103 protein-coding genes and 1 tRNA gene (1 of these 104 running past the window's edge) are annotated in these 111,575 nt (G+C 74.0%); 57 read left to right on the top strand and 47 right to left on the bottom strand.

Going from position 1 to position 111,575, the window contains the following annotated elements; genetic code table 11:
• Positions 1-291 carry the end of an LLM class F420-dependent oxidoreductase gene (locus tag ET526_RS08610; protein WP_135467280.1) on the top strand. It extends 549 nt beyond the left edge of the window, so the window shows 291 of its 840 coding nt (coding positions 550-840); the start codon falls outside the window, past its left edge; it ends in the stop codon at positions 289-291.
• Between the two features lie 49 nt (positions 292-340).
• On the opposite strand, the gene der is transcribed toward ET526_RS08610, so the two are convergent.
• The 3 genes from der to ET526_RS08595 form a co-directional block, all read right to left on the bottom strand.
• Positions 341-1,690, bottom strand: coding sequence for a ribosome biogenesis GTPase Der (gene der, locus ET526_RS08605; RefSeq protein WP_135467279.1), 1,350 nt, complete (start codon positions 1,688-1,690; stop codon positions 341-343).
• 70 nt (positions 1,691-1,760) lie between these two features.
• Complete coding sequence (locus ET526_RS08600; protein ID WP_135467278.1) at positions 1,761-3,116, bottom strand: outer membrane protein assembly factor BamB family protein; 1,356 nt, start codon at positions 3,114-3,116, stop codon at positions 1,761-1,763.
• Positions 3,116-3,766 (bottom strand): tetratricopeptide repeat protein, encoded by a 651-nt coding sequence (locus ET526_RS08595; RefSeq protein ID WP_135467277.1) that lies wholly within the window; start codon positions 3,764-3,766, stop codon positions 3,116-3,118. Before ET526_RS08595 ends, ET526_RS08600 begins: the two co-directional genes overlap by 1 nt.
• Before the next feature lie 76 nt (positions 3,767-3,842).
• On the opposite strand from ET526_RS08595, the gene ET526_RS08590 reads away from it, so the two are divergent.
• Positions 3,843-4,214: a hypothetical protein gene (locus tag ET526_RS08590; RefSeq protein ID WP_240048319.1), complete on the top strand. Its 372-nt coding sequence runs from the start codon at positions 3,843-3,845 to the stop codon at positions 4,212-4,214.
• Positions 4,215-4,226: 12 nt separating this feature from the next.
• On the opposite strand, the gene ET526_RS08585 is transcribed toward ET526_RS08590, so the two are convergent.
• From ET526_RS08585 to ET526_RS08530, 13 genes are all read right to left on the bottom strand, one after another.
• The gene (locus ET526_RS08585; protein WP_135467276.1) at positions 4,227-5,558 is read right to left on the bottom strand and encodes a dihydroorotase; all 1,332 of its coding nucleotides are present in this window, start codon (positions 5,556-5,558) and stop codon (positions 4,227-4,229) included.
• Between the two features lie 72 nt (positions 5,559-5,630).
• Positions 5,631-7,391, bottom strand: a complete 1,761-nt coding sequence (asnB, locus tag ET526_RS08580) for an asparagine synthase (glutamine-hydrolyzing) (protein WP_135467275.1) — start codon at positions 7,389-7,391, stop codon at positions 5,631-5,633.
• A complete protein-coding gene (locus ET526_RS08575; RefSeq protein WP_240048318.1) occupies positions 7,391-8,461 on the bottom strand; it encodes a glycosyltransferase in 1,071 nt (356 codons plus the stop codon). The genes asnB and ET526_RS08575 overlap by 1 nt, the downstream gene beginning before the upstream one ends.
• Complete coding sequence (locus ET526_RS08570) at positions 8,458-9,279, bottom strand: glycosyltransferase family 2 protein (RefSeq protein WP_135467274.1); 822 nt, start codon at positions 9,277-9,279, stop codon at positions 8,458-8,460. Before ET526_RS08570 ends, ET526_RS08575 begins: the two co-directional genes overlap by 4 nt.
• Positions 9,276-10,199, bottom strand: coding sequence for a glycosyltransferase family 9 protein (locus ET526_RS08565; RefSeq protein ID WP_135467273.1), 924 nt, complete (start codon positions 10,197-10,199; stop codon positions 9,276-9,278). The genes ET526_RS08570 and ET526_RS08565 overlap by 4 nt, the downstream gene beginning before the upstream one ends.
• 56 nt (positions 10,200-10,255) lie before the next feature.
• Complete coding sequence (locus ET526_RS08560; RefSeq protein WP_135467272.1) at positions 10,256-10,960, bottom strand: DUF502 domain-containing protein; 705 nt, start codon at positions 10,958-10,960, stop codon at positions 10,256-10,258.
• A 91-nt stretch (positions 10,961-11,051) separates the two neighbouring features.
• Positions 11,052-12,470, bottom strand: a complete 1,419-nt coding sequence (locus tag ET526_RS08555) for an amidase family protein (protein ID WP_204623560.1) — start codon at positions 12,468-12,470, stop codon at positions 11,052-11,054.
• A gap of 140 nt (positions 12,471-12,610) precedes the next feature.
• Positions 12,611-13,960: an amidase gene (locus ET526_RS08550; RefSeq protein ID WP_135467271.1), complete on the bottom strand. Its 1,350-nt coding sequence runs from the start codon at positions 13,958-13,960 to the stop codon at positions 12,611-12,613.
• 54 nt (positions 13,961-14,014) lie between these two features.
• Complete coding sequence (locus ET526_RS21235; RefSeq protein WP_158295527.1) at positions 14,015-14,164, bottom strand: hypothetical protein; 150 nt, start codon at positions 14,162-14,164, stop codon at positions 14,015-14,017.
• Positions 14,165-14,242: 78 nt separating this feature from the next.
• The gene (locus ET526_RS08545; protein WP_135467270.1) at positions 14,243-15,607 is read right to left on the bottom strand and encodes an MmgE/PrpD family protein; all 1,365 of its coding nucleotides are present in this window, start codon (positions 15,605-15,607) and stop codon (positions 14,243-14,245) included.
• 14 nt (positions 15,608-15,621) lie between these two features.
• Complete coding sequence (locus tag ET526_RS08540) at positions 15,622-16,596, bottom strand: hydroxyacid dehydrogenase (protein ID WP_135467269.1); 975 nt, start codon at positions 16,594-16,596, stop codon at positions 15,622-15,624.
• A gap of 30 nt (positions 16,597-16,626) precedes the next feature.
• The gene (locus ET526_RS08535) at positions 16,627-17,241 is read right to left on the bottom strand and encodes a thiamine pyrophosphate-dependent enzyme (RefSeq protein WP_135467268.1); all 615 of its coding nucleotides are present in this window, start codon (positions 17,239-17,241) and stop codon (positions 16,627-16,629) included.
• A 3-nt stretch (positions 17,242-17,244) separates the two neighbouring features.
• The gene (locus ET526_RS08530; RefSeq protein ID WP_135467267.1) at positions 17,245-17,781 is read right to left on the bottom strand and encodes a thiamine pyrophosphate-binding protein; all 537 of its coding nucleotides are present in this window, start codon (positions 17,779-17,781) and stop codon (positions 17,245-17,247) included.
• Between the two features lie 94 nt (positions 17,782-17,875).
• Between ET526_RS08530 and ET526_RS08525 the strand changes: the two genes are divergently transcribed.
• The 12 genes from ET526_RS08525 to ET526_RS08470 all read left to right on the top strand — a co-directional run bounded on the left by ET526_RS08525 (position 17,876) and on the right by ET526_RS08470 (position 32,363).
• Entirely contained in the window at positions 17,876-19,246 is a 1,371-nt protein-coding gene (locus ET526_RS08525; RefSeq protein ID WP_135467266.1) for an ethanolamine ammonia-lyase subunit EutB, read from the top strand.
• Positions 19,243-19,992, top strand: a complete 750-nt coding sequence (eutC, locus tag ET526_RS08520; RefSeq protein WP_135467265.1) for an ethanolamine ammonia-lyase subunit EutC — start codon at positions 19,243-19,245, stop codon at positions 19,990-19,992. Before ET526_RS08525 ends, eutC begins: the two co-directional genes overlap by 4 nt.
• Positions 19,989-20,414 (top strand): alternative ribosome rescue aminoacyl-tRNA hydrolase ArfB, encoded by a 426-nt coding sequence (gene arfB, locus ET526_RS08515; RefSeq protein WP_135467264.1) that lies wholly within the window; start codon positions 19,989-19,991, stop codon positions 20,412-20,414. The genes eutC and arfB overlap by 4 nt, the downstream gene beginning before the upstream one ends.
• Positions 20,415-20,722: 308 nt before the next feature.
• The gene (locus ET526_RS08510) at positions 20,723-21,700 is read left to right on the top strand and encodes a sodium-dependent bicarbonate transport family permease (RefSeq protein ID WP_135467263.1); all 978 of its coding nucleotides are present in this window, start codon (positions 20,723-20,725) and stop codon (positions 21,698-21,700) included.
• Positions 21,701-21,710: 10 nt separating this feature from the next.
• Complete coding sequence (locus ET526_RS08505; RefSeq protein WP_135467262.1) at positions 21,711-22,013, top strand: P-II family nitrogen regulator; 303 nt, start codon at positions 21,711-21,713, stop codon at positions 22,011-22,013.
• A 165-nt stretch (positions 22,014-22,178) separates the two neighbouring features.
• Positions 22,179-24,326, top strand: coding sequence for an acetate--CoA ligase family protein (locus ET526_RS08500; protein WP_135467261.1), 2,148 nt, complete (start codon positions 22,179-22,181; stop codon positions 24,324-24,326).
• Between the two features lie 141 nt (positions 24,327-24,467).
• Entirely contained in the window at positions 24,468-26,138 is a 1,671-nt protein-coding gene (locus ET526_RS08495; RefSeq protein WP_204623558.1) for an NADH-ubiquinone oxidoreductase-F iron-sulfur binding region domain-containing protein, read from the top strand.
• Positions 26,135-28,915 carry a formate dehydrogenase subunit alpha gene (fdhF, locus tag ET526_RS08490; protein WP_204623568.1) on the top strand — a complete coding sequence of 927 codons (2,781 nt, stop codon included), beginning with the start codon at positions 26,135-26,137 and terminating at the stop codon, positions 28,913-28,915. The genes ET526_RS08495 and fdhF overlap by 4 nt, the downstream gene beginning before the upstream one ends.
• Before the next feature lie 247 nt (positions 28,916-29,162).
• On the top strand, positions 29,163-29,927 hold the full coding sequence (locus ET526_RS08485; RefSeq protein ID WP_338025335.1) for a GntR family transcriptional regulator: 765 nt from the start codon (positions 29,163-29,165) through the stop codon (positions 29,925-29,927).
• 232 nt (positions 29,928-30,159) lie between these two features.
• Positions 30,160-30,984 (top strand): sterol desaturase family protein, encoded by an 825-nt coding sequence (locus ET526_RS08480; protein ID WP_135467258.1) that lies wholly within the window; start codon positions 30,160-30,162, stop codon positions 30,982-30,984.
• 8 nt (positions 30,985-30,992) lie between these two features.
• The gene (locus ET526_RS08475; protein ID WP_135467257.1) at positions 30,993-31,187 is read left to right on the top strand and encodes a hypothetical protein; all 195 of its coding nucleotides are present in this window, start codon (positions 30,993-30,995) and stop codon (positions 31,185-31,187) included.
• A 75-nt stretch (positions 31,188-31,262) separates the two neighbouring features.
• Complete coding sequence (locus tag ET526_RS08470) at positions 31,263-32,363, top strand: hypothetical protein (protein WP_135467256.1); 1,101 nt, start codon at positions 31,263-31,265, stop codon at positions 32,361-32,363.
• A 15-nt stretch (positions 32,364-32,378) separates the two neighbouring features.
• On the opposite strand, the gene ET526_RS08465 is transcribed toward ET526_RS08470, so the two are convergent.
• The 6 genes from ET526_RS08465 to ET526_RS08440 form a co-directional block, all read right to left on the bottom strand.
• Positions 32,379-33,434, bottom strand: coding sequence for a 2-oxoacid:ferredoxin oxidoreductase subunit beta (locus ET526_RS08465; RefSeq protein WP_135467255.1), 1,056 nt, complete (start codon positions 33,432-33,434; stop codon positions 32,379-32,381).
• Entirely contained in the window at positions 33,431-35,272 is a 1,842-nt protein-coding gene (locus ET526_RS08460) for a 2-oxoacid:acceptor oxidoreductase subunit alpha (protein WP_135467254.1), read from the bottom strand. The genes ET526_RS08465 and ET526_RS08460 overlap by 4 nt, the downstream gene beginning before the upstream one ends.
• Complete coding sequence (locus tag ET526_RS08455; protein ID WP_135467253.1) at positions 35,257-37,062, bottom strand: FAD-dependent oxidoreductase; 1,806 nt, start codon at positions 37,060-37,062, stop codon at positions 35,257-35,259. The genes ET526_RS08460 and ET526_RS08455 overlap by 16 nt, the downstream gene beginning before the upstream one ends.
• A gap of 182 nt (positions 37,063-37,244) precedes the next feature.
• On the bottom strand, positions 37,245-38,096 hold the full coding sequence (locus ET526_RS08450) for a bifunctional 5,10-methylenetetrahydrofolate dehydrogenase/5,10-methenyltetrahydrofolate cyclohydrolase (RefSeq protein WP_135467252.1): 852 nt from the start codon (positions 38,094-38,096) through the stop codon (positions 37,245-37,247).
• Entirely contained in the window at positions 38,093-38,398 is a 306-nt protein-coding gene (locus ET526_RS08445) for a DUF167 domain-containing protein (protein ID WP_135467251.1), read from the bottom strand. The genes ET526_RS08450 and ET526_RS08445 overlap by 4 nt, the downstream gene beginning before the upstream one ends.
• Complete coding sequence (locus tag ET526_RS08440; RefSeq protein ID WP_135467250.1) at positions 38,395-38,706, bottom strand: YggT family protein; 312 nt, start codon at positions 38,704-38,706, stop codon at positions 38,395-38,397. Before ET526_RS08440 ends, ET526_RS08445 begins: the two co-directional genes overlap by 4 nt.
• Positions 38,707-38,850: 144 nt before the next feature.
• Between ET526_RS08440 and ET526_RS08435 the strand changes: the two genes are divergently transcribed.
• Positions 38,851-38,926: transfer RNA gene (locus ET526_RS08435), tRNA-Ala, on the top strand.
• 27 nt (positions 38,927-38,953) lie between these two features.
• Here the strand turns inward: ET526_RS08435 and ET526_RS08430 are convergent.
• Together ET526_RS08430 and mgtE are read right to left on the bottom strand one after the other, a co-directional pair.
• The gene (locus tag ET526_RS08430; RefSeq protein WP_135467249.1) at positions 38,954-39,667 is read right to left on the bottom strand and encodes an MgtC/SapB family protein; all 714 of its coding nucleotides are present in this window, start codon (positions 39,665-39,667) and stop codon (positions 38,954-38,956) included.
• Positions 39,668-39,699: 32 nt separating this feature from the next.
• On the bottom strand, positions 39,700-41,019 hold the full coding sequence (gene mgtE / locus ET526_RS08425) for a magnesium transporter (RefSeq protein ID WP_135467248.1): 1,320 nt from the start codon (positions 41,017-41,019) through the stop codon (positions 39,700-39,702).
• A 464-nt stretch (positions 41,020-41,483) separates the two neighbouring features.
• Between mgtE and crcB the strand changes: the two genes are divergently transcribed.
• Both crcB and ET526_RS08415 read left to right on the top strand, forming a co-directional pair.
• Complete coding sequence (gene crcB, locus ET526_RS08420; RefSeq protein WP_135467247.1) at positions 41,484-41,876, top strand: fluoride efflux transporter CrcB; 393 nt, start codon at positions 41,484-41,486, stop codon at positions 41,874-41,876.
• A 5-nt stretch (positions 41,877-41,881) separates the two neighbouring features.
• Positions 41,882-42,295, top strand: a complete 414-nt coding sequence (locus ET526_RS08415) for a fluoride efflux transporter FluC (RefSeq protein WP_135467246.1) — start codon at positions 41,882-41,884, stop codon at positions 42,293-42,295.
• Between the two features lie 28 nt (positions 42,296-42,323).
• On the opposite strand, the gene ET526_RS08410 is transcribed toward ET526_RS08415, so the two are convergent.
• The 3 genes from ET526_RS08410 to ET526_RS08400 are packed head-to-tail and all read right to left on the bottom strand — an operon-like array spanning position 42,324 to position 46,341.
• On the bottom strand, positions 42,324-43,271 hold the full coding sequence (locus ET526_RS08410; RefSeq protein WP_135467245.1) for a 3-hydroxyacyl-CoA dehydrogenase NAD-binding domain-containing protein: 948 nt from the start codon (positions 43,269-43,271) through the stop codon (positions 42,324-42,326).
• A complete protein-coding gene (locus ET526_RS08405) occupies positions 43,268-44,557 on the bottom strand; it encodes a thiolase family protein (protein ID WP_135467244.1) in 1,290 nt (429 codons plus the stop codon). The genes ET526_RS08410 and ET526_RS08405 overlap by 4 nt, the downstream gene beginning before the upstream one ends.
• Positions 44,554-46,341 (bottom strand): AMP-binding protein, encoded by a 1,788-nt coding sequence (locus tag ET526_RS08400; protein WP_158295526.1) that lies wholly within the window; start codon positions 46,339-46,341, stop codon positions 44,554-44,556. Before ET526_RS08400 ends, ET526_RS08405 begins: the two co-directional genes overlap by 4 nt.
• Positions 46,342-46,568: 227 nt before the next feature.
• Between ET526_RS08400 and ET526_RS08395 the strand changes: the two genes are divergently transcribed.
• From ET526_RS08395 to ET526_RS08345, 11 genes are all read left to right on the top strand, one after another.
• Positions 46,569-47,768 carry an ABC transporter substrate-binding protein gene (locus ET526_RS08395; protein WP_135467242.1) on the top strand — a complete coding sequence of 400 codons (1,200 nt, stop codon included), beginning with the start codon at positions 46,569-46,571 and terminating at the stop codon, positions 47,766-47,768.
• Between the two features lie 60 nt (positions 47,769-47,828).
• Positions 47,829-48,692, top strand: coding sequence for a branched-chain amino acid ABC transporter permease (locus ET526_RS08390; RefSeq protein ID WP_135467241.1), 864 nt, complete (start codon positions 47,829-47,831; stop codon positions 48,690-48,692).
• Positions 48,693-48,695: 3 nt separating this feature from the next.
• The gene (locus ET526_RS08385; RefSeq protein ID WP_135467240.1) at positions 48,696-49,679 is read left to right on the top strand and encodes a branched-chain amino acid ABC transporter permease; all 984 of its coding nucleotides are present in this window, start codon (positions 48,696-48,698) and stop codon (positions 49,677-49,679) included.
• A complete protein-coding gene (locus tag ET526_RS08380) occupies positions 49,676-50,419 on the top strand; it encodes an ABC transporter ATP-binding protein (RefSeq protein WP_135467239.1) in 744 nt (247 codons plus the stop codon). The genes ET526_RS08385 and ET526_RS08380 overlap by 4 nt, the downstream gene beginning before the upstream one ends.
• The gene (locus tag ET526_RS08375) at positions 50,416-51,192 is read left to right on the top strand and encodes an ABC transporter ATP-binding protein (protein ID WP_135467238.1); all 777 of its coding nucleotides are present in this window, start codon (positions 50,416-50,418) and stop codon (positions 51,190-51,192) included. Before ET526_RS08380 ends, ET526_RS08375 begins: the two co-directional genes overlap by 4 nt.
• A gap of 14 nt (positions 51,193-51,206) precedes the next feature.
• Positions 51,207-52,814 (top strand): benzoate-CoA ligase family protein, encoded by a 1,608-nt coding sequence (locus ET526_RS08370; RefSeq protein ID WP_135467237.1) that lies wholly within the window; start codon positions 51,207-51,209, stop codon positions 52,812-52,814.
• Positions 52,811-53,641, top strand: a complete 831-nt coding sequence (locus ET526_RS08365; protein WP_135467236.1) for an alpha/beta fold hydrolase — start codon at positions 52,811-52,813, stop codon at positions 53,639-53,641. The genes ET526_RS08370 and ET526_RS08365 overlap by 4 nt, the downstream gene beginning before the upstream one ends.
• 77 nt (positions 53,642-53,718) lie before the next feature.
• The gene (gene boxC / locus ET526_RS08360; protein ID WP_135467235.1) at positions 53,719-55,368 is read left to right on the top strand and encodes a 2,3-epoxybenzoyl-CoA dihydrolase; all 1,650 of its coding nucleotides are present in this window, start codon (positions 53,719-53,721) and stop codon (positions 55,366-55,368) included.
• Between the two features lie 12 nt (positions 55,369-55,380).
• Positions 55,381-56,829, top strand: coding sequence for a benzoyl-CoA 2,3-epoxidase subunit BoxB (gene boxB, locus ET526_RS08355; protein WP_135467234.1), 1,449 nt, complete (start codon positions 55,381-55,383; stop codon positions 56,827-56,829).
• A 14-nt stretch (positions 56,830-56,843) separates the two neighbouring features.
• Positions 56,844-58,055, top strand: coding sequence for a benzoyl-CoA 2,3-epoxidase subunit BoxA (boxA, locus tag ET526_RS08350; RefSeq protein ID WP_135467233.1), 1,212 nt, complete (start codon positions 56,844-56,846; stop codon positions 58,053-58,055).
• Positions 58,039-58,497 carry an acyl-CoA thioesterase gene (locus ET526_RS08345; protein ID WP_135467232.1) on the top strand — a complete coding sequence of 153 codons (459 nt, stop codon included), beginning with the start codon at positions 58,039-58,041 and terminating at the stop codon, positions 58,495-58,497. Before boxA ends, ET526_RS08345 begins: the two co-directional genes overlap by 17 nt.
• Here the strand turns inward: ET526_RS08345 and ET526_RS08340 are convergent.
• Both ET526_RS08340 and ET526_RS08335 read right to left on the bottom strand, forming a co-directional pair.
• Positions 58,470-59,375 (bottom strand): helix-turn-helix transcriptional regulator, encoded by a 906-nt coding sequence (locus ET526_RS08340; RefSeq protein WP_135467231.1) that lies wholly within the window; start codon positions 59,373-59,375, stop codon positions 58,470-58,472. The two genes, ET526_RS08345 and ET526_RS08340, sit on opposite strands and share 28 nt — an antisense overlap.
• Positions 59,376-59,468: 93 nt before the next feature.
• Entirely contained in the window at positions 59,469-60,368 is a 900-nt protein-coding gene (locus ET526_RS08335; RefSeq protein WP_135467230.1) for a DMT family transporter, read from the bottom strand.
• Positions 60,369-60,405: 37 nt separating this feature from the next.
• On the opposite strand from ET526_RS08335, the gene ET526_RS08330 reads away from it, so the two are divergent.
• From ET526_RS08330 to metC, 4 genes are read left to right on the top strand one after another with little or no spacing between them, the layout of a single operon-like run.
• Positions 60,406-61,044 carry an NUDIX domain-containing protein gene (locus ET526_RS08330; protein WP_135467229.1) on the top strand — a complete coding sequence of 213 codons (639 nt, stop codon included), beginning with the start codon at positions 60,406-60,408 and terminating at the stop codon, positions 61,042-61,044.
• Positions 61,045-61,096: 52 nt separating this feature from the next.
• Positions 61,097-61,819, top strand: a complete 723-nt coding sequence (locus ET526_RS08325; protein WP_135467228.1) for an alanyl-tRNA editing protein — start codon at positions 61,097-61,099, stop codon at positions 61,817-61,819.
• Positions 61,820-61,824: 5 nt separating this feature from the next.
• Positions 61,825-62,670 carry a sulfurtransferase gene (locus ET526_RS08320; protein ID WP_135467227.1) on the top strand — a complete coding sequence of 282 codons (846 nt, stop codon included), beginning with the start codon at positions 61,825-61,827 and terminating at the stop codon, positions 62,668-62,670.
• Positions 62,670-63,872: a cystathionine beta-lyase gene (metC, locus tag ET526_RS08315; RefSeq protein WP_135467226.1), complete on the top strand. Its 1,203-nt coding sequence runs from the start codon at positions 62,670-62,672 to the stop codon at positions 63,870-63,872. Before ET526_RS08320 ends, metC begins: the two co-directional genes overlap by 1 nt.
• A 46-nt stretch (positions 63,873-63,918) precedes the next feature.
• Here the strand turns inward: metC and ET526_RS08310 are convergent, their stop codons facing one another.
• Positions 63,919-64,389, bottom strand: coding sequence for a transcriptional repressor (locus ET526_RS08310; protein ID WP_135467225.1), 471 nt, complete (start codon positions 64,387-64,389; stop codon positions 63,919-63,921).
• A 58-nt stretch (positions 64,390-64,447) separates the two neighbouring features.
• Here ET526_RS08310 and hisI point away from each other — a divergent pair, with 58 nt between their 5' ends.
• From hisI to lpxB, 5 genes are all read left to right on the top strand, one after another.
• Positions 64,448-64,870 (top strand): phosphoribosyl-AMP cyclohydrolase, encoded by a 423-nt coding sequence (hisI, locus tag ET526_RS08305; RefSeq protein WP_135467224.1) that lies wholly within the window; start codon positions 64,448-64,450, stop codon positions 64,868-64,870.
• Positions 64,867-65,925, top strand: coding sequence for a CobW family GTP-binding protein (locus ET526_RS08300; protein ID WP_135467223.1), 1,059 nt, complete (start codon positions 64,867-64,869; stop codon positions 65,923-65,925). The genes hisI and ET526_RS08300 overlap by 4 nt, the downstream gene beginning before the upstream one ends.
• 69 nt (positions 65,926-65,994) lie before the next feature.
• Positions 65,995-66,609: a GNAT family N-acetyltransferase gene (locus tag ET526_RS08295; protein WP_135467222.1), complete on the top strand. Its 615-nt coding sequence runs from the start codon at positions 65,995-65,997 to the stop codon at positions 66,607-66,609.
• 4 nt (positions 66,610-66,613) lie between these two features.
• Complete coding sequence (locus ET526_RS08290; protein WP_135467221.1) at positions 66,614-67,513, top strand: carbon-nitrogen hydrolase family protein; 900 nt, start codon at positions 66,614-66,616, stop codon at positions 67,511-67,513.
• A 10-nt stretch (positions 67,514-67,523) separates the two neighbouring features.
• Entirely contained in the window at positions 67,524-68,675 is a 1,152-nt protein-coding gene (gene lpxB, locus ET526_RS08285) for a lipid-A-disaccharide synthase (protein WP_135467220.1), read from the top strand.
• 137 nt (positions 68,676-68,812) lie between these two features.
• Here the strand turns inward: lpxB and ET526_RS08280 are convergent, their stop codons facing one another.
• On the bottom strand, positions 68,813-69,757 hold the full coding sequence (locus ET526_RS08280; protein ID WP_135467219.1) for a Gfo/Idh/MocA family protein: 945 nt from the start codon (positions 69,755-69,757) through the stop codon (positions 68,813-68,815).
• A gap of 131 nt (positions 69,758-69,888) precedes the next feature.
• Between ET526_RS08280 and secD the strand changes: the two genes are divergently transcribed.
• Entirely contained in the window at positions 69,889-72,456 is a 2,568-nt protein-coding gene (secD, locus tag ET526_RS08275; protein WP_135467218.1) for a protein translocase subunit SecD, read from the top strand.
• 10 nt (positions 72,457-72,466) lie between these two features.
• Positions 72,467-73,408: a tripartite tricarboxylate transporter substrate-binding protein gene (locus tag ET526_RS08270; protein ID WP_135467217.1), complete on the top strand. Its 942-nt coding sequence runs from the start codon at positions 72,467-72,469 to the stop codon at positions 73,406-73,408.
• A 151-nt stretch (positions 73,409-73,559) separates the two neighbouring features.
• Here the strand turns inward: ET526_RS08270 and ET526_RS08265 are convergent, their stop codons facing one another.
• From ET526_RS08265 to ET526_RS08230, 8 genes are all read right to left on the bottom strand, one after another.
• Positions 73,560-74,729 carry an iron-containing alcohol dehydrogenase gene (locus tag ET526_RS08265; RefSeq protein WP_135467216.1) on the bottom strand — a complete coding sequence of 390 codons (1,170 nt, stop codon included), beginning with the start codon at positions 74,727-74,729 and terminating at the stop codon, positions 73,560-73,562.
• Between the two features lie 178 nt (positions 74,730-74,907).
• Positions 74,908-76,032: an ABC transporter ATP-binding protein gene (locus ET526_RS08260; protein ID WP_135467215.1), complete on the bottom strand. Its 1,125-nt coding sequence runs from the start codon at positions 76,030-76,032 to the stop codon at positions 74,908-74,910.
• On the bottom strand, positions 76,029-77,018 hold the full coding sequence (locus ET526_RS08255; protein WP_135467214.1) for an ABC transporter ATP-binding protein: 990 nt from the start codon (positions 77,016-77,018) through the stop codon (positions 76,029-76,031). Before ET526_RS08255 ends, ET526_RS08260 begins: the two co-directional genes overlap by 4 nt.
• The gene (locus tag ET526_RS08250) at positions 77,018-78,451 is read right to left on the bottom strand and encodes an amidohydrolase family protein (protein ID WP_135467213.1); all 1,434 of its coding nucleotides are present in this window, start codon (positions 78,449-78,451) and stop codon (positions 77,018-77,020) included. The genes ET526_RS08255 and ET526_RS08250 overlap by 1 nt, the downstream gene beginning before the upstream one ends.
• Positions 78,452-78,465: 14 nt before the next feature.
• Positions 78,466-80,058, bottom strand: a complete 1,593-nt coding sequence (locus tag ET526_RS08245) for an ABC transporter substrate-binding protein (protein ID WP_135467212.1) — start codon at positions 80,056-80,058, stop codon at positions 78,466-78,468.
• A 24-nt stretch (positions 80,059-80,082) separates the two neighbouring features.
• Positions 80,083-80,964 carry an ABC transporter permease gene (locus tag ET526_RS08240; protein ID WP_135467211.1) on the bottom strand — a complete coding sequence of 294 codons (882 nt, stop codon included), beginning with the start codon at positions 80,962-80,964 and terminating at the stop codon, positions 80,083-80,085.
• A complete protein-coding gene (locus ET526_RS08235; protein ID WP_240048317.1) occupies positions 80,961-81,941 on the bottom strand; it encodes an ABC transporter permease in 981 nt (326 codons plus the stop codon). The genes ET526_RS08240 and ET526_RS08235 overlap by 4 nt, the downstream gene beginning before the upstream one ends.
• 137 nt (positions 81,942-82,078) lie before the next feature.
• On the bottom strand, positions 82,079-82,885 hold the full coding sequence (locus ET526_RS08230; RefSeq protein WP_135467210.1) for a class II aldolase/adducin family protein: 807 nt from the start codon (positions 82,883-82,885) through the stop codon (positions 82,079-82,081).
• 158 nt (positions 82,886-83,043) lie between these two features.
• On the opposite strand from ET526_RS08230, the gene ET526_RS08225 reads away from it, so the two are divergent.
• Positions 83,044-84,363, top strand: coding sequence for an NAD(P)/FAD-dependent oxidoreductase (locus ET526_RS08225; protein WP_135467209.1), 1,320 nt, complete (start codon positions 83,044-83,046; stop codon positions 84,361-84,363).
• A 52-nt stretch (positions 84,364-84,415) separates the two neighbouring features.
• Here the strand turns inward: ET526_RS08225 and ET526_RS08220 are convergent, their stop codons facing one another.
• Both ET526_RS08220 and ET526_RS08215 read right to left on the bottom strand, forming a co-directional pair.
• Positions 84,416-85,711 (bottom strand): amidase, encoded by a 1,296-nt coding sequence (locus tag ET526_RS08220; protein ID WP_135467208.1) that lies wholly within the window; start codon positions 85,709-85,711, stop codon positions 84,416-84,418.
• A gap of 28 nt (positions 85,712-85,739) precedes the next feature.
• On the bottom strand, positions 85,740-86,813 hold the full coding sequence (locus tag ET526_RS08215) for an LLM class flavin-dependent oxidoreductase (protein WP_158295525.1): 1,074 nt from the start codon (positions 86,811-86,813) through the stop codon (positions 85,740-85,742).
• Positions 86,814-87,190: 377 nt separating this feature from the next.
• Between ET526_RS08215 and ET526_RS22345 the strand changes: the two genes are divergently transcribed.
• From ET526_RS22345 to ET526_RS08190, 5 genes are read left to right on the top strand one after another with little or no spacing between them, the layout of a single operon-like run.
• The gene (locus ET526_RS22345; RefSeq protein WP_204623554.1) at positions 87,191-87,643 is read left to right on the top strand and encodes an ABC transporter substrate-binding protein; all 453 of its coding nucleotides are present in this window, start codon (positions 87,191-87,193) and stop codon (positions 87,641-87,643) included.
• Positions 87,544-89,067 carry an ATP-binding cassette domain-containing protein gene (locus tag ET526_RS21690; protein WP_204623552.1) on the top strand — a complete coding sequence of 508 codons (1,524 nt, stop codon included), beginning with the start codon at positions 87,544-87,546 and terminating at the stop codon, positions 89,065-89,067. The genes ET526_RS22345 and ET526_RS21690 overlap by 100 nt, the downstream gene beginning before the upstream one ends.
• Positions 89,064-89,780: an ABC transporter ATP-binding protein gene (locus ET526_RS08200; protein ID WP_204623562.1), complete on the top strand. Its 717-nt coding sequence runs from the start codon at positions 89,064-89,066 to the stop codon at positions 89,778-89,780. Before ET526_RS21690 ends, ET526_RS08200 begins: the two co-directional genes overlap by 4 nt.
• A gap of 22 nt (positions 89,781-89,802) precedes the next feature.
• The gene (locus tag ET526_RS08195; protein ID WP_135467205.1) at positions 89,803-90,657 is read left to right on the top strand and encodes a branched-chain amino acid ABC transporter permease; all 855 of its coding nucleotides are present in this window, start codon (positions 89,803-89,805) and stop codon (positions 90,655-90,657) included.
• A 23-nt stretch (positions 90,658-90,680) separates the two neighbouring features.
• Positions 90,681-91,709: a branched-chain amino acid ABC transporter permease gene (locus ET526_RS08190; protein ID WP_204623545.1), complete on the top strand. Its 1,029-nt coding sequence runs from the start codon at positions 90,681-90,683 to the stop codon at positions 91,707-91,709.
• 16 nt (positions 91,710-91,725) lie between these two features.
• Here ET526_RS08190 and cnbZ read toward each other — a convergent pair whose 3' ends face one another.
• From cnbZ to ET526_RS08165, 5 genes are read right to left on the bottom strand one after another with little or no spacing between them, the layout of a single operon-like run.
• On the bottom strand, positions 91,726-92,481 hold the full coding sequence (gene cnbZ, locus ET526_RS08185) for a 2-amino-5-chloromuconate deaminase CnbZ (RefSeq protein ID WP_135467203.1): 756 nt from the start codon (positions 92,479-92,481) through the stop codon (positions 91,726-91,728).
• Complete coding sequence (pcaB, locus tag ET526_RS08180) at positions 92,474-93,832, bottom strand: 3-carboxy-cis,cis-muconate cycloisomerase (RefSeq protein ID WP_135467202.1); 1,359 nt, start codon at positions 93,830-93,832, stop codon at positions 92,474-92,476. The genes cnbZ and pcaB overlap by 8 nt, the downstream gene beginning before the upstream one ends.
• A 52-nt stretch (positions 93,833-93,884) precedes the next feature.
• Positions 93,885-95,087 (bottom strand): CaiB/BaiF CoA transferase family protein, encoded by a 1,203-nt coding sequence (locus tag ET526_RS08175; protein WP_204623543.1) that lies wholly within the window; start codon positions 95,085-95,087, stop codon positions 93,885-93,887.
• Positions 95,088-95,090: 3 nt separating this feature from the next.
• Positions 95,091-96,023 carry a glycine/sarcosine/betaine reductase selenoprotein B family protein gene (locus ET526_RS08170; protein WP_135467201.1) on the bottom strand — a complete coding sequence of 311 codons (933 nt, stop codon included), beginning with the start codon at positions 96,021-96,023 and terminating at the stop codon, positions 95,091-95,093.
• 59 nt (positions 96,024-96,082) lie between these two features.
• Complete coding sequence (locus ET526_RS08165; protein WP_135467200.1) at positions 96,083-97,363, bottom strand: DUF445 domain-containing protein; 1,281 nt, start codon at positions 97,361-97,363, stop codon at positions 96,083-96,085.
• Positions 97,364-97,704: 341 nt separating this feature from the next.
• Between ET526_RS08165 and ET526_RS08160 the strand changes: the two genes are divergently transcribed.
• The 4 genes from ET526_RS08160 (at position 97,705) to ET526_RS08145 (ending at position 101,744) form a co-directional block, all read left to right on the top strand.
• On the top strand, positions 97,705-98,250 hold the full coding sequence (locus tag ET526_RS08160; RefSeq protein ID WP_135467199.1) for a carboxymuconolactone decarboxylase family protein: 546 nt from the start codon (positions 97,705-97,707) through the stop codon (positions 98,248-98,250).
• 142 nt (positions 98,251-98,392) lie between these two features.
• Positions 98,393-99,481, top strand: a complete 1,089-nt coding sequence (locus ET526_RS08155; RefSeq protein ID WP_135467198.1) for an SDR family oxidoreductase — start codon at positions 98,393-98,395, stop codon at positions 99,479-99,481.
• 11 nt (positions 99,482-99,492) lie between these two features.
• Positions 99,493-100,320 carry an alpha/beta fold hydrolase gene (locus tag ET526_RS08150; RefSeq protein ID WP_135467197.1) on the top strand — a complete coding sequence of 276 codons (828 nt, stop codon included), beginning with the start codon at positions 99,493-99,495 and terminating at the stop codon, positions 100,318-100,320.
• Positions 100,317-101,744, top strand: a complete 1,428-nt coding sequence (locus tag ET526_RS08145) for a hypothetical protein (RefSeq protein WP_135467196.1) — start codon at positions 100,317-100,319, stop codon at positions 101,742-101,744. The genes ET526_RS08150 and ET526_RS08145 overlap by 4 nt, the downstream gene beginning before the upstream one ends.
• Positions 101,745-101,776: 32 nt before the next feature.
• Here the strand turns inward: ET526_RS08145 and ET526_RS08140 are convergent, their stop codons facing one another.
• Positions 101,777-102,892 (bottom strand): serine hydrolase domain-containing protein, encoded by a 1,116-nt coding sequence (locus ET526_RS08140; protein WP_135467195.1) that lies wholly within the window; start codon positions 102,890-102,892, stop codon positions 101,777-101,779.
• 147 nt (positions 102,893-103,039) lie between these two features.
• Here ET526_RS08140 and ET526_RS08135 point away from each other — a divergent pair, with 147 nt between their 5' ends.
• The 8 genes from ET526_RS08135 to ET526_RS08105 all read left to right on the top strand — a co-directional run bounded on the left by ET526_RS08135 (position 103,040) and on the right by ET526_RS08105 (position 111,255).
• On the top strand, positions 103,040-103,963 hold the full coding sequence (locus ET526_RS08135; protein ID WP_135467194.1) for an FkbM family methyltransferase: 924 nt from the start codon (positions 103,040-103,042) through the stop codon (positions 103,961-103,963).
• Between the two features lie 147 nt (positions 103,964-104,110).
• A complete protein-coding gene (locus ET526_RS08130) occupies positions 104,111-105,802 on the top strand; it encodes an ArnT family glycosyltransferase (protein WP_135467193.1) in 1,692 nt (563 codons plus the stop codon).
• Positions 105,803-105,826: 24 nt separating this feature from the next.
• Positions 105,827-106,426, top strand: coding sequence for a DedA family protein (locus ET526_RS08125; protein WP_135467192.1), 600 nt, complete (start codon positions 105,827-105,829; stop codon positions 106,424-106,426).
• A gap of 94 nt (positions 106,427-106,520) precedes the next feature.
• Complete coding sequence (gene rmuC / locus ET526_RS08120) at positions 106,521-107,549, top strand: DNA recombination protein RmuC (protein WP_240048316.1); 1,029 nt, start codon at positions 106,521-106,523, stop codon at positions 107,547-107,549.
• 115 nt (positions 107,550-107,664) lie between these two features.
• Positions 107,665-108,135, top strand: coding sequence for a DUF4336 domain-containing protein (locus tag ET526_RS21685; RefSeq protein WP_204623541.1), 471 nt, complete (start codon positions 107,665-107,667; stop codon positions 108,133-108,135).
• Entirely contained in the window at positions 108,066-108,395 is a 330-nt protein-coding gene (locus ET526_RS21680) for a hypothetical protein (RefSeq protein WP_204623539.1), read from the top strand. Before ET526_RS21685 ends, ET526_RS21680 begins: the two co-directional genes overlap by 70 nt.
• A 69-nt stretch (positions 108,396-108,464) precedes the next feature.
• Positions 108,465-109,808, top strand: a complete 1,344-nt coding sequence (locus ET526_RS08110; RefSeq protein ID WP_135467191.1) for an aspartate aminotransferase family protein — start codon at positions 108,465-108,467, stop codon at positions 109,806-109,808.
• Between the two features lie 250 nt (positions 109,809-110,058).
• Positions 110,059-111,255 (top strand): PRC-barrel domain-containing protein, encoded by a 1,197-nt coding sequence (locus tag ET526_RS08105; protein WP_135467190.1) that lies wholly within the window; start codon positions 110,059-110,061, stop codon positions 111,253-111,255.
• The last annotated feature ends 320 nt before the right edge of the window (positions 111,256-111,575 follow it).

Here is a 111,575-nt window from a genome sequence, read left to right as displayed (position 1 = left end):
TTCCCGCAGGGGGCGCGGCGGGCGCTGCGCTACGGCGATGGCTGGATCCCGATCACCGGCCGCGCGCCGATCCACGAGGCGCTGGCGAAGTTCGGGGAGATGGCGAGAGAGGCCGGCCGCGACCCCGCCGGCGTGCCGGTCACCGCCTTCGGGGCGGCCGAGGATCTCGGGGAGATCCGGCGTCTGCGCGACCTCGGCGTCTCGCGCGTGGTGGTCTCCCTGGAATCGGAGAAGGAGGACGCGATTCTCCCCGTCCTCGACCGCTGGGCCGGGTTCATCCGGCAGGTGTGAGCGGGGCGTTCCGGGGCGGGGCCGGAAGGCGCCGCCGCGACGGGCGCCCCTACCCCTCGCGCTCGGCGAAGGGGTTGCGCGTCCCGCGCAGGTTCAGCCGGATCGGCACGCCCGGCATGGCGAAGGCCTCGCGGAAGCTGTTGACCAGGTAGCGCCGCCAGTCCTCCGGCAGCAGCTCGGCGCGGGTGCCGAACACCGCGAGCGTGGGCGGGCGCGCCTTCGGCATGGTGACGTAGCGCAGCCTGATGCGCCGCCCCTCGACCAGCGGCGGGGGGTGGCGCGCGAGCGCCGCCTCGAACCAGCGGTTCAGCTCGCCGGTCGGAACGCGGCGGTTCCACAGCGCGTAGGCCTCGCGCACCGCCGGCATCAGCTTCTCCACCCCCCGCCCGGTCTCTGCGGAGAGCGGCACCACCGGCACGCCGCGGAGCTGGGCGAGGCTCGCCGCGAGCACGTCCTCCACCCGCCGCCGCGCCGCGGCGCGGTCCTCCACCGCGTCCCACTTGTTCAGCGCGATCACCACGGCGCGGCCCTCGCGCTCGGCCAGGCGGGCGATGCGGAGGTCCTGCTCGTCCATGCCGAGCAGCGCGTCCACCACCAGCACCACCACCTCCGCCTCCTTCAGCGCCGCAATGGTGGAGGCGACGGAGAGCTGCTCCAGCCTCTGCGCGATGCGCGCGCGCCGGCGCAGCCCGGCGGTGTCCACCAGCCGCACCCGCCCGCCGGTGGCATCCGTCCACTCCACCGCCACGGCGTCGCGGGTCAGGCCGGGCTCGGGGCCGGTGATCATCCGCTCCTCGCCGAGCAGGGCGTTCAGCAGGGTGGACTTGCCGGCGTTGGGGCGGCCGACGATGGCCAGCCGCAGCGGGCGCTCCTCCCCCTCCTCTTCCGCCGTCGGCTCCTCCGCCTCCGGCAGGTGCTCCCGCACCGCCTCGTGCAGCGCGCCGATGCCCTCGCCGTGCTCGGCCGAGACCGGGATCGGCTCGCCGAGGCCGAGCTCGTAGGCCTCCATCGCCGCGGCGGCGCCGAGCCGCCCCTCGGCCTTGTTCGCCACCAGCAGCACGGGCACGGCCTGGCGGCGCAGCCAGGCGGCGAAGGCGCGGTCGGCCGGGGTGAGGCCGCCGCGCGCATCCACCACGAACAGGGCGAGGTCGGCCCCGCGCAGCGCCGCCTCGCTGCTCGCGCGCATGCGGCCGGGGATGGTGTCGGGCGGCGCCTCCTCGAGCCCGGCCGTGTCCACCAGGCGCACGGCGCGGCCGCCGACCAGCGCCTCCGCCTCCTTGCGGTCGCGGGTGACGCCCGGCGTATCGTCCACGATCGCCAGCCGGCGGCCGGCCAGCCGGTTGAACAGGGTGGACTTGCCGACATTGGGGCGGCCGAGGATGACGACGGTCGGGATCATCCCGGGGCAGATGCCGCCCGGGGGAGAGGGGCGTCAATCCCGCCCGCTTCCTCCGCGCGCCCTGCCGCCCTCAGGCCGTCGGCGCCGCCGGCCCCGCGAGCGCCACCAGCCGCGCGTCGTCGGTGAGCAGGTAGAGCACCCCGCCCGCCAGGGCCGGCGCCAGCGTCACCCCGCCGGGCAGGCGCGTCTGCCCGATCGGCGTCCCGTCCAGCGGGTTCACCTCCGCCATCTGGCCGTGGCTGCCGGCGATCAGCAGCCGCCCTCCCGCCAGCACCGGCGGGCCCCAGGTGATCGGGTTGCGCCGCCGCGCCGCGTCGCGGTAGCGGCCGAGCGGGCGGATCCAACGCACCCGCCCGTCATCGGCGCCGAAGCAGACCAGGTCGCCGCCGGTGGTGACCAGGAACAGCGCCTCCCCCGCCACCCAGGGGGTTTCGCCCACCGCCACCTCCCGCTCCCAGATCTGGCGGCCGGAGCGGAGATCGAGGGCGATGGCGAGGCCGCCGAGCCCTGCGCCATAGACCCGGCCCCGGCTGATCACCGGCATGGCGGTGATGGCGGCGATGTCGGAGAACCCTCCGCCGCGGGCCGAGGAGAGGGTCTCGCTCCACAGCAGCCGCCCGTCCGTGGCGCGGATCGCCGCGAGCTCGCCGGAGGCGAAGCCGGCCACCACCACCTCCCCCTCCACCGCCGGGGCGGGAAGGCCGAGGACCAGAGTGGTCACCGGCTGGGCGCGGTAGGTCCAGAGGCGCTCCCCATCCGCGGCCGAAAGGGCGAGGAGCTGGTTCTCCACCGTCGGCACCAGGAGGCGCCCATCCGCCACGGTGGGCGCGCCGCGCGCCGGCGCGGGCAGGCTCACGCGCCAGCGCACGGCGCCGCCGGCCGGATCCACCGCCATCGCCTCGGCCAGGCCGGTGACGACGTAGAGGGTGCCGTCCGCGAAGGCGCAGCCGCCGCCGAGCGCGCCGTCGCGCCCGCGCCGCGGCCGGGTGTCGAGCTCCCAGAGCCGCCGCCCGCGCGCCGCCTCCACCGCCGTCACCCGCCCGTAGGCGTCCATCGCGTAGGCCGCGCCGCCAGCGACGATGGGCGGCGCCACCAGCCGGCGCCGGTAGGCGGAGCCGATGCCGACCGGCACGCTCCAGGCGAGGGAGAGCGGCGCGCCGAGCGCCGGGTGGCCGGGATCGTGGCCGATCACGCCCCCCGCCTGCGGCCATTCCGCCACCGCCTCGGGCGGCGGCAGGGCGAGCGGCGCCCCGCCCCCATCCACCTCGAGCGGCCGCTCGGTGGCGAGCACCGGCAGGCGCTCCCCGGGCAGGGGCCGCTTGCGCTCTCCGAAGATGGAATCGATCGCCTGGCAGCCGCCGAGCAGGCCGGCCCCGGCGAGCAGCACGCCCCGTCGGGCGAGGCCGCGCGCGCCCTCCCCCGCCATCAGCCGCCGAGCCCCGCGAGCAGCCGCCCGGCGCGGTCGCGCACCCCCTGCGGCGCCGCCTCGTCGGCGGCCAGGGCGGCAAGGCTGCGCCGGGCCGCCTCCGTCTCGCCGCGGCGCAGCATGGCGAGCGCCCGGACCTCCTCGGCCGAGGCGCGCCAGGGATTGCCGGGCACGGCAAGCGGCCCGAGCCGGGCCTCGATCACCTGCGGATCCTCGCTGTCCAGCGCATGCAGCCCCCACATCAGCGAGGCGAGATCGCGATAGAGCGGATCGGCGGCGCCGTCCCCGGCCACCGCGTCCCACAGCGCCAGGGCCTGCTGCCGGTCTCCGGCCTCGGCCAGCAGCGCCGCGGCGCGCAGCCGGGCGAGGGTGCGGTAGCCGGCCGGGGCATTCGCCGCCACGGCGGCGAAACGCTCGGCGGCGGCACGCCCGTCCGCCTCCGGGGCGGCGGCCTGCCGGCTGGCCTCCACATAGGCGATGGCAGCCTGCGCCGCCTGCCTGTCCTGCCACCAGCGCCAGCCTTGCACCCCCGCGACCGCGCCGACCACCAGCAGCGCCGCGCCGGCCAGCAGCCCGCCATAGCGGGCGAGCAGCCGCTTCATGCGCTCGGCGCGGAGATCCTGCTCGACCTCGTTGAAGATGTCCGACACGATTCCCCCGCAAAAGGCGGCGGACCATAGCGGCGCCTTCGCCTTGCGTTAAGCCCGGCCGGGCCAGGCTGGCGCGGTGCGCTCCCCTGCCCTTCTCCTGCTGCTGCTCCCGCTCGCCGGCTGCGACGCCACCGGCCTCGGCGCCGCCGCCGCCGTCACCGCCGGCTCGGTCGCGGTGATCGGGCGGACGCCGGTGGACGCGGTGGTGTCGCTGGCCAGCGGGCGGGACTGCTCGGCGGTGCGGCTCGACCGCGGCCTGTCCTACTGCGCGCCGCGGGAGCCGCCGCCGGCACCGCCACCCTACTGCACCCGCAGCCTGGGACGGGTGGATTGCTGGACGCAGCCGCCGCTCGCCCTGCCCTACGTGCCAGGCGTCGCGGATGGGCCGGCGCGGCTGACGCCGGCGCAGGAGGCGCACCGCACCCGGCGCTGGCCGGGCCTGTTCTGACCCGCCGCCCGGCTACGCCCCCCGCGCCTCGAGGAAGCGCACCGGCACGCCGCGGGGCGGGCCGATCACCTCGTCCTCGCGCATCACCACCTGGCCGCGCACCACCGTCATCGCCGGCCAGCCGGTGCAGCGATGGCCGGCGAAGGGCGTCCAGCCGCAGGGGGAGACGATCCATCCCTCCTCGATCACGCGCCGCCGCTTCATGTCCACGATGGTGAAGTCGGCGTCGTAGCCGGCGGCGAGCCGGCCCTTGCCCGCCACGCCATAGACCCGCGCCGGGCCGGCGCACATCAGGTCGGCGAGCCGCGGCAGGGAGAGGCGCCCGGCGCTGACATGGTCGAGCATCAGCGGCACGATGGTCTGCACCCCGGTCAGCCCCGCCGCCGTCTCCGGCCAGGGCCGCTCCTTGGCGGCGCGGGGATGCGGCGCGTGGTCGCTGCCCACCACGTCCACCGTGCCGTCGCGCACCGCCGCCCAGGCCGCCTCCAGGTGGCGCCTGTCGCGGATCGGCGGGTTCATCACCGCGTAGCCGCCGAGGCGCTCATAGGCCTCGTCCGTCTGGGTGAGGTGGTTCAGCAGCACCTCCACCGTGGCGAGGTCGCGGAAGCCCTTGAGGTAGTCGAGCTCCTCCGCCGTGGAGACGTGCAGGATGTGGGCGGGGCGGCCGGTGCGGCGCGCCAGCGCCATCAGCCGCCGCGTGCCGAGCAGCGCCGTCTCCACGTCGCGCCACTCCATGTGGCTGCGGTGCGGCATGCCGGGAGAGAACAGCGCCCGGCGCGCCTGCAGCCGGTACTCGTCCTCGGAGTGGTAGCAGACGCGACGGCGGCCGGAGCGCATCACCGCCTCCAGGCTGGCGTCGTCCTCCACCAGCAGGTCGCCGGTGGAGCTGCCGGCGAACACCTTGATGGCGCAGACATTCGGCTGCAGCTCCAGCTCCCCGAGCGCGGCGATGTTCCCCTTCGTGGCGCCGACGTAGAGGCCGACATCGCACCAGGCGCGGCCCCTCAGGTGGTCGCGCTTCCAGTCCAGCCGCGTGCGGTCGGTGATGGCAGGGGTGGTGTTCGGCATGTCGAACACGGCGGCGAGGCCGCCCAGCACCGCCGCGCGCGTGCCCGTCTCCAGCGTCTCCACCGCGGCGTCGCCCGGGTCGCGCAGGTGCACATGCGCGTCGATCAGCCCGGGCAGGACGTGCAGGCCACGGCAGTCCAGCGTCTCGGCCGCCTCGGCCGCGCGCAGGTCGCCGAGCGCGGCGATGCGCCCCTCGCGCACGCCGACATCGGCCTCCTCGATCCCCCAGGGCAGCACGCAGGCGCCGCCGCGCAGCACCAGGTCGAAGCGGGTCATGGCGGGCCTCCTCCTCCGGCGCGCCCCTATAGCGTGGCGGTCCGCCGGCCGTCATCCGGCGCACGGCGCCGCTCAGCGCGCCGCCAGCACCGCGAACACGTCGCCCTCCTCCCGCCGCCCCTCGACGTGGCGGCGGTGCCAGAGGGCGTAGAACAGCAGGTGCCAGGCGGCGAAGCCGGCGCGCTTCTCCGCCGCGTGGCGGAACAGCGCCGCCACGCGGTCAGGCTTCGCGATCTCCGCCACGCCGGGCTGGGCGGCGACCAGCGGGCCGAGCCGGGCACCCACCCCCGCGATCCAGGCGCCGACCGGCACGGTGAAGCCCTGCTTGGGACGGTGCGGCTCCACCGCCGGCAGGTGCCGCGCCACCCACTGCCGCAGCAGCCACTTGCCGGCGTGGCCGCGCACCTTCAGCGCGTCCGGCAGGCGGAAGGCGGCGGCGGCCACGCCGGGGTCGAGCAGCGGTGTCCGCCCCTCGACGCCATGCGCCATCAGGCAGCGGTCGAGCTTGGCCAGCAGGTCGTTGGGCAGCCAGTCCGCCACGTCGAGCGCCTGCGCCGCCATCAGCCGCGTGCGGCCGGGCGTGGCGGCGGCGGCCTCGGCGGCGGCGATGCCGTCGCGCCAGGCGGCGAGCGGCGCGCGCAGCACGTCGAGCCGGTCGAAGCTGCCATGGGCGCGCGGCGCCTTGCCGCCGAGCCACCAGGGCCGCATCGCGGCGCGGTAGCGGCCGTAGCCGCCGAAGATCTCGTCGCCGCCCTCGCCCGAGAGCACCACCTTCACCCCGTGCGCCCGCGCGGCGCGGCCGAGGAACCAGGTGGGGATGATGGCGTAGTCCGCCGCCGGGTCGTCCATGCGGGCGACGATCTCGGGCAGGTGGCGCCAGACCATCGCCTCGTCCACCGCCACCGTCACGTGCCGCGCCCCCGCGGCGCGCGCCGCCTCCGCCGCCGCCGGCCGCTCGTCGGCGACGCCCGGGATGTCGAAGCCGGCGGTGAAGGCGAGCACCGGGCGCTCGTTCAGCCGCGCCATCATCGCCAGCACCGCGGCGCTGTCCACGCCGCCCGAGAGGAACAGGCCGTAGGGCACGTCGCTCCTCTGGTGCAGCGCCACGCTCTCCTCCAGCGCGGCGTCGAGGCGGGCGAGCGCCGCCTCCTCGCCGATCTCCTCCGGCCCGCCCTCGGGCAGGGCGGGACGGCGGCGGCGCTCCACCACCGCGCCGTCGGCGATCGCCACCGTCTCCCCCGGCAGGACGCGGCAGATCCCCTCGAAGATGGTCTCGGCGCCGGTGGTGAACTGCACCTGCAGCAGCTCCGCCCGCGCCTCGGGCCGGACGCGGGGGCGGACCAGCCCGGCGGCGAGCAGCGCCTGCGGCTCGGAGGCGAAGGCGATGCCGCCCGGCACCTCCGCCATGTAGAGGGGCTTGATGCCGAACGGGTCGCGCGCCAGCACCACCTGCCGCGCCGCGCGATCGTGCAGCGCCAGGGCATACATGCCGCGCAGGCTGTCGGCGAAGGCCAGGCCGTCGCGGCGCCAGAGGTGCAGCGGCGGCTCGCAGTCGCTGCCGGTGGCGCAGGCGAGCCGGTTCGCCTCGCGCAGCTCGACGTAGTTGTAGATCTCGCCGTTGGCGACCAGCGCCGCGGGTCCGGCGAAGAGCGGCTGGTCGCCGGTGACGAGATCGATGATGGCGAGGCGCGTGTGGGCCAGCGCCACGCTGCCCGAGACGTGGTGCCCGCCGCCGTCGGGGCCGCGATGCGCGAGCGCCCGCGCCAGCGCGTCCAGCACGGCGACGGAGGGGGTCTCCCCCTGCCGCAGCGCGAGGCCGGCGAGGCCGCACATCAGCCCGCCCCCTCCGGCGCGACGGCGCGCAGGAATGCGCGCCAGCGGGCGAGCACCGGGCCCTCGGCATGGGCGCGCAGGAACTCGGCCCGCCCGGCGGCGGCCAGCGCGGCGGCGCGGGCGGGGTCGGCGAGCAGGCCGGCGATGGCGGCGGCCAGCGCCTCCGGCGCCTCGCGCGGCACGAGAAGGCCGGTCTCGCCGTCGCGGATCAGCTCGGTCGGGCCCTGCGCCGCCGCCGCCACCACGGGGCGCGCCGCCGACCAGGCCTCCAGCACCACATTGCCGAGCGGCTCATGGCGGGAGGGGCAGACGAAGACGTCGCAGGCGGCGAGCAGCGCGCCCGGATCCTGCCGCCAGCCGAGGAAGGCGACCCGATCCGCCACGCCGAGTTCGCGCGCGAGGCGCTCGAGCGCCGCCCGCTCCCCGCCCTCTCCGGCGAGGAAGAGATGCGCGCCGGGCAGCAGCGGCATCGCGCGCAGCAGCAGGTCGAAGCCCTTGTTCGGGTGCAGCCGGCCGAGCGCGAGCAGCCGCGGCGCCCCGGCCGGGGCCGGCAGCGCCGCCGGGGCGAGGCCGGCGAGGTCGTGGACGAAATTCGGCAGGTGATGCGCCCGCGCCTCCGGCCAGCCCTGGGAGACCAGCCATGCCCGCAGCTCGCGCGTGTTGCCGACCAGGTGGTCGCAATGGCGGTAGTGCTTCAGCTCGTAATAGCCGCCGAGCCGGCCGACCAGCGTCCAGGGCGCGCCCCGCCGCCTCACCTGGCCGGCCTGGGCGCTGGCCCGGTTCATCCAGGAGACCACCACCCGCGGCCGGAAGGCGGCAAGCGCCGCGGCGAGGCGGGGGCGGGTGCGCAGGTCGAGATGCCCGCCGAAGCGCAGCCGCACCGGCTCCAGCCCGGCCGCGCGCAACCGGGCGAGGCGGCCGGGATCGTCGCGGATCACCGCCAGCACCTCCTCCCCCGCCGCGGCGAGGGAGGCGACCAGCCGCTCGAAGAAGGCCTCGGCACCGCCGAAGGGGGCGCCGGCCATCACCTGCGCCACCCTGAGGCGGGGCTCCGCCGCGCCGTGGATCATGCGCCCTCTCCTCCGGGACGGTGCCGCTCCGGCTCCAGCCGGGCCTTGAGGTGGGCGAGCAGGGGGAAGGCGCCGGCGCAGAAGGCGAGCAGCACGCCCCAGCCCCCCTCCCGGTAGCCGCGGCGGGAGACGTAGGATTTGAAGGCGCGGGAGAGGCAGCGCCGCAGGCTGCCCGGCAGGGTGCCGATGTCCCCGGCCTCCAGGAGATCCGCCGCCCTCGCCGAGGAGTAGCGGTCGAGGCGGCGCAGCATGTCGGAGATGTCGCGGTCCACGAGGTGCACCAGCGCGCCGCGGCTGAGGCGCGGCCCCTCGCTGCCGGTCCAGTCGAGGCCCGGATGCACGCGCTGCTCCCGCCAGCGCTTGGCGCCGCGGCGGAACAGGCGGGGCACGGCGGTGGTGCCGAAGCTGCCGGCCCAGCCGTTCCGCACCAGCCGCCCGCCGATGTAGTTCTCCACCGGCACCAGGTGCCGGGCGTGGGGGGAGGTGGCGATCACCTCCCGGATCTCGGCGGCGAGCGCGGGGGTGACGCGCTCGTCGGCGTCCACCTCCAGGATCCAGTCGCCGCTGCAGGCGGCGATGCCGGCATTGCGCCGCGCCCCCTCCCGCTCCCAGGCGCCCTCCAGCACCCGGGCGCCGTGCCGGCGGGCGATCTCGGCGCTGCGGTCGGTGGTGCGGTCGAGCACCACCACCACCTCGTCGGCGAAGGCGAGGGAGGCGAGGCAGTCGGGCAGCCGCGCCTCCTCGTCGCGCGCCACTACCAGGGCGGAGAGGCGCGGCGCCGCGGCGGCCAGGGCGCGCTCCGGCGCGGGCGCGTTCATGCCGGCACCGGCTGGGCGAGCAGCCGCTCCGCCGCCGCGCGCGCCGCCTCCACCGTCAGGCCCGGCAGGGAATCGGGCGCCGGCGATCCGGGGGCGGCGACGAAGGCGGCGCGGCGGCCCGCCGGGGCGTATTCCTCGGCGCTGGTCGGGCCGAACAGGCCGAGCGTCGGGGCGCCGGCGGCGGCGGCGAGGTGCATCAGCCCGGAATCATTGCCGACGAACAGGGCGCAGCGGGCCAGCACGGCGGCGGCCTCCGGCAGGGACAGGCGGCCGGTCAGGTCGAGCGCCCGCGCGCCGAGGGCCTCGCGCACCGGCGCGGCCATCGCTGCCTCCTCCGCCCCGGCCCCGCCGAGCAGCACGGCGCGGGCGCCGGGCAGCGGCCCGTCCGGCCCGGCGAGAGCGCGGTAGAGGGCGACGAAGCGCTCCGCCGGCCAGACCTTGCGCGCCCAGTTCGCGGTCGGGCCGAGGCCGATCCAGGCCCCGCCCTCCCCGCCCAGCAGCGCCGCGGCGCGCGCCGCGTCCGCCGGCCCGAACCAGGCGACGGGCAGCGGCGGCGGATCGAGGCCGAGGAGGGCGCCGAGATGCCGCAGGCGGTGCCCGGGCTGCCGCCCGCCCCGCGCCACCACCCGCCGCCCGGCCCGCAGGGTGTAGGCGAAGGCGGAGGCGCGGAGGTCCACCACCAGGTCCCAGCGCTGGCCCGCGACCTGGCGCCACAGATCCAGCCAATGCAGGCGAAAGCGGCGCTTCTCCAGCACGATGGTCCAGGCCCGGTTGGGCATGCGGGCGAACACCCCCTCCGCCGCCGGGCCGCAGGCCACGACCACCTTGGCCGCGGGATGGGCGCGGATCAGGTGGTCGAGCAGCCCGGTCGAGAGCACGGCGTCGCCGATCCGGGTTGCGGTGATGAACAGGATGCGCACGGGGGCCGCTCCTATCCGATCGCGCCGTGCCGCGCCACCGCCAAGGGCGCCCCGCCTCAGGGCGGGGGCGGCGCGGGGGCGGGAACCTCCTGGCGGCGCGTGTAGGCGATGCTGTCCGGGGCGTTGGCGCCGCCGGTGACGATGAAGGCCATCGCCTGGTCGAAGGTCCAGTCGGTGAAGACGATGTCGCGCACCGGCACGATCTCGATGTAGCCGGAGGTGGGGTTGGGCGAGGTCGGCACGTAGACCGCCGCCAGCTCCTCGCCGGTGACGCTGTCCTGCATGATGCGGGTGACGAGGCCGATCACCTTCATCTCGCGCGAGGGGAAGCTGATCAGCACCACGCGGCGCTCGCCCTCCGGCGTCACGCTGGCGACGACCAGGAATCTCTTGATGCTGCGGTAGATGGTGTCCACGAAGGGGATGCTGCCGATCACCCCCTCGATCAGCGCGATCAGGCGCCGCCCCACCATGATGGTGGTGGCCCGGCCGAGCAGGTAGAGCAGCAGCAGCACGGTCAGGGCGGCGAGCACCGACTGCACCTGCTCGCTGGCCAGCCAGGCCGCGATCAGGGGCTGCTCCGGCTGCAGGAAGCGGGCGAGCGCGCTCACCCAGGGCCGGCCGATCCGCGAGAGCTGGGTGAACAGGAAGGCGACGATCCACCAGGTGATGGCGAGCGGCGCGGCGGTGATGATCCCGATCAGGATGTAGCGCCCGGCCGACTGGGCGGCGCCCGGCTTGTCCCTCGTCCTCTGCGTCATCCCAAGGCTCCCGCTCCCATGCGCGCGGCAGGGATACGATCTGGTGCGGCCGCGGGATGCATGGGAACCGGAAGGGGCGCGCCGCGCGGGCTCAGCCGCGGGGGTCGAGCGGCGTCGGCATCGGGCAGGCCGCCTCGATCACCTCCGCCGCGTCCAGCGCCAGGTCCTCCCGCCAGCGCGGGGCGATGATCTGCACGCCGAGCGGCAGCCCCTCCACCACTCCCGTGGGCACGGCGACGCTCGGCAGGCCGAGCAGGGGCGTGGCCAGCAGCGGCTGCTGCGCGCGGTACACCCGGTCGAAGCCCGCCTGTCCCTCGGTGTCCAGCCCCTGCGGGAAGGGTGGCTCGGCCGAGACGGGGCAGAGCACCAGCGGCCGCTCGGCGAGGAAGGCGGCCCAGGCGCGCTGGTGGGTGGTGCGCCGCGCCGCGATGCGCAGCCATTCCGCCATGTCGGGGGCGGGGCTTCGCGCCAGCATGCAGGCGAAGGTGGCGCGGGCGCCCTCGTCGGCCAGGCGCTCGAAGGCCTCGGCCATGAACAGCCGGGCCTCGGCGTGCACCAGCCTGTCCCAGTCCCGCGCCGCCTCGGCGAAGCCGGGCGGATCGGCCTCCTCCACCGCGTAGCCTGCCGCCTCCAGGATCCGCCCGGCGCGGCGGACCGCCTCGGCCACCGCCGGATGCACCCCCATCCCGGCCGGATCGGCGCTGAGCGCCACACGGATCGGCCGCCGCGCGGGCGGTCCCTCGAGGGGCGCCGGCACCCACCAGGGATCGCGCGCATCGCCCTCCGCCATCGCCGCCAGCGCGAGGCGCAGGTCGCGCACCCGCCGCGCCAGCGGGCCCTGGGTGGACATCATCTGCGCCGAGAGCGGCCGCTCCGCCTGCAGGGTCGGGTTGAAGGCCGGCACCCGGCCGAAGGAGGGGCGGAGGCCCGCCACGCCGCAGGCATAGGCGGGATAGCGGATGGAGCCGCCGAGATCGTTGCCGTGCGCGATGGGCCCGATGCCCGCCGCCACCGCCGCCGAGGCCCCACCGGAGGAGCCGCCTGGCGTATGCCCGGCGCTCCAGGGGTTGAGGGTGCGGCCATGCAGCGCGTTCTCGGTGAACCAGCGCATGGACAGCGCCGGCGTGTTGGTGCGGCCGAACAGCACCGCGCCGGCGCGGCGCAGGTTCGCCACTACCGGCGCGTCCTCCGCCGCCACCAGGTCGCGCAGCGGTACGCAGCCATTGCTCGTGGCCCGCCCCTTCTGGTCCACGTTGATCTTGATGGAGACCGGTACCCCATGCAGCGGCCCCGGCGCCTCGCCGCGGCGCAGCGCCGCGTCGGCGGCGTCGGCGGCGGCCAGCGCCTCCTCCTCCAGCACCTCGACCACGGCGTTGATCGCCGGGTTCACGACGGCGCAGCGGTCGAGCACCGCCCGCACCGCCTCGCGGCTCGACACCGCGCGGAGGCGGATGGCGCGGGCGAGGTCCGCGGCGTCCCATGTCCAGAGTTCGGGGGGCAGGTGCTGCATCGGCTGGCGTTCCCGGTCGGACCCAGCAGGTTAGGGCAGATTCCACCCGCCTGGGATTACCCGAAAACGGGCAGAGGCCCTCCCCCGCCACGAAGCCCGGGCACCGGCCGCGGGGCGGGGCGGGCCGCCGCGCGGTGGCGTCATGGCTCCGCCAGCGCCGCCTCCACCGCCGCCGCCACGGTGAGCAGGTGGCGGTCGGCCATCGTCCCGCCCGTCAGCATCAGCCCCACCGGCGCCTCGCCAGGGCGGTGGACCGGCAGGCTGATGCTGCAGCGGTCGAGGAAATTGCCGACCGAGGTGTTGCGCAGCAGCAGCATGTTGATGCGGTTGTACTCCCGCTCCTCCTCCACCTCCGCCAGGGCGGGCGGGATGACGGGGCAGGTCGGGCACAAGATGGCGTCAAAGGGCGCGGTGCGCGCGGCGGCGGCGGCGGCGATGCGCGCGCGCGCCTCGACCAGCGCGATGTAGTCGGCCGCCGCCATCCGCTCCCCGCGCAGGATGCGGGCGAGGATGCGCGGGTCGTAGGCGTCGCGCCGCCGCTCGATCAGCGTGCGGTGCCAGGCCCAGGATTCGCTCGCGGCGAAGCCGCCCGTGGCGTTCGCGGCCGGGATCTCGTCGAGTTCGGGGAATTCGAACATCTCGATCCGCGCCCCGGCGGCGGCGAGCCGCGCCAGCGCGCGCGTGAAGGCCGCGTCCACCGCCGCGTCCATGTCCTCGGTGAGGAAGGTGCCGCAGGGCAGGCCGAGGCGCAGCCCGGCGACATCCCGGCGCGGCAGCGGTGCCGGGTTCTCCTCGCCCGCGATCACCGCGTCGAGCAGCGCGCAGCAGGCGACGCTGCGCGCCAGCGGTCCGACCGAATCGAGCGAGGGCGCGAGCGGCAGCGCGCCCGTGATCGGCACGCGGCGGGCGGTGGGCTTGTAGCCGACCACGCCGCACAGCGCCGCCGGGATGCGGCAGGAGCCGCCGGTATCCGTGCCGAGGCCGCCGAAGCCCATGTGGTCGGCCGCGGCGACGGCGGCGCCGGAGGAGGAGCCGCCGGGCAGCCGCCCCGTGGCGCGGTCCCAGGGGCTTCGCGGCGTGCCGTAATGCGGGTTCACGCCGAGGCCGGAATAGGCGAACTCGGTCATGTTGGTGCGGCCGAGGATGACGAAGCCCATGCGCTCCAGCCGCGCCACGGCGGGGGCGGTGGCCGCGGCCGGCGGGGCATCCGCCAGCGCCACCGAGCCGGCGCGGGTGACGTGGCCACGCTCGTCGAACAGATCCTTGATCGTGACCGGGATGCCGGCCCAGGGGCTGGGGGCGCGGCCGGCCCGGCGCAGCGCGTCCATCGCTGCCGCGACGGCCCGCGCGCTCTCCGCGTGCACGGCGATGAAGGCGCGTCCTCCCTCCCCCGCCGGGTCGGCGATGCGCTCGAGCGCCGCCTCGACCAGGGCGGTGGCGGAGAGGCGGCCGGCGTCAAGCGCCGCCGCGGCGTCGGCGATGTGCTGCATGGGCCGATGCTGGCCGCCCCGGGAGCTAAGGGCAAGTGCCGCCCGCGCGGCCGGTCAGGTCCGTGGCGGGTTGTCGTTCGCCGGCGGGACGCGGACCACCTCGCCCATGGCGTAGGGGAAGAGAAGGACACCGAACATCCAGCCCTCGATGAGCGGGATGCCTTCTTCCTCCTGCCCCTCGGGCGGCGGTGCCTGCTCGTCCATGCGCGTCTCTCCCCGCCGGTCTGGCGGCAGGGTAGAACGGGCGCCGCCGGCGGCGGTTTCACGCCTGGCGGCGCGGCGTCACTCCGCCGCGGCGCGGACCGGCAGCGGCACGGCGCCAGGCAGCGCGCTGCCGGACCACAGCGCCCGCAGCAGCCGTTCCGCCGCCGCCGAGCCGATCACGGGCGCGGCGAGCTCGGTGAACTTCTCCGACAGCTCGGCGTCGGAAAGCGGCGCGTCCGGGTCGCCCTTGCGCGTCGGTTGGTAGCGGCAGAGCTCCCGCCCATCCCGGAGCGTGATCCGCACCCTGGCGGCGCGGCGTCCGGGATAGGCCTCGGCCAGTTCCGGGTCCAGGGCGACCGAGATGTGCGGCATCAGCGCGCGGATCGCCGGGTTGCGCAGGTTCTCCGGCGCGAAGGCGGCGAGGCGCACGCCGCCCAGCACCAGCAGCGCGGCGATGGCATACTGCACCGAGAAGCGCGCATCGGCCTCGGTCGCCGCCTCGGGCCGGTCGCAGATGGTCTTGGTCGGGCCGTAGCCGCCGACATGGATCCCCGCCACGTCGCCGGCGGCGAAGCCGTGCTCGCGGCGAAGCTCCTGCACCGCGTCGAGGGCGGCGAAGATGTGGCCGCAGCAGCCGTGGTTCTTGAAGGTGATGGCGGTGATGGCGAAGCGCTCGTCGAGGCCGGCGAGCGCCTTGTCCCACTTGCCCCGGTCCTCGCTGGTGGCGGCGGCGAAGCCGGCCGGCCCGTGCAGCGCGTCGAGCGCCCCGGTCACCCCGGCGGCGGCGCCGATCGCCGCCAGCGCCCCCGCCTCCGCGGCGTGGCCGGGATGCAGGGGCTTCGACATGCTGTCGGAGAGGAAGGCCTGCTGCAGCCCGCCGGCGAAGGTGGCGGCGGTGGCGATGGCGTGCGCCACCTGGCGCGCGTCGCAGCCCAGCACCAGCGCGGTGGAGACGGCGGCGCCGAAGGTGCCGACGGTGCCGGTGGTGTGCCAGTAGCGGTAGTGGCTTGGCTGCACCGCCATGCCGATGCGGCAGGAGACCTCGTACCCCGCGACGATGGCGCGGAGCAGCGTCTCCATGCCGGCGCCCCGCGCCTGGGCGGCGGCGAGCGCGGGGGGAATGGTGGGACAGCCGGGGTGGTAGCCGGAATCGCGGTGGATGTCGTCGAACTCCACCGTATGGCTGGCGATGGCGTTGAGCAGCGCCGCGTGGCGCACGGGGCCGGGAATGCCGTCCACGTAGCAGATGGCGCGGCCCGGCCCCCGCTCCGGCGCCAGCGCCGCGGCGAGCAGGGTGGCCGGCGGGCGGGAACAGCCGGGCAGCAGCGCGGCGAACCAGTCGATCAGCGCGCGCCGGGCATGGCGCTCCACCTCCGCCGGCATGGGGCGCGCGCGCCAGGAGGCCGCGTGCCCGGCCAGGATCGTCAGCGGGTTCTCGGCCATGGCGGTCCTCCCCTTCAGCGGTTCCCGCGCAGCACCTCCTGGTTGATCACCACCTCGGGGTCGAGCCGCCCCTCGAAGCAGGCAATCACGCTGTCCGCGCAGGAGAGGGACATGCGCCGCATCCCCTCCTCGGTGGCGGCGGCGCTGTGCGGCGTCAGCACCACGTTCGGCAGGTCGAGCAGCGGGATGTGGCGCTCCACCGGCTCTTCCCAGAACACGTCGAGCCCGGCGGCGGCGAGGTGGCCGGAGCGCAGCGCCGAGACCAGCGCCTCCTCCTGCACCAGTGTCCCCCGCGCGGTGTTCACCAGCACCGCGCCCCGCTTCATGGCGGCGAGGAACTCCGGGCCGACCATGCCGCGGTTCTGCTCGTTGCTCGGGCAGTGCAGGGTGACGACGTCGGCCTCGGCCAGCGCCGCCGGCAGGTCCCGCACCGGGGCGAAGCCGGCGCCCTTGATCGTGTTCTGCGGCACGAAGGGGTCGCGCACCAGCACCCGCATCCCGAAGGCCTGGGCGAGCCGCGCCACGCGCCCGCCGATGCGCCCGAATCCCACCACCAGCAGCGTCCGCCCGGCGAGGTCGAAGCAGGGCAGGTCCGGCTGCGCGCCCCATGTCAGCGCGCGCAGATTGGCGTCGTAATCCTTCACCCGGCGCGCGACGGAGAGCAGGAGCATCATCGCGTGCTCGGCCACCGAGACGGCATTGGCATCCGGCGTGACGGTGAGGACGATGCCGCGCCCGGTCAGCGCCTCCACGTCCACCGCGTCGTAGCCGACGCCATGGCGGGCGACGATGCGCAGGTTCGGCGCCATGTCGAGCACGGCGCGGTCGATGCGCGTCGCCCGCACCGTGATCGCCTCGGCCCGCGGCAGCGCGGCGGCGAGCGTCGCCGGCGTCACCTCCTCCAGCACCTCCAGGGTGATGCCGGGGTGGGCGCGCAGCCTCTCCAGCGCCTCCGGATGCAGCGGGCGGAGGCAGACGACATGGGGCATGGGCCGGGCTCCTCGGTCAGACGCCGCGCGTCACTGCAGATGCGCCTTCGGGCCCAGCACCGCCTCGCGGAACCGGGCCTGCAGGATGGCGCCCTCGCGCGGCGGCAGCACCAGCGGCAGGGACTGCTCGTCCACCTTCACCTGGGCGAAGAGCGGCCCGGCGCCGGCGTGGAGGGCCTCGCGCAGCGCCTGCACCTCCTCGGCCCGCGTTACCAGGCGGCTGTCGGGGATGCCCGCCGCGCGCGCCATGCCGGCGAGGTCCACGCCGTGCCGCGTGTGCGTCTCTTGCATGCCCGTCTCGCCGTAATGCTCGTTGTCCAGCACCACCACCGAGAGGTTCGCCGGCCTCTGCACGGCGATGGTGGCGAGCGCGCCGACGCCCATCAGCATCTCGCCGTCGCCCGTCACCACCAGCACGGGGCGGGAGGGCTGCGCCAGCGCCAAGCCGAGGCCCATCATCGCCGCGCCCCCCATGCCGCCCCAGAGCGGCAGGTTCTCCGGCGCGTCGCCGGCATCGGTGATGTCCCAGGCCGGCGCGCCGAGGCCGCCGATGACCAGCAGCCGGCCGCGGTCGCGCAGCAGGGCGCGCACCACCGCGCGGCGGTGCAGCTTGCCGGAGGGCCCGGTCCCGATCTCAGCCGCCATCTCTCACTTCCCGAAGGTCTTGGCGCCGATCACGCGCTGGCCGATCAGCGTCGCGGTCGGACGGTAGGTGTTGAAGGCGAGGCGCAGCGTGGCATCCACCGTCGGCGCCACGTCCTCGGGCCGGTCGGCGCGCCTCACCAGCGTGCCCATCGCCTCCAGCACCGCGGGGGTGGCCTGGCCCATGGGCACCTGGAAGGGGTTGAACTCCCCGAACTCGCCGCGCATCGTCACGATCATCGGGCAGGGCGTGCGGTGCGCGATCGCCACCGAGAGCATGTTGATGCAGTTGCCGACGCCGGAGCTCTGCATCAGCAGCACGCCCTTCTCGCCGCCGAGCCAGGCGCCGAAGAGCATGGCGATGCCCTCCTCCTCGGTGGTCAGCGGCACCACCCGCATCGCGTTGTCGGCGAGGCAGCGCCTGATCAGCCGGGCATGGCCGGCATCCGGCACCAGCGCCACCTGGCGGATGCCGTGCTCCTTCAGCAGGTCGTAGATCTGGTCCGGCCAGGCCGTGGCGTCACCGGGCTGTTCGCTGCTCATCCGCCCCCCCTCGTCCGGCCGGAGCATCCCGCGCCCCGCCGCCGCTGGCAAGCCGCGCCGGCACGGCGTAGATGAAGGGCGGTGGGAGGCACCCATGGGCTTCGCGCATACCGTCGGCGGCACGCGCCACGTCTTCCCCGACCTCCGCGCCCTGCTGGCGCGGGCCACGCCGCCGCGCTCGGGCGACGCGCTGGCCGGGCTGGCGGCGGCGAGCGCGCAGGAGCGGGTGGCGGCGCAGCGGGCCCTGGCCGAGCTGCCGCTGCGGCACTTCCTCTCCGAGGCGGTCATCCCCTACGAGGTCGACGAGGTGACGCGGCTGATCCTCGACCGCCACGACGCCGCCGCCTTCGCCCCCGTGGCACACCTGACCGTCGGCGGCTTCCGCGACTGGCTGCTCTCCGAGGCGGCGGACGCGGCGGCGCTCTCCGCCCTCGCTCCCGGGCTCGCGCCCGAGATGGTCGCGGCGGTCAGCAAGATCATGCGCCTGCAGGACCTGGTGGCGGTGGCGGCGAAGTGCCGCGTGACCACCCGCTTCCGCAACACGATCGGGCTGCCGGGCCGCCTCTCCATCCGCCTGCAGCCGAACGACCCGGTGGACGACCCGCGCGGCGTGGCGGCGGCGATCCTCGACGGACTGCTGCTCGGCGCGGGGGACGCGGTGATCGGCGTCAACCCGGCGACCGACAATGTCGAGACCACGCTGCGCCTGCTCGACCTGCTCGACGCGGTGCGGGAGCGCTACGCCATCCCGACCCAGACCTGCGTGCTCGCCCACGTCACCACCACTTTGCTGGCGATCGGGCGCGGCGCGCCGGTGGACCTGGTGTTCCAGTCCATTGGCGGGACGGAGGCGGCGAACCGCTCCTTCGGCGTCTCGCTCTCCCTGCTGGCCGAGGCGCGGGAGGCGACGCTGGCGCTGCGGCGCGGGACGGTCGGCGACAACGTGATGTATTTCGAGACCGGCCAGGGCAGCGCCCTCTCGGCCGAGGCGCATCACGGCGTGGACCAGCAGACCGTCGAAGCCCGCGCCTATGCGGTGGCGCGGGAATTCGCGCCGCTGCTGGTGAACAGCGTGGTCGGCTTCATCGGTCCCGAATACCTGTTCGACGGCAAGCAGATCATCCGCGCCGGCCTCGAGGACCATTTCTGCGGCAAGCTGCTCGGCCTGCCGATGGGGGTGGATGTCTGCTACACCAACCACGCCGAGGCGGACCAGGACGACATGGATGCGCTGCTGACGCTGCTCGGCGTCGCCGGCGTCACCTACGTGATGGGCGTGCCCGGGGCGGATGACGTGATGCTCGCCTACCAGTCCACCTCCTTCCACGACGGGCTCTATGTCCGCGCCGCGCTCGGCAGGCGTCCGGCGCCGGAATTCGAGGCCTGGATGGAGCGCATGGGCCTCGAGGCCGGGGCGCGGGAGGGACGCCTGCCCCTCGCCCCCGCCCTGGCGGGCCTCGCATGAGCGCGCCGGCGCGCTGGGCCGACCTCCGCCGCTTCACCGCGGCGCGCGTCGCGCTCGGCCGGGCGGGAAACGGGCTGCCGACCGCGGCGCATCTCGACTTCCAGGAGGCGCATGCCCGCGCCCGCGACGCGGTGTGGTCGGCGCTCGACCCCGAGGCGCTGGCGGCCGCGCTGGCCCCCCTCGGCCTGCCGGTGCGCCACGTGGCGAGCGAGGCGGAGGACCGCCGCACCTACCTGCTCCGCCCCGATCTCGGCCGCCGGCTGCGCGCCGGGGACCGCGCCCGCCTCGCCACCGATCCCGCGCCCGGGGCGATGGCCTTCGTGGTGGCGGACGGGCTCTGCGCCACCGGGGTGCAGGCCCAGGCCCCCGCCGTGCTGGCCGAGGCGGTGCCCCTGCTCCGCCGGGCCGGCGTGCCCCTCGGCCCCGTGGTGGTCGCCACCCAGGGCCGGGTCGCGCTCGGCGACGAGGTGGGGGAGGCGCTCGGGGCCGGCATGGTGGCGGTGCTGATCGGGGAGCGGCCGGGCCTCTCCGCCACCGACAGCCTCGGCATCTACCTCACCCTCGCCCCGCGGCGCGGACGCACCGATGCGGAGCGCAACTGCCTCTCCAACATCCGCCCCGGCGGCATGGCGCCGCGCGCCGCGGCGGAGACGCTCGCCTGGCTGGTTGGGGCGGCGCGACGGATCGGCGCCACCGGCATCGCGCTGAAGGACGAGCAGCCCCGCGGCGTCCTGCCCCCGCCATGATCCTGGTGGCGCCCGGCATCGCCCTCGACGAGGCGGAGCTCGAGGAGAGCTTCCTGCGCGCTTCCGGCCCCGGCGGGCAGAACGTGCAGAAGGTGGAGACGGCAGTGCAGCTCCGCTTCGACATCGCCCGCTCCCCCAGCCTGCCCGAGGCGGTGCGCCGGCGCCTGCTCCGCCTCGGCGGCCGCCGGGTGACGGAGGCGGGGGTCCTCGTCATCACCGCCCGGCGCCACCGCACGCGGGAGCGGAACCGGCAGGAGGCGCGGGAGCGGCTGCTGGCGCTGATCCGCGAGGCCGCCGCCCCGCCCCCGCCGCCGCGCCGGCCGACCAGACCGACCGCGGGCTCCAGGCTGCGGCGGCTGGAGGGCAAGGCGCGCCGGGCCGGCTTGAAGCGCCTGCGCGGCAGGCCGGTGGAGGAAACGTGAGGGAAGACCGCTCCCGATTCCGCACCGCCGCCGCGGGTTTTCCGTGGCGCGCCGCCCGGCGGCCCGTCTAGTCTTCCGGTGTGGCGGCAACCCGTTGCCGTCCTGAGACGTTGTCCGGCCACTGACCTCTGCGGAGGCGGCCATGAAGTCGGCGCTTGCGGTGCTCGTGAGCTTCAGCCTGATTGGCGTCGCGTTCGGCGGCGGTCGGGCCGCGCTGATGGTCGGGGCGCACCACCCGATCGTGCTCATGCGCTGACCCCCCTCCGGCGGGGTTTCCTTCGGCCGCGCGGGCAAGTACTTCCCCGCCCGTGACCAGCCTCGCCCTCCTGTTTCCTCCGCCCATCCTGTTCTTCGCCCTCGGCTTCGGCGCCGGGGCGCTGCGCTCCGACCTCGCCGTGCCGGACGCGCTGGCCAAGGCGCTCTCGCTCTATCTGATGGTCGCCATCGGCCTGAAGGGGGGCGCCGCCGTCGCCATGCCCGGAGGGGCGGAGGGACTGGTCCCGGCCCTCGCGGCGGGAGTGGCGCTGAGCCTGCTGCTGCCCCTGCCCGCCTTCCTCCTCCTGCGCACGATGACGCGGCTGGACCGCGAGACCGCGGCGGCGGTCGCGGGCCATTACGGCTCGGTCAGCGTCGTCACCTTCGCCGCCGCGGTCGGCGCGCTCTCGGCGCGGGGAGTGGGCTACGAGCCCTTCATGCCGGCAGTGCTGGCGGCGATGGAGACGCCGGCGATCCTGACCGCCCTGCTCCTCGCCCGGCACGGCTCGGCGGCGCGGGCCGAGGCGCCGCGCGGCGGCGGGGCGCCGCGGCACCTGCTGCACGAGGTGTTCCTGAACGGCTCGGTGGTGGTGCTGCTCGGCAGCTTCGCCATCGGCTGGATCGGTGGGCCGGCGGCCAAGGCGCAGCTCTCGGTCTTCGCCGAGGGGCTGTTTCCCGGCGCCCTCTGCCTGTTCCTGCTGGAGATGGGGCTGGTCGCGGTACGCCAGCTGCGCGCCGCCGGGCGGGGGCTGGAGCCGGCGCTGATCGGCTTCGGCCTGCTCATGCCCCTGATCGGCGCGGCCTGCGGGCTCGGCGGCGGCTGGCTCGCCGGGCTGTCGCCGGGCGGCATGGCGCTGATGGCCGTGCTTGGCGCCAGCGCCTCCTACATTGCCGTGCCGGCGGCGATGCGCCTCGCCCTCCCGCGCGCCGATGCCGGGATCTACGTGACGCTTTCGGTCGCCGTCACCTTCCCCTTCAATGTGGTGGTCGGCATCCCCCTCTATCTCTGGGTGGCCGGCGCGACCGGATAGGATGGGCGCCATGCATGCGCGCAAGCGGATCGAGATCGTGGTCGAGGCAGTGCAGGCCGAGGCGGTGACGGAGCTGCTCGACCGCCTCGGCGCTCCGGGGTGGACCATGCTGCCGGTCATCGCCGGCCGCGGGCGGCAGGGGCTGCGGCGCGGCGGCGACCCGGGGGGCGTGCTCGACAACGTGCTGATCCTCTGCATCGCCTCGGAGGAGGTCACGGCCCGGGTGCTGGCGGAGCGGGAGGAGCTGCTCGGCGCCCGCCCCGCCATCGTCTCGGTCTCGGACTGCGCGGTGCTGCGCGGCGAGCATTTCTGACCCGGCCAGGGCGGGTTGTTCGCCCGCGCCCCCGCCATTAGCCTGCCGAGCCAGCAATGGCCCGCACCCTGCGCGGGCCCGGGAGGAAGGATTGCCAGAGCAGCAGAGCCTCACCCCGCATCGCGGGATCGGACCCGGACGGGAACAGGAGCGGAGGGGCGCGGCATGAGCGCGCAGGGCCTCGGCGCCGCGCCCGAGCCGCTGCGCGACCCGGCCAGCCTGCGCCGCCTGCTCTCGCCGCGGAGCGTGGCGGTGGTCGGCGTCTCCGGCGAGCCCTCGGGCTTCGGTGCCCGCACCGTCACCAACCTGGCGGGCTTCGCCGGTCAGGTCTGGGCGGTGAACCCGAAATATGCGGGACAGGAGCTGCACGGCCGGCCCTGCTACGCCTCCCTCGCCGAACTGCCCGAGGCGCCGGACTGCGTGCTGCTCGCCCTGCCGCGCCAGGGCGTGATGCCGGCGGTCGAGGCCGCCATCGCCAGGGGCGCGGGCGGCGTCATCGTCTATGCCTCGGGCTATGGCGAGACCGGCCTGCCCGAGCGTGTCGCGGAGGAGGAGGCGCTGCGCGAGCGCTGCCGCGCCGCCGGCCTGCCGCTGGTCGGCGTGAACTGCCTCGGCATCGTGGACCACGTGCTGAAGGCCGGCGTCACCTTCATGCCGGAATACCCGCGCATGGTGGCGCCACCCGGGGGCGTGGCCATCACCAGCCAGTCCGGCGCGCTCGGCTATGCCCTGATGCAGGCGGCCGAGCGCGGCTTCTCCGTCTGCCACATGACGACGGCGGGCAACGCCACCGATCTCGACGTGTGCGACCTCGCCGCCTACCAGCTCTCCATGCCGGAATGCCGCGCCGTGGCGCTGGCGGTGGAGGGGCTGCGCGACGGGCGGCGGCTGTTCCTGCTCGGCGAGGCGGCGCGCCAGGCGGGCAAGCCGATCGTCGTGCTGAAGCTCGGCCGCGGCGAGGCGGGGGCGGCGGCCGCCGTCTCCCATACCGGCTCGCTCGCCGGCAGCGCCGCCGCCTGGTCGGCGGCCTTCCGCCGCGCCGGCATGGTGGAGGTCGAGGATTTCGACGCGCTGCTCGAGACCGCCGGCCTCTTCGCCAAGGCGCCGCCGCCGAAGGCGAAGGGGGTGGCCATCATCACCCCCTCCGGCGGCGCCGGCATCATGGCCGCCGACCATGCCGAGGCGCTCGGCCTCGACATGCCCCAGCCCCTGCCGGAGACCGAGGCGGTGCTGCGCGCCGCCATCCCCGACTTCGGCGCGCCGCGCAACCCCTGCGACCTGACCGCGCAGGTGGCGAGCAACCCGGCGAGCTACGACGCCTGCATGGAGGCCATGCTGGCCGATCCGCAATACGGCTGCGCGGTGATCCCGGTGGTGTATTCCCACCACGCGCTGACGCAGAACCGGATGCAGCAGCTCCGGCCCTATGCGGCGAAATTCGGCAAGCCGCTGCTCATCGCCTGGATCCCGGAGCAGCTCGAGGCCTCGGGTGCCTTCGCCGCGGAATCGGTGCCGGAGCTGGCGCTGTTCCGGTCCATGCGCCGGCTGATGAACGCGATCCGGCTCTGGCTGGAATACCACGGCCAGGCGCCGATGCAGGCGCCGACGCCGCCCCCCGGCATGGCGGAGGCGATCGCCGCCCTGCCCCGTGGCGAGGCGGTGCTGACCGAGGCCGAGGCCAAGGCGCTCTTCGCCCGGGTCGGCGTACCGGTGGTGGAGGAGCGCCGCGCCGCCACGGCGGACACCGCCGCCGACGCCGCCGCGGCGATCGGCTTCCCGGTGGTGCTGAAGCTCGACAGCCCCGACATCGCGCACAAGACCGAGGTCGGCGGGGTGAAGCTGAACCTCGGCGACGCGGCGGCGGTGAAGGCCGCCTTCGAGGAGATCGTCGCCTCCGCCAAGCGTCACGCGCCGAAGGCGCGCATCGACGGCGTGCTGATCCAGCGCATGGCGCCGAAGGGAGTGGAGCTGATCCTCGGCGCGCGTCGGGACCCGCAATTCGGCCCGATGGTGCTGGTCGGCACCGGCGGCGTGCAGGCGGAGCTGTGGCGCGACGTGGCGCTCGACCTCGCGCCCGTCTCCCCCGAGCGCGCCGAGGCGATGCTGCGCAGCCTGAAGGGCTTCCCCCTGCTCGACGGCTTCCGCGGCGCGCCGAAGGCCGACATCGCGGCGGTGGCGCGGGCAGTCTCCGCCTTCTCCGCCTTCGCCGCCGGCGCGGGCGAGCGGGTGCAGGAGGCGGAGGTGAACCCGCTGATCGCCGGCCCCTGGGGGTGCCTGGCGGTGGACGGGCTGGTGCGCTGCGGCGCAGGGTGACGGCCCCTTGACGACGCGCGGGGTGCGCGGCCGCACCGCGGCACCTTGCCGCCCCGCCCTCCCGCGCCTCATCCTGCGGCAGCGCCGCCCGAGAGGCAGCGCCGGAGGAACGCCCATGCCGCAGCCGCAGGCCGGCCCGACATGACGGACGGCCCGCCGCCCCGCGACCGGCGGCCCCGCCCGGGGCCGCGCGGCCGCACCGCCGATACCGCCGCGATCGCCGCCGTGCGGGCGGCGCTTGGCGGCCTGCCGCCGCGCCGCGACCTGCTGATCGAGCATCTGCACACGCTGCAGAACCGGCATGGCTGCCTGCGCGAGGGGCACCTGGTGGCGCTCGCCGCGCTGCTGGGCACGGCGCCGGTCGAGGTGTTCGAGACCGCCAGCTTCTACGCGCATTTCGACCTGCGTGCCGACGACGCGCCGGTGCCGGCGCCGGCGCTGCGCATCTGCGACGGCCTGCCCTGCGCCATGGCGGGGGCGGAGGCGCTGATCGCCGCGATGCGGGCGGCGCCGCCCGAAGGTGTGCGCGTGCTCCGCGCGCCCTGCATGGGCGCCTGCCACCGCGCCCCCGCCGCCGCGTTCGGCCACGCGCCGATCGGGCACGCGACCGAGGCGCGCCTGCGCGCCGCCGCGGCCGGGGATGTGCCGGCACCACCCGAGCCGCCGGACCTCGACGCCTACCGGGCGCGCGGCGGCTACGCCACGCTGCGCCGCGCGCTGGACGGGGCGCTTACGGCGGAGGCGATGATCGCCGCGGTGGAGGCGGCCGGCCTGCGCGGCCTCGGCGGCGCCGGCTTCCCCGCCGCGCGCAAGTGGCGCCTGGTGCGCGCCAACCCCGCGCCGCGGCATCTCGTGGTCAACGCCGACGAGGGCGAGCCCGGCACCTTCAAGGACCGCTGGTGCCTGGAGACCGAGCCGCACCGCGTGCTGGAAGGGATGCTGCTCGCCGCCCATGCCGCGGGCGCCGGGGCGTGCTGGATCTATCTGCGCGACGAGTATTCGCACCTGCTCCCCGCGCTGCGGCGGGAGGTCGCGGCGCTGGAGGCGGCCGGCCTGGCGCGGCTGCCGGTCCATCTGCGGCGCGGCGCCGGCGCCTACATCTGCGGCGAGGAGACGGCGCTGCTGGAGAGCCTGGAGGGCCGCAAGGGCTGGCCGCGCCACAAGCCCCCCTTCCCCGGCGAGCACGGCCTGTTCGGCCGACCGACGCTGATCCACAACGTCGAGACGCTGTGGTGGCTGCCTGACATCCTGGGTACGTCGGAGGGGCCTGCCCGCCACGCTGCCGCCGGCCGGCGCGGGCGCGGCGGACTGCGGCTGTTCAGCGTCTCCGGCCGCGTGCGCGAACCGGGGGAGAAGCTGGCGCCGGCCGGCATCACCGCGCGCGAACTGATCGAGGAGTTCTGCGGCGGCATGGCGCCGGGCCACCGCTTCGCCGCCTACCTCCCCGGCGGCGCCTCGGGGGGCATCCTGCCGGCCGACATGGCCGACCTGCCGCTCGATTTCGGCACGCTGGAGCCGCATGGCTGCTTCGTCGGCTCCGGGGCGGTGGTGGTGCTGTCCGACCACGACGACCTGGCGGAGGCGGCGCGCAACCTCGTGCGCTTCTTCCGCGACGAGAGCTGCGGCCAGTGCACGCCCTGCCGCGTCGGCACGGCGAAGGCAGCGCGGCTGCTGGAGGCGCCGGAATGGGACCGCGCGCTGCTCGAGGAGCTGGCGCAGGCGATGGCGGACGGCTCGATCTGCGGCCTCGGCCAGGCGGCGATGAACCCGGTGCGCTCGCTGCTGCGCTTCTTTCCGGAGGTGGTGCCGTGATCCGCTTCACCCTGGACGGCGCGGCGGTGCAGGCGGCGCCGGGCGAGACGATCTGGCAGGCGGCGTGGCGCGCCGGCGTCGCCATCCCGCATCTCTGCCACCTGCCCCGCCCCGGCTATCGGCCGGACGGCAATTGCCGCGCCTGTCTGGTCGAGATCGAGGGCGAGCGGGGGCTGGCCGCCTCCTGCATCCGCGCCCCGCGCGAGGGCATGGTGGTGCGCAGCGAGGCAAGCGCGCGGGCGCAGGCGGCACGGCGCATGGTGTTCGAGCTGCTGCTCGCCGATGCCGAGCCGCGCGACGCGACGGGCGGGTTCGCGCAATGGGCGGCACGCCTCGGCGTCAGCGCCTCGCGCTTCCCGCGCGAGCCGGCGCGGCCTGCGCCCGACCTCTCCCACCCCGCCATGGCGGTGCAGCTCGACGCCTGCATCCAGTGCGGCCTGTGCGAGCGCGCCTGCCGCGAGGTGCAGCACAACGACGTCATCGGCCTCGCCGGGCGCGGCATGGCGACGCGGGTGGCGTTCGACCTCGAAGACCCGATGGGAGAGTCGAGCTGCGTCGCCTGCGGCGAATGCGTGCAGGCCTGCCCGACCGGCGCGCTGCTGCCCGCCTCGGTGCTGGACGCGCGCGGCCACCGCGGCGCGCCGGCCGAGCGCGCGGTGGCGAGCGTCTGCCCCTATTGCGGCGTCGGCTGCCAGGTGGAGTTCCGCGTCCGCGACGGCGCCATCATCGAGGTGACGGGCCGCGACGGGCCGGCGAATCAGGGGCGGCTCTGCGTCAAGGGCCGGTTCGGCTTCGACTATCTCCGCCATCCGGAAAGGCTCACGCGGCCGCTGCTGCGGATCGAGGGCGCCGCCAAGGACCCGGCCGACTGCCTCGATCCACGCGCCGCGCGGGCGAAATTCCGCGAGGCGTCCTGGGAGGAGGCGCTGGATCGCGCCGCCTCGGGCCTGCGCGCCCTCCGCGACGCGCATGGGCCGGACGCGCTTGCGGGCTTCGGCTCGGCCAAGGGCTCGAACGAGGAGGCCTATCTGTTCCAGAAGCTGGTGCGCACCGGCTTCGGCACCAACAACGTGGACCACTGCACGCGGCTCTGCCACGCGGCGAGCGTCGCGGCGCTGCTGGAAGGGATCGGCTCCGGCGCCGTCACCGCGCCCTTCACCGCCGCCGCGCAGTCCGACGTGATCCTGGTGATCGGCGCGCGGCCGACCGAGAACCACCCGGTCGCCGCCACCTACCTGAAGGACGCCGCGACGCGCGGCGCGGCGCTGATCGTCATGGATCCGCGCGGCAACGGCCTCGACCGCTTCGCGCGGGAGGTGGTGCGCTTCGCGCCCGGGCGGGACGTGGCGCTGCTCAACGCGCTGCTGCACGTGGTGATCGCGGAGGAGCTGTACGACCGGCAATTCGTCGCCGCGCGGGTGGACGGCTTCGCGGCGCTGGCCGCCCATGTCGCGGGCGCGACGCCGGAGGCGATGGCGCCGCTCTGCGGCGTCCCGGCGGCGCAGATCCGCCGCGTGGCGCGGCTGTTCGCGCGGGCGCGCGCGGCGCTGGTGCTGTGGGGCATGGGCGTGTCGCAATCCGTGCACGGCACCGACAACGCGCGGGCGCTGATCGCGCTGGCGCTGCTCTGCGGCCAGGTCGGACGGCCGGGGGCGGGGCTGCACCCGCTGAGGGGCCAGAACAACGTGCAGGGCGCCTCCGACGCCGGGCTGATCCCGATGATGCTGCCGGATTACCGCCGCACCACCGACGACGCGGCGCGGTCCCGGATGGAGGCGCTGTGGGACGCGGCGCTGCGGCCGGATCCCGGCCTCACCGTGGTGGAGATCCTGCAGGCGGCGGAGCGCGGCGAGATCCGCGGCATGTACGTCATGGGCGAGAACCCGGCGATGTCGGATCCCGACCTCGCCCATGCGCGCGCGGCGCTGGCGCGGCTCGACCATCTGGTGGTGCAGGACCTGTTCCTGACCGAGACGGCGGCGCTGGCCGATGTGGTGCTGCCCGCCTCCGCCTGGCCGGAGAAGGAGGGCACCGTCACCAACACCAACCGCCAGGTGCAGATCGGGCGTGCCGCCGTGGCGCCGCCGGGCGAGGCGCGGCAGGACCTCGCCATCATCGTGGAGATCGCCCGCCGCCTCGGCCTCGGCTGGCGCTACGCCCATCCGCGCGAAGTGTTCGCCGAGATGGCGCAGGCGATGCCGAGCCTCGCCAACATCACCTGGGAGCGGCTGGAGCGCGAGAGCAGCGTCACCTACCCCTGCCCCGCGCCGGACGCGCCGGGAGAGGCGATCGTTTTCGCCGATCGCTTCCCCACCGGGACCGGACGCGCCCGCCTGGTGCCGGCGGGCCTCACGCCGGAGAGCGAGGCGCCGGATGCGGAGTTCCCCTTCGTGCTGAGCACGGGGCGCGAGCTGGAGCACTGGCATACCGGCACCATGACGCGCCGCGCGGGCGTGCTGGATGCGCTGCAGCCGGCGCCGACCGTCTCCGTCTCTCCGGCGACGCTGGCGCGGCTCGGCCTCGCGCCCGGCGAGACGGCGCGCGTGGTGACGCGGCGCGGCGTGGTGCGGCTGACGCTGCGCGCCGATCCCGGGCTGCCGGAGGAGATGCTGTTCATCCCCTTCGCCTATGCGGAAGCGGCGGCGAACCTGCTCACCCACCCGCAGCTCGACCCTTCCGGAAGGATCCCCGGCTTCAAATACTGCGCCGCGCGGCTGGAGGCGGAGAGTGACGGGGTGGAGCAGCCCGCGGAGGGGTGCAGCCAGCCAGGAGCGTGACTCCGCACCGACAACGGGCTGAAGCCCTTGCCGCAAGCCAGCCGAGTGGAAGCGGCTCCAGGACACGCAAGGCGGGCCCCTTGCGGGACCCGCCTGCGGACGTTCTCTCCCCAAACCCGGCGGCAACGCCGCAATGACGCTGTCGTGACCAGGCTTTCGTAGAATTCCGGGCCCGGTCGGGAATAAGCGCGGCTTGGCACCGCTCTGATATATTTTGCGCATACCACTGTGATGGCTGTTGTCACCAATGTCAACGGGCGCATTGCCGGCATCGGCCCTTCGCGTCATGTCTGAGACGATGCCTGCCGCCCTCAGCCACGCCCGCCGCCTGCCTCCCCCTCGCCGGCGCGGAAGGACAGCGCCCGCGCCCGATGCCACGCTGACCGATCGCGCCTATCACGTGCTGGAGGAAGCGATCGTCCGCCTGGATCTGCAACCTGGAGAGGTTGTGAGCGAGGCGCAGCTCTCCGCGCGGTTCCATTACGGTCGCACCCCCATCCGCGAGGCGCTGCAGCGCCTCGCGCGGGAGCGGCTGGTGCGGATCCTGCCGCGGCGCGGCATCGTCGTGGCGGCGGTGGATGTGCGCGAGCAGCTGCGCCTGCTCGAAGTACGGCGGGAGCTGGAGCGGCTCTGCGCGCGCCTCGCCGCCCGCCGCGCGGATGTGCCGCAGCGTGCGCGCCTGCTGGCCCTGGCCGCCGAGATGGAACGGACCGCCGAGACTGGCGACGACACCACCTTCCTGCGCCTCGACCGCGAGCTGAACCTGCTGGTGCTAGAGGCGGCGCGGAACGAGTTCGCCACCGCCGCCATGACGCTGATGCACGGGCTGTCGCGGCGGTTCTGGTTCATCCACTGGCGGCGCAGCGCCGATCTGCCGCAGGCGGCCGCGGTGCATGCCGCGCTGGCCCGTGCCATCGGCCAGGCCAGGCCCGAGGCGGCCGCGGCGGCATCGGACCGGCTGCTGGATTACATCGAGGCCTTCACGCGCGCCACGGTCGGGGCCGACCCCTGACAGGGCCGGCGGCGGCGCCGGGCGCATCCGCACGAGGCTGTCGGGTTCCCATCGCGGCCGGCCGCGATCGGGCCCAGAGGGGCGCTGCACGTGGAATCGAGGGCATGGCGGCGGCCGCGTTCACTTTCCGTGGCTGTGGCATGGCCGCTGGAACGAGGCGCCCCCCGGCCTCCGAGCTGGACGGAGGTGCCGCACGACTGATATATCAGACGTGGCAAGCGGGGGAGGAAACATGGGTGGCCGCACATCCCTGGCCGAGGCCGATGCCGAGAGGCGTGCCCGGCTGTCGCGTCGCCAGCAGGCGTTCCGCCAGGATTTCCGCAGCAAGATCGGCCGGCTCTACCATGGCTGGGCGCATGTGGCCCTGATCTACGCCATCGGCCTCGCCGCCATCTGGTATTTCGCGCGGCAGATCCAGGCGCCCGCCTGGTACGAGTGGCTGGTGGTGCCGGCCGCCTTCCTGGGCGCCAACATCTTCGAGTGGTGGATCCACAAATACGTGATGCACCGCCCCGTGCCGGGGCTGATGGGCATCTACAAGCGCCACACCCTGGCGCACCATCAGTTCTTCACGGAGAACGAGTACACGCTGGACAACAGCCGCGATTTCCGCATCGTGTTCTTTCCGCCCTACGCGCTGGTCACCTTCATCACCCTGTCGCTGGTTCCGGCGGCGATCCTCGGCGCGCTCGGCCTGCCGGACGCCGGCTGGCTGCTGCTGATCACCAACACCGCGCTCTACCTGAACTACGAGCTGTTCCACTATTGCTGCCACGTGAAGGACGACCGCATCGTCCGGCACATCCCCTTCATCAACACCATCCGCCGCCACCACGCGGCGCACCACAACACCGCGATCATGATGGAGAGGAACTTCAACCTCACCTACCCGATCGCGGACTGGCTGTTCGGCACCAGCGACCTCCGCCGCGGGCTGTTCGGGCACCTCTTCAACGGCTACGACACGACCCATCTGCGCCGCGACCTGAAGCGCGTGCGCAACACGCATGACGATCCGCATGCCGGCACGCCGCGCGCGCCGGCGGCGGCGGAGTAGGCGGCACCGTGGCGCCCCTTGATGGCGGGCAGATCAAGCGCTCCCGCGCCTCGCTCATCGGCGGGGCGGCGGTGGCGGTCGGCGTGTTCGCGCTATGGCTCGCGATCGCCCGCGAGCTTGCCGCCGACGGGACCGGCGCCGCCCTGCTCGGCGCCATCGTGTCCAGCCTGATCGGCCTCTGGATCTGGCGTGCGGATCTTTAGAGCAGCTCCCGTTCAGGTGGCCTCACCCGTTCGAGTGATTCCGCCTGAACGGGATCTGCTCTAGGCTCCGGCCGGATGGAGCATGATGCGCGCTTTCCGGCGCCCGCTGCGCCGGCAGGGGAGGCGACCGGCACATCGCGCCTGCTGGGGGTACCGCTGCCGCGGGGCTGGTCAGTCATCGGGCGCTGTCGGCAGGGCGCCGCGCCCCCGGCGGATGGGCCGACCGGCTGCCATGTCCTGGCACATCCCGACATCGGGATCGCCCTGCTGGATCTCGCGCCGGATGTGACGCCGAACGCCGAGGCGCGGCTGCGGCGCCTGCTCGCCGCCTCCGGTTTCCGCGACCTGTTCCCCGGCACCTTGCCGGTCTGGCACACCCGCCTGGAGCCAGCCCAGCTCCGGCGCCTGCCCTGGCTGCTCGAGGAGGCCTTTGCCTCCCTCGCCCCGCTGACCCTGACCGGCGGGGGCGCGTGGCCCGTGGCGGTGCGGGAGGCGTTGGACGCCGATCCCGCTTGGCAGGCGGCGGGGCGCGAGAGGCAGACAGCACCCAGGGCGAAGGCGCCGCTTCCGGCCATGGCCTGGGAGGGACCGGCCCGCAGGGATCACGGCATCCTGCGTGGCGTGGCGCGGGGCGTCCTGCTGGGGCTGGGTTTCTGCACGGTGTTCCTGCTTGGTGTCGCCGCCGGGCTTCAGCTCGGCTTCTGGCCGGTCGAGGACGACCCGCCGGAGATGGCGGGGCCGGCTCCGGCGCCCTTGCCGCCCCGGGAGGCCCCGGCCGCGCCGTTCATCCTGCCCGTGGCTCCGGAGGCCGGGCCGTCCGGCACGGCGCTGCCGCCTGCTCCCGCAGTAGGCCCCGCAGCTATCGCTGGGGAAGGGCCGGCCGGCAATGGCTGGCAGTGGCCCGCAATGGCTCCCGACGCGGCGGCCCTCGGGGCGGATCGCGGCGACGGCATTCCCGCCGCCGAGGCCACCCCGCCGGAGGATCCGTCCATCGCGGAGGCCGTGCCACCACCGCCCGAGGCGATGCCGCCGCCGCCCGCGCGGCCGGCACCGCGCCGGGGCCTCACCTACGACCGCCGCTGCCTGGATGCCATGTTCCGCTGGCAACAGGGCGAGCGGCTGAGCGCGGCGGAGATGGCCTATCTCCGCGAGGGCTGCGCCACGACCGGGCGCTGACGCGGCCGCGGCGCGTCAGCGCAGCGCGTCGTTGATCGCCTCCAGCGCCTTCGCGCCGGGGCAGAGCGCCGCGTCGTCCAGGCGGTTCAGCGGCAATTCCACCGTGCCGAGATGATCGTGCAGATCCTCGGCCTCCGGTTCGAGATAGAGCAGGCCGGTGACGATCTCGCCCGCCGCCTTGCGCTCCTGCAGGTAGTTCATCGCGGCGATCCGATCGGCGGGGTCGTAGCCGGAGGCGAGCTTGCGCAGGCGCAGCACGGTGCCGTCATGCTGCACCACCTCCTGCACCGTGCCCGGTGCGTAGTCGGCGGTGAGCGCGGCGCGGCCGAGGATCACGTCGAGCCGGTTCACCGCCTCGTTGTGCTCCCGGACATAGTCGTAGCTCTTGGTCGAGCCCTCGTGGTTGTTGAAGGCGACGCAGGGGGAGATGCAGTCGATGAAGGCGGCACCCTTGTGCCGCAGCGCCCCCTTGATCAGCCCGACGAGCTGCTCCTTGTCGCCGGAGAAGCCGCGCGCGACGTAGGTGGCGCCGAGCTGCAGCGCCAGCGCCACCAGGTCTATCGCCTCGTCGGTGTTGATGGCGCCCTTCTTTGCCTTCGACCCTTTGTCGGAGGTGGCGCTGAACTGGCCCTTGGTCAGGCCGTACACGCCGTTGTTCTCGACGATGTAGGTCATGTTCACGCCACGGCGCATGATGTGCGCGAACTGGCCGAGGCCGATCGAGGCGCTGTCGCCATCGCCCGAGACGCCGAGATAGATCAGCTCGCGGTTCGCCAGGTTGGCGCCGGTCAGCACCGAGGGCATGCGGCCATGCACGGAGTTGAAGCCGTGGCTCGCGCCGAGGAAGTAGTCCGGCGTCTTGGAGGAGCAGCCGATGCCGGAGAGCTTGGCGACGCGGTGCGGCTCGATCGAGAGCTCCCAGCAGGCCTGGATGATGGCGGCGCTGATCGAGTCGTGGCCGCAGCCGGCGCAGAGGGTGCTGATCGAGCCTTCATAGTCCCGGCGCGTGTAGCCGAGCGCGTTGGTCGGCAGCTTCGGGTGGTGCAGCTTGGGCTTGGGAAGGAAGCTCATTCGGCGGCGACCTCGTGCAGGGGGCCGATCCTCAGCCCCTGGACCTTCTCGGCGATGGCGCGGCGGATGAAGCGCGCGGTGATCGGCGTGCCGTCATAGTGCAGCACCGGGACGAGCTTCGCGGGATCCACATTGCCCTCGACCATCAGCAGGGTGCGGAGCTGGGCGTCGCGGTTCTGCTCGACGACGAAGACGCGGTCATGGCGGGCGATGAAGTCCATGACGTCGTCGTGGAAGGGGAAGGCGCGGATGCGCAGCGCGTCGAGCCGCACCCCGTCGCCCTGCAGCGCCGCCAGCGCCTCACGCATGGCGGCGCCGGTGGAGCCGTAATGGATCACGCCGAGGCGGGTGGGCTCGGCGGCGCGGGTTTCGACGGGTCGCGGCACCCAGGATTTCGCCGTGGCGAATTTGCGGAGCAGCCGCTCCATGTTGTCCACATAGGCGGGCCCCGCCTCGGTGTACTTGGCGAAGCGGTCGCGCGAGGTGCCGCGGGTGAAGAAGGCGCCCTTGGAGGGGTGCGTGCCGGGATAGGTGCGGTAGGGAATGCCGTCCCCGTCCACGTCCAGGTAGCGGCCGAAGGTGGTGCCGGCGTCCAGCATCTCCGCGGTCATGACCTTGCCGCGGTCCATGCGCCGGCCGTCGTCCCAGCGGAAGGGCTCGCACAGCCAATCGTTCATGCCGATGTCGAGGTCGAGCAGCACGAAGACCGGGGTCTGGAACCGGTCGGCGAGGTCCATCGCCGCGGCGCCGAACTCGAAGCATTCGTGCGGATCCTCGGGGAACAGCACGATGTGCTTGGTGTCGCCGTGGCTGGCGTAGGCGGCCGCCAGCACGTCCGACTGCTGGGTGCGCGTCGGCATGCCGGTCGAGGGGCCGGCCCGCTGCACGTCGAACACCACCGCCGGGATCTCGGCGAAATAGGCGAGGCCCAGGAACTCTTGCATCAGCGAGATGCCGGGGCCGGAGGTGCAGGTGAAGGCCCGTGCCCCGTTCCAGGCGGCGCCGATGACGATGCCGATGCTGGCGAGCTCGTCCTCCGCCTGGACGATGGCGTAGCGCTTCCTCCCCGTCTCCCCGTCGGTGCGGTGGCGGCGGCACCAGCGCTCGAAGGCCTCGGCGAGCGAGGTGGAGGGGGTGATGGGATACCAGGCGCAGACCGTGGCGCCGCCATAGACGGCGCCGAGCGCGGCGGCGCTGTTGCCGTCCACGTAGATGCGACGCCCCACGGCATCCATGCGCCGGAGCTGCAGGCCGATCGGCCGGAGATGCGCCAGCGCCCAGTCGCGCCCCATGTGGAAGGCGGCGCGGTTGGAGGCGTTGAGCTTCTCCTTGCCGCGGTACTGCTCGCCGAGCAGGGCCTCCACCACCTCCGGCTCCAGGCCGATCAGCGCGGAGAGCGCGCCGATGTACATGATGTTCTTGAAGAGCTGCCGCTGCCGCGGGTCGGAGTAGGCGGCGTTGCAGATCTCCGTCAGCGGCACGCCGATGACATGGATGTCGTCGCGGAACCTGGAGCGCGGCAGCGGCTTGGTGGAGTCGTAGAACAGGTAGCCGCCCGGCTCGATCTCGGCCACGTCGCGGTCCCAGGTCTGCGGGTTCATCGCGACCATCAGGTCCACCCCGCCGCGCCGCCCGAGATGCCCCTCGCCGCTGACCCGCACCTCGAACCAGGTCGGCAGGCCCTGGATGTTGGAGGGGAAGATGTTGCGCGAGGCGATGGGTATGCCCATGCGCAGGATGGCCTTGGCGAACAGGCCGTTGGCGCTGGCCGAGCCGGATCCGTTGACGTTGGCGAATTTGACGACGAAGTCGTTCACAGCGGTCAGCGGCTCCGGCATGCCGCGCCCTCCCTCATCGTGTAGGTCTTGGCCGTGTTCAGCAGGAATTTCTGCATGTCCCAGGCGCCGGTCGGGCAGCGCTCGGCGCACATCCCGCAGTGCAGGCAGACATCCTCGTCCTTCACCATCACGCGGCCGGTCTTCAGCCCGTCCTGCACGTAGAGCGGCTGGGAGAGGTTCTCCGCCGGCGCCTTCAGACGGATGCGCAGCTCCTCCTCCGGCCCGTCTTCCGTGAAGGTGATGCAGTCCACCGGACAGATGTCCACGCAGGCGTCGCACTCGATGCAGAGGCGCGCGGTGAACACGGTCTGCACGTCGCAGTTCAGGCAGCGCTGCGCCTCCTTGAAGGCGAGCTCCCTGTCGTAGCCGAGCTCGACCTCGGCCGTGATGTCGCGCAACGCCACCGTGGGATCGCGATGCGGCACCTTGTAGCGCAGGTCCAGCGACACGTCGTTGTCGTAGGACCATTCGTGGATGCCCATCTTCTGGCTGGACATCCTCACATGCGGCGGCGGGCGGTCCCGTACCGCCTCGCCGCGGCAGAAGCGGTCGATGGAGACTGCCGCCTCGTGGCCGTGCGCCACCGCCCAGATGATGTTCTTCGGGCCGAAGGCGGCGTCGCCTCCGAAGAAGACGCGCGGATTGGTGGACTGCAGCGATGCCTCGTCGAGGCGCGGCAGCCCCCAGCGGTCGAACTCGATGCCGATGTCCCGCTCGATCCAGGGAAAGGCGTTCTCCTGTCCGATCGCCACCAGCACGTCGTCGCACTCGAAGAAGGCATCGGGCTCGCCGGTCGGCACCAGGCTGCGGCGCCCCTTTGCGTCGTACTCCGCCTTCACCTTCTCGAAGGTCATGCCGACGAGCTGGCCGTCCCGGTGCACGAAGCTCCTCGGCACGAGGTAGTTGAGGATCGGGATGCCCTCGGCCATCGCGTCCTCCTTCTCCCAGGGGGACGCCTTCATCTCCTCGAAGCCGGAGCGGACGATCACCTTCACGTCCTCCCCGCCGAGGCGGCGTGCGGAGCGGCAGCAATCCATCGCCGTGTTGCCGCCGCCGAGCACGATTACGCGCCGGCCGATGGACTTCACGTGGCCGAAGGAGACGGAGGAGAGCCAGTCGATGCCGATGTGGATGTTCGCCGCCGCCTCGCGCCGCCCGGGGATGTCGAGGTCGCGCCCGCGCGGCGCCCCGCAGCCGACGAAGACCGCATCGTAGCCCTCCTCGAGCAGCGCCTTCATGCTGTTCACGCGGGTGCGGTAGCGCGTCTCGATGTTGCCGCGGTCCAGGATGTAGCCACACTCCTCGTCGATCACCGATTCCGGCAGGCGGAAGCGCGGGATCTGGGTGCGGATGAAGCCGCCGGGCTTGTCCTGCTCGTCGAACACCGTCACGCGGTAGCCGAGCAGCGCCAGGTCGCGCGCCACCGTCAGGCTGGCCGGGCCGGCGCCGACGCAGGCGACGCGCCGGCCGTTCCAGGCGGCCGGCACCTCCGGCAGGCGGGCGGCGATGTCGTCCTTGTTGTCGGCGGCGACGCGCTTGAGGCGGCAGATCGCCACCGGCTCCTCCTCCACCCGCCCGCGGCGGCAGGCCGGCTCGCAGGGGCGGTCGCAGGTGCGGCCGAGGATCCCGGGAAAGACGTTGGAGTGCCAGTTCACCATGTAGGCGTCGGTGTACCGGCCCGCCGCGATCAGGCGGATATATTCCGGCACCGGCGTGTGGGCGGGGCACGCCCACTGGCAGTCCACCACCCTGTGGAAGTAGTCGGGGTTGGAGATGTCGGTCGGCTTCACGCGGACGCTTCCATTATGTTGTCTCGTTGCGGTGTGCCCGGCGAGGCCGGCCCGGCCCGCTGCCAGGGGCGGGGCGGTTCCGGCGGCTGGCGGAACGGCCTCGCCCATGGCGGTTGCGGGAAGATTGCCCCATCGGGCGGGGGGCTGCAACGGAGGGAGGGATGCCCTTCGGGGCGCGGGGTTCAGCCCCCGCCCCGCCGCGCCAGCGCCGCCTGCAGGGTGTTCTCCAGCAGGCAGGCGATGGTCATGGGGCCGACCCCGCCGGGCACCGGGGTGATGGCGCCGGCCCGGGTCACGGCCTCGGCGAAGGCGACATCGCCCACCAGGCGGCCGTCGGCCCCGCGGGTGATGCCGACATCGATCACCACGGCGTCCTCGGCGATCCAGTCCCCGCGCACCATCGCCGCCCGCCCTACCGCCGCGACCAGGATCTCCGCCCGCCGGCACTCGGCGGCGAGGTCCCGGGTGCGGGAATGCGCCACCGTCACCGTGCAGTCGGCGGCCAGGAGGAGCTGCGCCATGGGCCGCCCGACGATGCGGGAGCGGCCGAGCACCAGGGCCCGTGCCCCGGGCAGCGCCGCCCCGGCCTCGCGCAGGAGGTGCATCACCCCCTTGGGCGTGCAGGGCAGCAGCCCCCCCGTCTCCCCGGAGGCGAGCCGCCCGGCGTTCAGCGGGTGGAAGCCGTCCACGTCCTTGGCCGGGTCCAGGGCGTCGATCACCGCCTCCGGGCGGATCTGCGGCGGCAGGGGAAGCTGCACCAGGATGCCGTCCACCGCCGGATCGGCATTCAGCGCCGCCAGCTCCGCGAGCAGGGCCGCCTCCGAAATGCCGGCCGGGAGGTGGAGGGTGGCGCTGTCGAAGCCGGCCGCCGCGGCGGCGCGGTCCTTGTTGCGGACATAGACGCCGCTCGCCGGATCGTCCCCGACGCGAATCACGCGCAAGCCGGGCCGGAAGGACAGGCCGGCGACGCGCCGCGCCACCTCCTCCCGCAGCCGCTGCGCCACCGCCTTGCCGTCGATGATCCGCGCCGTCATCCGAGCCCCTCAAGCCGGGCGGCGAGCACGGAGGGGTCCCCCGCCGCCGCCAGCGTCTTCTCGCGCGACTTGGCGCCGCCCGAGACCCGCACCGCCGTGGGGGCGAGGCCAAGAGCGCGCGCCAGTACCGCGCAGGCGGCGCGGTTCGCCTGCCCGTTCTCGGGCGCCTCGGCCACCGCTAGGCGGAGGCGTGGCCCGTCCGCCGAGGGCACGACCCCCTCCACTCCGTTGCGCCCCGCGCGCGGCCGCACCTTCACCCGCACCAGCACCCCGTCCGCCTCTGCCCGCCAGAAGGCGCTCAAAAATACACCCCCGCCGCCAGCATGTAGTTCCGCACGGCGCGGAGCAGGAGCTGCCCCGCCGAGATCAGCAGCAGCACGACGAGCGGCGAGAGATCGATCGCGCCGAAACGCGGCATGTAGCGGCGCACCCGGTGGAACATCGGTTCGGTGACGCGGTAGAGGAAGTCCGCGATCATCCAGACGAATCGGTTGCGGGTGTCGAGGACGTTGAAGTTCACCAGCAGGTGGACGATCACCGCCAGGATCACGGCCCACCAGAGGAGGTCGAGCACGGCCCCCGCCAGGAAGAACACCACGTCCAGGAACATCGCCCTGCCCACCCCCGCCGCAAACGCCGGCGCAACCTAGTGGCGGGAACGCCCCTGGACAAGCAGCGACGCGCCTTGACTTCCCCGCGCCGCGGGGGCATCTAGCGCGCCCTGCGGGCACCCGACCCGCGGCGCCGGTGGCGCGGGGCTGTAGCTCAGTTGGGAGAGCGCGTCGTTCGCAATGACGAGGTCAGGGGTTCGATTCCCCTCAGCTCCACCACCCCTCTCCAGACCATGACCCGAAGGATCAGCCGGCGGAGGGCGGGTTCTCCTCCGCCCAGCCGGCGCGGCTGACCGAGGGCTCGAGGCTGAGCCGCCCGACGATGCCCTCGAGCAGCGCCTCGGCCCGCCCCGGAGAGACCAGCTCCGCCGTCACGGCGACGCGCTCCACGCTCCCCTCGGCGGCCGGCAGATCCTCGCTGTCCAGCCGCTTCAGCCGCACTTCGCCAGCCGCGATCGCCTGCATCAGCAGGGCGCGGATATGCGCCTCGTTGGCGGCCTTGCAGGTCACCGTCACCCGGTACAGGTGCTCGATCTCCGCCCCCGCCTGGGGCTGGCGGTTGATCAGGCGCACGATGGGGCGCAGGCCGAGATTGGCGCCGACGATCAGCGCCGTCGCCACCGCCGCCGCCCCATAGGCGCCGGCGCCGCAGAACACCCCGACCCCGGCCGCGCACCACAGCGTCGCGGCGGTGTTCAGCCCGCGGATGTTCAGCCCCTCGCGCATGATCACGCCCGCGCCGAGGAAGCCGATTCCCGACACCACCTGCGCGGCGACGCGGGTCGGGCTGGCGTCGCCCGGCGTGACCAGCCCGAACACGGTGAAGCTGCAGGCGCCGATCGCGACCAGGGCATTGGTCCTGAGCCCCGCCATGCGCTGCCGCCACTGCCGCTCGCCGCCAATCAGCGCGCCGAGTGCGAGCGCCGCGGCGAGCCGCAGCGCCACCTCCTGCAGTTCCATCGCCCAGCCTCCCCGCGGCGGGACCGCCCCGTTCAGCCCACCAGCAGCGCCGAGGCGATGGCGAAGTAGATCAGCACGCCAGAGGCGTCAGCGATGGTGGTGATCAGCGGCGCGCTCGCGGTGGCGGGATCGAAGCCGAAGCGCGACAGCAGGAAGGGCAGGGAGAGGCCGACCAGGCTGCCCACCAGCACCACGCAGACCATGGTCAGCGCCACCACCACCGCGATCTCCGGCCCGCCCCGCACCAGGCCGAGGATCGAGACCGCCGCCGCCATGGTGGCGCCGAGCAGCGCCGCAACCACGACCTCCCGCCCCAGCATCCGGCCCCAGTCGGCCATGCGGGCCTCCCCGGTGGCGAGGGCGCGCACCATCAGCGTCGCCGACTGACTGCCGGCATTGCCGCCGGAGTCGATCAGCAGCGGCAGGAAGAACACCAGCGCGACATTGGCCGCGATCACGTCCTCGAAGGCGGCGATGCCCGCGCCCGAGAAGATGTTGGCGAAGACCAGGACGATCAGCCAGACGATCCGCTTGCGGTAGAGCAGGCCCGTCGTGGCCTCGCGCAGCGTGACGCCGAGGCTCGCCGAGCCGCCGGCCTTGTGGAAGTCCGTCGTCGCCTCGGCCTCGGCCACGTCCATCGCGTCGTCGGCGGTGACGATGCCGACCATCGCATCGCCGCCGTTGATCACGGGGATCGCCGGCAGGTCGTAGCGGGCGACCAGCCGCGCCGCCTCCTCCGCCGGATCCTCGGCGCGAACCGAAGGCGGGTCGGTGCGCATGATCTCGGCGACGCGCTGCCCGGCCGGGGCGAGCACCAGATCCTCGAGTGTGACGGTGCCGAGCAGGCGCCGCTGCGGCGAGAGCACGTAGGCGACGTGGATGGTCTCCTTGGAGGGGGCCTGGCGGCGCAGCGCCTCGATCGCCTCCCGCGCCGCCATCTCCGGGCGCAGCACGGCGTAGTCGCTCGTCATCACCGCCCCGGCGGTGCCCGGCGGGTAGGAGGCGAGCTTGCGGATGTCCTCGCGCTCGGCGGCGGCGAGGGCGGGCGCCAGCGCCTCCCGCGATTCCTCGGGCAGGCGCGCCCAGAAATCGGCCCGCTCATCGGCATCCATGGCGGTCAGCAGGGCCGCGAGGTCGCGCGGGGAGGCCACCTCGGCCACCGCCACCTGGGTGGCGGCCGAGAGGTAGCCGAAGGTCTCCGCCCGCCGGGCCAGCGGCAGGGCGGCCAGCACCTCCCAGGCGGCTCCGGGCTCGCGCAGGTCGAGCAGCGCGGCGAGGTCGGCGGGGTGCAGGGCGGCGGCCGCCTCGGCAGGCAGCGGCGCCTTGGCGGTCGGAAGTGTGGTGGCGCTCATGACCGTCTCCGTCCGGTTCGGGGCGCCGCCGCGGGGCGCCGGAACGGAGGCGGCGGATCGTCAGGCGATCGGCGCGCGCGGGGCCCGGCGCCGCGCGGCGGCGCGGCGTTGGTGATGCGTGCGGCTACTTCCGCTCGCCTCGTCCATCGGGCACTCCAGGGGGTTGACACGGGATGCGCGCCGGGCGGACCCGGCGCGCTTGCAGGCCATATCGCGCGAAGCGGCCGGTGGGTCAAGCCTCATGAGGCGGCGTTCATCGCCGTGTCATGAAGGGGGGTCTCCCTCCCACCCACGGCAGGGGCGTTCACCTCCCGAGGCGATCCGCCTATGCAGCCCCGTCGCAGCAGAGCAGGGTGGAGGGCACGCATGAGCAATGTCCGGCCGCGCGCCGGCGCGCACCTGGCCGGGGAGCGGCGCCGGCCGCCCGGCCGGACGCGGCTCTTCCCGCCCGGGGCCAGCGCGGCATGACGGAGCTGCTGGCGGTGGCGCTCGGCGGTGCCGCCGGGGCCTGTGCCCGCTTCTGGCTCTCGGGCCTCGTGGCGCGGCGCCTGCGCGAGATCTTTCCCTGGGGCACGCTGACGGTGAATGCCACCGGCGCGCTGGCCATCGGCCTGCTGTCCTCCGTGGCGCTGCGCCCGGAGGGGCTCGCGCCGGAGTGGCGTGGAGCCTGGCTTGCCCTCGCGGTCGGGGTTCTGGGCAGCTACACCACCGTCTCCTCCTTCAGTCTGCAGACCCTGACCCTGGCACAGGCGGGGGAAGGCCGGCGGGCCCTGCTCAACCTCCTCGCCTCCCTCGCCCTGTGCCTGGGGGCGGTGGCAGCCGGCCACCTCGCCGGCGCCCGGCTGTTCGGAGGATGAGCCGCATGGGCAGGCAGGCGGTGGTCTATGCCGCGGTAGCGGCGGGCGGCGCGCTCGGCTCGGTGGCGCGCTACCTCTGCTCGGTCGGCGCGCTGGCGCTGCTCGGCCCCGCCTTTCCCTGGGGCACGCTGCTGGTCAACGCCGCCGGCTCCTTCCTGATCGGGCTCTACGCCGCGCTGGCGGGGCCGGGGGGGCCGCTCCTCCCCTCCCCGGCCGCGCGCCACTTCGTCATGGCCGGCTTCTGCGGCGGTTTCACCACCTTCTCGATCTTCAGCCTGGAGAGCCTCCGCCTGTTCGAGGCGGGCGCGACCGGCCGCGCCGGCGTCTATGTGGCCGGATCGGCGGCCCTCTGGCTGGCCTCGGCTTGGCTCGGCCACCGCCTCGCCCGGTGGCTGCACCCCCGGGCCGGGCGGAGGTAGGGGGCAGGTCGGCCTGGCCGGTCTGCCCTCAAGGCAGGGCAGCCGCCTCCGCCTTGGCCCGCAGCAGGTCGAGCAGCAGCCGGTCGCGCTGGCGCAGCATCTCCGCCTCGTCCAGCGCCGCAAGCTCGGCGCGGGTGCCGCGGGCGATCGCCGCCTGCGCTTCCGGCGTCAGCTCGGCCTCGCCCAGCTCCCGCCACATGGCCCCGATGGAGGGGCCGATATGGGAGAGCAGGTGCTCGATCCCGCCCTCCCCGCCGGAGAGGTGGAGGTTGAGGAAGGGCCCGAGCAGCGCCCAGCGCAGCCCCGGCCCGTGCGCGATGGCCGCGTCGAGGTCGGCGACATCGGCCACCCCCTCCTGGAGCAGGAAAACCGCCTCCCGCCATAGCGCCGCCTGCAGCCGGTTGGCGATGTGGCCGCGGATCTCCTTGCGCAGCCGGATCGGCTTCTTGCCGATGGCGGCGTAGAACGCCATGGCGCGGCCAACCGCCGCCTCGGAGGTGGCCTTGCCGCCCACCACCTCCACCAGCGGGATCAGGTGCGGCGGGTTGAAGGGGTGGCCGAGCACCACCCGCTCCGGATGGTGGGCGCAGGCGGCCTGCACCTCGCTTGGCGGGATGAAGGAGGAGGAGGAGGAGAGCACCGCCTCCGCCGGCGCCGCCGCGTCCATGGCGCGGAACAGCTCGCGTTTCACCTCCAGCCGCTCCGGCCCGTTCTCCTGCACGAAGCCGGCGCCCTCCACCGCCGCCTCCGGCGTGGCGACGAAGCGCAGCCGGTCGGGCGAGGCCCCTGGCGCCAGGCCGAGCCGCTCCAGCGCAGGCCAGTGCGCGGCGACCGCGCGGCGCAGCCGCTCCTCCGCCCCCGGCGCCGGGTCGGTCGCGATGACCTCGAGGCCCCGGGCGAGGAAATTCGCCGCCCAGGACGCGCCGATGACGCCGGTGCCGACGACCGCGACGCGCCGGATGTCGGCCGTGCTCACGCGGTCTCCACCAGCAGCGCCATGCCCTGCCCGCCCCCGGCGCAGGCCCCGGCGATGGCGCGCTTCAGCCCGCGCCGGCGCAGCTCCATCATCACCGAGAGCACGCAGCGCACGCCCGTCGCCGCCAGCGGGTGGCCGAAGGCGATGGCGCCGCCGTTCACGTTGAACCGCTCGCGCGGCACGCCGAGCGCCCGGCGCACCGCCTCGACCTGCGCGCCGAAGGCCTCGTTGATCTCGAACAGGTCGATGTCCTCGACGCGAAGCCCCTGGTGGCGCAGCAGGGCGATGGTGGCCGGGACCGGGCCGATGCCCATCACCTCCGCCGGCACGCCGGCGACCGCCGAGGCGACGACGCGCCCGAGCGGCGCCGCGCCGCCCGCGGCGCCGCCGGACGCCGCCTTGCCGGTGGTGACCACCACCGCCGCCGCGCCGTCCACGATGGCGCTGCTGTTGCCGCCCGTCTGCACGCCGCCGAAGACCGGGGCGAGCTTCGCCAGCACCTCCACCGGCGTCGGGCGGATGTGGCTGTCCTGCGCCACCTCCGCCACCTTGCGCGGCAGCCTGAGGCGGCGCGGCTTCAGCCCCGGCCCCTCGAAGACCTGCTCGGTGACGGGGGCGATCTCCTCGGCGAAGCGGCCGGCGGCCTGGGCCTCCACGGCGCGGCGGAAGGTCTCGGCGGCGTAGGCGTCCACCTCCTCGCGCGTGATGCCGTGCAGCCTCGCCAGGTTCTCCGCCGTGCCGCCCATGGCGGTGCCGCAGCCGGTGTCGAGCAGCGCCTCCCACAGCATGTCCTTGAACTCGACCTGGCCGAGGCCGAAGCCGCCGCGCAGCGTGAAGGCGGCGACCGGGGCGCGGCTCATGCTCTCGGTGCCGACGCAGAGCGCGGCCTCCACCTGCCCGGTGCTGGTCAGGCGCGCACCCTGGGCGATCGCCTCGAAGCCGGTGGTGCAGAGGCGCTGCACGCCATGCGCCGGCCGGTCGTCCCGCATCCCGCTGTAGAGGCCGATGTGGCGAGCGAAGAACAGCGTGTCGTAGCTCGCCTGGATGCAGTTGCCGGCGATGGTGGTGCCGAGCCGGGCGGGATCGAGGCCGCTGCGCGCCAGCGCCGCGCGGGCGGCGTGGATGCCGAGATCGGTCGGCGAGACCTGGGCGAGCGCGCCATTGAAATCCACGAAGGGCGTGCGCGCGCCGGCGAGCACGGTGGCATCGGCATGGGTCTCGACCAGCGCGCCCTCGGCGTAGCGGGTCCAGTCGGGCGCGGTGGCGCCGGGCGAGAGGTCGTTCATGGGCGGATCACCTCCGGGTCCTGGTCGTCGTAGAGGCGCGCCAGCGCGCCGGCGCGCCGCGTGGTGATGGCGCGGACGTTGAGCGAGCCCTTGTCCGTCACCTCCCCGGCGTCGAGGGAGGGCGGCTCGGCCAGCAGCATGGCACGGGCGACGCGGCGCGACGAGCCGTCCCCCGCCGCCGCGTTCATGGCCGCGAGCGCGGCCCGCACCTCCTCGCGGAACCCCGCCTCCCCGCTCCGCGCCGGGTCGGCGGGGAAGACCAGCAGGCCGACATCGTCGCGGTCCGCCCCCACCACCACCAGGTCGCGCGCCATCCCCTGCAGGGCGGCGAGGGCGCGCAGGCGGATCTCCAGCGCGTTGATGCGGGTGCCGGAGGAGAGCTTGAAATCCTCCACCAGCCGCCCGTCGAAGCGCAGCCCCTGCGCCGGGTCGGCCTCGTCCACCCAGGTGACGGCGTCGCCGGTGCGGAAGAATCCCTCCTCGTCGAAGGCCGCGGCCGTCGCCTCCGGATCGTCGAGATAGCCCGGAAACAGGTTGGGGCCGCGCACGCGGATCTCGATCTTGCCCTCCACCGGCACGAGCTTCAGCTCGACCCCCGGCAACGGCGTGCCGATGCCCCCGGGCGGGGTGCGTTCCGTATGCGTCGTGGTGGCGGCGGGCGCCGTCTCGGTCAGCCCCCAGGAGGAGACGACCGGCACCGGCCGCGGCGCATGCCGGGCCGCGAGCGCCTGCAGGCGGCGGAACTGCGCCTCGGGCATCGCCGCCGCGGCGCTGAACACCAGGCGGAGGCGGGCGAAGAAGCGGCGGCAGAGCGCGGGATCCGCCTCCAGCGCCGGCAGCAGCAGGGCGTGGCCGCGCGGCACGTCGAAGCGCAGGGTGGGCGAGACATCGCGCAGATTGGCCAGGGTGCGCTCGAACAGGCCGGGCATCGGCCGGCCATCGTCTATCCAGAAGGTGCCGCCGAAGCGCAGCGCCATGTTCAGGTTGTGGCTGCCGCCGAAGCAGTGGCTCCAGGGCAGCCAGTCCAGGATCACCGGCGGCTCGGCGGCCAGGAAGGGCCAGACCTGGGCCATCTGCTGCTGGTTCGCGGCCATCATGCGGTGCGTGGTCAGCACCCCCTTGGGCACGCCGGTGGAGCCCGAGGTGAACAGGATCTTCACCGGCGCGTCGGGATCCGCGGCGGCGATGGCGCGCTCCAGCGCCGCCCCGGGCGCCGCCTCCAGCAGCGCGGCGAAGGGCGTGGCGCCCCCCTCCCCCGTGGCGGAGACGATCTCCGCCCCCTCCGCCTCGGGCACGGAGAGGGCGCGGGCGAAGGGCGCGGCCTCCTCGGCGAGGAGCAACGCCGGGCGCAGGCGGCCGAGGATGTGGCGCAGCTTGCCGAGGTCGCCGCTCTGCAGGCTGTAGGGCACGGAGACGGCGGCGTGGGGCACGCCGACGGCCTGGCAGGCCAGGGCGAGCAGCGCGTGCCGCACCGAATTGCCGGAGAGGATCGCCACCGGCCGCCCCGGGCCGAGACCGCGTTCCAGCAGCGCCGCGCCGAGGCGCCGCACCATCCCCGCCGCCTCGGCGTAGGTGACGCCGTGCCAGGCGCCGTCGGCGCCGCGCTCGCGCAGGAAGGGTCGGCCGGGGGCCGCTTCCGCCCAGTGCCACAGCGGGTCGGTGACGCGCGGCGGGTGCGGGGCGAGGGGCTCGCGGGCGCGGAGCCGCCAGCCGCCGCCCGGCAGGGCGACGCGCTCCACCCGGACGGGCGCGAACAGCGGCGGCGCGGCGGGCTCGGCATCCATGGCGCTTCCTCCCCCCAATGGCTGCGGCGCCTGCTGCGGGCGCCTTGGCCCTTGGGCATAGTGCAGGACCGGCCGCCGGGGGAAGGGGTCGCTTGCAGGATATTGCCGAAATCCCGCGCGGCGGCAATAAAGTGCATTCCCCGCTGGCGCTGCCGCGGGGCGCAGGCGAGGCGGAACGAACAGGCCGTGCCCGAGCACGGTCATCGCGAGGGAGAGGAAACGACACGATGCGCCAGAGCGCTGCTTTGCCCATTTCGCGCCGCGGCCTGGCGGGGCTCGCCGCCGGTGCCGCCCTTGCCGGCGCCTTCCCCCCTCGCCCCGCCCTGGCGCAGGGGGCGCCGCTGCGCGTCGGGCTGATGCTGCCCTTCTCCGGCACCTTCGCCGCGCTCGGCGAGAACATCGCCGCGGCGATCGAGCTGCACCTCGCCGAGCGCGGCGGGCGCATGGGCGGGCGGGCCGTGCAGCTCATCCGCCTCGACGACGAGAGCAACCCGGCCAACGCGGTGCAGAACGTGAACCGCCTGCTCGGCCGCGAGCGGGCCGAGGTGCTGATCGGCACGGTGCATTCGGGCGTGGTGATGGCGCTGGTCCAGGCGGCGCGGGAACGGGGCGTGCCGCTCATCATCCCGAACGCCGGCAACGCCTCGGCGACGCGCGAGCTCTGCGCGCCGACCATCTTCCGCACCTCCTTCACCAACTGGCAGCCGGCCTACGGCATGGGTCTCGCGCTCGGCCGCGAGGGGGTGCGCCGCGCCGCCTGGGTCACCTGGGACTACGCCGCGGGCAACGAGGCGGGCGAGGGCTTCCGCGAGGGGCTCAGGGCCTCGGGCGGCGAGGTGGTGCGGGAGCTGAAGCTCCCCTTCCCCGAGACCAATTTCCAGCCGCTGCTGGCGCAGATCCCGGGCCTCGAGGTGCAGGCGGTGGGCAGCTTCTTCGCCGGCGGCGGCGCGGTGCAGTTCGTGCGCGAATACGCCGCCGCGGGGCTGAAGGAGCGCATCCCCCTCACCGGCTCGGGCTTCCTGACCGAGGGGGTGCTGGCGGCGCAGGGCGCGGCGGCGGAGGGCATCCGCACCGCGCTGCACTACGGCGACGGGCTGGACAACCCGAAGAACAACGCCTTCCGCGCCGCCTTCCGGGAGCGCACCGGCCGCGAGGCCGACGTCTACGCGGTGCAGGGCTACGACGCGGCGCAGCTTCTCGGCATCGGCATGGACGCGGCCAGGGGCGACGTCTCGGCCGAGCGCGAATGGGTGCGGGCGATGCGCGCCGCGCGCATCGACAGCCCGCGCGGCGCCTTCACCCTCTCGCCGAGCCACAACCCGGTGCAGAACATCTACCTGCGCGAGGCGCGCGGCGGGCAGAACCGCGTGGTCGGCATCGCCGCCGAGGCGCTGGCCGATCCCGGCACCGGCTGCCGCATGGCCTGACGTGGCGCCGCGGCGGCAGGGGGCGCGCCGGGACCGGGCGCGCGCCCCGGAGGGGAGGCGATGAGCGGCCTGTTCGCGCAGGTGCTGAACGGGCTGCAGTACGGGCTGCTGCTGTTCCTGATCAGCAGCGGACTGACGCTGGTGTTCGGCGTGATGGGCGTGATCAACCTCGCCCATGGCAGCCTGTTCATGATCGGCGCCTATCTCGCCTTCGTCATCGCCCGCTGGAGCGGCTCGCTGTGGCTGGCCCTGCCGGCGGCGATCGCGGGCGGCATCCTGTTCGGCGCCCTGCTCGAGCGCACGCTGTTCCGCCGCTTCCGGACGCGCGAGCACCTCGACCAGGTGCTGCTGACCTTCGCGCTGATCCTGCTGTTCGAGGAGGCGCGCTCCATGCTGCTCGGCAACGACTTCCACAGCGTGCCGGTGCCGGCGGCGCTCGACTTCTCGGTGCCGGTCACGGCGGACTTCGCCTATTCCGCCTACCGGCTGGCGGTGCTGGCGCTGTGCGTGCTGGTCGCGGCGCTGATGTTCCTGGCCCTTGAGCGCACGCGCATGGGCAGCGCGGTGCGCGCCGCGGCGGAGAAGCCGGAGATGGTGGAGCTGCTGGGCCTGGACGCGCGGCGCATCCACACCCTCGTCTTCGCCCTCGGCACGGCGCTGGCGATGCTGGCGGGCGCGCTCGCCGCGCCGCTGCAGTCGGTCTACCCCGGCATGGGCGACAAGTTCCTCATCATCTCCTTCGTGGTGGTGGTGGTGGGCGGCGTCGGCTCGGTGGCCGGGGCGTTCTGGGGGGCGCTGCTGATCGGCCTCGTGGACACGCTCGGCAAGGCCTACCTGCCGGAGCTGGCGGGGCTTGCCGTGTACATGCTGATGGCCGCGGTGCTGCTCTGGCGGCCCTCGGGCCTGTTCGCGCGGGGGGCCTGAGCGATGGTGGTCGCGGGGCGCGCGGGCCACGCGCTGCTGGCCCTGGCGGCGGCGGGGATCGCCACCATGCCGCTCTGGGCCTCGCACTACCATCTGCAGCTCGCCTCCACGGCGCTGGTGGCGGCGATGTTCGCGCTCAGCCTGCAGCTCCTGGTGGGCGCGGGCGGCATGGTCAGCCTCGGCCATGCCGCCTTCTTCGGCATCGGCGCCTATGCGATCCACCTGCTGCCGCCCGGCCTTTCCGTGCTGGCCACCCTGCCGGCGGCGGCGGCGCTGGCGGGCCTCGCGGCGGCGGTGGTCGGCGCGCTGTCGCTGCGCACGCGCGGCTTCTTCTTCCTGATGACGACGCTCGCCTTCGGGCAGATGCTGTTCTTCGTCTTCCACGACACCCCGCTCGGCGGCGGCAAGGACGGCGTGTTCGTCACCCGCCCGGCGCTGGAGCTGTTCGGCCTCGTCCTGGAGGTGCCGCGGCGCTCCCGCCCCGCGGTGATGCTGTGGCTGAACCTCGGCCTCCTCGTCCTGATGTATGCGGGCCTCGCGCTGCTGATGCGCACGCTGTTCGGCCGCGCCCTGCTCGGCATCCGCGCCAACGAGGACCGGATGCGCGCCCTCGGCTACAATACGCGGCGGGTGAAGCTCGCCGCCTTCGTCGCGGCGGGCATGCTGGCCGGCGTCGCCGGACACATGCAGGCGATGACAGAGGCCTTCGTGAACCCGGAGCTGCTCGGCTGGCACCGCTCGGCCGAGGGGCTGCTGATGATCCTGCTCGGCGGGCTCGGCGCGCTGCACGGCCCGATCCTCGGCGCCTTCGCCTTCATCGGCCTAGCCGAGGCGGGCACGCTGATCACCGAGCGCCAGCGCCTGGTGGTGGGGCTCGTGATCCTCGCCGCGGTGCTGGCGCTGCCCGGCGGCCTCGCCGGGCTCCGCCTGCCGCGCAGGGAGCGCCGCCAGCCGGCCCCGGCCGCCGTGGAGGCGGCGCGGCCATGAGCGCGCTGGCGGCAGAGGGGCTGACGCGCCGCTTCGGCGGGCTGACGGCGGTGGACGACGTCTCCATCACCCTCGCCATCGGCGAGCTGCACGCGGTGATCGGCCCGAACGGCGCGGGCAAGAGCACGCTCGTCAACCTGCTGGCCGGCGAGCTGCGCCCGAGCGCCGGCCGGATCTGGCTGGGCAGGGAGGAGGTCACCGCCTGGCCGTCCTGGCGGCGGGCGCTGGCCGGCATCGGCCGCTCCTTCCAGCGCAGCAACGTGATGCGCGGCATGACGGTGCTCGAGAACGTGCGCCTCGCCGCGCAGGCGGGCGAGTTCCCGCTGCGCCGCTGGCTGCGCCCCGCGGCGCGCGAGCACGGGCCGCTCCGCGCCGCCCGCGGGGCGCTGACCCGCGTCGGCCTGCGCGAGGCGGAGGAGCGCGTCGCCGGCACGCTCAGCCACGGCGAGCTGCGCCTGCTCGAGATCGCCATGGCGCTGGCGATGCGCCCCACCGTGCTGCTGCTCGACGAGCCGCTGGCGGGACTCGGCCCCGAGGAGGGCGAGCGCGTCGCCGCCCTGCTGCGCCAGCTCGCGCGCGACCATGCCCTGCTGCTGATCGAGCACGACATGGACGTCGTCTTCGCGGTCGCCGACCGGCTGACGGTGATGGTGGAGGGGCGGGTGCTGGAGCGCGGCACGCCGGCCGAGATCCGCGCCTCGCCCGCGGTGCGCGAGGCCTATCTGGGCCAGGGCGCATGAGCGCGGCCGGCGAGCGGAGCGCCGAGAGGCGCGCAGACCCGGCCCGGCCGCGCCAGGACGGGGCCGCGCCGATCCTGGAGGCGCGCGGCCTCGAGGCCGGCTACGGCGCCGGGCTGGTGCTGCGCGGGGTGGACCTCGCCGTCCGGCCGGGCGAGGCGATCGGCCTGATGGGCCGCAACGGCATGGGCAAGACGACGCTGATCCGCACCCTGCTCGGCCAGCTTCCCGCCCGCGCCGGCGAGGTGCTGGTGGACGGCGCGGCGGTGACCGGGGAGCCGCCCTTCCGCCGCGCGCGGCGCGGGATCGCCGTGGTGCCGGAGGGGCGCGGGGTGTTCGGCAGCCTGACGGTGCTGGAGAATCTGCGCCTCGCCGCGCGGCCCGCCCTGGATGGCAGCCTGCCCTGGCCTGAGGAGCGCGTGCTGGCGCTGTTCCCCCGCCTCGCCCAGCGCGCCGGGCACCGCGGCGACCAGCTCTCGGGCGGCGAGCAGCAGATGCTCGCCATCGGCCGCGCGCTGATGACCAGCCCGCGGCTGCTCATCCTGGACGAGGCGACGGAGGGTCTGGCGCCGATCGTGCGCGACGGCATCTGGCAGACGCTGCGCATGATCCGGGAGGCCGGGATCGCCACCATCATCGTGGACAAGACGGTGGAGGCGGTCCTCTCCCTGGTGGACCGGGTGGAGATCCTGGTGAAGGGCGCCGTGGTGTTCAGCGGCCCGCCGGAGCGGCTGCGCACCGATCCGGCGCTGATGCACCGCCACCTCGGCGTGTGAGGGAGGGAGATAGGATGCAGGTCAGCGCGACGGCAGGACGGGGCCTCCGCTCGGCGGCAGCGAACGCGGCGAGCTGGTTCCTCGACCGGCACCTGGCCGAGGGGCGCGGCGAGGCCCTTGCCTTCGCCGACCCCTGGCGGCGCCTGAGCTACGCCGCGCTTGCCGAGGCCAGCGCCCGCTTCGCCGGCGCGCTGCGCGCCGCCGGCATCGGGCCGGAGCGGCGGCTGGCGATGCTGATGCTCGACACGGTGGACTTCCCCGTCGTGTTCTGGGGCGCGCTGCGCGCCGGCGTGGTGCCGGTGCCGGTGAACACGCTGCTGCCGCCCGAGCAGGTCGCCTACATCCTGGAGGACAGCCGCGCCGAGGCGGCCTGCCTCTCCGCCCCGCTGCTCCCGGCGCTGCGCCCGGCCCTGGCCGGGGCGCGCGCGCTCCGCCGCGTGCTGGTGGCGGCCCCCGATGGCGGGGCGCCCGGGGATCTGCCGCCGGGGGCGGAGGCGCTGCCCGCCTTCCTCGCCTCCGCCGCGCCGGCGCGGGAGCCGGAGCCGGCGAGCCCGGACGAGGTGGCGTTCTGGCTCTACTCCTCGGGCTCGACCGGGGCGCCGAAGGGCGTGAAGCACGTGCATTCCAGCCTGCGCGCGACGGCCGAGACCTACGCCGCGCAGGTGCTCGGCATCGCGCGCGACGACCTGGTGTTCTCCGCCGCCAAGCTGTTCTTCGCCTACGGCCTCGGCAACGCCATGACCTTCCCGATGTCGGTCGGCGCCGCCGCGGTGCTGCTGCCGGAACGGCCGACGCCGGAGGCGGTGCTCGCGGTGATGCGCGCGCACCGGCCGAGCATCTTCTGCGGCGTGCCGACGCTCTATGCCGGGCTGCTGGCGCATCCCGGCCTCGGGCCGGGCGCCGGCTCCGGCCGGCTGCGCCGCTGCGTCTCCGCCGGCGAGGCGCTGCCCGAGCCGATCGGCCGCCGCTGGGAGGAGGTGGTGGGGGTGGAGATCCTGGACGGCCTCGGCAGCACCGAGATGCTGCACATCTTCCTCAGCAACCGCCCCGGCGCGGTGCGCCACGGCACCAGCGGCGTCGCCGTGCCCGGCTACGAGCTCCGCATTGTGGACGAGCAGGACCGCGACCTGCCGCCGGGCGAGATCGGGGAGCTGCTGGTGCGCGGCCCCTCGGCGGCGGAGGGCTACTGGAACCAGCGCGACAAGTCGCGCCGCACCTTCCAGGGCGAGTGGACGCGCACCGGCGATAAATATCTGCGCGACGAGGCCGGGTGCTACCGCTACCAGGGCCGCGCCGACGACATGTTCAAGGTGAGCGGCATCTGGGTCTCGCCCTTCGAGGTGGAGGCGGCGCTCGCCTCCCACTCCGCGGTGCAGGAGGCGGCGGTGGTGGGGCGGGAGGATGCGGACGGCCTCGTCAAGCCCATGGCCTTCGTCGTGCTGAAGCCCGGGGCGGCGGTGCCCGGCCCCGCGCTGACCGAGGCGCTGCAGGCGCATGTGAAGGCCGAGGCCGGGCCGTGGAAGTATCCGCGCTGGGTCGAGGTGGTGGAGGAGCTGCCCAAGACCGCCACCGGCAAGATCCAGCGCTTCCGCCTGCGCGCCATGCTGGAGGGCACGCGATGAGCGCATCCGTGGAAGGACGCCGCGGCGAGATCCGGCTCGACGGGCGGCGGCTGGAAACCGCCTGGTGGGGGCCGGGGCCGGAGGCGGCGCCGACCATCCTGCTGCTGCATGAGGGGCTCGGCTGCGTCGCCCTCTGGCGCGACTTCCCGGCCGCGCTCGCCGCCGCCACGGGCTGCGGGGTGCTCGCCTATTCGCGCTTCGGCTACGGGCAGTCCGACGGCGTCGCGCTGCCGCGGCCGCTGACCTACATGCACGACGAGGCGCGGGAGGTGCTGCCGCGCGTGCTGGACGCGGCCGGGCTGCGCCGCGTGCTGCTGCTCGGCCATTCCGACGGCGGCTCGATCGCCGCGATCTATGCGGGCTCGCGCCAGGATTTCCGGGTGAATGGCCTTGCGCTGCTGGCGCCGCACTTCTTCGTCGAGGAGGTTTCCCTCGCCGCCATCGCCGAAGCCAGGCAGCGCTGGGAGGCGGGGGAGCTGCGCCAGCGCCTCGCCGCCTACCACCGCGATCCGGAGGCCGCCTTCCTCGGCTGGAACCGGGCCTGGCTCGACCCCGGCTTCTCCCGCCTCTTCGACCTGCAGCCGGAGATCGCGCATATCCGCGTGCCGGTGCTGGTGGTGCAGGGGGAGGCGGACCCCTACGGCACGGTCGAGCAGGTGCGGATGCTGGAACGCGAGGCCTACTGCCCGGTCGAGGCGCTGGTGCTGCCCGGGGTGCGCCATGCGCCGCATCTGGAGTCCCCCGGGCCGGTTCTGGACGCCTTGCGCGATTTTTCCGCGCGGCTGTTCGGCGTGCGGGAGAGGGCCGGGCACGCACAGGCAGAATAATGCATCTTCTCTTGTTGATCTGAGGAATTCTGCATTATATCGCAGGCACGGGGCCGCCAGGGAGGCACGACCGGGGCATGGCACGCATCGATTTCCAGACCGATCCCAGCCGCTACAGGCATTGGAAGCTGCAATTCGACGGCCCGGTCGCCCACCTGATCATGGATGTGGACCCTGCGGGCGGCCTGTTCGAGGGCTATGAGCTGAAGCTCAACTCCTACGACCTCGGCGTGGACATCGAGCTGGCGGATGCGGTGCAGCGCCTGCGCTTCGAGCACCCGGAGGTGGGCGCGGTGGTGCTCCGCTCCGGCAAGGAGAACGTGTTCTGCGCCGGCGCCAACATCCGCATGCTCGCCGGCGCCTCGCACGGCCACAAGGTGAATTTCTGCAAATTCACCAACGAGACCCGCTGCGCCATCGAGGATGCGACGGAGAATTCGGGCCAGACCTGGATCTGCGCCATCAGCGGCCCGGCCGCCGGCGGCGGCTACGAGCTGGCGCTCGCCACCGACCGCATCCTGCTGATCGACGACCGCCGCTCCTCCGTCGCGCTGCCGGAAACGCCGCTGCTCGCCGTGCTGCCCGGCACCGGCGGGCTGACCCGCGTGACCGACAAGCGCCGGGTGCGGCGCGATCTCGCCGACCTGTTCTGCTCGACCGAGGAGGGCGTGCGCGGGCGCCGCGCCGTCGAGTGGCGCCTGGTGGACGAGGCGGTGCCCCCCTCCGCCTGGGAGGCGCGGCTGCGCGAGCGGGCGCTGGAGGCGGCGGCGCGGTCGGACCGGCCGCGCGACGCCAGGGGGGTGGCGCTGACGCCGCTCGCGCGCCGCTTCGAAGAGGGCGGCGTGTTCTACGGCCATGTCGCCCTGGAGTTCGACCGCGGAGCCGGCCGCGCCATCCTCACCGTCGCCGCCCCGCCCGGCCCGCCGCCCGCGACGCTCGAGGCCGCACGCGATGCCGCCTTCTGGCCGCTGCAGATGGCGCGCGAGCTCGACGACGCCATCCTGCACCTCCGCCTGAACGAGCCCGAGCTCGGCCTGCTGGTGCTGCGCACCCAGGGAGAGGCGGCGCATGTCCTCGCGCACGACGCCTTCCTGGAGGCGCATGGGGGCGACTGGTTCATCCGCGAGGTGCGGCTCCACCTCAAGCGCGTGCTGAAGCGGCTCGACATGACCTCGCGCAGCCTGATCGCGCTGGCAGAGCCGGGAAGCTGCTTCGCCGGCACGCTCGCCGAGCTCGCCTTCGCCGCCGACCGCTCCGCCATGCTGATCGGCGCCCGGGCGGGCGACAACCGGCCGGCCGCGACGCTGCGCCTCTCGGCGCTCAATTTCGGCGCCTACCCGATGGCGAACGGGCTGACCCGGCTGCAGGCGCGCTTCTGGGGCGAGAAGGAAAGCCTGGCGCGCGCCGAGGCGCGGATCGGCGAGCCGATCGGGGCGGAGGAGGCGGAGACGCTCGGCCTCGTCACCTTCGCCCTCGACGAGACGGACTGGGACGACGAGCTGCGCATCATGCTGGAGGAGCGGGCGAGCTTCTCGCCCGACGCCCTCACCGCCATGGAGGCCAACCTGCGCTTCGTCGGCCCGGAGACGATGGAGACGCGCATCTTCGGCCGCCTCACCGCCTGGCAGAACTGGATCTTCCAGCGGCCCAACGCGGTGGGCGAGCGGGGCGCGCTCAGGCTCTACGGCTCCGGCGTGCAGCCGAGCTACGACAAGCAGCGGGTGTGAGGGAGGACAGCGATGCCCGACGGCCTGACCGTCAACTACGACGGCCTGATCCCCAACAACGTGGACCTCAACGCCGACGCCCGCGTGCGCAAGGCGCTGGAGACCTGGCATCCCGGCTACATCGACTGGTGGAAGGACATGGGGCCGGAAGGCTTCCAGGAGGCGCTGGTCTATCTGCGCACCGCCGTCTCCGTGGACCCGAAGGGCTGGGCGAAGTTCGACTACGTGCGGATGCCCGAATACAAATGGGGCATCCTGCTGGCGCCGAAGGTGGAAGGACGGCTGATCGGCTTCGGCCAGCACAAGGGCGAACCCGCCTGGCAGGAGGTGCCGGGCGAGTATCGCGGCATGCTGCGCCGCCTCATCACCATCCAGGGCGACACCGAGCCGGCGAGCGTCGAGCAGCAGCGCCACCTCGGCAAGACCGCGCCCTCCCTCTACGACATGCGCAACCTGTTCCAGGTGAACGTGGAGGAGGGGCGGCACCTCTGGGCCATGGTCTACCTGCTGCAGAAGTATTTCGGCCGCGACGGCCGCGAGGAGGCGGAGGAGCTGCTGCGCCGGCGCAGCGGCAGCCAGGACAGCCCGCGCATGCTGGGCGCCTTCAACGAGGCGACGCCGGACTGGGTGAGCTTCTTCATGTTCACCTTCTTCACCGACCGCGACGGCAAGATGCAGCTCGAGGCGCTGGCGCAGTCGGGCTTCGACCCGCTCTCGCGCACCTGCCGCTTCATGCTGACCGAGGAGGCCCACCACATGTTCGTGGGCGAGACCGGGGTGCAGCGCATCATCGAGCGGACCTGCGCCGCCATGAGGGAGGCGGGCATCGAGGACCCGGCCGACACCGAGCGGGTGCGCGCGCTTGGTGTCATCGACCTGCCGACCCTGCAGAAGAAGATGAACCTGCACTTCTCTCTGACGCTCGACCTGTTCGGCAGCGAGGTCTCCACCAACGCGGCGAACGCCTACAACGCCGGGCTGAAGGGCCGCTACCGCGAGGACAGGCTGGAGGACGACCACCGCCTGCTGGACGCCACCTATCCGGTGCTGCGCTGCCGCGACGGCGCCATCGTGCGGGAGGAGGTCCCCGCCCTCTCCTCGCTCAACATGCGGCTGCGCGACGACTTCGTGCAGGACTGCCAGGGCGGCGTGAACCGCTGGAACAAGGTGATCGAGAAGGCCGGCATCCCCTTCCGCCTGAGCCTGCCGCATGTCGCCTTCAACCGGAAGATCGGCGAGTTCGCCGCCATCGAGGCCGATCCGGAAGGTCGCGTCCTCACCGCCGCGGAATGGGCCGCGGGCCGCGACCGCTGGCTGCCCTCGACCGACGACAACCTGTTCATCGAGAGCCTGATGCGCCCGGTGAGCCGGCCCGGCGAGTTCGCCTCCTGGATCGCCCCGCCCAAGGTCGGCATCGACAACAAGCCGGGCGACTTCGAATACGTGAAGCTCTGGGGCTGAGGCGGGGTGACGCCGTGGGCGCGACGCTGAAGCAGCATCTCATCGATCCCGAGATCTGCATCCGCTGCAACACCTGCGAGGCGACCTGCCCGATCGGCGCCATCACCCACGACGACAACAACTATGTCGTGGATCCCTCCCGCTGCAACGCCTGCATGGACTGCGTACCGCCCTGCCCGACCGGCGCCATCGACAACTGGTTCCGGGTGACGCGGCCCTTCAGCCTGGAGGAGCAGCTCTCCTGGCACGAGCTGCCCCCGCGCCCCGCCGATCCGACCGGTGAGGAGGCGGTGGACGCGCTGGACGAGGAGGCGGCGGCGCTGATCGCCGACGCGCATCGCGGCGCGGGCGGGTACGCGCGCGCCCCGGCCTCGGCCAGCAAGCCGCGGGTGAACCTGTTCGGCCGCGCCGCCCCCGCCATGGCGCGGGTCACGGGCAATTACCGGGTCACCAAGTCCGGCACCTCCTCGGACGTGCACCACATCATCCTCGATTTCGGAACCCAGCCCTTCCCGGTGCTGGAGGGGCAGAGCATCGGCGTCGTGCCGCCGGGCACGGACGCCAACGGGCGGCCGCACGCGATGCGGCTCTACTCCATCTGCAGCCCGCGCGACGGGGAGCGGCCGAACACCAACAACCTGGCGCTGACCGTGAAGCGCGTGGTGGAGGCGCGCGCGGACGGCACGACATTCCGCGGCCTCGCCTCCAACTGGCTCTGCGACCTCCAGCTTGGCGAGACGGTGCCGGTGATCGGCCCCTTCGGCGCCACCTTCCTGATGCCGGACGACCCGGACGCCGACATCGTGATGATCTGCACCGGCACCGGCGCCGCGCCCTTCCGCGGCTTCACCGAGCGGCGGCGCCGCCTCGGCGGGCACGGGCGCGGGCGGCTGCACCTGTTCTTCGGCGCCCGCACGCCGGAGGAGCTGCCCTATTTCGGCCCGCTGCAGAAGCTGCCGGCCACGCTGCTCGACCAGGAGCTGGTCTACAGCCGCCTGCCCGGCCGGGCGAAGGAGTATGTGCAGCACCGCATGCTGCGGCGCGCCGGCGACCTCGCCGCGCTGCTGCGCAGGGAGGGCACCCACATCTACGTCTGCGGCCTGAAGGGGCTGGAAGAGGGGGTGGACGCGGCCTTCGCGGAGATCGCCGCCGCGCACGGGCTGGACTGGCCCGCGCTGCGCACCAGGATGCGCGAACAGGGCCGCTTCCATGTCGAGACCTACTGAGCCCTTCGTCCACCGCCGCCGCATCCTGTGGGGGGAGACGGATGCGGCGCACATCGCCTACACCGCCCGCTTCCTCGACTTCGCCATGGAGGCGACGGAGGCCTGGTTCGTCGAGCGCATGGGCATGGGCTGGTACGAGCTGAACCTCGACCTCGGCATCGGCACGCCCTTCGTGCACGCCTCGCTCGACTTCCGCAGCCCGGTCACGCCGCGCGACACGCTGGAAAGCGCGGTGCTGCTGACCCGCCTCGGCGGCTCCTCCCTCCGCTTCGCTGTCGCCGGCCGCGCCGATGGCGGGACGCGGCTGGTCTACGAGGGCAGGCTGGCCTGCGTCTTCGTGGACAACAGGGTGATGCGCCCCGTCCCGGTGCCGGAACGCTTCCGCCCGGCGCTGGAGGCGGAGGCGGCGCTGGCTCAGGCGGCGGGCGCCACCGCCGGCTGAAGCGCGAGCAGCGCCTCCAGGCTCTCCTCCTCGCTGCGGCCGCTCGTGTCCACGACGAAGTCGGCCTTGGCGTAGAGCGCCTCGCGGCTGGCCAGGATCGCGCGCAGATCCTCCATCGCGCGGCTGTTGTCGCGCATCGGCCGCGTGTCACCCTGCGCCACCACGCGGCGCATGTGCTCCTCGGGCGAGGCGCGCAGCCAGACGGTGACGCAGGTGTCGAGCAGGAACTCGAAGGTGGCGGGCTCGGCGACGATGCCGCCGCCGGTGGCGATCACCGCCCGCGTGCCCTCCCGCACCAGGCGCTCCAGCACCGCGCGTTCCAGCCTCCGGAAGCCTTCCTGCCCCTGCAGGGCGAAGATGTCGGAAAGCTCCATCCGCCCCTCGCGCTCCACCTCGCGGTCGAGCTCGACGAAGGGGATGCCGAGCCGGTCGGCGAGCCTGCGCCCGAGGGTGGACTTCCCCGCTCCCCGCAGCCCGATCAGGGCCAGGCGCTGGCCGCGCGAGCGCGCCTCGTGCCGCCCGAGATGGCGCTGCAGCAGCCCCCGCGCCTCGGCGAGCTGCGCCTCCGGCAGGCGCGAGACCATCTGCTCGAGCAGCATCCGCTCCACCGTGCGCTCCGCCCGCTCGGCCACCAGCTCCTCGATGCCGATGCCGAGCGCGCGGGCGATGCGGCGCAGCAGCAGCACAGAGATGTTGCCCTGACCCGATTCGAGCTGCGCGATGTGGCGCTCCGAGACGCCGCTGCGCCGCGACAGGTCGCGCCGGGTCACGCCGCGCCGCGCGCGGAGGGTGCGCAGGCGCCGACCAAGGCCCTGCAGGAAGGCGTCGTCCTCCGCCTCGCGGTCCCCGCGCCCGGGAAGGGGGTCGGTATGATTCACGGCGGCAAGCCTAGGGCAGATCGCGGGGACCTGGAATCACCGGGAAACGCGGATCTGCCCCGCGGACAAGGGGATGGGGCCACCAGCGCCACCTCACCGCCGAATCCCGAGCGCCACCTCGCGGCGCCAGATATAGAGGCCCGAGGCGATCAGCACCGCAATGCCGGCGAAATCCCACCCGTCCGGCAGCTCGGCCCAGAGCAGCACTCCCATCAGCGTGGTCCAGAGGATGGCGGAATACTCGAAGGGCGCGAGCAGGGTCGGCTCGCCGCGCCGGTAGCCCTCGGTCATCATGATCTGGGCCAGCGCCGAGACCACGCCGGTGCCGATCAGCAGCATCCATTGACCGGGACTCGGCCAGACCCAGACCGGCAGGCAGAGCAGCCCCGACACCACGGCCGAGCCGATCGCGAACCACAGCACGATCGCGACATTGCTCTCCCCGGCCGCGCCCATGCGGCGGATGGTGATCATCGCCAGCGCCCAGCCGAGGGCGCCGAGCAGCACGACGCCCATGGCCGTGAGGTCGCCATGGCCGTCGAAGGGGCCGGTCATCAGCAGCACGCCGGCGAAGCCGACGGCGACCGCCGCGCCGCGCCGCGGCCCGACGCGCTCCCCGAGCAGCGGCACGGAGAGCAGCGTCAGGAACAGCGGCATGGTGAAGCCGAGCGCCGTCACCGTCGCCAGCGGCAGGTGGGCGTAGCCGTAGAAGGCGCCGAACATGCCCATCAGCCCGGCGGCGAGCCGCGCCAGGTGCAGCCCCGGCCGGCTGGTGCGCAGCGCCCGGACGCCGCCCTGGGCAAGCAGCAGCGGCAGCAGCACGGGAATCGCGAAGAGGTTGCGGCAGAACACCACCTGGGCGAGCGGCACCTCCCCGCCCAGCCCCTTGACGAAGGCCGCGGCGATCGAGAACACCGCCGCCGCCCCGAGCACGAGGAGGACGGCGCGGCGCCGGCTGCGCCGGAGCGAGGCGAGATCTGGGATTGTGCGCATGGACGGCGTTCCGCCCCAAGGCTAGGGTCCGCGCCGCATGAAAGCCAGACCAGCGAAGGCGCCGCCCGTGCCGGCGCATCCCGGCCTCACCATCCTCGACGACGCGGTGGTCTGGGACGGCCGTTTCCCGCTGCAGCGCGTGCGGTTCCGCTACACGCGCTTCGACGGCACCCAGTCCGGCGAACTCACCTGGGAGATGTGGCGCCGCGGCCGCGGCGTGGCCATCCTCCCCTACGACCCGGTGGCCGATGCGGTGGCGCTGATCGAGCAGTTCCGCCTGCCGGCCCTGGCCGCCGGACTCGGCCCGGTGATGATCGAATGCGCCGCCGGCCTGCTGGAGCCGGAGGAGGACCCGGAGGCGGCGGCGCGCCGGGAGATCGCGGAGGAGACCGGCCTCCGCCCGGACCGCTTCGAGCGGATCGGGCGCTTCATGCTGATGCAGGGCGGCTGCGACGAGGTGATGTTCTACTACGCCGCCCGGGTCTCCCTCCCCCCGCCCGGGGAGGCCGGCACCCACGGCCTATCTGCCGAGAACGAGGACACCCGACTGCTGATCCTGCCGGCGGCGGAGGCTTTCGCCGCCCTCGACGCCAACCGGATCGAGAACGTGACCGCCGCGGTCTGCCTCCACTGGCTGCGCCAGCACCGGGAGAGGCTGCGGCGCGAATGGGCCTGATCCCCCTCCCCCGCCTTGCCGGCGGGGGGCGGGCCGGGCGATGAACGGGGCCATGCCGACCGAACCGCTCTACCGCGCCGATGCCTATGCAAGCGAATGCGCCGCCCGGGTGCTCGCCGCCGGGCCGGAGGGCGTGGTGCTCGACCGCTCCGTCTTCTACCCCCAGGCCGGCGGCCAGCCCGGCGATGCCGGCCTGCTGCGCTGGGCGGGGGGCGAGATGCCCGTCGCCAACGCCGTGAAGGGGCCGGGGGAGAGCGTGCTGCACCTGCCCGCGGCGGGCGCGGCCCTGCCTCCTATGGGCGCCGAGGTGGTCGCGGTGCTGGACTGGGCACGGCGCCACCGGCACATGCGCATGCACACCACCCTGCACCTGCTGTGCAGCCTGATCCCGGGTGCCGGCGTCACCGGCGGGCAGATCGGCGCCGAACGGTCGCGCCTCGACTTCGACCTGCCGGACCCGCCGGCGAAGGAATGGCTGACGGAGCGGCTGAACGCCCTGATCGCCGCCGACCACCCGGTGGGCGAGCGCTGGATCGAGGAGGCCGAGCTCGACGCCAGCCCGGGCCTGGTGCGCACCCTTTCCGTGCAGCCGCCGCGCGGCGCCGGGCGCATCCGCCTGATCCGCATCGGCCCCGAGGCGGCGCCCGTGGACCTGCAGCCCTGCGGCGGGACGCATGTGCGCTCGACGCGGGAGATCGGGCAGGTCGCGGTGACGAAGCTGGAGAGCAAGGGCAGGCAGAACCGGCGCGTCTATGTCGCGCTGGTCGGGGAGTGAACGCCATGGACGAGCTGGTTTCCACGGAATGGCTGGCGGCGGAGCTCGGCAGCCCCGACCTCGTCGTCTTCGACGCCACCAAATACCTGCCGAACGAGCCCTTCGACGGGCGCGCGAAATTCCGCGAGGCCCGCATCGCCGGCGCCCGCTACTTCGACATCGACGAGATCGCCGATCCCGACACCGACCTGCCGCACATGGCCCCGACCGCGGGGCGCTTCGCGCGGCTGATGGGGGCGCTCGGCGTCTCCAACGCCTCGCGGGTGGTGTTCTATGACCAGAAGGGCCTCGCCAGCGCGGCGCGCGGCTGGTGGCTGATGCGCCTGTTCGGCCATGAGCGCGCGGCGGTGCTGGATGGCGGCCTGCCGAAATGGGTGAAGGAGGGCCGCCCCACCGAAGCCGGAGAGCCGCCCGCCCCCCCTCCCGCCCACTTCGTGCCCGACTTCCAGGCCGAGCGCATCCGGGGCATCGGCGACGTCAAGCGCATCGTCCGCCAGGGCGGGGGCGGGGCGCTGATCCTCGACGCCCGCGCCAAGGGGCGCTTCGACGGCACGGCGCCCGAGCCGCGCCCCGACCTGCCCTCCGGCCACATGCCCGGCGCGGTCAGCCTGCCCTATACGGAGCTGCTGAACCCCGACCAGACCATGAAGGACCCCACCGCGCTGCGCCGCCTGTTCGAGGGGGCGGGCGTCACGCAGGAGCAGCCGGTGGTGACCTCCTGCGGCAGCGGCGTCACCGCCTGCATCCTCGCCCTCGGCCTGAAGCGCGCCGGCTTCCCCGAGGCTGCCGTCTACGACGGATCCTGGACCGAATGGGCCAGCCGGCCCGAGACCCCGAAGGTGACCGCCTGATGCCCGACGATTCCTCCCCCAAGCACCCCGGCCAGGGCTTCGCCACCCGCATGAGCCATGCCGGCCGGGCCGGCACCCGGGCCTATGGCTTCGTCAACCCGCCGGTGCACCGCGGCTCCACCGTGCTGTACGAGAACTGCCTGCACCGGCGCGAGGCGGCAAAGCACCGCTACGACCAGGTGATGACCTACGGCACCCAGGGCGGGCCGACCCACTACGCGCTCGAGGACGTGGTGGCCGAGATCGAGGGCGGCACGCGCTGCCTGATCGTCGGCACCGGCCTCGCCGCCGTGGCCGTGCCGCTGCTTGCCTACCTCAAGGCCGGCGACCACTGCCTGGTGCCGGACAGCGTCTACGGTCCCGCGCGCAGCCTCTGCGACGGGCTGCTGAAGGGCTGGGGGATCGAGACCACCTATTACGACCCCTGCGTGGACGAGGCGGGAATGCGCGCCCTGATCCGCCCGAACACGCGCGTGGTCTATACCGAGAGCCCCGGCAGCCACACCTTCGAGATCCAGGACATCCCCGCCATCGCCCGCGCCGCCCATGCGGCCGGGGCGAAGGTGCTGATGGACAACACCTGGGGCATCCACCACTTCCAGCCCTTCCGGCACGGGGTGGACGTCTCGATCCAGGCGCTGACCAAGTATGTCGGCGGGCATTCCGACATCCTGCTCGGCAGCGTCACCGTCAACGGCGAGGAGGACTGGAAGGCGGTGCGCGGTGCCGCCTCGCAGCTCGGCCAGTACGCCTCGCCGGACGATGTGTGGCTGGCGCTGCGCGGCGTCCGCACCCTCGCGGTGCGGCTGCAGCGCCAGGAGGCGAGCGGGCTCGAGGTGGCGCGCTGGCTCGCCGGGCGGCCCGAGGTGCTGAGGGTGCTGCACCCGGCCCTGCCCTCGCACCCGCAGCACCACCTGTGGCGGCGCGACTTCACCGGTGCCTGCAGCCTGTTCGGCGTGGTGTTCCAGCCCCGCTACGCGATGGAGGACGTGATGCGCTGCATAGACGGCCTCCGCCTGTTCGGCATCGGCGCGAGCTGGGGCGGGTATGAGAGCCTGGCCCTGCCCACCACCGGCTTCATCACCCGCACCGCCGGCACCGGCGATTTCGGCGGGCCGATGGCGCGCTTCCACATCGGGCTCGAGGATCCGGCCGACCTCATCGCGGATCTGGAGCAGGGCCTGCGGCGGCTGGAAGGCTGAGGCTGAGGCGCCCGGCGCCGCCGGGCGCCTTCGCGCGCGCCGGGCGTCAGCCCTGCGCGCAGCGGGCGCAGAGCCCCTCGGCCTCCACCGTGGCGCCGTGCAGGACGAAGCCGGCGCGGCCGGCGGCCGCGGCCAGGGCCTGCGTCACCGCCGCGTCGCTGATCTCGGTGGTGGCGCCGCAGCGGCGGCAGATCAGGAACTGGTGCGGATGCCCATGCCCGTCCCCCGCCCCGGCATGGCCGTGCGGCGCCTCGGCGCAGCCGACGAAGGCGTTCAGCCGCTCCACCTTGTGGATCAGCCCCTGCTCCAGCAGGAAGTCGAGCGCGCGGTAGACGGTGGGCGGCGCGGCACCGGCGCGCGTCTCCTTCAGCCGGTCGAGCAGGGCGTAGGCACCGACCGGCCCTTCCGCCTCCAGCACCAGGCGCAGCACCTCCCGCCGCAGCGGGGTGAGCTGCGCCCCGCGCCGGGCGCAGGCCGCCGCGGCGTGGTCCAGCACCGCCTCCACCGTGCGTGCCATGCGGTTCCTCCTCTCGCGGCCGCAGAGAGATACATTATATCGTCCGAGGAGGTTCCGCATGTCCCAAGCGCCCTGCCAGGTCGCCGACGCTGCCCTGCGCGGGCGGCTGATCGCCGCCATCCGCTTCGACGAGCGCGGCCTCGTGCCCTGCATCGCCCAGCAGCACGACACGGGCGAGGTGCTGATGATGGCTTGGATGAGCCGCGAGGCGGTGGAGGAGACGCTGGCGACCGGCCGCGTCTGCTACTTCTCCCGCAGCCGCGGCGGGCTGTGGCGCAAGGGCGAGACCTCGGGCCAGGTGCAGCGCCTGGTGGATCTCCGCCTCGACTGCGACGGCGACACGCTGCTCGCGCTCGTGGACCAGCACGGCGTCGCCTGCCACACCGGGCGGCGCACCTGCTTCTTCCAGGCGCTGCGCGACGGCGAGCTCGCCGCCATCGCCGCGCCCGAGGCCGATCCGGAGGCGCTGTACGGGCGATGACGCCGGTTCCCGTCACCCTGCTCACCGGCTTCCTCGGCGCCGGCAAGACCACGCTGCTGAACCGGCTGCTCAGGCATCCGGACATGGCGGACACCGCCGTGCTGGTCAACGAGTTCGGCGAGATCGGCCTCGACCACCTGCTGGTGGAGGCGCTGGACGAGGACACGGTGCTGCTCAACGCCGGCTGCCTCTGCTGCACCGTGCGCGGCGACCTGGTGCGGGCGCTGCGCGGCCTCGCCGCGCGGATGGAGGCGGGCCGGCCCCTCCGGCGCGTCGCGATCGAGACCACGGGCCTCGCCGACCCGGCGCCGATCCTGCAGACGCTGATGGCCGAGCCGCTGCTGCTGCGGCATTTCCGCCTCGACGGCGTGGTGACGCTGGTGGACGCGGTGGCCGGCATGGCCACGCTGGACGCGCAGCCCGAGGCGGTGAAGCAGGCCGCGGTCGCCGACCGGCTGGTGCTCACCAAGACCGACCGCGCGGCCCCGGACCGGGTGGCGGCGCTGCGCGCGCGCCTCGCCGCGCTCAATCCCGGCGCGCCGCTGCTCGAGGCGGTGCGGGGGGAGATCGCGCCCGCGGCGCTGCTCGGCTGCGGCCCGTTCGACGCCGCGGGCAAGGCGCCGGAGGTGGCGCGCTGGCTGGCGGCGGAGGCCGGGGCGGCCCATGCGCACGGGCATCACCACGACCCGAACCGGCACGACGCGCGCATCCGCGCCTTCTGCCTCACCTTCGAGGAGCCCCTGCCCTGGGACGGCCTCGCCACCTGGCTCGAGGTGCTGGCCATGACCCGCGGCGAGAGCGTGCTGCGCGTCAAGGGCATCCTGCACCTGCAGGGGGAGGAGCGGCCGGTCGCCATCCACGGCGTGCAGCACCTGTTCCATCCCCCGGTGCGGCTCGCCGCCTGGCCGCGGGGGGAGGACGGGCGGGAGGATCGCCGGTCCCGCCTGGTGTTCATCCTGCGCGACCTCGACCGCGCGGCGGTGGAGAAGGGGCTCGACGCCTTCCTCGCCAGCGCGCGGGAGCAGGCCGGGATCGCCGCGGCGGGCCGGGGCTGAGAGGGCCGGGCGCGCATCCCCCCGGCGCGGCATTTGCGCCGGGGCGGGCGCCACCCTATCCCTCCCGGCATGAGCCCCCCTGCCCTGCGGCTGGAGACCGTCTCCGGCGCCGCCATCGCGCCGCTGCTGCCGGCGCTGGCGCGGCTGCGCATCGCCGTGTTCCGCGAGTGGCCCTACCTCTACGAGGGCGACATGGCCTATGAGGAGCGCTACCTCGCGAGCTACGCCACCAGCCCCGGCGCCGCGCTGGTGGTCGCCTTCGACGGGGAGGAGCCGGTCGGCGTCTCCACCTGCCAGCCGATGCAGGAGGCGGCGGCGGAGTTCCGCCGGGCGCTCGCCGGCGCCGGCCTCGATCCGGCGCGCTTCTGCTATTTCGGCGAGTCGGTGCTGCTGCCGGCCTGGCGCGGCCGCGGCGCCGGGGTCGGCTTCTTCACGGCGCGGGAGGCGCATGCGCGCCGCCTCGGCCTGCCGGCCGCCTGCTTCTGCGCCGTGGTGCGGGACCCGGACGATCCGCGCCGGCCGCCCGGCCACGTCCCGCTCGACGCCTTCTGGCGCCGGCGCGGCTACGTGCCGCGGCCGGACATCGCCTGCACCCTCTCCTGGAAGGAGATCGGCCAGGCGGAGGAGACGCCGCATCGCCTCTCCTTCTGGCTGAAGGACCCGCTCGAGGGCGGGAAGGGCTGAGCGGATGGCCCGCGCCGCCGCGCGCCCGCTCCGCCTGGGCCTGCTGCAATACCCGGTGGAGCGGCCGGAGGGCGTCGCCGCCTGGGCGGCGAAGCTCGACCGCTGGATCGCCGGCGCGGAAGGCCGCGCCGACCTGCTGGTGCTGCCGGAATACGCCTGCGTCGAGCTCGGCGCCGCCCTCGCCCCCACCGCCATGCCCGACGAGGCCGCGGAACTCGCCGCCATGGTCGGCGCGGCGGAGGCGGTGCTCGCCGCCATGCGCGAGGCGGCGCGGCGCCACCGCGTCTGGCTGCTGGCCGGCAGCCTGCCGGTGCGGGCCGGGGACGGGCGGGTGGTGAACCGCGCCCCGCTGCTGGACCCGGAGGGGCGCCTCGCCTTCCAGGACAAGCGCATGATGACGCGCTTCGAGCGCGAGCGCTGGGGCATCTCCGCCGGCGCCCCGCCGGCGGTGTTCGACACCCCCTGGGGGCGGATCGGCGTCTCCATCTGCTACGACGTGGAGTTCCCGAAGCACGTGCGCGCCCAGGTGGAGGCCGGCGCCTGGCTGGTGCTGGCCCCGGCCTGCACCGACACGATGCACGGCTTCAACCGGGTGCGCATCGCCGCCCAGGCGCGGGCGATGGAGAACCAGTGCTACGTCGCCATCACGCCGACGGTGGGCGAGGCGCCGTGGTCGGCGGCGCTCGACGTCAATCGCGGCTTCGCCGGCGTCTTCGGCCCGGTGGACCGCGGCTTCCCGGAGGACGGGGTGCTGGCCCGGGGCGCGCTGGACGCGCCGGGCTGGGTGTTCTGCACCCTCGATCCCGCGCGCATCGCCGCGGTGCGGGAGGGGGGCGCGGTGCGCAACCACCGCGACTGGCCGCACCAGCCCTTTCCGCCGCCCCTGCCGGCCGAATTCGCCTGAGGCGTCGGCGGTGCTGGTCTGGATCTGCGCCGGGGAGGCTTCGGGCGACATCCTCGGCGCCCGGCTGATGGCCGCGCTGCGCCAGCGCCGCCCGGAGATCGCCTTTGCCGGGGTCGGCGGGGAGCGCATGGCGGAGCAGGGCCTCGCCAGCCTGTTCCCGATGCGGGAGCTGGCGCTGATGGGGCTGCTGGAGGTGCTGCCGAACCTCCGCCGCCTGGCCCGGCGGATGCGCGAGGCCGAGGCGGACATCCTCGCCCGCCGCCCGGCGGTGCTCGTCACCATCGACGCGCCGAGCTTCACCCTGCGCCTCGCCGGGCGGGTGCGGCCGGCGGGGGTGAAGGTGGTGCACTACGTTGCGCCGCAGCTCTGGGCCTGGCGCCCGGGCCGGGTGCGCAGGCTGGCGGAGCGGGTGGACCGCATTCTCGCCCTCCTGCCCTTCGAGCCCCCCTTCTTCGAAGCGGCCGGGATCCCCGTCAGCTTCGTCGGCCATCCGGTGCTGGAGAGCGGCGCCGACGCCGGCGACGCCGCCCGCTTCCACGCCCGGCACGGGATCGGGGAGGGAGAGCGCCCGGTCATCGTCATGCCCGGCAGCCGCCGGACCGAGGTGCGGCGGCTGCTCCCGGTGTTCGGGGCGGCGCTGCACCTGGCGGCGCGGCGGGCGCCGGGGCTCCGCCCGGTGGTGGCGGTGGGGGCGCTGGTGCGCGAGGCGGTGGAGGCCGCCGCCCGGGGCTGGCCCGCGGCGCCGATCCTGGTGACGGAGATGGCGGAGAAGCATGACGCCTTCGCCGCCGTGGCGGCGGGCGGCGGGGCGGGGCTGGTCAAGTCCGGCACCTCCAGTCTGGAGATGGCGCTGGCCGGCATCCCGCACGTGGTCGCCTACCGGGTCAACCCGTTGACCGCGGCGATCGTCCGCCGGCTGATCCGGGTGCCGCACGCCTCGCTGGTGAACCTGCTGGTGGAGCGGGAGGTGGTGCCGGAGCGGCTGCAGGAGGCCTGCACGCCGGAAGCGCTGGCCGAGGCGCTGCTGCGCCCGATGGAGGAGCCGTGCCTCGCCGTCGCCCAGCGCCTGGGCTTCGCCGAGGCGCTGGCGCGGCTGCGCCCGCCCGAGGGCGTGCCGAGCGCCGCCGCGGCGCAGGCGGTGCTGGAGGTGGCGGAGGGTTGAGCCCCCAGGGCTCGACCCCTTATGCCAAGCCTCGCGGCCCTGCGGGCGCGGGTCGCGCCCACCATGCCGGACAGCCGCACCACCAGAGAGGCTCGCGGCCCTGCGGGCGCGGGTCGCGCTTACTCCGGAATCCGGTATTACGATGCGCTCCCGGCGGCGATCGCCCGCTCCACGCGCAGCGCCGCGTCCAGCGCCCGCAGCCCGACCGTCGCATCCGCCTCCACCGGCGCGCCCTCGGCCACGCTGGCGAGGAAGGCGGCCTGCTCCGCCTCCAGGCTGTCATGCTCGACCCAGGTGCCGCGCTCCAGCCCCCAGCCGGGCATGGCGGCCACCTGCTCCCCCCCCTTCCCCGGCCGCAGCACCTCCAGACTGCGGGCGAGGAAGTCCACCCGCATCTCCCCCTCCGGCCCCAGCACCCGAAGGCGCCGCTCGAACCCGGCGCTGATCCGGCTGGCGGTCACCGTCGCCGCGGCACCGTTGGCGAAGCCAAGCTGCGCCACCGCGAAATCCGGGTGGCCGGACATCACCCGCGCCCCCACCGCCCGCACCTCGGCCAGCGGGGCGTCGGCCAGGGCCAGCACCAGGTCGAGGTCGTGGATCATCAGATCCAGCACCACCGAGACGTCCAGCGCGCGCGGCCGGAAGGGGGCGACGCGGGTCGCCTCGTAGGCGAGCGCGCCGCGCCCGGCGCCACTGTCGCGCAGCGCCCGGATGGCGGCGGAGTAGCGCTCGATATGGCCCACCTGCAGCACCAGGCCACGGGCCTGGGCGGCGGCGGCGATCTCCTCCGCCTCGGCCATGGTGGCGGCGAGCGGCTTCTCCACCAGCAGGTGGCGCCCGGCCGCGATCGCCCGCATCGCCAGGGCGTGGTGGAAGCGGGTCGGCGCCGCAACCACCACCGCCTCGCTGGCGGCGATCAGCGCCTCGGCACCGAGCGCCGGGACACCCAGCTCGGCTGCCACGGCGGCGGCGCGGGCGGGGTCGGTGTCGTGCACCCCGGCGAGGCAGCCCCGCGCGGCGAGCTTCAGCGCATGGAAGCGCCCGAAATGCCCCACCCCGAGAACGCCGATCCTGAGCCGCATCCGCCCCTTCCCGAACCGGGACCGGGCGGGGTCTAGCAGCCCGCCCGCGGGCTTGCATACCCGCCCCCCGGCGGTCACATTCCGGGCCTCTTTGCAAGGGGGGCCGCCCCCCTGAGGGTGGACAAGCCTCCATGATGTTCTTCCCGCGCTGGAAGTCGGCCACGATCCTCGCCATCGTGCTGATCGGGGCGCTCTTCGCCCTGCCGAACCTGTTCCCGCGTGCCGACCTGCCGAGCTGGGCGCGCACCTTCTCCCTTGGCCTCGACCTCCGCGGCGGCTCCTACCTGCTGCTCGAGGTGGACACCGAGGCGGTGGTGCGCGAGCGGCTCGACAGTATCGCCGACGGCACCCGCACCCGGCTGCGCGCCGCCAACATCGGCTATGTGAACCTGTCCACCGACCCGGCCGCGCGCCGCGCCTCCTTCCGGGTGCGCGACCCCGCCCAGGCGCAGGAGGCGGTGCGGCTGGTGCGCGAACTCGCCAACCCTATCCCGACCGGCATGGGCGGCTCGGTGCCCGACCTCGAGGTGAGCGCCGCCCCCGACGGCACCATCACCGCGACGCTGACCGAGGCCGGGCTGCGCGCCAAGGCGACCAACGCCGTCGAGCAGTCCATCGAGATCGTCCGCCGCCGCATCGACGAGACCGGGGTGGTGGAGCCCCTGATCGCGCGGCAGGGGCAGAACCGCATCCTGGTGCAGCTTCCGGGCGTGGACGATCCGGACCGGATCAAGCAGCTCCTGGGCCGGACCGCCCGGATGACCTTCCACCTGCTGGACGAGACGGCGAATCCCATGGCGGCCACCCCGCCGCCCGGGGTGATGTTCCTCCCCGGCGAGCGGGGCGAGGAGCGCTACGCCGTCCGCCGGCGGGTGGAGGTGGACGGGGCCAACCTCACTGATGCCCGCGCCGGGCAGGACCCCCGCACCGGCGAATGGGTGGTGAATTTCGCCTTCGACTCGATCGGCACCCGCCGCTTCGCCGAGGTGACGCGGCAGAATGTCGGCCGCCCCTTCGCCATCGTGCTGGACGAGCGGGTGATCACCGCGCCGGTGATCCGCGAGCCGATCACCGGCGGACGCGGGCAGATCAGCGGCCAGTTCACCGTCCGCACCGCCAACGACCTCGCCGTGCTGCTGCGCGCCGGCGCCCTGCCGGCGCCGCTGACGGTGGTGGAGGAGCGTACGGTCGGGCCGGAACTCGGGGCGGACGCGATCCGCGCCGGCATGATCACCCTCGCGGTCGGCGCCAGCCTGGTGCTGCTCTACATGGGCTTCGCCTACGGCCTGTTCGGCTGGTTCGCCAACCTCGCGCTGGTGGTGAACATCGTGCTGCTGATGGCGGCGCTCTCCCTTTTGGAGGCGACGCTGACGCTGCCCGGCATCGCCGGCATCGTGCTCACCCTGGGCACGGCGGTGGACGCCAACATCCTGATCAACGAACGGATCCGTGAGGAGGTGAGGAACGGTCGACCGCCGGTCAGCGCGCTGGAGGCCGGCTTCACCCGCGCCCGCGGCACCATCATCGACAGCAACCTGACCAACCTGATCGCCATGGCCTGCCTCTACGCCTTCGGCAGCGGGCCGATCCGCGGCTTCGCGGTGACGGTGGCGATCGGCACCATCATCCAGATGTGGACCGCGACCACGCTGGTGCGGCTGATGGTCTCCACCTGGTACCGCTGGAAGCGGCCGAAGGAGCTGCCGGTGGCCGGCACCGGGCGTGGCCTGTTCGGCCGGCTCGCCCGGCCGCTGTTCCGGGTGGTGCCGGACGGCACCCGCATCCCCTTCATGCGCGGGGCGCGGATCGGCATCCTGGTCTCGGCGGTCATCTCCACCGCCGCGGTCATCGGCGCGATCTATCCGGGCCTCGAGAAGGGCATCGACTTCCGCGGCGGCATCATCATGGAGGTGCGCACGCCCGACCGCGCCGACCTGGCGCGGATGCGGGCGGCGACCGCGGGGCTCGGCCTCGGCGAGGTGGGGCTGCAGGAATTCGGCGACCCCCATACCGTGCTGGTCCGCCTGCCCGTCCAGGCGGAGGAAGCCGGCACTCAGCAGGCGGTCAGCGCCGTGCGGACGGCGCTGGAGGAGGTGGCGCCCGGCGCCCGCATCCTGCGCGTCGAGGCGGTGGGCAACCGCGTGTCAGACGAGCTGTTCCGCGGCGGCATGATCGCCCTCGGCCTCTCCTTCCTGGCGATGCTGCTCTACATCTGGTTCCGCTTCGAGTGGCAGTTCGCCGTCGCCGCCATCATCACCCTGACGCTCGACACCACCAAGGCGGTCGGCTTCATGGTGCTGACCGGGATCGAGTTCAACCTGGCCACGGTCGCGGCCATCCTCACCATCATCGGCTTCACGGTGAACGACAAGGTGGTGGTGTTCGACCGGATGCGGGAGAACCTGCGCAAGTACAAACAGATGCCGCTGCGGGAGCTGGTAGACCTCTCGATCAACGAGACGCTGAACCGCACCGTCGGCACCTCGATGACGCTGCTGCTCTGCTCGGTGCCGCTGGCGCTGTTCGGCGGGCCGGCGCTGGCGGGCTTCGCCTGGGTGATGACCTTCGGCGTCATCGTCGGCACCTCCTCCTCCATCTTCATCGCGGCGCCGATCGTGCTGTTCACCGGCAAGGACCGGCTGCGCCGCGGCGAGCCGGCGGCGCCGCAGCCGAAGAGCGGGGCGACCGCCCAGGTCTGAGCGGGGACGGATGCTTCCGGGCCGGCGCTGCCTCGGCGTCGCTCTCGCCGCCCTGCTCGCGCCTCCCGTCGCGGCGGGGCGGCCCGATCGGGCGACGCTACTGGTCCCGGCCGCGCCCGGCAGCGGCCCGGATCGCTGGGCCCGCGGCTTCGCCCCGTTCCTGGAGCGGCATTGGCCGCGCAACACGATCAGGGTGGCGAACCTGCCGGGAGAGGGCGGCCTCGCCGCCATCCGCGCCCTGCTTGCCGCGCCGCCGGAGGAGCGGCTGATCCTGGCCGTGAACACGCCGCTCCTGCTCGCCCGCGCGGTGGAGCGGGGGGAGGCCGGCCTGCTCGGGCGGCTCGCCTTCCTCGGCGCGGTGGCCGAGGAAGCGGTGCTGCTGCTGGCCCACCCCGGCGCCGCCGAGAGCCTGGCCGCGCTGCGTGCCCTGGACGCGAGGGCGATCCTCGGCACCCCGCCGGCCGGCAGCGGCGCCCATCTGGCCGCGCTGGCCCTCGGCCGCGCGCTGCCGCTCGATCCCCTGCCCTTCCCCAGTGCCCCGGCGACCCGCCAGGCGGTGCTGGCGGGGCACGTCCCCTATGCGGTGATGGTGGCGTCCGAGGCGCTGGGCGCCCTGCGCGAGGGCCGGCTCTCCGCCATCGGAAGCACGGGCCTGCGGCGCAGCCCGCTCCTGCCCGACCTGCCCACGCTGCGGGAGCAGGGGCTGGACGTGGCGCTGCTGGTCCGCCGCGGCTTCGCCGCCGCCGCCGCTTCCCCGCCCCGGATGCAGGAGGCGCTGCGGCGGGCGCTGCGCGCGGCCGTCGCGGATCCGGAGTTCGAGGCGCAGGGGCAGGCCCTCGGCGTCCCGCCCGTCTTCCGCGACCAGCCGGAATGGGAGCCGATGCTGCGCGAGGAGCTCGCCTCGCTCGCGGCGCGCTGGCCGACCGACCCGTGGACCGAGCGCCGCGACTGACCGGCGGCTCCGAAGCCGGCCAAATCCGGCCGGAGCGTGGCGCTGGCGCCGTTCCCGCAGGCGCGGCCGAGCGGGAACGGCCGCGCCCGCTCGCCTCCGGCATGTGCGGTGCCGGTTCCCGGAACCGCGCCTCCAGCGGTGGCGGTCCGCCTCAGCCGTAGACGCGGCGGTACAGCGCGAGGATCTCCTCCTCGGTCGGCACGCGCGGATTGTTGGCCGGGCTGCCCGAGGCGATGGCCTGCTGCGCCATGACGGGCAGGCGCCGCTCCCACTCGTCGGCGGCGATGCCGTAGCCGCGCGGGGTCGGGACCTGCAGCTCCTGGTTCAGCGCGCGCAGCTCCTCGAGCAGCTTCGCCCCGGCGAGCTGGTCGGCATCCTCGCGCCGCGCCACGCCGATGGCGCGCGCCGCCTCGGCATAGCGGGGAAGCGCGGCGTTCAGGCTGAACTCGGTCACCGCCGGCAGCAGCATGGCGTTGGACAGACCGTGCGGCACGTGGAAATGCGCCCCGATCGGCCGCGACATCCCGTGCACCAGCGCGACCGAGCTGTTGGAGAAGGCGAGTCCCGCCTGCATGGCGCCGAGCATCATCGCCTCCCGCGCCGCGGCGTCGCGCGGATGATGGAAGGCCCGGCGCAGGCTGGACCCGATCAGCCGCATGGCGGAGAGCGCCAGGCTGTCCGCGTGCGGGTTGGCGCGCTTCGAGACATAGGCCTCCAGCGCGTGGGTCAGGCTGTCTATGCCGGTATCGGCGGTGATGCGGGGCGGGACGGTGTAGGTCAGCTCGAAATCCACGAGCGCCGCGAGCGGCAGGGCGCCGAGCCCCGCGATCAGCATCTTCTCCTCGGTCTCGGTATCGGTCACCACGGTGAATCGGGTGGCCTCGCTGCCGGTGCCCGCGGTGGTAGGGATGCAGATCACCGGCAGCTTCGCCGCATCCGCCTGGGCCGGCACCTTGAACTGGCGCATCTTCGTCCCCGGCGGGGCGGCGGCGAGGATCGCCATTGCCTTCGCCGTGTCCATGGGGCTGCCGCCGCCGAAGCCGATCAGACAGTCGAACGCGCCGGAGAGCAGGATGGCGACGCCGGCCTCCACCACCGTGTCGGTCGGGTCCGGCACGGTGTCGGAGAACACCTGCGCGGCGATGCCCGCCTTGCGCAGGGGCGCGAGGCAGCGCTCGATGGTGCCGGAAGACACCATCCAGGGATCGGTCACCACCAGCGGGCGCGAGAGGCCGAACGTCGCCAGCACCTCCGCCACCTGGTTGACCGCACCGCCGCCGATCCGCATCAGCCGCGGCGAGACGATCTGCGCCACTGTCATGCGCCTTCCTCCCGATTCGGGCAGAGATTAGGGGGCGGGCCGCGTGGCCGCCACTGCGACGGGGCGGCCCTTCGCCTGGAGCGCTCTCCGTCCGCCTTGGCTCGCGGCGGATGAGGCGGCTCCGTGATGCGCGAGCATCTTGACCCGTTCGGGCGACGCGACCGGAACGGAATGCGCCCTACACCGAAGCCGCCGCGGGCCGCCCGGCGCTGGCGAAGAGAGCGAGGCGCCGCGCCGCGGCCGGCGTCAGCCCCCCGGAAAAGTCGAGGCCGGCCGGTGGCAGTTCCCGGGCGAAGTGGCAGGCGCTGCGATGGCCGGGGGCGACCTCGACCGCTGGCGGCTCCCGCTCCCGGCAGATCGCCGCGGCGTGGGGACAGCGCGTATGGAAGCGGCATCCCGGCGGCGGGTTCATCGGGCTTGGCACGTCGCCGCCAAGGGGCTTCACGCGCCCGCGCCGTGCCGGATCCGGGTGCGGAATGGCGGAGAGGAGGGCACGCGTGTAGGGGTGGCGCGGATCGGCGAAGAGCGCGCGCTTGTCCGCGATCTCCACGATCCGGCCGAGATACATCACCGCCACGCGGTCCGCCATGTGCTTCACCACGGCGAGGTCGTGGGCGATGAACAGGTAGGCGAGGCCGAACCGCGCCTGCAGGTCCTTCAGCAGGTTCACCACCTGCGCCTGGATCGAGACGTCGAGCGCCGAGACGGGCTCGTCGCAGACGATCAGCTCCGGCTGCACGGACAGCGCGCGCGCGATGCCGATACGCTGGCGCTGGCCGCCGCTGAACTCGTGCGGATAGCGCTCCGCGTGGAAGGAGGCGAGGCCGACCAGGCCGAGCAGCTCCCGCACCCGCGCCGCGCGCGAGGCGGCGTCGCCGATGCCGTGCACGAGCATCGGCTCCGCGATCGCCTCGCCGACGGTCAGGCGCGGGTTCAGGGAGGCGTAGGGGTCCTGGAAGATGATCTGCATCCGCCGACGCATGCGGCGCAGCGACGCGCCGGAGAGGGCGGTGATGTCCTCTCCGTCGAAGCGCAGCGCGCCGCGAGAGGGCTCGATCAGCCGCAGCACCAGGCGCGCAGTGGTGGACTTGCCGCATCCGGATTCGCCGACCAGCGCCAGCGTCTCGCCGCGCCTCAGGTGGAAGGAAACACCATCCACCGCCCGTACCGTGCCGACCTGCCGCGCCAGGATCAGCCCGCGGCGCACCGGCCAATGCTTGGCGAGATCCTCCACCTCCAGCAGCGGCGATGCGCCCTCGTGCCCGGCGCGCTCGGGTGCCGTCAGGATCTCGGCTGCGCTCATGCCGCCACCGACTGTTCGACGGGTGCGCGGATGCAGGCGGCGAGATGGCCGGGCGCGATCTCCTCCAGGGCGGGCGGAGCCATGCGGCAGGCCTCGATGGCGAAGGGGCAGCGCGGATGGAAGCGGCACCCTTTCGGCAGGGCGAAGGGTGGCGGGACCACGCCCTCGATCGCCAGCAGCCGCTCCCGCTCCTCGTCGAGCCGCGGCACGGAGCCGAGCAGGCCGAGGGTGTAGGGGTGCTGCGGGTCCTCGAACAGCGCCCGGGCGGCGGCACGCTCGACCACGCGGCCGGCATACATCACCGCGACCTCGTCCGCCATCTCGGCCACCACGCCGAGATCATGGGTGATGAGGATGATGGACATGCCGGTTTCCGCCTGCAACTCGCGCAGCAGGTCGAGGATCTGCGCCTGCACGGTGACGTCGAGCGCCGTGGTCGGCTCGTCGGCGATCAGCAGGCGCGGGCTGCAGGCGAGGGCCATCGCGATCATGACCCGCTGGCGCATCCCGCCCGAAAGCTGGTGCGGATACTCCTCGAAGCGGCGTTCGGGTGCCGGTATGCGCACGCGCCGCAGCGCCTCGATCGCCCGCTCCTTCAGCGCGGCTGCGGAGGCGCCGGGGTCGTGCGCGCGCATCGCCTCGACGATCTGCGCGCCCACGCTGTGCACCGGGTTCAGCGAGGTCATCGGCTCCTGGAAGATCATCGCCACCCGGCTGCCGCGCACCTGGCGCATCTGCTCCATCGGCAGGGCGAGCAGGTCGCGCCCCTCAAGCCACACATGGCCCGCGGCGACGCGCCCGGGCGGCGGCACCAGGCGCATGACGGAAAGCGAGAGAACGGACTTGCCGCAGCCGCTCTCCCCGACCACGCCGAGGGTGCGGCCGCGCGGCACCTCGAGATCCACCCCGTCCACGGCGGCGAACTCGCCGCCCGGAATGCGGAAGACCGTCCTCAGGCCCTCGATGCGGAGAAGCGGCTCCCGCATCAGCGCCAGAGGAAGCTCGGCGGCGCGATCTTCTCGACCGGGCGGTGCGCCCAGTCGAGCTCCGGCACCCGGGCGGCGACGCGCTTCTGCGCCTCGTGCAGATGCGCAGCGGCGGCGCGGTAATCCATGGTCAGCACCTCGCCATCCTCGACGACCTTCCGCCCGTCCACATAGACCGCCTTCAGCGCCCGGTCGCCCGCGGCGTAGATGAGCGAGCGCACCGGGTCGCGGGCGGGGCGCATCATCGGGTGGGTGATGTCCACCAGCACGAAATCGGCGCGGCATCCCGGCGCGAGGCGGCCGATGTCGTCGCGCCCGAGCGCCTTGGCGCCACCGACGGTCGCCGCCTCGAACAGCTCGGTCGTGGTCAGGCTGCGCGGATCGTTGGCCTGCGTGCGCGCGAGATAGGCGGCAAGCCGCATCTCATCGAGCATGTTGTGCGGATAGGTGTCGGTGCCGACGCCCATGTTCACCCCGGCGCGCCTGTACCTGCCGAAATGCTTCATGGTGATGCCGCGGCGGGCGAAGACCGTCGGGCAATGGGCGACGGTGGTGCCGGTCTCCGCCAGGATCACAAGGTCGCGGTCGGTGTGCCAGGGCGTGGAGGGGTGGTGGTCGAGGAAGATGCCGTGGCCGATGATGGCGCGGCTGTCCAGCAGCCCCTGCTCGTGCAGCCAGCCGATCGGGGTGAAGCCGTGGCGGCGCGTGATCTCGTGGAACTCCACGACGGACTGCGCGGCGTGGATCTGCCAGGACAGGCCCCGGCGCCGTGCCTCGTCGCGGCTGTCCTTCAGGAGCTGGGGCGTGCAGGTGTCTATCTGCGCCGGCACCGCCATGCCGAACAGGCGTCCGCACGGGTGCTGCTCGGCGCGTTCGACCAGGGAGAAGGCCTCCGCCATCGCCTTCTCGCCCGCCTTCTCGTCCCAGGCATATTCGACCACATGGCCGTTCCGCGTGAACCAGCGCGCGGAACGGAACATCGGCGCGACGCAGACCCGCATGCCGCTTTCCGCCAGCAGGTCGAGCCAGCCGGGATGCGCCACGGAAAGGTCCGCCACCGTAGTGACGCCGGAGAGCAGAAGCTCGCTCAGCGCCACCCGCACGCAGTCATGCACCGCTTCCGGATCCGGGCGGAAGATCGGCAGGTACTCGTAGAGTGAGGAATTGTAGAGGCCGGGCGTGCCCACCTCGTCGGTGAAGCCCTTGTTCAGGGGCTCGCTCGAGGGATGGGAGTGGATGTTGACCAGGCCAGGCATGACCATGAGGCCGGCGCCCGGGATCTCCTCCCCCGCCGGGCCGCCGTAGCCGCGCCCGACGAAGGTGAGCTTCCCGTCCTCGAAGGCGAGGTCGGCGCCAGTCAGGTAGACATGCTGCCCGGCCGCCCCGTCCCAGGCCAGGACGACATCGGCGTTGCGTATGACGGTGGCCGCCATGTCACCCCCCCTCCTTAGCGCGTCAGCCGGATGTCGAGCCCCTTGTAGAGCCCGACGCCGTAGATGCCGTGCGCGCGCACGCCCTCCACGCGCTGCGAGGAGGCCACCCATATCTGGTCGCGCGCGATCGGCAGCCACACGTAGTTGCTGGCGATGATGCGCTGCGCCTCGGCGATGGCGCGCTGGCGCACCTCCGGGTCCACGGCCGTCCGCGCCTTGCGCAGCGCCTCGTCGGTCGCCGGATCGGCCCAGTTCATGCGGTTCGGTGTCGGCCTGTTCTGGCTGTCGAAATACAGCGAGAAGGCGTCCGTCGCGGTCACGTAAGGGTAGGACATGGTGAAGGCGTCGAACTCCTGAGTCGCCAGCCTGCCCCATCCCACTGTCGCGTCCCAGAGCTGGATGCGCATCTCGATGCCGACGCGGCGAAGATCCGCCTGGATCGCCTCCAGGCTCTGGCGCGCGATCTGGGTGTTGATGGCGTAGACCAGGAAGCTGGCCCGCTGGCCGTCCTTCACCCGCACATTGTCGGGCCCCATGCGCCAGCCGGCCTCATCCAGGGTGCGCCGGGCCGCATCGGGGTCGAAGCGGGGAACGAGCTTCGCCGCCTCCGCGTCGAAACCCTCGACATTGGGGTTGAGATAGGCGTCGGCGGGCTGTGCCTGGCCGAAGAACACGGCCCGCACGATCGCCTCGCGGTTCACGGCCTGGTTCACGGCGCGGCGGATCGCCGGGTCGCTCACCACCGGCTTGTCCACCTTGAAGCCGAGGAAATAGTCCCAGAAATAGTTCTCCTGGGTGGACATGCGCACATTCGGCATCTGCCGCATCTGCGGGATGGCGATGTGCGGGATGTACTGCGTGATGTCGGCCTGGCCGGTCTGCAGCGCGGCGATGCGGGTCTGGCTCTCCGGCACGATGCGCCAGATCACGCGCTCCACCTGCGGCCGCGGGTTCTGGTAGATCGGCGGTCCCCAGCTGTAGTTCGGGTGGCGCTGCAGCACCAGCTCCTGCCGCGGCGTCCAGCTTACCCAGCAATAGGGGCCAGTGCCGTTGAAGCCCTGCACACCGAAGTTATCGCCAAGCCGCTCCACCGCGTTGCGGTCCACGACCGAGGCGAAGAACAGGGTGAGCTGGTAGAGCAGCTCTCCAAAGGGCTCGTTCAGCTCGTACTCGACGGTGTGATCGTCCTTCGCGCGCACCTCCTTCACCGGGCCGGCGCGCCAGCGCACCGGGCTGCGCGTGGCGGGGTCGATCCACCGGTTGATGGAGTAGACGACGTCCTGCGCGGTCATCGGGCGGCCGTCGCAGAAGGTGACGTCGCGCCGCAGGTGGAAGGTGTAGAGCCTGCCGTCCTCGCTGACGTCCCACCGTTCGGCGAGGCCGGGGCGGATGGTCCGCATGTCGAAATCGAGGGAGACGAGCGTGTCGCTCATCATGTAGAGGCTCTCGCCGGCGCTGCGCGCGGTGGTGCGGTGCGGATCGAAGCGGTCGGCGTCGATCTCGCGCAGGATCACCAGCGTGTTCCGGGGCGCGGGCTGCGCCCAGGTGTCGGCGACCGGCGCCGCGACGGAGAGCGCCAGCAGCGCGGCGCCCAGCATCCTCTTCATGTCCTGGTCTCCCGGATCATTGTTCTAGACGCGAAGCCTCGGGTCGAGCGCGTCGCGCAGCGCGTCCCCCAGCACGTTGAAGGCGAGGACGATGGCGAAGATCACCACGCAGGGGATCACCGCGATGTGCGGCGCGAAGAACAGGAAGTTCCGCCCCTCGCTGGCCATGGCGCCGAGCTCCGGGGTCGGCGGCTGCGCGCCGAGTCCGAGGAAGGACAGGGCTGAGCCCAGCAGGATCACCTGTCCGAAGCGCAGCGTGCCGAACACGAAGATGGCCGAGAGGCAGTTGGGCGCGAGGTGGCGCCAGATCAGCCGGAAATCGGTCATGCCCGTGGCCCGCGCCGCCTCGATGTAGTCGAGGCGCATCACCACCAGCGCGCTGCTGCGGGCGATGCGCGCCATCAGCGGCACCGTAGCGATGGAGAGCGCCAGCACGACCGAGAAGATGCCCGGCCCGAAGATGGCGGCGATGGCCAGCCCAACCAGGATGGCCGGGAAGGACAGCATCATGTCCATCAGCCGCATGATCGGCCCGTCCAGCCAGCGCTGGTAGAAGGCGGCGAGGAAGCCGAGCAGGGCGCCGATGCTGCCCCCGAACGCCACCGCTGCCACGCCCATCAGCAGCGAGACACGCAGCCCGTAGAGCAGGCGGGTGATCATGTCTCGCCCCTGGCTGTCGGCGCCGAGCGGAAGGCCGGGGCTCCCTGGCGGCTGCATGGCGAGGGAGAGGTCGTTGTCGTAGGGATCGGTCGGCGCCAGCAGCGGCGCGAACACCGCGGCCAGTACGATCAGCACGGCAAAGACGAGGGCCACGGCGGCGCCAGGGTCGCGCAGCAGGCGCCGCAGCAGGCCGGCCCGCCTTGGCGGCCTGACCTCGGCGGCGGGCTGTGCGGTGGTGGCGCTCATGCGGCGCGAACCCTGGGATCAAGACCCGCGTAGAGCACGTCCACCAGCAGGTTGACGACAATGAAGCCGAGCGACAGCACGATGATCGCCCCCTGCGCCATTGGCAGGTCGGACGACAAGATCGCGCCCACGGCAAGCCGCCCCACGCCGGGCCAGGAAAAGACGGTCTCCGTCACCACCGCGCCGCCGAGCAGGAAGCCGATCTGCAGCCCGACCAGGGTGACCACCGGAATCAGCGCGTTGCGCAGCGCGTGGTGCAGCACCACCAGCCGCTCGCTCAGCCCCTTAGCGCGAGCCGTGCGCACGTGATCGGCCGAGAGCACGTCGAGCACCGAGGTGCGCGTCATGCGTGCCACCGGCCCGACGAAGACGCCGCCGAGCGTCAGCGCGGGCAGGATGATCGCCCGCAGCCCATCCGCCGTCCACAGTGGCCCACCGCGGCCGGTGAAGGGCAGGAGCTGCCACTTGAAGCCGACGAACCAGATCAGCACCAAGCCGACGAAGAACACCGGCACCGACACGCCCGCCACCGAGAAGGCCATGATCAGCCGGTCCGCGACCGAGCCGCGGTAATAGGCGGCGACAGTGCCGAGCAGGATGCCGAGCGGGATCGCCCAGATCAGGCTCGCCGCCATCAACTCGAGCGTCGGGCCGATCGTCGCCGCCAGTTCCTGCGTCACCGGCACGTTGTTGATGATGGAGACGCCGAGATCCCCATGCGCCAGCCGCCACAGATACAGGCCGAACTGCACGTAGAGGGGCCGATCCAGGCCGAGGTCGCGGCGGATCGCCTCGATCACGTCCGGGGTCGCCGTCGGGCCCGCACGCACCACCGCGGCATCGGTCGGCACCACCTGCATCAGCAGGAAGCCGATCAGGAGCACGCCGAACAGGACGGGAATGGCCAGCAGCAGGCGGTGCAGCGCATGGCGGAGCATCGCGGTGCGGTCGTCCTCCTTCGTCCCTGCCGCGGCCATGCGGCACCGCCGCGCCGGAGCGGCGCGATGCGGCCGGAAACCCGCCTCCCGCAAGGGTTCCCGCGGCTCGCGGCAGCCTCGCCCGCGCGCCGCGAAACGTCAACACACTTCGTCGGCGCCGGCGCGGGAAGCGGGCATCATGCCCTGTAGTCCGGCTGCTCGCGGTCGAGCTTGCGGCGCAGCGCCTGCCAGGGCAGCCAGCCTCGCGGCCCCTCCTCGGCATCGAACTGCGCCCGAGCCCGCTCCACCGTCGCCCGCGAGGGCAGGGCGAGCGGCGCGCCGGAGGCCTGGGCGGCAAGCTGGATGCGGCAGGCCTGCTCCAGATAGTACATCCAGTAGAAGGCCTCGGCGACGCTGCCTCCGACCGTCAGCAGGCCGTGGTGGCGCAGCACCATGCAGGGCCTGTCGCCGAGGTCGCGCACCAGCCGCTCGCGCTCCGAGAGGTTGTCGTCCGCGGCGATGCCCTCGTAGTCGTGCCAGGCGACGCGCCCCTCGAACTCCATGGAGATCTGGTTCAGCGGCAGCAGCCCGCCTTCCTGCGCCGCGACCGCCATGCCGGCGAGGGTGTGGGTGTGCATCACGCACATCGCGTCCGCGCGGCCGAGATGCACGGCGGAGTGGATGACGAAGCCGGCCGGGTTCACCGGCCAAGCGGTCGGCTGCGCCGGTGCCCCCGCGGCATCCACCACCACCAGGGAGGAGGCGGTGACCTCCTCGAACAGCAGGCCATAGGGGTTGACCAGGAAGCGATGCCCCGGCCCCGGCAGCCGCGCGGAGAGGTGGGTGAACACCAGGTCGGTCATCCCGAACAGGGCGAGCAGCCGGTAGGCGGCGGCGAGATCCTCGCGGATCTCGCGCTCCTCCGGCACGCGGCTCGGATCGGGCCGGACCGGCGGCGGCGGCAGGCCGGGACCGACATGCGGACCGGAGGTGAAGATGCGCATCGCAAACGCCTCCCATTCGCGGCGGAGGGCCCGGACCGGCCGCTCCCGCACCCCCGGCATGCTACCGCGCCGTGCCAGCGCGGCCACCCCCTTGCGGGGCGCGACGCTCCGCGTGAGGCTGGCGCAAAACACGACCGGAACGCCCGACGGGAGGCCCGATGTCCCACCCCCTCTTCGCCCCTGACTTCAAGGCACGTCCCTGGTGGTGGGAGGCGGCGGAACCGCCGGACCGCGACGCCCCCCTGCCCGACCGCACCGGCGTCGCCGTCGTCGGCGGCGGCTATGCCGGGCTCTCCGCGGCACTGACGCTGCGCCGCCTCGGCCACGAGGTGGCGGTGCTGGACGCGGAGCGGATCGGCTGGGGCGCCTCCTCGCGCAATGGCGGGCACGTCTCGGGCGGGCTGAAGGTGCCCGTGGCGGGGCTGGAGCGCGCCTTCGGCAGGGAGCGCGCACGGCAGATCGTGCTCGCCGCCGCGGCGAGCTTCCCCTTTCTCGAGGAGACCATCGCCCGCGAGGGCATCGCCTGCGACTATGTCCGCTGCGGCCGCTTCACCGCCGCCTGGTCGCGGCGACACTACGACGCGCTGGCCGCGCGCGCGGAATACCTGGCCGAGATCACTGGCATGCCGACCGAGATGGTGCCGAGATCCCGCCAGCGCGAGGTGCTGGGCAGCGACCACTACCACGGCGGCATGAAGGTCGCCGCCACCGGCAGCCTGCATCCCGGCAAGTACGCGCGCGGGCTGGCCGCGGCGGCGGAGCGCGCCGGCGCGACGCTGGTGGACCAGGTGCGCGTGCGGGGCATCGCGCCCGAAGGCAGCGGCTTCCGCCTGCGCACGGAGCGCGGCGAGCTTCGCGCCGACGCCGTGCTGGTGGCGACCAACGGCTACACCCTCGATCCGCGCGGCACGGCCCTGCCCTGGCTGGCGCGGCGGCTGATCCCGCTCAACTCCTATATCATCGCCACCGAGGAGCTGCCGGAGGGGATGATCGACCGCCTGTTTCCCGGGCGGCGCGTGATTAGCGACACCAAGCGGGTGCTGAACTACTTCCGTCCCAGCCCGGACGGGAAGCGGGTGCTCTGGGGCGGCCGGGCCAGCTTCCGCGCCGCGACGGCGGAGGACACCGCCCCCGCCCTGCACGGCTACATGGCCGAATGCTTCCCCGAGCTGCGCTCAGTGCGGATCACCCACGCCTGGACCGGCAACGTCGCCTTCACCTTCGACTGGCTGCCGCATATCGGCGTGCAGGAGGGCGTCCACTATGCCGCCGGCTGTCAGGGCAACGGCGTCGCCATGGCGACCTGGCTCGGCCACAACGCGGCGCTGAAGGTCGCGGGCGCGGCAAACGAGCGCTTCGCGCTCGACGGCCTGCCCTTTCCGACACGGCCGCTCTATTCGGGCGATCCCTCCTGGTTCCTGCCCCTGGTCGGCGGCTGGTACCGGCTGCGCGACCGCATGGACCGGCTTGCGGCATGACGGCTTCCGTGCCGAAGTGGCGCGCGGTTCCGTCCCGACGGGCAGGCCCCGCTCAGCCGAACACCGCGCGCTCCAGCCAGGCGGCAAGCTCCAGCAGGCGGCGGTCGCCGCCGCGCGGACCGACGAGCTGCAGCCCGATCGGCATTCCCGCCGGCCCCCTGGCGCCGGGGAGGGAAAGGCAGGGTACGTGCAGCAGCGTCCACAGGCCGCCGAACACGGCATTGCCGGTGAAGGCGAGGCCCTTCGGCGCCTCCCCCGCCGCCGCCGGGGTGATCAGCGCGTCGTACTCGGCGAACAGCGCGTCCATTTCGAGACGACAGCGCTCGCCGAGCCTGGCGGAGGCGCGGTAGAGTTCGACGCTGCACGCCTCGCCGTCGCGGATGCGTCCCTCCAGGATGTCGGCGGAGAGGCGGTCGCGGTGGCGGGTGGCCTCGAAGGCTAGGCTGCGCGCGCCCTCCCAGGCCGATACCCAGCGATGCGCGTCCGCGAGGCCCGCGAACGGCCTCGGCAGCACGCATTCCACCACCGTCGCGCCGGCCTTCTCCGCCGCCCGCGCCGCCTCGTCGAGCAAGGCGTGCACGCAGGGCTCCGCCTGATCCGCGAAGGGCGTGCGGCAGAGGCCGATCCGCGGCGCTGCGACATTGCCGGGCATGGGGGCGAGGAAGGGCGTCGCGGTCAGCACCGCGTGCAGCAGCGCGAGGTCGGGGACCGAGCGCGCATAGAGCCCGACCGTGTCCAGGCTGGCTGCGGTGAGCTGTATGCCCGCATAGCTGATCTCGCCCCAGCTCGGCTTGAAGCCGTGCACCCCGCAATAGGAGGCGGGGCGGATCACGCTCGCGGTGGTCTGGGTGCCGAGGGCGAGCGGCACGATCCCGGCCCCGACCGCCGCCGCCGAGCCGGAGGAGGAGCCGCCCGGCGTGCGCTCCGGATCATGCGGATTGGTGGTGGGGCCCGGTGCGCGGTTGGCGAACTCTGCCGTCACCGCCTTGCCGAAGACGATGCCGCCCGCCGCCCGCGCCAGCGCCACCACCGCCGCGTCGCGCCGCGGCACGTGCCCCGCATGGATCGGCGAGCCATAGGTCGTGGGCATGTCGGCGGTGTCGATCACGTCCTTCACGGCAAGCGGCACGCCGTGCAGCGCGCCGCGCCCGCCCGGCGCCTGCGCGTCGCGTCGCCTCGCCTGCGCACGCACCGCCCCAGCGTCGAGATGCGCGAAGGCGCGCAGCACCGGCTCGCGCGCGGCTGCCTGCGCCAGCAGCGCCTCGGCATAGTCGAGGGAGGAGAGGCGCCCTCGCCTGATCTGCCCCGCGGCCTCGATGGCCGTCAGGGCATGGAGCGGCCGGTCCATGCCGCCGCGCGAAGCCCGGCCGCGGCGCTCAGGCGGCCGCCGCCCGGCCGCCGAGACGGTCGAGGGGGCCGAGGCTGCGCTCCAGCAGCGGCCGCACCTCGGTGGCGAAGCGTTCCATGGAGCGGAGCGCCAGCGCCAGATCCGAACCGCCGGCCTGGAACTGCAGCAGGTAGTGGCAGGGCCGCGCGCGGCGGATCTCCTCCGCCATCCGCTCGGCGATCGTCTCCGCGTCGCCGACCAGCATGTGCCGCGCCATGTCCTCGAGGCTCATCTCCCCGCTCCATGGCTTCTCCATCAGCATGCCGCCCTGCATCACCTGCTCGCGGAAGCGCAGGCTCTGCGACAGGCGTATCTGGTAGCGGATGTTCTCGAGGAACGCCTCCGCCTCCGCCCTGCTGTCGGTGACGCAGAGGTGGCGCAGCGCGGCGAAGCGCATGCCGTCCGGGTCGCGCCCCTCGCCGCGCCAGATCTCGGCGAAGCGCTCCCGCGCCGTCGCCAGCATCTCCGCCGTGTAGTGGCGCGGCGTGACCATCACCGCGTATCCCTTGCGCGCGGCGAGGCGATGCAGCTCCCGGTTGTCGCCGGCCACCCAGACGTCGGGCATGCCCTGCACGGGGCGCGGCGCGATGTGGGTCTCCGGCAGGCGGTAGTGGCGCCCCTCGAAGCTGAAGGTCTCCTGCGCCATGGCCCGCTCGAGCATCTCCATGAACTCGATCACCTTGGGGGTGGAATCCCGCAGATCTTCGTGGAAGCGCTCGAATTCGTAAGGCTGGTAGCCGCTGCCGATGCCGAGGACGAGCCGGCCATGGGTGAGCGCATCCACCATGCCAATCTCGGCGAGCAGGCGCGCCGGCGCGTAGAGCGGAACGATGACCACGCCGGTGCCCAGGCGGATCCGCCGCGTCTCCCCCGCCAGGCGCGCCACCATCATCAGCGGCGAGGGACAGACGCAGTAGTTGGAGAAGTGGTGCTCGGCGAACCAGGAGATCTCGAAGCCTGCCTGTTCCGCCGCGCTTACCTGCGCCACCGTCTCGTCGTAGATCCGGTGGGTCGGGGTGCCCGGCATGCGATAGCCCATCAGGTTGAACTGGCCGAAATGCATCCTGGACGTCCTCGTTTTACGGGTCGGCGCCAGTTTCAGCGCTCCGCGCCTCCGGCTCAAGGCCGTGCTTAACGGCTGGCGGCCCGGCGTCCTTCTTGCGTCACGCAGCCGGAACACCGGCGGCCGGAGGGTGGCAGGCGCGGGATCTTCGCCTTCCGGACAGGCGAAAGGGAGTTCCAAGGCGATGCAGGGCAAGGGAACGACGCGGCGCGGCCTGCTGCAGGCGGGGGCGGGGATCGGCCTCGCGGCGACCGTGCCGGCACGGGCGCGAGCCCAGGGCCAGGCGGGTGGGCCGCCGCTGCGCGTCGGCATCATGACCGATCTCTCGGGCCCCTTCGCCGGCGCCGGCAGCCAGCCGCTGTTCTGGGGGCGGGGAGGTGGCGATCGGGCTGTTCAACGAAAGGGGCGGGGTGGACGGGCGGATGGTCCAGGCCGTCACCGCCGACAGCCAGAGCAAGGCCGACGTCGCCATCAACGAGGCCGAGCGCCTGCTCGGCCAGGAGGGGCTGGAGGTCGTCACCGGCATCTACTCCTCCGCCCACGCCGTGCCGCTGGCGCAGCGCTTCGAGGCGGCGCGCAGGATCATGTGGATCACCAGCGCCATCTCGGTCGCGGTGCTGAAGGACCGCAACCTGCGCTACGTGTTCCGCCCCACCGTCCATTCCGACCAGTACGGCGCGGCCTCGGTCGCCTTCGTGCACGAGCATGCGCAGGCGCGCCTCCGGAGCGGGTGCGCCTCGCCGCCATCTACGAGGACGGGCCCTACGGCACCGGTGTCGCCGCGGCGATCGAGGCCAATGCCCGGGCGCGCAACATGCCGCTGGTGCTGAAGGAGGGCTACGCCGCCACCGCGCCCGACCTCTCCACCCTGGTGACCAAGCTGCGGCGGGAGCGGCCGGACGTGATGCTGCATGTCGGCTACAACCCCGACATCACGCTGTTCCTGCGCCAGGCCAAGGCCGGCGGCCTGCGCTTCAAGGCGCTGATCGGCCACGGCGCCGGCTATGCGCAGATAGACCGCCTGACCGACACCTTCGGCAACGACGTGAACCACTTCTACAACGTGGACCCGGTGGGGACGCAGATGCTCGACTGGTCGCGGCTCGGGCCGGGCGTCGCGGATCTGGCGAAGGCCTTCGTCGAGCGCTATCAGGCCAAGCACCGGGTGCGCGACCTGCCCGCGCACGCCTCCATGGGCTTCAACAACACCTGGATCTTCCTCGAGCACGTGCTGAAGCCCGCCGTGCGCAAGACCGGCGACATGTCGCCCGATGCGCTGCGCGAGGCGGCGCTGGAGGTGGACATCCCGATCGGGGGCACCATCCAGGGATACGGGGGTGAAGTTCGCCCCGCCCGGCCATGCGATGGCGGGCCAGAACGAACGCGCCTTTCCCATGGTGATGCAGTTCGAGGATGGCAAGGGCTGCGTCGTGTGGCCGACCGAGATCGCCGCCGGCCCGCCGGTGCTGCCGCTGCCGTCCTCGAGCCCCTTCGCGGCCCGCTCGTGAGCGATGCGCCGCTGCTGGCCGTCGAGGGGCTGACCAAGCGCTTCGGCGGCTTCACCGCAGTGGACGGGGTCTCCTTCTCGGTGGCGAAGGGGGAGATTCTGGGGCTGCTCGGCCCGAACGGCTCGGGAAAGAGCACCACCTTCAAATGCATCGCGGGCATGCTGAAGCCCACGGCCGGCTCCGTCCGCTTCGAGGGACGGGAGATCGCCGGCCTCACCGCGGACGAGGTGTGCCGGCGCGGCATCGGCCGCACCTTCCAGATTCCCCGCCCGTTCCGCAACCTGTCGCTGCTGGAGAACGCCGTGCTCGCGGCGCATTACGGCGCCGGCGGGGCGATCGGCCGCGAGGAGGCCAAGGCGCGGGCGCGTGACGCGCTGCGCCTCGCCCAGCTTCCCGACGATCCGGGGGCCGGCGTGCACGGGCTTGGCGCCGCAGGCCTCAAGAAGCTGGAGCTGGCGCGCGCCCTCGCCACCCAGCCGCGCCTGCTGCTGGCCGACGAGTCCCTGGGCGGGCTGGACGCCGCCGAGATGCGGGCCGCGGCGCAGATGCTGAAGCGCATCCGGGACGAGCGCGGCATCACCATCGTCTGGGTCGAACACATCATGGGCGTGCTGCTCTCGGTCGTGGACCGCGTGGTGGTGCTCGACCACGGCGCGGTCATCTTCGAGGGCGCGCCGCAGGCCGCGCAGGAGGATGAGCGGGTGGCGGAGGTCTATCTCGGCCCGCCGGAGAGCCGCGCCGCATAAGCGCCACGCTGGCGCTCTCCGATGTCCACGCCGACTATGGCGACTTCCAGGCGCTGTTCGGCGTCGGGCTGCGGGTGACGCCGGGGGAGGCGGTGGGCGTGGTCGGGCCCAACGGCGCCGGCAAGACCACGCTGCTGCGCGTGATCTCGGGCCTGATCCGGCCGCGCGTCGGCACGCTGCGCTATGGCGGGGAGGACCTCACCACGGTTCCGCCGCACGAGCTGCCCGCCCTCGGCATCGCGCATGTTCCGGAAAACCGCCGCCTCTTTCCGCACCTGACGGTGGAGGAGAACCTGAAGGTCGGCGCCTATGCCAAGCGGGCGCGCCCGCATTTCGCCGCGCGGCGAGACCATGTCTACACCCTGTTCCCGCGCCTCAAGGAACGCCGCCACCAGCTCGCCGGCACGCTTTCGGGCGGCGAGCAGCAGATGTGCGCCATCGGCCGCGCGCTGATGTCGGGCCCGCGCATCCTGCTGCTCGACGAGCCTTCCGCCGGCCTCGCCCCCATCGTGGTGCGGCAGGTGTTCGAGCTGGTGCGGCACATCCGCCAGGAGGGGCTGACCGTGCTGATCGTGGAGCAGAACGTGGCGCAGGTGCTGCGCGTGGTGGACCGCGCCTACGTGCTGGAAACCGGGCGCGTCGCGGCCGAGGGCAGCGCCGCGGCGCTCGCCGCAGATCCGGCGATCCGCCGCAGCTATCTCGGCGTGCACTGAACTCCGCCGGCGAGGAGCGACGATGGATCCCTTCCTGCTCGAGGCCCTGCTGAACGGCGTGCTGCTCGGCGGCGTCTTCGCCCTTCCGGTGCTGGGGCTGAACCTGGTGTTCGGCGTGGTGGACGTGATCTGGCTCTGCTACGCGGAGCTGGTGATGGTCGGCATGTACACCGTCTGGTTCCTGCACACCCAGGCCGGCTGGCCGCTCGGCCTCGCCTTCGCGGTGTGCCTGCCGGCGATCGCGGTGCTCGGGCTGCTGCTGCATCTCCTGGTGGTGCGGCCGCTGCTCGGCCGGCCGCCGATCAACCAGGTGCTGGCCACGGGCGGCGTGCTGTTCGTGCTGCAGGGCTCGGCGACCCTGGTCTTCTCCACAGACTTCCGCAGCCTCGGCGTCGAGATGCCGCCGATGGAGATGGGCGAGGTGTTCGTCTCCGGCACCAAGCTCGCCGCCTTCGTCGCGGCGCTGCTCGGCGCGGCGGCGCTGTGGGCGTTCCTGAAGTTCACCTATGTCGGCACCGCCATCCGCGCCATCGCCCGCGACCGCGAGGTGATGCCGCTCATGGGCGTGGACCCCCGCCGGATCTACCTGATCGCATCCGCCGTCGGCGGCGCGCTGGCGGGGCTGGCGGCCTGCCTGCTGGTGGTGCAGCTCGACATGCATCCCTTCGTCGGCCTCTCCTTCGGTCCGATCACCTTCATGATCTGCGTCATGGGCGGCCTCGGCAACATGCTGGGCGGCTTCCTGGCGGCCTTCCTGATGGGGCTGATCGTCTCCACCGGGGGCTTCTGGTGGAACACCGAGATGTCCTACGTGGTCGCCTTCCTGTTCTTCATCCTGGTGATCTTCCTGAGGCCGCGGGGGCTGTTCGCGCGATGACGGAGGGAAGGAACATCTCGGCGATGGGCGGAACGGCCCTCGGGGCAGCGGCGGTGCTGGCGCTGGCGGCGGTGCCGCTGCTGTCGCTGCCCGACTACTTCATGCACGTGCTCATCACCATGCTGCTGACCGCGGTGGCGGGCACCGGCTGGGCGCTGATGGGCCGCTTCGGCCTCGTCTCCTTCGGCCACGGAGCCTTCCTCGGCATCGGCGCCTACACCATGGCCCTGCTGTGGAACCTGTACGGAATCACGCCCTGGATCGGCATCCCCCTCGGCGTCGCGGCGGCGATGGCGGTGGGCGTGATGCTCGGCTACCCCAGCTTCCGGCTGCGCGTGGTGGGGCACTACTTCGCGCTGGTCACGCTCGCCGCGGGCGAGATCGTGCGCATCCTGATCGTGGCGCTGCGCGGCGTCACCGGCGGCTCTCTCGGCATGACCCCGCAGCAGGCGCCGCCGGAGGCCGCCTTCGCCGCCATGCAGTTCGGCAAGGCGGGCTTCTGGTGGCTGGCGCTGGCCGCCTGGGCGGGCGGGCTGCTGGCCTGGCGCCTGCTAGACCGCTCCATGTCGTCCAGGGCCCTCGCGGCGATCGCCGAGGACGAGGATGCGGCGGCCTCGATCGGCATCCGCGTGACGCGCGAGAAGCTGAAGGTGATGATGATCTCGGTTGCGCTCGCCGCGCTCGCGGGGGCGCTGACGGCGCAGTACCGCATGTACCTGAACCCGGAATCCCTGGCCGGTCTCGCGCCGTCGCTGCAGATCGTCTTCGGCGCCATCGCCGGCGGCATGTTCAGCCCGATCGGCCCGACCATCGGCGCGCTCATCACCATCGGGCTCGACGAATCCCTGCGCGTCTTCTTCGGCACGCAGTTCATCGGCGCCGCTCCTCTCGTCTACGGTCTGCTGCTGGTGATGTTCATGCTGTTCCTGCCGCGCGGCATCGCCGGGCTGCTGGAGCGGCGGCCGGCGGCGCGGGTGCCGCAGCCCGGCCCGCACCGGGAGGCTGCGGCGCCGCCGGGAAGCCTGGGCGAAAAGCCGGCCACCGGCGCCTGATCCGCGGTCGGGGGCATCAGGCGGGTAGCACGCGTTCCAGCGGCAGGCCGCGGCAGTCCATCTCGAAGTCGAGGCCCACCACGGGCGGGCGGCAGAACTGCCAGGTGAGCCCGTGGCGCGCCGCGCCGCGTCGTACCACCTCCTCCGCCAGGAAGGGGTGGATGTCGTGCACGGTGTAGGCCTGCACGGCGGTGGTGGCGCCCCAGCCGGCGCCGAGCGCCGCCATGCGCCGCTCCATCTCGCCGAGCACGAAGCGCGCCTTGGCCCGCATCCCCGCGGGCGAGGTGTCGCCCGGGGCAACGGTGTGGTCGCGGTAGTTGCCCTGCCCCTCCCGCGTCTCGCCGCTGCCGGAGACGACGAAGGATGCTGCCGCCGCCGGGTCGGGCATGGTGTAGCAGAAGGCGTGGAAGCAGGGCTCCGCGGGCGGGGTGATCTCGGGGCAGACATTGCTGCGCGCCACCGGGTTGCGTCCCTCGCGCAGCACGCCCCACTCCCCCAGCACGGCGGCGTAGCCGCGGTTGAAGGCGATGAAGCTCTCCTCGGTGAAGGGCGCGGGGGAGCGCAGCTCGCAGGCGCAGAAGGCAGTGCGCGGACGGCCGAACGCCGCGAGATGCGCGGCGATGCGGCGCCAGCCCTCGGCCATCGGCACCGGCTCGGCGAAGCGCGCGCGCTCGATGCGGAAGCCGGGCAGCGCGACGACGCCGGCGGAGTACTGGAACACCGCCGGGATGAAGCGGTAGCCGGCATCCGCAAGCGCGATCGTCTCAGCCATGGCCACGCTCCTGCCGGGCCAGCACCCGGTCCACCATCTCTCCGGCCAGCCCCGTATAGTTCGCGGGATCGAGCAGCGCGACAAGCTGCTCGCGCCCCATGTGCGGCCTGATCTCGGGGTGCTCCGCCAGCAGGTCGAGGAAGCCGCCCTTGCCGGCGATCACCTCGCGGCAGATGTCGTAGACCAGATCGTGCGCGCGCTGGCGACCGAGGGCGGGGCCGAGGCCCATCATCACCGCCTCCGAGACGATCATGCCCTTCTGCGCGTCGAGGTTGGCGCGCATCCGCGCGGGATCCACCTGCAGCCCGGCCGTCACCGTGCGCGCATGCGCCAGCGCCCCGGCGGAGAGGCAGAAGATCTCCGGCACCGCGACCCACTCGATCTCCCATGGTCCGGTGGAGCGCTCATGGTCCTCGACCATCGCATCCAGAAGCGCGGCGACGTGCTGGCGCACCATGGCGACGCAGGCGTGGATGTAGTTGGAGGAGATCGGGTTGCGCTTCTGCGGCATGGTGCTGGAGCTGCCGCGCCCCTCGTGGAAGGGCTCGTACACCTCCTCCACCTCGGTCTGCATCAGCAGCTTCACGTCCATGCTGATCTTGCCGAGGGTGCCGGTGATGAGGCCGAGGAAGCAGCCCACCTCCGCGATGCGGTCGCGCATGGTGTGCCAGGCGATCTCCGGCTGGCCGAGGCCGAGCTCCGCCATCAGCGCCTCCTGCACGCGCAGCCCGTCCGCGCCGAGCGAGGCGAGGGTGCCGGTGGCGCCGCCGAACTCGCCCACCAGCACGCGCGGGCGCATCTCCTCCAGCCGCCGCAGGTGGCGCTGGAAGCCGGCTAGCAGCACGGCGCATTTGTAGCCGAAGGTGATGGGCGTCGCCTGCTGCAGGTTGCTGCGCCCGGCCATCGGCGTGTCGCGGTGGCGCCGCGCGAGATCGGCCAGATGGTCCGCGATCGCCCGCAGATCCTGCTCCACCAGCGCCAGCCCGTCGCGGATCTGCAGCACCGTCGCGGTGTCGGTGATGTCCTGCGTGGTCGCGCCCCAGTGGCACCACTCGCCAAGGCCGTCGCGGCAGAGCGCGACGAGCTGCTGCACCACCGGCAGCACCGGATAGCCGATGCGCTCGGTCTGCACCTTCAGCCGGGCGAAGTCGAACCGCTTGGCGTCGCAGTGGCGGCAGATCTCCTCCGCCGCCTCGGCGGGGATGATGCCAAGCCGCGCCTGCACCCGCGCCAGCGCCGCCTCGATGTCGAGGTAGTACTGCACCCGCGCCTCGTCCGAGAAGATCCGGCGCATCGCCTCGGTGCTGAAGATGTCGCGGAAGATGACGGAATCGACGACGGTGGCGGTCATGCAGGTCTCCTTCGGCGGCGAGGATGGCGCGGAGCAGCGCGGGCGGAAAGGCTCAGATCGCCGCCTCGGCGCGCAGCCGCGCGATCTCCTCCGCCGTATAGCCGGCCTCGGCGAGGATCTCCTCCGTATGCTCGCCCAGGGCGGGCGGCGGCCGGTCGAGGCGGGCACCCCCATGCGCCAGGCGGAAGCCGCTGGTGGCGAGGCGGAGCGGACCCCACGCCGTCTCCACCTCCTGCAGCAGGCCGCGCGCCTCGACCTGGCGGTGCGCGATCGCCTCGTCCACGCGGCGGACGCAGGCGCAGGGCACGCCCGCCCCGGTCAGGCGCCGCTCCCAGGTGGCGGCGTCGGCATCGGCCAGCGCCTCCTCGATGATGGCGCGCAGCGCCTCGCGGTTCTCGTAGCGCAAGGTCCAGTCGGCGAAGCGCGGGTCGGCCAGCACCTCCTCGCGGCCGAGCGCCTGGAACAGCAGGCGATAGTGCTTCTCCGCGTTCACGGCGAGCAGGAGGTGCCCCTCCCCGGCGCGGAACAGGTTGGCGGTGGCGCAGCGGCTGACCGCCTGGTTGCCCCATTGCGCCTGCACGTGTCCCGCCGCCGTCCACTCCGCCACCGCGCCGCCCAGGAAGGAGAGGGTGGAGTCCAGCATCGAGACGTCCACGAACTGCCCGCGGCCGGTGTGGGTGCGCTGGAACAGCGCGCCCGCCACCGCATAGGCCGCCGTCATGCCGGTGAGCAGGTCGCACACCGCGAAGCCGGCGCGCATCGGCCCCGCCCCCGGCTCGCCCGTCATCGCCATGATGCCGGACATCGCCTGGATGCGGCCGTCATAGCCCGCCTCCAGCCGGTCCGGCCCATCCTGGCCGAAGCCGGAGATGGCGCAGTAGATCAGCCTCGGATTGATCTCCGAGAGCGCCGCATGGCCGATGCCGAGGCGGTCCATCACGCCGGGGCGGAAATTCTCCATCACCACATCGGCCCCGGCGGCAAGGCGGCGCACCACCTCCACCGCCTGGGGCCTCCGCAGGTCGAGCGTCAGGCTGCGCTTGCCGGCGTTGGCGGCCATCCACATCGGCGCCATGCCGCGCGCGGTCCATTCGGGGGAGAGCGGGAAGCGCCGCATCTCCTCGCCCTCGCGCCGCTCCACCTTCACCACCTCGGCGCCCAGCAGGGCAAGCTGGAAACTGGCGAAGGGGCCGGCCAGGACCTGGGTGAAGTCGAGGATCCGCACCCCCTCGAAGGGCCGCGCGTCGGGCATCATGGCTCAGGCGGCCTGCTCGCGGAGGCGGCGCGCGATCTCCTTCTGGCGGCTGAACTCCTCGCGCAGGCGCTGGAGCTCCTGGGGCGGGATCTGTTCCAGGTTCAGGTAGTCGAGCTTCCACCGCCCGTCCGTCGCCCAGCGCAGCGGCGACTGCACGGTGGTGCGCGGCGCGGGCGCCGCCTCCAGCACGCGCAGCGCGAGTTCCAGCGTCAGGTCCTGGCTCTCCCGGTCGTGCGGGCGGCCGGCGCCGTTGCCGAGCGGGAAGTCGCTGAACAGGAAGCGCGGCACGCCGCAATGCTCGACGATGTCCTTGGCGCAGCCCATCACCACGGTCGGGATGCCGTTCGCCTCCAGGTGCCGCGCGACCAGGCTGCAGGTCTGGTGGCAGACCGGGCAGTTCGGCACCAGCACCGCCACGTCGGCGGCGTCCTCGCGCAGCCGCGCCAGGATCTCGGGGCAGTCCACGGCCAGGGTGTGGCGGTGGCTGCGGTTGGTCGGCGCGCCGTGGAAGCGCAGCGCCACCTCGCCGATCCGCCCCGCCGCGGCCATGCGCCGCAGCGCCGGCAGCGGGAACCAGGTGTTCGGGTCCTCGGCGGTGGTGTGCTTGCGGTCGTAGGCGATGTGGGAGATGCGCAGGTCGTGGTCCTGCGCCGTGTCCCCAGAATAGACCCGGTAGAACTTCGCGGCGGCGTTGTAGGGGGCGCCCGGCCCCTGGTCGCCCTTGTCCGGCTGGTAGGGCGCGGCGGTGGTGATGAGCGCCACGCGGCTTTCCGCGAGCGGCCTGCGCAGCGGCTGGAACGGCACCTCGACGTAATGGGCCCAGCGATAGGGCTCGTAGCCGATGGCGCGGTAATATTCCCGAGTGCGCAGCATGTAGGGGATCGGGCTGTCGTAATCCGGCGCGAAGCCCAGCGCCTGGTCGATCTCGGCCGCCATCGCTTCCTCCTCGTCCCCGGCAGGCTAGGGCACCCGCCGCTTGCTGCCTACCCGCCCATTCAGAACGCGACGCGCCCGAAGGCCGCCGTCAGCACCACGTAGAGCACGCCGCCGACCAGGAAGCCGACCAGCGTGCCGTTCATGCGCACATACTGCAGGTCGCGCCCGACCCGCAGCTCGATCTTCTCGGTCACCTGCCGCGTGTCCCAGCCGCGCACCACACCGGCGATGAAGTCCGCGAGGCGCAGCCGGGCGGAGGGCAGCAGGGTCATCAGCACGCTCTCCACGGCGCGGTTGAGGCGCGCCCGCGCCGCCTCGTCCTCGGCCAGGAGGCGGCCGGCATTGGCAAAGCCGGCTTCCAGCAGCGCCACCGTCCGCCCCTGCGGATTGGCCGCGTCCGCCTCCAGCGCGGTGCGCAGCCGGGCCCAGACATCGGCCAGCCAGGCGGCAACGGTCGGGTGGGAGAGGGCGTCACGCAGCGCCCGCCCGACCTGGGCGATGCGCTCCGGATCGTTCTCCAGCCGGTCTATCTCGTTGCGCAGCCAGACCTCGAAGGCGGCGCGGAGGTCGGAATCCGTCGGCTCGATGCGGGCGAGTTCGGCGTTGACGTGGGAGAGCACGCGCCGCGCCACGGCGGCACCGGCCAGCCAGCCGATCAGCGCCCCGCCCTCGGCCCGCACCCGCGCCTCGATCGCGGTGCGGAGCTGGTCCTCCTTCTCGGCGAGCAGGGCGCGGAGTTGGGCCACCGCCAGGTCGAAGACCTGCTGGTGCCGCCCACCCTCCACCAGGGCGCGCAGCGCGCGCGCCAGGATGCGGGCCCCGCCCGGCCCCCCGGCCAGCCGCGGCAGCAGCCGGCCCATCAGCCGCCGCGCACGACCGTCCTCCAGGCTCGCCAGCACCCGCGGCAGGGTCGCGGCCAGCGCCTGCGCCGCCGGGCGCGCGGCCACCGGGTCGGCGAGGAAGCCGCGCAGGATGCCGGAGAGGTCGAGCTTGCCCATCACCCGCTGGATCTCGGCCTCGGTGAAGACGTGGTTGGCGACGAAGCGGCCGAGACCCTGGCCCAGCCGCTCCTTCTGCGCCGGGATGATGGCGGTGTGCGGGATCGGCAGGCCGAGCGGGCGGCGGAACAGCGCCGTCACCGCGAACCAGTCCGCGAGGCCGCCGACCACGCCGGCCTTGGCCGCGGCCTGCAGCAGGTCGGTCCAGTAGCCCGGAGGCAGCGCGTAGGAGCCGAGCATCAGCCCCGCCATCACCAGGAGGAGCAGGGTCGCGATGGCGCGATGGCGGGCCAGGGCCGCCCGCAGCGGGGCGTCGGGATCGGTCGGGAGGGGGCCGTGCATGACGGCGGAAGCTAGGGGCGGCGGGGGCGCCTGACGAGGGCGCCCGGCCACTCCCTTCCGGCGCACGGGCGCGCCATCCGCTCCGCCGCGCCCGCCCATGACGAGGGCGCCATGCCTTTGCACGCCGCGCGAAGGCACGCCTCCGGCCCTCCGCCCTTCATCGGGCGGCCGGTTCGCCGCCGCAGGCGCTCCCGCCTTCGCGGATCAGGCGCTAGGCTCTCGCCCGGGGAGGAAGGCGGCACGCGGCGGTTCGCCAGCGGCCATGTGATCGTCACAGGCTCGCCAGGCGGCGCGGCCCGCCGGCGCCGCCCCCGAAGCGACAGACCAGCGAGGACGATCCGATGGCCAGGCTGCCCTATCTCGACGCCGCCGACCTGAAGCCCGAGGACCAGGGGCTGCTCGCCCGCAACATCAACCTGCACCGCGTGTTGGTCCACAACCCCGAGGCGGCCCGCGCCTTCGGCACCCTCGGCCAGTACATCCGCCACCACACCAGGCTGGATCCGCGGCTGCGCGAACTGGCCATCCTGCAGGTCGGCTGGCAGGCGCGCTCGCCCTACGAATGGTCGCACCACATCAAGATCGGCTACGATTTCGGCGTCACCGATGCCGACATCGAGGCGCTGATCGCCGACAGCGAAGGCAGGCCGAACGCGCTCGAGCCGGCGGCGAAGCTGGTGCTGCAGGGGACGCGCGAGATCTACGAGGGCGCCATGTCGGCCGGAACCTTCGCCGCCCTGCGCCGGCACCTGGACGACGCCGCGCTGATGGATCTGGTGGTCACCGCCACCTTCTACTGCGCCGTGGTGCGGCTGCTCGCCACCTTCGAGATCGACGTGGAGGAGAGCTACATGCCCTATCTCCGCAAATACCCCCTGCCGGCCTGAGCGGAGCCGCGGACCCCCCTCCCCACCAAGTCGCGAGGGAACATGAACCGCCTGTCATGGTTCATGGCCCACCGGCGCCCCTCGCGCCCAGCCGGGGCGCATCCCCGGGCGGCGCCCCGCACCGCAGAGGAGGTCCGAGGCGATGCGCCCATCCATCCGGGACAGCGTGGTGGTCATCACCGGCGCGTCGAGCGGCATCGGCCGCGCCACCGCCCGTGCCTTCGCCGGCAGGGGCGCCGCCCTCGTGCTCGCCGCGCGCCGGCGGGAGGCGCTGGAGCTGCTGGCGGAGGAGTGCCGCCGCGACGGCGGCCGGGCGCTCGCGGTGCCGACCGACGTGCGGGAGGAGGCGGAGGTCCGCGCCCTCGCGCAGAAGGCCATCGCCCATTTCGGCCGCATCGACGTCTGGGTGAACAACGCCGCCGTCACCCTGTTCGGCCGCGTCGAGGAGACGCCCCCGGAAGCCTATGACGAGGTGATCCGCACCAACATCCTCGGCACGGTGAACGGCGCGCGCAGCGTGATCCCCTTCTTCCGCGAGCAGGGGCACGGCGTCCTGGTGAACCTCTCCTCGATCGTCGCCCATGTGCCGCAGCCCTACACCAGCGCCTACGTCGCCTCGAAGGCGGCGATCCGCGCGCTGTCCGACTGCTGGCGGCAGGAGCTGCGCGACGCGCGGCACATCCATGTCTGCACCGTCCTGCCGGCGACCATAGACACGCCCCTGTTCCAGGAGGCGGCCAACTACACCGGCCGCGCCGTGAAGGCGATGCCGCCGGTGATCCCGCCGACCGAGGTGGCGGCGGCGATCCTCGGCCTGGTGCGCCACCCGCGGCGCGAGGTCTTCGTCGGCCGCGCCGGCCGCGTCATGGCCGCCGCCCGCCACCTCGCGCCCGCCGCCGTGGACGCGGTGATGGCGCGCAACGTGGACAGCCAGCACCTCGGCGACACGCCGGCGCCGCCGACCCGCGGCAACCTGTTCGAGCCGATGCCCGAATGGGCCCGCATCACCGGCGGCTGGCAGGCGCGCGAGACCGCGCCGCGCGGCGGCGGGGCGGCGCTCGCCGGCGCGGCGGCGCTGCTGCTGGCGGCGGTGCCCCTCGCCCTTGCCCTCGGCACTGGCGGCGGGCACCGGGGCGGCTGGCTGCCGCGCCGGCGCCCGCGGGGGCTGCTGGCGCGGGCAATGCCCTGGCGCCGGCGCGCCGCCTGGGCCGGCCGGCTGCTCCCCTACTGAGGGCGCGGGCGATGCTGGCGCTGCTCGGCGGGCGGGCGAAGGGACGGGAGCGGCTGGTGCCGCTCCGCAGCGCCCGGCGGCAGGCGGGGCCATGGCGGATGCACGCCCGCATCGCCGCGGGCGCGCCGCCGCCCGGGCGCGTGCCGGTGGTGATGGCGCAGGGGCTCGTCATCTCCAGCCTCTATTTCGTGCCCCTGCTGGAGCGGCTGGGGCGCGACTTCCCCGCCGCCTGCCCCGACCTGCCGGGCTTCGGCCGCTCCGACGCGCCGGAACGGCCGCTGGACACGGGCGGCCTCGCCGACGCGCTCGCCGCCTGGATGCGCGCGGAGGGCATGGCGCCGGCGGCGCTGCTCGGCAACTCCTACGGCTGCCAGATCGCCGTGGAGTGCGCGCTGCGCCACCCGGAGCTGGTCCGCGCCCTGGTGCTGCAGGGACCGACCGCGCCGCCCGAGCTGCGCGAGAGCGGACCGCGCCTCGCCGCCCGCGGCCTGCTGGACTGGGCGCGGGAATGGCGCACCGGCCTGCTCGACCAGCTCCGCACCAGCCCCTTCCGCGGCCGGTTCACCCAGAACGAGATGCGCCGCCACCGCATCGAGGAGCGGATCCTCGGCGTCTCCGTGCCGGTGCTGGTGGTCGGCGGCTCGCGCGACCCGATCGCCCCGCCCGGGTGGTGCGAGCGCCTGGCGCGGGCGGCGCCGCGCGGCGCCTGCCGCGTCATCCCCGGCGCCGCGCACCAGATGATTTCCGCCAGCGCCCTCGAGCTCGCGCGCGTGGCGCGGGCCTTCCTTCTCGACCTCCCGCCCGCCGCCGGCGGGGCAGCGCAGGGGAGAGCCGCATGAGGCCGATGCCGCCCGGCTACATCGCCAATTTCGACTCCGGCAGCGCCATGCTGCGCGCCACGGCGCGCTTCCTGAAGGGCAAGGACATCCCCGCCCTCGGCCTGCCCCGCCCCCTCAAGCGCGTGGTGCCGCTCGCCAACCTGCTGCCGCGGCGCGCGCGGGAGGCGCTCTACGCCGTCGGCGGCGTCGGCGAGGCGATCCTCGAGCGCAACACCGACAACGTGGATTCGGAGGCGCTGGCGCGCTGGGCGACGGGGCTCTACCCGCAGCGCCCCTACCCGGCGGTGGTGGTCGGCTCGGCGAGCGGGGCGCTGGTGCATCTCTGCTGCGCCCTCGGCCTGCCCTGGCTGCCGCAGACCCTGTTCATCCCGGTACGGCAGACGGAGGTGCATCCGGACGACGCGAAAGAGGGGCTGGAGAGCGGGCTGGAGCCGGGGCGGCGGCTGCTGGCGCACAACCCGGACCTGCAGCTCCACCACATGCACGACCCGAACCAGGACCGGCTGATGCTGCACCTGATGACCTACTTCCGGGTCAAGCGGCTGCGCCTCGGCCCCGCCTACGAGGCGTTCCTGCAGCGCGTGCTGCCGCCGGGGGGGACCATCATCGTCAGCGACTGCCGCCGGCGCTTCCCCGTCACCCGCCTCTCCGACCGCCACGTCTTCCAGTTCGGCGCCCTCGGCGGGGCGACGCCGGAGGAGTTCCTGCACGGCGGCCCGCGCGTCGAGGAGTATCTCGCGCGCTACGGCTCCCACCGCCGCCGCTGGGATCCGCCGGCGCCGACCGAGGAGGCGCCGGAGGCCGAATGGGGCTTCGAGCCGCGCCTCGGCGAGGACATCGAGCGCTTCGCCGCCGCGCACGGCTACCGCGTCGCGCGCATCGTCTTCGACGAGCCGGAGGATCCGAGCCCCCTGGTTGCGGAGCTGTACCGCTGGTGGTACCGGGAGCGGCGCATCCCTGCCAGCCGGCTGCTGATCGAGAGCTTCATCCTGCTCGACCCGCTGCTGGCGCTGCGCACCGGCAGCGCGCCCTTCTGGATGAAGTTCAACATGGAGCCCTCGGCCGAGGCGGCGGAGCGCTACCTGAGGGCCGCCGAGCCCTTCGACGAGATCAACCTGACGCTGTTCGCCCACGGGGTGGAGTGCGTCGGCCTGCCGCCGATCGGGCGCTGGCGGCGCCTCCTCGGCCATGCGCGGCGCGCCGGCCGCTTCCTCGGCGTGGACGAGCGGGAGTATCCGCGCGACTTCGCCGTGCTGACCCGCTTCCACGACGCGCTCGAGCGCCTGCCGGCGCGCTACCCGATTCCGGGTCCGCTCGGCATCGGGCGGTTCCTCGACTTCCTCGACCGTCACGGCCACCGCTTCCCGGAGGTGCGGTTCCACGGCCTCGAGGCCGCGGCCGGGGCCAGCCGCCGCGCCGCATAGGGCGGGCGGCGGAGGGTGGGGCCGGAAAACGCTCAGCCGCGGACCGCGCCCGTCACCCTGGCCATGAAGCCGTCGAGATGCGCGGGATCGAGCCAGCGCGCCACCGCCACCAGGTCGTGCTCCGGATCCATCCAGGTGACGTTGCCGCCGGCGCCGACGAAGCAGGCCGAGGCGGCGCTGGCCGAGGGCCACTTGCTCCGCCCGGTGTTCAGCCACCACAGCAGCCCGTAATGCGGGTTGAGGTCGCAGGGGGTGCGGCAGGCGGCGACCCAGCCCTCGGGCAGGATCCGCCGCTCCCCCCAGCGCCCGCCGCGCAGCGCCATCAGCCCGAGGCGCGCCTGGTCCTCGGCGTGGATGAACACGCCCCCGCCCCAGTGGCCGCCGCCCGAGACGCTCTGCACCCGGCGCCCCTCCACCTCGACCCAGGAGGTCTCGTAGCCATGCCAGGACCAGTCGGCGGAGGCGCCGATGGGGCGCATGATCCGTTCCGCGAACACCTCCGGCAGCGCGCGGCCGAAGCGGCGCAGCAGGGCGAGGGAGAGGCGGTTCACCCGGACGTCGTTGTACTCCCAGTAGGTGCCGGGCGGCCGCAGGGGCCGCTCGAACCCCTTCGGCCCGCGCCCCTCCAGCGCCAGGTCGCGGCCGCGGTCGATGACGTCGCTCTTGCCGAACAGCGTGCCCTCCCACTCGGAGGTGTTCTGCAGCAGGTGCCGCCAGGTGATGGCGCCGTTCTGCGGCCCCTCGAAGCCGCCGTCTTGCACCGTCTCCGCCACGCGCGCGTCGAGGTCGGGGATCAGCCCGTCGGCGAGGGCGAGGCCCGCCAGCATCGCCAGGTAGGATTTCGTGACGCTGAAGGTCATGTCCACCCGGCGCGTGTCGCCCCAGCGGGCGACCAGGCGGCCGTGGCGCAGGATCAGCCCGTTCGGCCCGCCGCGCGGCGCCACGGGGCCGATGATGGCGTTGTGCGGCGGCGGCTCGAAATGCCGGTTCTCCAGCTGGGCGCGCAGGTCGCGCGGCCAGGGGGTCTCGTGCGACTCGGCGAAGGCCACGGCCTCCGCCAGACGGTCGGGATCGAGGCCCGCCTCGGCGGCGGGCCGTTCCGGCCAGGGCGCCGGGTGGGCGGGCGGGATCGGCTCTTCCTCGGACATGGCGCGAGCCTATCCCGGCCGCGCCGAGGCGGGAACCGCCGGCCGCCGCGCCGGCACAACCGCGGCGAGCGATGGCGCGACGGACTTCACCCTGCGCGGCGGTGCCGGTAGAAGGCCGTGGAAAGCTGCCGCCAAGGGAGAGTTCCGGTGCCGCCCGACAGCCCTGATCCCGCCGCCGCGGCGCTGCCCCGCCCCGCCGCATGGCGCGCCCGCCTGGCCGGCTTCGGCGAGCGGCGCCTGCCGCTCCTGCCGCTGCGGCGGCTGCGCGAGCCGGGACCGGAGGCGGAGGTCCAGGCCGCGGTCCGCGCCCTGGCGACGGCCCTGCCCATGGCCGGCGGCACCCTGCTCTGCCGCGCGCTCGGCCGCTACAAGATGCTGCTGGACGCCGGGGATGCCGCGCTGGCGCCGCATCTGGCGCTCGACGGCTTCTGGAAGTGGTGGGTCACCGCCTTCCTCGCCCGCAACATCCGCCCCGGCGAGACGGTGGTGGATGGCGGCGCGGCCTATGGCTACTTCACGCTGCTCGCCGCCGACCTGGTCGGGCCGACGGGGCGGGTGGTGGCGGTGGAGCCGCATCCGCGCCTCGCCACCCTGCTGCCGCGCAACCTGCGCCTCAACGGCTTCGAGGGCCGGACGGAGCGCCATCAGGCGGCGCTGGTCGGTCCCGGCGGGGCGGGGCGCGCCCTGTTCGCGGTGCCGCCCGACGCGCCGGCGGGCGGGCGGGTGGTGGCCGAGGAGGCGGCGGGCGAGGCGACGCAGGAGGTTCCCGCCACCACCCTCGATGCGCTGCTGCCCGGCGGGGCCGATCTGGTCAGGCTGGACCTGAACGGGGGGGAGGAAGCCGCCTGGGCGGGCATGCAGGGGATGCTCGCGGCACGGCCGGGGCTGCGCCTGCTGCTCGGCTTCGATCCGGCGCGCTGCCGCGCCCCGGCGGCCTGGCTCGAGGCGCTGGCGCGCCGCTTCCCGCTGCGCCGCCTGGACCATGACGGCATCGCCCGCCCCTGCGAGGCGGCGGCCCTGCTCGCGGGCGGGGAGGCGACGCTCTACCTCGCGCGCGAGGCGCCGCGTTAGAGCCGTTTCCACCCGGCTGTGCTCGCGGAAGCGGCGCCGCCCCGTCGTCCGCGGGGCGGCGCCACGCTTCCGGCCGTTGCCGGCCCTCCGCGATCCGCTCCAGGCATGATGGCCGCCGGGCATGGCCCGTGCTAGTCCGCCCTCCCCATGCACATCGCCCCGCCCGCCGGCCCGGACCGCTCGCTCGGCACCGTGCCCGAGCCGCTGCTGCGCCGGCCCCGGCTGGCGCTGGCGCTGCTCTGCCTGCTGCTCTGGCTGCCGGGCTTCTTCACCCTGCCCGCCACCGACCGCGACGAGGCCCGCTTCGCCCAGGCCAGCCGCCAGATGGTGGAGAGCGGCGACTATGTCCGCATCCGCTTCGGGCAGGAGGAGCGGAACAAGAAGCCCGCCGGCATCCACTGGCTGCAGGCCGCCTCGGTCCACGCGGCGGAGGCGACGGGGCTCGGCGACCGGGCCGACATCTGGGTCTATCGCCTGCCAAGCCTCGGCGGCGCGCTGCTCGCCGTGCTCGCCACCTTCCATTTCGGCCGCGCCCTGGTCGGGCGGCGGGCGGCGCTGCTGGGGGCGGCGATGCTCGCCTCCTCGCTCGTGCTGGTGGCGGAGGCGCACATCGCCAAGACCGACGCGGCGCTGCTGGCGAGCGTCGTCGCCGCCATGGGCCTGTTCGGCCTCGCCTATCTGCGCCCCGAGGCGCTCACGGCGCGGCAGGCGGCGGCGTTCTGGCTGGTGCTCGGCCTCTCCGTGCTGCTCAAGGGGCCGATCGGGCCGATGGTGGCGCTGCTCGCCGCCGTGACGCTGGCGGTGGCCGATCGCGGCCGCGCCCCCTGGCTGCGGGCGCTGCGCCCGGCCTGGGGGCTGCCGCTGATGCTCGCCGCCGCCGCGCCGTGGTTCGTCGCCATCGGCCTCGCGACCGAGGGGCGCTTCTTCGCCGAGGCGGTGGGCGGCGACATGCTCGCCAAGGTCGGCTCGGGCGAGGAGAGCCACTGGGGCCCGCCGGGCTACTACCTGCTCACCTTCCCGATCGCCGCCTTCCCCGCCGCCTGGATCGTGCTGCTGGCCCTGCCCGCCGCCTGGCGGGACCGGATGCGCCCGTCGACGCGCTTCCTTCTGGCCTGGATCGTGCCCTCCTGGCTGGTGTTCGAGGCGGTGCAGACCAAGCTGCCCCACTACACCCTGCCGATGCTCCCGGCGCTGATGCTGCTCGGCGCCGCCTGGGCGCTGGACCCGCTGCGGTCCATGCCGCGCCGCTGGTGGCGGGCGGTGGCGGTCGTGGCGCTGGCCGGGGTGGCGGCGGGGCTGGCCCTGCTGGCGCTGGCGTTGCCCCTCTATCTCAGCCGCGACCTGCCGACGGCGGCCCTGCTGGCGATCCCCCTCGCCGCGCTGCTGGTGCTGGTGGTGCTGCGCGCCGCGCGCGCCGGCGCCTGGGGCCGGGCCGGGCTGCTCGGGGCGCTGCTGGCGGCGCCGCTCTACGCCACGGTGCTGGAGGGGGTGGCGCCGCGCCTCGACCCGTTCTGGATCGCCCCGCGCCTCGCCGCGACGCTGGAGGCGCGGGCGCCGGGCCTCGCCGCGGCGGAGTTCGGCATCACCGGCCATCACGAACCCTCGGTGCTGTTCGCGGTGGGGGGCGAGGTGGCGCTGCTGCGCACCGGCGCCGACGCCGCGCGTTTCCTCGCCGCCGCGCCCGGCCGCGTCGCCGCGGTGGGCGACCGGGCGGAGGCCGACTTCCGGCGGGAGGCCGCGGCGCGCGGCCTCGCCCCGGAGGAGATCGGCACCGTGGCGGGGTTCAACTACTCGCGTGGCCGCTGGGTCACGCTTGTCCTCTACAGGACGCCGGGCTGAGCGGCGCAAGCGGGAGCGGATCGGATGGTGGAATGGGCGACCGACCTGATCGCCGCCGGCGGGCTGGTCGGCGTGTTCCTGCTGATGGTGGCGGAGAACCTGTTCCCGCCCATGCCGTCCGAGGCGATCATGCCGCTCGCCGGCTTCGCCGCCGCCCAGGGCAAGATGCCGATCCTCGGCGTGGTCCTCGCCGGCATCGCGGGCTCGGTCACCGGCAATGCGGTGTGGTTCGAGCTGGCGCGCGCCTACGGCACAGCCCGCACCCGCGCCATCCTCAAGCGCCACGGGCGGTGGATCGGCCTGACCGAGGGGAAGGTGGCACAGGCCGAGGCGACGATGCGCCGCAACGGCCCCTTCGCCGTGTTCATCGCGCGCTGCATGCCGGGAGTGCGCACCGCCGTCTCCATCCCGGCGGGTCTCGTGGAGCTGCCGCGCCGCGTCTTCTACCTCTGGACCGCGCTCGGCACCTCGATCTGGACCGGGGGGCTGGCGCTCGCCGGCTACCTGCTCGGGGAGCAATTCCACAAGGTGGAGCACTGGGCCGGGCCGGTCGGCCTCGCCGTCACGGCCGTGGTGCTCAGCCTGATCGCCTGGAAGGTCTGGAGGGGAGGGCGTCGGGCCTGATCCGCGGAAGCGTGGCCCACATGGGGGGATCACGCGGTAGTCTCGCGGGCCGGCCCGAATCGCGCGGTGCCGGGATCCCGTTGCGGAGAGGCGCTTGACCGACTCGCTGCTGCCGCTCTTGGTGCCGCTCGCCGCCGCGCTCGCCGGCGGGCTGCTGGTGGGCGCGCTCGTCCTCGCCCTGCGCGGTCCCCGCGCCGGGGCCGAGACGGCCTCGCTGCTCGCCGAGCGCATGGACGCGCTCTCCGACCGGCTCGACGCCGCGGTGGCGGCGCAGAACGAGCGCCTGTCCCGCGCCCTCGCCGACAGCGCCGAGCGCGCCCAGGACAGCGCGCGCCGCATCCACGAGCGCCTGGCGGTGATAGACGCCGCCCGCACCAGGCTGGAGGCGCTGGGGACGCAGGTGACCTCCCTCGCCTCCCTCCTCGGCAACAAGCAGGCGCGCGGCGCCTTCGGCGAGGTGGCGCTGCGCGAGATGCTGGCCGACCGCCTGCCGGCGGGAAGCTGGGCCTGGCAGCACACCCTCGCCAACGGCACGCGCTGCGACGCGCTGATCCGCCTGCCCTTCCCGCCCGGCCCCATCGCCGTGGACAGCAAATTCCCGCTCGAGGCCTGGCGCGCCTGGCGCGAGGCGGCGGACGAGGCCGCCCGCCTCGCCGCGCAGCGCCGCCTCGCCGCCGACATCCGCCGCCATGTCGAGGACGTGGCCGGGAAGTACATCCGCCCGGGCGAGACGGCGGAGGGGGCGCTGATCTTCCTTCCCTCCGAGGCGCTGCACGCCGACCTCGCCACCCATCACCCGGCGCTGGTGGCCGAGGCGGCGCGGCGCGGCGTCTATCTCGTCTCGCCCGGCACCATGTGGGCGGTACTCGGCACCATGCGTGCCCTGCTGCACGACGTGCGGCTGCGCGCCGAGGCGCGGCGGCTGCGCGGGGAGCTCGCCCGGCTGGCGGAGGAGACGGAGCGGCTGGACCGGCGGGTGGCCAACCTGAAGCGCCACTTCGCCGAGGCGCAGGCCGACCTGCACCAGATCGAGATCACGGCGCAGAGGATCGCCGCCGCCGGGGCGCGCATCGCCGCCCTGGAGCCGGAGGATACGCCGGCGCCGGTCCGCGCCGCGGAGTAGGCGGGGCGCGCCGCGGGCCCGCCACCGCCCCGGTCGGGCGGAACGGCCTTACCGCCCCGGAACCGGCCGCGGCCGCCGGCGCTGGCAGGCCAAGTTCGCGCATCGGAGGCGGCAGATGGCCCAGGAGGCGAGCTACCCCCCGCTCGACACCCCGAAGCGGGTGGCGGAGGAGGTCTGGGTGGTGGACAGCGGGCCGCAGCGCGTGCTCGGCCTCCGCCTGCCGGTGCGCATGACGGTGCTGCGCCTGGCCGGCGGCGGGCTCTGGCTGCACTCGCCGACGCGGCACACGCCGAGGCTCGCCGCCGCACTGACCGAGCTCGGGCCCATCGCGCATCTGGTGGCGCCGAACACCGCGCACTGGACGCACCTCTCGCCCTGGCAGAAGGCCTTTCCCGAGGCGTCGCTCTGGGCCGCGCCCGGCGTGATGGGCCGCGCCCGCGACCAGGGCACGGAGCTGCGCGCGGCGGGCGAACTGCCGGCCTCCCGCCTCCGCCCTGGGCCGGCGAGATCGAGCAGGTGGCGTTCGGCGGCCCGGGCTTCGCCGAGATCGCCTTCTTCCACCATGCGAGCCGCAGCCTGGTGCTGACCGATCTGGTGCAGGCGATGGAGGTCTCGCGCCTGCCCCTCGGCACCGGGCTGCTCGCGCGCATGGTGGGCGCGGCGTCGGGGGGCGACACGCCCGCGCATCTGCGCCTGCTGCTCAACCGCCGGCGGGAGGAGAACCGCGCCGCGGCGGAGCGGCTGCTGGCGCTCGGCCCCGCGCGCGTGATCTTCGCGCATGGCGCCTTCTTCGCCGAGGACGGGGCGGCGCGGCTGCGGCGGGCGCTCGGCTGGCTGCTCGGCTGATCCCGCATTGCCGCGGGCGGCGCGGCATGGAACCCTGCGCGCCTGCCGAAACCGTTCCGGGAGGATGCCGTGACCGCCAGCCGCCTCGTCCACCGCAGCCTGCGCGCCGATCCGCCCGTCGCCGTGCGCGGCGAGGGCATCTGGCTCCACGACCGCGACGGGCATGCGGTGATAGACGGCTCGGGCGGCGCCGCGGTGGCCTGCCTCGGCCACGCGCATCCCAAGGTGAACGCGGCGCTGAAGGCGCAGATCGACAGGCTCGCCTATGCCCATACCGCGCTCTTTTCCTGCGAAAGCGCGGAGCGTCTGGCCGACCTGCTGGTGGGCGACGCGCCGGGCGGGCTGACGCACGCCTATTTCTGCTCCTCCGGCAGCGAGGGTAACGAGGCGGCGCTGAAGATGGCGCGCCAGTACTTCCTGGAGATCGGCCAGCCGCAGCGCACCCGCTTCATCGCGCGGCGGCAGAGCTATCACGGCAACACGCTCGGGGCACTCGCGGCCGGCGGCAACGCGATGCGGCGCGCGCCCTACCAGCCGCTGCTGTCGCCGGCCTTCAGCCATGTCTCCCCCTGCTACGCCTATCGCGACCGCCGCGAGGGCGAGACCGAGGCGGAGTACGTGGCGCGGCTCGCCGGGGAGCTGGAGGCGGAGTTCCAGCGGCTCGGCCCCGACACCGTCATCGCCTTCATCGCCGAGACGGTGGTGGGCGCGACCCTCGGCTGCGTCGCCGCCCTGCCCGGCTATTTCCGCGCGGTGCGCGAGATCTGCGACCGCCACGGTGCGCTGCTGATCCTCGACGAGGTGATGAGCGGCATGGGCCGCTGCGGCACCATGCACGCCTGGGAGCAGGAGGGCATCGCGCCCGACATCCAGGTGGTGGCGAAGGGGCTGGGCGGCGGCTACCAGCCGATCGGCGGCATCCTGGTGAGCGGGCGGGTCATCGAGGGTCTGGCCGGCGGCAGCGGCGCCTTCATGCACGGCCACACCTACCAGGCCCACCCCATCGCCTGCGCCGCCGCCGTCGCGGTGCAGGAGGTGATCCGGGAGGAAAACCTGCTCGAGAACGTCCGCGTCATGGGGCGGCGGCTGGAGGAGCGGCTGACGGAGCGCCTCGGCAACCACCGCCATGTCGGCGACATCCGCGGCCGCGGCCTGTTCTGGGCGGTGGAGCTGGTGCGGGACCGGGCGACGAAGCAGGCGTTCGACCCCGCCCTCAAGCTGAACGAGCGGGTGAAGCAGGAAGCATTCCGCCGCGGCCTCGCCTGCTATCCCATGGGCGGCACGATCGACGGCCGCCATGGCGACCATGTGATCCTCGCCCCGCCCTACATCGTGACGGCGGCGCAGGTGGACATGATCGCGGAGCGTTTCGGGGACGCGGTGGAGGCGGCGCTGGCCGGCGCCGGCGGCTGAGCCTTCCATCGCGGTGCCCGAAGCCGGCCGCGCGCCGCCCGACCCGGGGGCTAGAAGCCGGTCGCCCGCTCCTCCGAAACGGCATCGGTCGCGTGGAGATACGAGGCGGAACCGGTTCGGATCGGCGCACAGACCAGCGGGCGGCGTCTTCTCCGCGCCTGTGCCTTGAACCTTTCACGGGCAACTCCCCGTCCGTCATGCGTTGCTTTGCGCAGGCCGCATGGCGGCAAGGCAAGAAAGGGAGACCGTGATGACCGAAGGCAACAGGCCGGGCCTGACCAGGGCGTGGCTGCTCGCAACCGCCGCGGCGGTGATGTTCGGCTACGGTGGCGCCGTGATGGCGCAGACGGCGCCGCAGGGCCAGGCGCAGCCGCCGCAGGCGGGGCAGCAGGCGGGCCAGGCGCAGCAGGGCCAGCAGCAGGCGGCGCAGGCGCTCCGCCAGGCCGAGCAGCAGCTCCGCCAGGCCCAGCAGCAGCTTTCGGGCCAGCAGCAGGCGGCAGGCCAGCAGCAGGCAGGCCAGGCGCAGCAGGGCATGGAGACGGCGCGCCAGGCCCTTACCCAGGCGCAGCAGGCGCTCGAGCGCGTGCCGCAGCAGATGCAGCAGCAGCAGGCCTATCAGGACGCCCGGCGGCAGGTGAACGAGGCGCGGGAGGCGTCGCAGCAGGCCCAGGCGCAGCCGCAGCAGATGGCCGAGCGGCTTGGCGGTGCGGCAGACGCGATCGCACGGCTGCAGCAGCAGATGGCGCAGGCCCCTGGCCAGCAGCAGGCGGGCCAAGCTGGCCAGCAGCAGGCGGGCGCGCAGATCACCGTCCAGCAGCCGCAGCCGCAGATCACCGTCCAGCAGCCGCAGCCCCAGGTGACGGTGACCCAGCCGCAGCCGCAGGTGACGGTGCGGCAGCCTGAACCCCAGGTGACGGTGCGGCAGCCGGAGCCGCAGGTGCAGGTGCAGCAGGCGCCACCCCAGGTGCAGGTGCAGCGCGAGGGCCAGCCCCAGGTGCAGGTGCAGCGTGAGGGTCAGGCTCAGGTGCAGGTGCAGCGCGAAGGCCAAGCCCAGGTCCGTCAGCAGGACGCGGCGGCCGGCGCGACGGCCGAGCCGCGCCCGGCCCAGGCCGGAACCGCCACCGGCGTGCCCCTCGCAAGCGTGCGGGACCTGATCGGGACCAACCTCGTCGGCGCCGACGGGCAGAACACGGGTGAGGTCGAGAACCTCCTCATAGACCAGCAGGGCAATGTGCGGGCCGCGGTGGTCGAGTGGGGCGGCTTCCTCGGCATCGGCTCCCGCCAGGCGGTGGTGCCGATCGAGAGCATCGAGTTCACCCGGCCTGGCGAGAGGGCGCGGCTGAACATGACGCGGGAGCAGCTCGAGCAGCAGCCGCGTTTCGAGCGTGACCGCGTGGCCGATGTGGGGCGCCAGCAGGGGTGGGGCGAAGTCAGGCTCGCCCGCTAGACGGCTGACACAGCCTGGAACGGAGGCGCGGGTGCCTCCGTTCCAGTTGCGCCTGAGGGCCGGTGGCAGGCCGGGTGCCACCTTGGTGGCGCCTTCAGGCGGTAGATCCGGCACACCCGTTCAAGCAAAAGGGAGAGAGACATGGATCGGATGTGGAGGCGCTTCGCGCTCACGGCGGCGGTGGCGGGTGGTCTCGCCTTGGCCTCGGCGCCCGTCCTGGCCCAGGGGCAGCAGGGCATGGGCTGGGGTCAGGACCGCTACGGAGCTGGCCAGCAGGACTGGCGTGGCGGACAGCAGTTCGGCCAGCAGGACTGGCGCGG

The sequence above is a fragment of the Crenalkalicoccus roseus genome (assembly GCF_004761865.1).
Classification (GTDB): domain Bacteria; phylum Pseudomonadota; class Alphaproteobacteria; order Acetobacterales; family Acetobacteraceae; genus Crenalkalicoccus; species Crenalkalicoccus roseus.
This window is presented reverse-complemented; position numbering and strand designations above follow the sequence as displayed.

Excerpts from the sequence above, each read along its gene's own strand:
- arfB (WP_135467264.1), top strand. The coding sequence starts at position 19,989 with ATGATCCTGGTGGCGCCCGGCATCGCCCTCGACGAGGCGGAGCTCGAG.
- ET526_RS08165 (WP_135467200.1), bottom strand. The coding sequence starts at position 97,363 with ATGCACGGCCCCCTCCCGACCGATCCCGACGCCCCGCTGCGGGCGGCC.
- ET526_RS08560 (WP_135467272.1), bottom strand. The coding sequence starts at position 10,960 with ATGACGCAGAGGACGAGGGACAAGCCGGGCGCCGCCCAGTCGGCCGGG.
- ET526_RS08230 (WP_135467210.1), bottom strand. The coding sequence starts at position 82,885 with ATGCGCATCTTCACCTCCGGTCCGCATGTCGGTCCCGGCCTGCCGCCG.
- ET526_RS08260 (WP_135467215.1), bottom strand. The coding sequence starts at position 76,032 with ATGAGCGCAGCCGAGATCCTGACGGCACCCGAGCGCGCCGGGCACGAG.
- ET526_RS08195 (WP_135467205.1), top strand. The coding sequence starts at position 89,803 with ATGGATCCCTTCCTGCTCGAGGCCCTGCTGAACGGCGTGCTGCTCGGC.
- ET526_RS08150 (WP_135467197.1), top strand. The coding sequence starts at position 99,493 with ATGCTGGCGCTGCTCGGCGGGCGGGCGAAGGGACGGGAGCGGCTGGTG.
- ET526_RS08370 (WP_135467237.1), top strand. The coding sequence starts at position 51,207 with ATGCAGGTCAGCGCGACGGCAGGACGGGGCCTCCGCTCGGCGGCAGCG.
- ET526_RS08535 (WP_135467268.1), bottom strand. The coding sequence starts at position 17,241 with ATGGCGGCTGAGATCGGGACCGGGCCCTCCGGCAAGCTGCACCGCCGC.
- ET526_RS08470 (WP_135467256.1), top strand. The coding sequence starts at position 31,263 with ATGGAGCATGATGCGCGCTTTCCGGCGCCCGCTGCGCCGGCAGGGGAG.
- ET526_RS08325 (WP_135467228.1), top strand. The coding sequence starts at position 61,097 with ATGCCGACCGAACCGCTCTACCGCGCCGATGCCTATGCAAGCGAATGC.
- ET526_RS08245 (WP_135467212.1), bottom strand. The coding sequence starts at position 80,058 with ATGAAGAGGATGCTGGGCGCCGCGCTGCTGGCGCTCTCCGTCGCGGCG.
- mgtE (WP_135467248.1), bottom strand. The coding sequence starts at position 41,019 with ATGAGCGCCACCACACTTCCGACCGCCAAGGCGCCGCTGCCTGCCGAG.
- ET526_RS08575 (WP_240048318.1), bottom strand. The coding sequence starts at position 8,461 with ATGATCCACGGCGCGGCGGAGCCCCGCCTCAGGGTGGCGCAGGTGATG.
- ET526_RS08345 (WP_135467232.1), top strand. The coding sequence starts at position 58,039 with ATGTCGAGACCTACTGAGCCCTTCGTCCACCGCCGCCGCATCCTGTGG.
- ET526_RS08550 (WP_135467271.1), bottom strand. The coding sequence starts at position 13,960 with ATGCAGCACATCGCCGACGCCGCGGCGGCGCTTGACGCCGGCCGCCTC.
- ET526_RS08365 (WP_135467236.1), top strand. The coding sequence starts at position 52,811 with ATGAGCGCATCCGTGGAAGGACGCCGCGGCGAGATCCGGCTCGACGGG.
- ET526_RS08525 (WP_135467266.1), top strand. The coding sequence starts at position 17,876 with ATGGGCTTCGCGCATACCGTCGGCGGCACGCGCCACGTCTTCCCCGAC.
- boxC (WP_135467235.1), top strand. The coding sequence starts at position 53,719 with ATGGCACGCATCGATTTCCAGACCGATCCCAGCCGCTACAGGCATTGG.
- ET526_RS08330 (WP_135467229.1), top strand. The coding sequence starts at position 60,406 with ATGAAAGCCAGACCAGCGAAGGCGCCGCCCGTGCCGGCGCATCCCGGC.
- ET526_RS08175 (WP_204623543.1), bottom strand. The coding sequence starts at position 95,087 with ATGATGCCCGACGCGCGGCCCTTCGAGGGGGTGCGGATCCTCGACTTC.
- ET526_RS08570 (WP_135467274.1), bottom strand. The coding sequence starts at position 9,279 with ATGAACGCGCCCGCGCCGGAGCGCGCCCTGGCCGCCGCGGCGCCGCGC.
- boxB (WP_135467234.1), top strand. The coding sequence starts at position 55,381 with ATGCCCGACGGCCTGACCGTCAACTACGACGGCCTGATCCCCAACAAC.
- ET526_RS08395 (WP_135467242.1), top strand. The coding sequence starts at position 46,569 with ATGCGCCAGAGCGCTGCTTTGCCCATTTCGCGCCGCGGCCTGGCGGGG.
- ET526_RS08495 (WP_204623558.1), top strand. The coding sequence starts at position 24,468 with ATGACGGACGGCCCGCCGCCCCGCGACCGGCGGCCCCGCCCGGGGCCG.
- ET526_RS08145 (WP_135467196.1), top strand. The coding sequence starts at position 100,317 with ATGAGGCCGATGCCGCCCGGCTACATCGCCAATTTCGACTCCGGCAGC.
- ET526_RS08555 (WP_204623560.1), bottom strand. The coding sequence starts at position 12,470 with ATGCAGCACCTGCCCCCCGAACTCTGGACATGGGACGCCGCGGACCTC.
- ET526_RS08290 (WP_135467221.1), top strand. The coding sequence starts at position 66,614 with ATGGCCCGCGCCGCCGCGCGCCCGCTCCGCCTGGGCCTGCTGCAATAC.
- ET526_RS08375 (WP_135467238.1), top strand. The coding sequence starts at position 50,416 with ATGAGCGCGGCCGGCGAGCGGAGCGCCGAGAGGCGCGCAGACCCGGCC.
- ET526_RS08600 (WP_135467278.1), bottom strand. The coding sequence starts at position 3,116 with ATGGCGGGGGAGGGCGCGCGCGGCCTCGCCCGACGGGGCGTGCTGCTC.
- ET526_RS08390 (WP_135467241.1), top strand. The coding sequence starts at position 47,829 with ATGAGCGGCCTGTTCGCGCAGGTGCTGAACGGGCTGCAGTACGGGCTG.
- ET526_RS08140 (WP_135467195.1), bottom strand. The coding sequence starts at position 102,892 with ATGTCCGAGGAAGAGCCGATCCCGCCCGCCCACCCGGCGCCCTGGCCG.
- ET526_RS08505 (WP_135467262.1), top strand. The coding sequence starts at position 21,711 with ATGCATGCGCGCAAGCGGATCGAGATCGTGGTCGAGGCAGTGCAGGCC.
- ET526_RS08310 (WP_135467225.1), bottom strand. The coding sequence starts at position 64,389 with ATGGCACGCACGGTGGAGGCGGTGCTGGACCACGCCGCGGCGGCCTGC.
- ET526_RS08270 (WP_135467217.1), top strand. The coding sequence starts at position 72,467 with ATGCTTCCGGGCCGGCGCTGCCTCGGCGTCGCTCTCGCCGCCCTGCTC.
- pcaB (WP_135467202.1), bottom strand. The coding sequence starts at position 93,832 with ATGACCGCCACCGTCGTCGATTCCGTCATCTTCCGCGACATCTTCAGC.
- ET526_RS08320 (WP_135467227.1), top strand. The coding sequence starts at position 61,825 with ATGGACGAGCTGGTTTCCACGGAATGGCTGGCGGCGGAGCTCGGCAGC.
- hisI (WP_135467224.1), top strand. The coding sequence starts at position 64,448 with ATGTCCCAAGCGCCCTGCCAGGTCGCCGACGCTGCCCTGCGCGGGCGG.
- ET526_RS08235 (WP_240048317.1), bottom strand. The coding sequence starts at position 81,941 with ATGGCCGCGGCAGGGACGAAGGAGGACGACCGCACCGCGATGCTCCGC.
- ET526_RS08405 (WP_135467244.1), bottom strand. The coding sequence starts at position 44,557 with ATGAACGACCTCTCGCCCGGCGCCACCGCGCCCGACTGGACCCGCTAC.
- metC (WP_135467226.1), top strand. The coding sequence starts at position 62,670 with ATGCCCGACGATTCCTCCCCCAAGCACCCCGGCCAGGGCTTCGCCACC.
- ET526_RS08280 (WP_135467219.1), bottom strand. The coding sequence starts at position 69,757 with ATGCGGCTCAGGATCGGCGTTCTCGGGGTGGGGCATTTCGGGCGCTTC.
- ET526_RS08385 (WP_135467240.1), top strand. The coding sequence starts at position 48,696 with ATGGTGGTCGCGGGGCGCGCGGGCCACGCGCTGCTGGCCCTGGCGGCG.
- ET526_RS08160 (WP_135467199.1), top strand. The coding sequence starts at position 97,705 with ATGGCCAGGCTGCCCTATCTCGACGCCGCCGACCTGAAGCCCGAGGAC.
- asnB (WP_135467275.1), bottom strand. The coding sequence starts at position 7,391 with ATGTGCGGCCTCGCCGGCCTCGCGCTGCGGCAGGGGGAGACCCCCTCC.
- ET526_RS08240 (WP_135467211.1), bottom strand. The coding sequence starts at position 80,964 with ATGAGCGCCACCACCGCACAGCCCGCCGCCGAGGTCAGGCCGCCAAGG.
- ET526_RS08295 (WP_135467222.1), top strand. The coding sequence starts at position 65,995 with ATGAGCCCCCCTGCCCTGCGGCTGGAGACCGTCTCCGGCGCCGCCATC.
- ET526_RS08215 (WP_158295525.1), bottom strand. The coding sequence starts at position 86,813 with ATGCATTTCGGCCAGTTCAACCTGATGGGCTATCGCATGCCGGGCACC.
- ET526_RS08430 (WP_135467249.1), bottom strand. The coding sequence starts at position 39,667 with ATGGAACTGCAGGAGGTGGCGCTGCGGCTCGCCGCGGCGCTCGCACTC.
- ET526_RS08465 (WP_135467255.1), bottom strand. The coding sequence starts at position 33,434 with ATGAGCTTCCTTCCCAAGCCCAAGCTGCACCACCCGAAGCTGCCGACC.
- ET526_RS08540 (WP_135467269.1), bottom strand. The coding sequence starts at position 16,596 with ATGCCCCATGTCGTCTGCCTCCGCCCGCTGCATCCGGAGGCGCTGGAG.
- ET526_RS08450 (WP_135467252.1), bottom strand. The coding sequence starts at position 38,096 with ATGACGGCGCGGATCATCGACGGCAAGGCGGTGGCGCAGCGGCTGCGG.
- ET526_RS21685 (WP_204623541.1), top strand. The coding sequence starts at position 107,665 with ATGGCCCAGGAGGCGAGCTACCCCCCGCTCGACACCCCGAAGCGGGTG.
- crcB (WP_135467247.1), top strand. The coding sequence starts at position 41,484 with ATGACGGAGCTGCTGGCGGTGGCGCTCGGCGGTGCCGCCGGGGCCTGT.
- ET526_RS08155 (WP_135467198.1), top strand. The coding sequence starts at position 98,393 with ATGCGCCCATCCATCCGGGACAGCGTGGTGGTCATCACCGGCGCGTCG.
- ET526_RS08415 (WP_135467246.1), top strand. The coding sequence starts at position 41,882 with ATGGGCAGGCAGGCGGTGGTCTATGCCGCGGTAGCGGCGGGCGGCGCG.
- ET526_RS08500 (WP_135467261.1), top strand. The coding sequence starts at position 22,179 with ATGAGCGCGCAGGGCCTCGGCGCCGCGCCCGAGCCGCTGCGCGACCCG.
- ET526_RS08380 (WP_135467239.1), top strand. The coding sequence starts at position 49,676 with ATGAGCGCGCTGGCGGCAGAGGGGCTGACGCGCCGCTTCGGCGGGCTG.
- ET526_RS08585 (WP_135467276.1), bottom strand. The coding sequence starts at position 5,558 with ATGACCCGCTTCGACCTGGTGCTGCGCGGCGGCGCCTGCGTGCTGCCC.
- secD (WP_135467218.1), top strand. The coding sequence starts at position 69,889 with ATGATGTTCTTCCCGCGCTGGAAGTCGGCCACGATCCTCGCCATCGTG.
- ET526_RS08190 (WP_204623545.1), top strand. The coding sequence starts at position 90,681 with ATGGGCGGAACGGCCCTCGGGGCAGCGGCGGTGCTGGCGCTGGCGGCG.
- cnbZ (WP_135467203.1), bottom strand. The coding sequence starts at position 92,481 with ATGGCTGAGACGATCGCGCTTGCGGATGCCGGCTACCGCTTCATCCCG.
- ET526_RS08335 (WP_135467230.1), bottom strand. The coding sequence starts at position 60,368 with ATGCGCACAATCCCAGATCTCGCCTCGCTCCGGCGCAGCCGGCGCCGC.
- ET526_RS08480 (WP_135467258.1), top strand. The coding sequence starts at position 30,160 with ATGGGTGGCCGCACATCCCTGGCCGAGGCCGATGCCGAGAGGCGTGCC.
- ET526_RS08530 (WP_135467267.1), bottom strand. The coding sequence starts at position 17,781 with ATGAGCAGCGAACAGCCCGGTGACGCCACGGCCTGGCCGGACCAGATC.
- ET526_RS08265 (WP_135467216.1), bottom strand. The coding sequence starts at position 74,729 with ATGACAGTGGCGCAGATCGTCTCGCCGCGGCTGATGCGGATCGGCGGC.
- ET526_RS08105 (WP_135467190.1), top strand. The coding sequence starts at position 110,059 with ATGACCGAAGGCAACAGGCCGGGCCTGACCAGGGCGTGGCTGCTCGCA.
- ET526_RS08545 (WP_135467270.1), bottom strand. The coding sequence starts at position 15,607 with ATGGCCGAGAACCCGCTGACGATCCTGGCCGGGCACGCGGCCTCCTGG.
- ET526_RS08225 (WP_135467209.1), top strand. The coding sequence starts at position 83,044 with ATGTCCCACCCCCTCTTCGCCCCTGACTTCAAGGCACGTCCCTGGTGG.
- ET526_RS08485 (WP_338025335.1), top strand. The coding sequence starts at position 29,163 with ATGTCAACGGGCGCATTGCCGGCATCGGCCCTTCGCGTCATGTCTGAG.
- ET526_RS08170 (WP_135467201.1), bottom strand. The coding sequence starts at position 96,023 with ATGGCGGCCGAGATCGACCAGGCGCTGGGCTTCGCGCCGGATTACGAC.
- ET526_RS08220 (WP_135467208.1), bottom strand. The coding sequence starts at position 85,711 with ATGGACCGGCCGCTCCATGCCCTGACGGCCATCGAGGCCGCGGGGCAG.
- ET526_RS08300 (WP_135467223.1), top strand. The coding sequence starts at position 64,867 with ATGACGCCGGTTCCCGTCACCCTGCTCACCGGCTTCCTCGGCGCCGGC.
- ET526_RS08460 (WP_135467254.1), bottom strand. The coding sequence starts at position 35,272 with ATGCCGGAGCCGCTGACCGCTGTGAACGACTTCGTCGTCAAATTCGCC.
- ET526_RS21235 (WP_158295527.1), bottom strand. The coding sequence starts at position 14,164 with ATGGACGAGCAGGCACCGCCGCCCGAGGGGCAGGAGGAAGAAGGCATC.
- ET526_RS08130 (WP_135467193.1), top strand. The coding sequence starts at position 104,111 with ATGCACATCGCCCCGCCCGCCGGCCCGGACCGCTCGCTCGGCACCGTG.
- ET526_RS08125 (WP_135467192.1), top strand. The coding sequence starts at position 105,827 with ATGGTGGAATGGGCGACCGACCTGATCGCCGCCGGCGGGCTGGTCGGC.
- ET526_RS08440 (WP_135467250.1), bottom strand. The coding sequence starts at position 38,706 with ATGTTCCTGGACGTGGTGTTCTTCCTGGCGGGGGCCGTGCTCGACCTC.
- ET526_RS08255 (WP_135467214.1), bottom strand. The coding sequence starts at position 77,018 with ATGCGGGAGCCGCTTCTCCGCATCGAGGGCCTGAGGACGGTCTTCCGC.
- ET526_RS08400 (WP_158295526.1), bottom strand. The coding sequence starts at position 46,341 with ATGGATGCCGAGCCCGCCGCGCCGCCGCTGTTCGCGCCCGTCCGGGTG.
- eutC (WP_135467265.1), top strand. The coding sequence starts at position 19,243 with ATGAGCGCGCCGGCGCGCTGGGCCGACCTCCGCCGCTTCACCGCGGCG.
- der (WP_135467279.1), bottom strand. The coding sequence starts at position 1,690 with ATGATCCCGACCGTCGTCATCCTCGGCCGCCCCAATGTCGGCAAGTCC.
- ET526_RS08250 (WP_135467213.1), bottom strand. The coding sequence starts at position 78,451 with ATGGCGGCCACCGTCATACGCAACGCCGATGTCGTCCTGGCCTGGGAC.